The 113791-nt window shown below is 59.6% G+C and carries 102 protein-coding genes, 12 tRNA genes, 3 other RNA genes, 2 pseudogenes and 1 riboswitch (2 of these 120 running past the window's edge); of the genes and pseudogenes, 59 read left to right on the top strand and 60 right to left on the bottom strand.

Annotated features, from left to right (window positions below; all coding sequences use genetic code 11):
* On the bottom strand, nt 1-428 hold the 5' portion of the coding sequence (locus ITX55_RS09310) for a M20 peptidase aminoacylase family protein (RefSeq protein WP_108680272.1). It extends 736 nt beyond the left edge of the window; 428 of the gene's 1164 nt are visible here — the first part of the coding sequence; the start codon lies at nt 426-428; the stop codon falls past the left edge of the window.
* Nucleotides 429-773: 345 nt separating this feature from the next.
* Between ITX55_RS09310 and cspE the strand changes: the two genes are divergently transcribed.
* The gene (gene cspE, locus ITX55_RS09305) at nt 774-983 is read left to right on the top strand and encodes a transcription antiterminator/RNA stability regulator CspE (protein WP_004940030.1); all 210 of its coding nucleotides are present in this window, start codon (nt 774-776) and stop codon (nt 981-983) included.
* A 57-nt stretch (nt 984-1040) separates the two neighbouring features.
* Here cspE and ITX55_RS09300 read toward each other — a convergent pair whose 3' ends face one another.
* From ITX55_RS09300 to crcB, 3 genes are all read right to left on the bottom strand, one after another.
* A complete protein-coding gene (locus ITX55_RS09300; protein ID WP_089194379.1) occupies nt 1041-2231 on the bottom strand; it encodes a multidrug effflux MFS transporter in 1191 nt (396 codons plus the stop codon).
* A 6-nt stretch (nt 2232-2237) separates the two neighbouring features.
* Nucleotides 2238-2834, bottom strand: a complete 597-nt coding sequence (locus ITX55_RS09295; protein WP_108680273.1) for a TetR/AcrR family transcriptional regulator — start codon at nt 2832-2834, stop codon at nt 2238-2240.
* Between the two features lie 288 nt (nt 2835-3122).
* Nucleotides 3123-3506: a fluoride efflux transporter CrcB gene (gene crcB / locus ITX55_RS09290; protein WP_004940022.1), complete on the bottom strand. Its 384-nt coding sequence runs from the start codon at nt 3504-3506 to the stop codon at nt 3123-3125.
* Between the two features lie 79 nt (nt 3507-3585).
* A riboswitch (Fluoride riboswitch) is annotated at nt 3586-3648 on the bottom strand.
* 83 nt (nt 3649-3731) lie between these two features.
* On the opposite strand from crcB, the gene ITX55_RS09285 reads away from it, so the two are divergent.
* Nucleotides 3732-4160 carry a GNAT family N-acetyltransferase gene (locus tag ITX55_RS09285; RefSeq protein WP_079449585.1) on the top strand — a complete coding sequence of 143 codons (429 nt, stop codon included), beginning with the start codon at nt 3732-3734 and terminating at the stop codon, nt 4158-4160.
* A gap of 1 nt (nt 4161) precedes the next feature.
* Here the strand turns inward: ITX55_RS09285 and ITX55_RS09280 are convergent, their stop codons facing one another.
* Nucleotides 4162-5229, bottom strand: a complete 1068-nt coding sequence (locus ITX55_RS09280; RefSeq protein WP_108680274.1) for a diguanylate cyclase — start codon at nt 5227-5229, stop codon at nt 4162-4164.
* 218 nt (nt 5230-5447) lie between these two features.
* On the opposite strand from ITX55_RS09280, the gene tatA reads away from it, so the two are divergent.
* Entirely contained in the window at nt 5448-5663 is a 216-nt protein-coding gene (tatA, locus tag ITX55_RS09275) for a Sec-independent protein translocase subunit TatA (protein ID WP_004940019.1), read from the top strand.
* A 93-nt stretch (nt 5664-5756) separates the two neighbouring features.
* Here tatA and lipA read toward each other — a convergent pair whose 3' ends face one another.
* From lipA to leuS, 13 genes and pseudogenes are all read right to left on the bottom strand, one after another.
* Nucleotides 5757-6722 carry a lipoyl synthase gene (gene lipA / locus ITX55_RS09270; protein WP_004940018.1) on the bottom strand — a complete coding sequence of 322 codons (966 nt, stop codon included), beginning with the start codon at nt 6720-6722 and terminating at the stop codon, nt 5757-5759.
* Complete coding sequence (lipB, locus tag ITX55_RS09265; protein WP_197752526.1) at nt 6715-7383, bottom strand: lipoyl(octanoyl) transferase LipB; 669 nt, start codon at nt 7381-7383, stop codon at nt 6715-6717. The genes lipA and lipB overlap by 8 nt, the downstream gene beginning before the upstream one ends.
* Nucleotides 7384-7517: 134 nt before the next feature.
* Nucleotides 7518-7784 (bottom strand): DUF493 family protein YbeD, encoded by a 267-nt coding sequence (gene ybeD, locus ITX55_RS09260; protein WP_004940012.1) that lies wholly within the window; start codon nt 7782-7784, stop codon nt 7518-7520.
* A gap of 104 nt (nt 7785-7888) precedes the next feature.
* Complete coding sequence (dacA, locus tag ITX55_RS09255) at nt 7889-9100, bottom strand: D-alanyl-D-alanine carboxypeptidase DacA (RefSeq protein WP_004940010.1); 1212 nt, start codon at nt 9098-9100, stop codon at nt 7889-7891.
* Between the two features lie 180 nt (nt 9101-9280).
* Nucleotides 9281-10366: an endolytic peptidoglycan transglycosylase RlpA gene (rlpA, locus tag ITX55_RS09250; RefSeq protein ID WP_108680276.1), complete on the bottom strand. Its 1086-nt coding sequence runs from the start codon at nt 10364-10366 to the stop codon at nt 9281-9283.
* Between the two features lie 10 nt (nt 10367-10376).
* Nucleotides 10377-11489, bottom strand: coding sequence for a peptidoglycan glycosyltransferase MrdB (gene mrdB / locus ITX55_RS09245; protein ID WP_004940006.1), 1113 nt, complete (start codon nt 11487-11489; stop codon nt 10377-10379).
* An 8-nt stretch (nt 11490-11497) separates the two neighbouring features.
* Nucleotides 11498-13392 (bottom strand): annotated as a pseudogene (gene mrdA / locus ITX55_RS09240) (peptidoglycan DD-transpeptidase MrdA).
* Nucleotides 13393-13430: 38 nt separating this feature from the next.
* Complete coding sequence (gene rlmH / locus ITX55_RS09235) at nt 13431-13901, bottom strand: 23S rRNA (pseudouridine(1915)-N(3))-methyltransferase RlmH (RefSeq protein WP_004940002.1); 471 nt, start codon at nt 13899-13901, stop codon at nt 13431-13433.
* Between the two features lie 3 nt (nt 13902-13904).
* Nucleotides 13905-14222, bottom strand: a complete 318-nt coding sequence (gene rsfS / locus ITX55_RS09230) for a ribosome silencing factor (RefSeq protein WP_004940001.1) — start codon at nt 14220-14222, stop codon at nt 13905-13907.
* Nucleotides 14223-14416: 194 nt separating this feature from the next.
* The gene (nadD, locus tag ITX55_RS09225) at nt 14417-15079 is read right to left on the bottom strand and encodes a nicotinate-nucleotide adenylyltransferase (protein ID WP_015376938.1); all 663 of its coding nucleotides are present in this window, start codon (nt 15077-15079) and stop codon (nt 14417-14419) included.
* Nucleotides 15069-16103, bottom strand: a complete 1035-nt coding sequence (gene holA / locus ITX55_RS09220; RefSeq protein WP_033651150.1) for a DNA polymerase III subunit delta — start codon at nt 16101-16103, stop codon at nt 15069-15071. Before holA ends, nadD begins: the two co-directional genes overlap by 11 nt.
* The gene (gene lptE, locus ITX55_RS09215; protein ID WP_033633932.1) at nt 16100-16660 is read right to left on the bottom strand and encodes an LPS assembly lipoprotein LptE; all 561 of its coding nucleotides are present in this window, start codon (nt 16658-16660) and stop codon (nt 16100-16102) included. The genes holA and lptE overlap by 4 nt, the downstream gene beginning before the upstream one ends.
* Before the next feature lie 14 nt (nt 16661-16674).
* Nucleotides 16675-19257: a leucine--tRNA ligase gene (gene leuS / locus ITX55_RS09210; RefSeq protein WP_108680277.1), complete on the bottom strand. Its 2583-nt coding sequence runs from the start codon at nt 19255-19257 to the stop codon at nt 16675-16677.
* Between the two features lie 285 nt (nt 19258-19542).
* Between leuS and ITX55_RS09205 the strand changes: the two genes are divergently transcribed.
* Entirely contained in the window at nt 19543-20025 is a 483-nt protein-coding gene (locus tag ITX55_RS09205; RefSeq protein WP_025301844.1) for a zinc ribbon-containing protein, read from the top strand.
* Between the two features lie 40 nt (nt 20026-20065).
* Here the strand turns inward: ITX55_RS09205 and ITX55_RS09200 are convergent, their stop codons facing one another.
* From ITX55_RS09200 to miaB, 12 genes are all read right to left on the bottom strand, one after another.
* Nucleotides 20066-20770 (bottom strand): FMN-dependent NADH-azoreductase, encoded by a 705-nt coding sequence (locus ITX55_RS09200; RefSeq protein ID WP_187048694.1) that lies wholly within the window; start codon nt 20768-20770, stop codon nt 20066-20068.
* A 147-nt stretch (nt 20771-20917) separates the two neighbouring features.
* The gene (gene rihA, locus ITX55_RS09195) at nt 20918-21850 is read right to left on the bottom strand and encodes a pyrimidine-specific ribonucleoside hydrolase RihA (RefSeq protein WP_046896770.1); all 933 of its coding nucleotides are present in this window, start codon (nt 21848-21850) and stop codon (nt 20918-20920) included.
* 113 nt (nt 21851-21963) lie between these two features.
* The gene (locus ITX55_RS09190; protein ID WP_004939983.1) at nt 21964-22689 is read right to left on the bottom strand and encodes an amino acid ABC transporter ATP-binding protein; all 726 of its coding nucleotides are present in this window, start codon (nt 22687-22689) and stop codon (nt 21964-21966) included.
* Nucleotides 22689-23363 carry a glutamate/aspartate ABC transporter permease GltK gene (gene gltK / locus ITX55_RS09185; protein WP_015376945.1) on the bottom strand — a complete coding sequence of 225 codons (675 nt, stop codon included), beginning with the start codon at nt 23361-23363 and terminating at the stop codon, nt 22689-22691. Before gltK ends, ITX55_RS09190 begins: the two co-directional genes overlap by 1 nt.
* Nucleotides 23363-24103 carry an amino acid ABC transporter permease gene (locus tag ITX55_RS09180; protein WP_004939979.1) on the bottom strand — a complete coding sequence of 247 codons (741 nt, stop codon included), beginning with the start codon at nt 24101-24103 and terminating at the stop codon, nt 23363-23365. The genes gltK and ITX55_RS09180 overlap by 1 nt, the downstream gene beginning before the upstream one ends.
* A gap of 216 nt (nt 24104-24319) precedes the next feature.
* Nucleotides 24320-25216, bottom strand: a complete 897-nt coding sequence (locus ITX55_RS09175; RefSeq protein WP_033642166.1) for an amino acid ABC transporter substrate-binding protein — start codon at nt 25214-25216, stop codon at nt 24320-24322.
* 395 nt (nt 25217-25611) lie between these two features.
* Nucleotides 25612-27141: an apolipoprotein N-acyltransferase gene (lnt, locus tag ITX55_RS09170; RefSeq protein WP_089191293.1), complete on the bottom strand. Its 1530-nt coding sequence runs from the start codon at nt 27139-27141 to the stop codon at nt 25612-25614.
* 7 nt (nt 27142-27148) lie between these two features.
* Complete coding sequence (gene corC, locus ITX55_RS09165) at nt 27149-28027, bottom strand: CNNM family magnesium/cobalt transport protein CorC (RefSeq protein ID WP_004939973.1); 879 nt, start codon at nt 28025-28027, stop codon at nt 27149-27151.
* Between the two features lie 84 nt (nt 28028-28111).
* Nucleotides 28112-28585 carry an rRNA maturation RNase YbeY gene (gene ybeY, locus ITX55_RS09160; RefSeq protein ID WP_004939970.1) on the bottom strand — a complete coding sequence of 158 codons (474 nt, stop codon included), beginning with the start codon at nt 28583-28585 and terminating at the stop codon, nt 28112-28114.
* Entirely contained in the window at nt 28582-29613 is a 1032-nt protein-coding gene (locus ITX55_RS09155) for a PhoH family protein (RefSeq protein ID WP_019454071.1), read from the bottom strand. Before ITX55_RS09155 ends, ybeY begins: the two co-directional genes overlap by 4 nt.
* Nucleotides 29614-29871: 258 nt before the next feature.
* Entirely contained in the window at nt 29872-30207 is a 336-nt protein-coding gene (locus ITX55_RS09150) for a zinc ribbon domain-containing protein YjdM (protein ID WP_004939967.1), read from the bottom strand.
* A 121-nt stretch (nt 30208-30328) separates the two neighbouring features.
* A complete protein-coding gene (gene miaB, locus ITX55_RS09145) occupies nt 30329-31753 on the bottom strand; it encodes a tRNA (N6-isopentenyl adenosine(37)-C2)-methylthiotransferase MiaB (RefSeq protein ID WP_033642169.1) in 1425 nt (474 codons plus the stop codon).
* Between the two features lie 197 nt (nt 31754-31950).
* Between miaB and ubiF the strand changes: the two genes are divergently transcribed.
* Entirely contained in the window at nt 31951-33132 is a 1182-nt protein-coding gene (gene ubiF / locus ITX55_RS09140) for a 3-demethoxyubiquinol 3-hydroxylase (RefSeq protein ID WP_089191295.1), read from the top strand.
* Nucleotides 33133-33220: 88 nt separating this feature from the next.
* Here the strand turns inward: ubiF and ITX55_RS09135 are convergent.
* From ITX55_RS09135 to nagB, 12 genes are all read right to left on the bottom strand, one after another.
* Nucleotides 33221-33295: transfer RNA gene (locus tag ITX55_RS09135), tRNA-Gln, on the bottom strand.
* Nucleotides 33296-33299: 4 nt separating this feature from the next.
* Nucleotides 33300-33376 (bottom strand) — tRNA-Met (locus ITX55_RS09130).
* A gap of 41 nt (nt 33377-33417) precedes the next feature.
* Nucleotides 33418-33492, bottom strand: a tRNA-Gln gene (locus ITX55_RS09125).
* A gap of 44 nt (nt 33493-33536) precedes the next feature.
* Nucleotides 33537-33611, bottom strand: a tRNA-Gln gene (locus ITX55_RS09120).
* Between the two features lie 30 nt (nt 33612-33641).
* Nucleotides 33642-33726, bottom strand: a tRNA-Leu gene (locus ITX55_RS09115).
* A gap of 16 nt (nt 33727-33742) precedes the next feature.
* Nucleotides 33743-33819: transfer RNA gene (locus tag ITX55_RS09110), tRNA-Met, on the bottom strand.
* 218 nt (nt 33820-34037) lie between these two features.
* A complete protein-coding gene (gene asnB, locus ITX55_RS09105) occupies nt 34038-35702 on the bottom strand; it encodes an asparagine synthase B (protein WP_033642171.1) in 1665 nt (554 codons plus the stop codon).
* Nucleotides 35703-35984: 282 nt separating this feature from the next.
* The gene (locus ITX55_RS09100) at nt 35985-37427 is read right to left on the bottom strand and encodes a glycosyl hydrolase family 18 protein (protein ID WP_197756044.1); all 1443 of its coding nucleotides are present in this window, start codon (nt 37425-37427) and stop codon (nt 35985-35987) included.
* 190 nt (nt 37428-37617) lie between these two features.
* Nucleotides 37618-38370, bottom strand: a complete 753-nt coding sequence (locus ITX55_RS09095) for an HAD-IIA family hydrolase (RefSeq protein ID WP_004939957.1) — start codon at nt 38368-38370, stop codon at nt 37618-37620.
* A 67-nt stretch (nt 38371-38437) separates the two neighbouring features.
* Nucleotides 38438-39658 carry an N-acetylglucosamine repressor gene (locus ITX55_RS09090; RefSeq protein WP_019454064.1) on the bottom strand — a complete coding sequence of 407 codons (1221 nt, stop codon included), beginning with the start codon at nt 39656-39658 and terminating at the stop codon, nt 38438-38440.
* A 27-nt stretch (nt 39659-39685) separates the two neighbouring features.
* Entirely contained in the window at nt 39686-40825 is a 1140-nt protein-coding gene (gene nagA, locus ITX55_RS09085; RefSeq protein ID WP_033642173.1) for an N-acetylglucosamine-6-phosphate deacetylase, read from the bottom strand.
* An 18-nt stretch (nt 40826-40843) separates the two neighbouring features.
* Complete coding sequence (gene nagB, locus ITX55_RS09080; protein WP_004939952.1) at nt 40844-41644, bottom strand: glucosamine-6-phosphate deaminase; 801 nt, start codon at nt 41642-41644, stop codon at nt 40844-40846.
* A gap of 334 nt (nt 41645-41978) precedes the next feature.
* Between nagB and nagE the strand changes: the two genes are divergently transcribed.
* The 5 genes from nagE to ITX55_RS09055 all read left to right on the top strand — a co-directional run bounded on the left by nagE (nt 41979) and on the right by ITX55_RS09055 (nt 50944).
* Nucleotides 41979-44015 carry an N-acetylglucosamine-specific PTS transporter subunit IIBC gene (gene nagE, locus ITX55_RS09075; RefSeq protein WP_042783851.1) on the top strand — a complete coding sequence of 679 codons (2037 nt, stop codon included), beginning with the start codon at nt 41979-41981 and terminating at the stop codon, nt 44013-44015.
* Nucleotides 44016-44255: 240 nt separating this feature from the next.
* Entirely contained in the window at nt 44256-45920 is a 1665-nt protein-coding gene (gene glnS, locus ITX55_RS09070) for a glutamine--tRNA ligase (protein ID WP_033642175.1), read from the top strand.
* A 577-nt stretch (nt 45921-46497) separates the two neighbouring features.
* Nucleotides 46498-47901, top strand: coding sequence for an OprD family outer membrane porin (locus ITX55_RS09065; protein ID WP_042783852.1), 1404 nt, complete (start codon nt 46498-46500; stop codon nt 47899-47901).
* Nucleotides 47902-47946: 45 nt separating this feature from the next.
* Nucleotides 47947-48273, top strand: coding sequence for a ChiQ/YbfN family lipoprotein (chiQ, locus tag ITX55_RS09060; protein ID WP_197756043.1), 327 nt, complete (start codon nt 47947-47949; stop codon nt 48271-48273).
* A gap of 13 nt (nt 48274-48286) precedes the next feature.
* Entirely contained in the window at nt 48287-50944 is a 2658-nt protein-coding gene (locus ITX55_RS09055; RefSeq protein ID WP_197756042.1) for a beta-N-acetylhexosaminidase, read from the top strand.
* Between the two features lie 249 nt (nt 50945-51193).
* Here ITX55_RS09055 and fur read toward each other — a convergent pair whose 3' ends face one another.
* From fur to ybfF, 4 genes are all read right to left on the bottom strand, one after another.
* Nucleotides 51194-51640, bottom strand: coding sequence for a ferric iron uptake transcriptional regulator (fur, locus tag ITX55_RS09050; protein ID WP_019454058.1), 447 nt, complete (start codon nt 51638-51640; stop codon nt 51194-51196).
* Between the two features lie 329 nt (nt 51641-51969).
* A complete protein-coding gene (gene fldA, locus ITX55_RS09045) occupies nt 51970-52509 on the bottom strand; it encodes a flavodoxin FldA (RefSeq protein ID WP_004939938.1) in 540 nt (179 codons plus the stop codon).
* Between the two features lie 264 nt (nt 52510-52773).
* Nucleotides 52774-53061, bottom strand: a complete 288-nt coding sequence (ybfE, locus tag ITX55_RS09040) for a LexA regulated protein (RefSeq protein WP_004939936.1) — start codon at nt 53059-53061, stop codon at nt 52774-52776.
* A gap of 256 nt (nt 53062-53317) precedes the next feature.
* On the bottom strand, nt 53318-54091 hold the full coding sequence (gene ybfF / locus ITX55_RS09035) for an esterase (protein ID WP_080273370.1): 774 nt from the start codon (nt 54089-54091) through the stop codon (nt 53318-53320).
* A 224-nt stretch (nt 54092-54315) separates the two neighbouring features.
* Here ybfF and seqA point away from each other — a divergent pair, with 224 nt between their 5' ends.
* The 4 genes from seqA to ITX55_RS09015 all read left to right on the top strand — a co-directional run bounded on the left by seqA (nt 54316) and on the right by ITX55_RS09015 (nt 57708).
* A complete protein-coding gene (seqA, locus tag ITX55_RS09030; RefSeq protein ID WP_033651164.1) occupies nt 54316-54858 on the top strand; it encodes a replication initiation negative regulator SeqA in 543 nt (180 codons plus the stop codon).
* A gap of 77 nt (nt 54859-54935) precedes the next feature.
* A complete protein-coding gene (pgm, locus tag ITX55_RS09025) occupies nt 54936-56579 on the top strand; it encodes a phosphoglucomutase (alpha-D-glucose-1,6-bisphosphate-dependent) (protein ID WP_033651191.1) in 1644 nt (547 codons plus the stop codon).
* Nucleotides 56580-56770: 191 nt separating this feature from the next.
* Nucleotides 56771-57409, top strand: coding sequence for a PadR family transcriptional regulator (locus tag ITX55_RS09020; RefSeq protein WP_033651165.1), 639 nt, complete (start codon nt 56771-56773; stop codon nt 57407-57409).
* Nucleotides 57409-57708, top strand: a complete 300-nt coding sequence (locus ITX55_RS09015) for a DUF3861 domain-containing protein (RefSeq protein ID WP_033642181.1) — start codon at nt 57409-57411, stop codon at nt 57706-57708. Before ITX55_RS09020 ends, ITX55_RS09015 begins: the two co-directional genes overlap by 1 nt.
* A 27-nt stretch (nt 57709-57735) precedes the next feature.
* Here the strand turns inward: ITX55_RS09015 and kdpE are convergent, their stop codons facing one another.
* The 6 genes from kdpE to ITX55_RS24200 all read right to left on the bottom strand — a co-directional run bounded on the left by kdpE (nt 57736) and on the right by ITX55_RS24200 (nt 65673).
* Nucleotides 57736-58425 carry a two-component system response regulator KdpE gene (kdpE, locus tag ITX55_RS09010; protein ID WP_033637458.1) on the bottom strand — a complete coding sequence of 230 codons (690 nt, stop codon included), beginning with the start codon at nt 58423-58425 and terminating at the stop codon, nt 57736-57738.
* Between the two features lie 16 nt (nt 58426-58441).
* Complete coding sequence (gene kdpD, locus ITX55_RS09005) at nt 58442-61138, bottom strand: two-component system sensor histidine kinase KdpD (RefSeq protein ID WP_164107203.1); 2697 nt, start codon at nt 61136-61138, stop codon at nt 58442-58444.
* 73 nt (nt 61139-61211) lie between these two features.
* The gene (gene kdpC, locus ITX55_RS09000; RefSeq protein ID WP_197756041.1) at nt 61212-61781 is read right to left on the bottom strand and encodes a potassium-transporting ATPase subunit KdpC; all 570 of its coding nucleotides are present in this window, start codon (nt 61779-61781) and stop codon (nt 61212-61214) included.
* An 18-nt stretch (nt 61782-61799) separates the two neighbouring features.
* Nucleotides 61800-63869 carry a potassium-transporting ATPase subunit KdpB gene (gene kdpB / locus ITX55_RS08995; RefSeq protein WP_164057449.1) on the bottom strand — a complete coding sequence of 690 codons (2070 nt, stop codon included), beginning with the start codon at nt 63867-63869 and terminating at the stop codon, nt 61800-61802.
* Nucleotides 63870-63895: 26 nt separating this feature from the next.
* On the bottom strand, nt 63896-65584 hold the full coding sequence (gene kdpA, locus ITX55_RS08990; RefSeq protein WP_072628177.1) for a potassium-transporting ATPase subunit KdpA: 1689 nt from the start codon (nt 65582-65584) through the stop codon (nt 63896-63898).
* Nucleotides 65584-65673 (bottom strand): K(+)-transporting ATPase subunit F, encoded by a 90-nt coding sequence (locus ITX55_RS24200; protein WP_016928742.1) that lies wholly within the window; start codon nt 65671-65673, stop codon nt 65584-65586. Before ITX55_RS24200 ends, kdpA begins: the two co-directional genes overlap by 1 nt.
* Nucleotides 65674-66114: 441 nt before the next feature.
* Between ITX55_RS24200 and ITX55_RS08980 the strand changes: the two genes are divergently transcribed.
* The 12 genes and pseudogenes from ITX55_RS08980 (at nt 66115) to nei (ending at nt 76407) form a co-directional block, all read left to right on the top strand.
* Complete coding sequence (locus tag ITX55_RS08980; RefSeq protein ID WP_004939916.1) at nt 66115-66324, top strand: YbfA family protein; 210 nt, start codon at nt 66115-66117, stop codon at nt 66322-66324.
* A 142-nt stretch (nt 66325-66466) separates the two neighbouring features.
* The gene (locus ITX55_RS08975) at nt 66467-67423 is read left to right on the top strand and encodes a DUF523 and DUF1722 domain-containing protein (protein WP_108680283.1); all 957 of its coding nucleotides are present in this window, start codon (nt 66467-66469) and stop codon (nt 67421-67423) included.
* Nucleotides 67424-67439: 16 nt separating this feature from the next.
* Entirely contained in the window at nt 67440-68870 is a 1431-nt protein-coding gene (phrB, locus tag ITX55_RS08970) for a deoxyribodipyrimidine photo-lyase (RefSeq protein WP_072628175.1), read from the top strand.
* A 22-nt stretch (nt 68871-68892) separates the two neighbouring features.
* Entirely contained in the window at nt 68893-69873 is a 981-nt protein-coding gene (locus ITX55_RS08965) for an MBL fold metallo-hydrolase (RefSeq protein WP_042783859.1), read from the top strand.
* An 18-nt stretch (nt 69874-69891) separates the two neighbouring features.
* Nucleotides 69892-70635, top strand: coding sequence for a type 2 GTP cyclohydrolase I (locus ITX55_RS08960; RefSeq protein WP_197782183.1), 744 nt, complete (start codon nt 69892-69894; stop codon nt 70633-70635).
* A 159-nt stretch (nt 70636-70794) separates the two neighbouring features.
* A complete protein-coding gene (gene pxpB, locus ITX55_RS08955) occupies nt 70795-71451 on the top strand; it encodes a 5-oxoprolinase subunit PxpB (protein WP_197782184.1) in 657 nt (218 codons plus the stop codon).
* Nucleotides 71445-72377 carry a 5-oxoprolinase subunit PxpC gene (pxpC, locus tag ITX55_RS08950; RefSeq protein WP_015376969.1) on the top strand — a complete coding sequence of 311 codons (933 nt, stop codon included), beginning with the start codon at nt 71445-71447 and terminating at the stop codon, nt 72375-72377. Before pxpB ends, pxpC begins: the two co-directional genes overlap by 7 nt.
* A pseudogene (pxpA, locus tag ITX55_RS08945) lies at nt 72367-73106 on the top strand (5-oxoprolinase subunit PxpA). Before pxpC ends, pxpA begins: the two are co-directional and overlap by 11 nt.
* 54 nt (nt 73107-73160) lie before the next feature.
* The gene (locus tag ITX55_RS08940) at nt 73161-73892 is read left to right on the top strand and encodes a DUF969 domain-containing protein (protein WP_147880883.1); all 732 of its coding nucleotides are present in this window, start codon (nt 73161-73163) and stop codon (nt 73890-73892) included.
* Nucleotides 73889-74908 carry a DUF979 domain-containing protein gene (locus tag ITX55_RS08935; protein ID WP_223085007.1) on the top strand — a complete coding sequence of 340 codons (1020 nt, stop codon included), beginning with the start codon at nt 73889-73891 and terminating at the stop codon, nt 74906-74908. Before ITX55_RS08940 ends, ITX55_RS08935 begins: the two co-directional genes overlap by 4 nt.
* A gap of 8 nt (nt 74909-74916) precedes the next feature.
* Entirely contained in the window at nt 74917-75561 is a 645-nt protein-coding gene (gene pcp, locus ITX55_RS08930) for a pyroglutamyl-peptidase I (RefSeq protein ID WP_016928732.1), read from the top strand.
* Between the two features lie 54 nt (nt 75562-75615).
* Nucleotides 75616-76407: an endonuclease VIII gene (nei, locus tag ITX55_RS08925; RefSeq protein WP_047025691.1), complete on the top strand. Its 792-nt coding sequence runs from the start codon at nt 75616-75618 to the stop codon at nt 76405-76407.
* A gap of 55 nt (nt 76408-76462) precedes the next feature.
* Here the strand turns inward: nei and ITX55_RS08920 are convergent, their stop codons facing one another.
* Nucleotides 76463-77755, bottom strand: coding sequence for a citrate synthase (locus tag ITX55_RS08920; protein WP_033642196.1), 1293 nt, complete (start codon nt 77753-77755; stop codon nt 76463-76465).
* A 729-nt stretch (nt 77756-78484) separates the two neighbouring features.
* Here ITX55_RS08920 and sdhC point away from each other — a divergent pair.
* The 8 genes from sdhC (at nt 78485) to sucD (ending at nt 88238) form a co-directional block, all read left to right on the top strand.
* A complete protein-coding gene (gene sdhC, locus ITX55_RS08915) occupies nt 78485-78874 on the top strand; it encodes a succinate dehydrogenase cytochrome b556 subunit (RefSeq protein ID WP_004939893.1) in 390 nt (129 codons plus the stop codon).
* Nucleotides 78868-79215, top strand: coding sequence for a succinate dehydrogenase membrane anchor subunit (gene sdhD / locus ITX55_RS08910; RefSeq protein ID WP_004939891.1), 348 nt, complete (start codon nt 78868-78870; stop codon nt 79213-79215). Before sdhC ends, sdhD begins: the two co-directional genes overlap by 7 nt.
* Nucleotides 79216-80982 (top strand): succinate dehydrogenase flavoprotein subunit, encoded by a 1767-nt coding sequence (sdhA, locus tag ITX55_RS08905; protein ID WP_015376974.1) that lies wholly within the window; start codon nt 79216-79218, stop codon nt 80980-80982.
* Between the two features lie 16 nt (nt 80983-80998).
* Nucleotides 80999-81715 (top strand): succinate dehydrogenase iron-sulfur subunit, encoded by a 717-nt coding sequence (locus ITX55_RS08900; RefSeq protein ID WP_015376975.1) that lies wholly within the window; start codon nt 80999-81001, stop codon nt 81713-81715.
* A gap of 275 nt (nt 81716-81990) precedes the next feature.
* Nucleotides 81991-84798 (top strand): 2-oxoglutarate dehydrogenase E1 component, encoded by a 2808-nt coding sequence (sucA, locus tag ITX55_RS08895; protein WP_033644215.1) that lies wholly within the window; start codon nt 81991-81993, stop codon nt 84796-84798.
* 64 nt (nt 84799-84862) lie between these two features.
* Nucleotides 84863-86077 carry a 2-oxoglutarate dehydrogenase complex dihydrolipoyllysine-residue succinyltransferase gene (gene odhB / locus ITX55_RS08890; protein ID WP_033642197.1) on the top strand — a complete coding sequence of 405 codons (1215 nt, stop codon included), beginning with the start codon at nt 84863-84865 and terminating at the stop codon, nt 86075-86077.
* A gap of 122 nt (nt 86078-86199) precedes the next feature.
* The gene (gene sucC, locus ITX55_RS08885) at nt 86200-87366 is read left to right on the top strand and encodes an ADP-forming succinate--CoA ligase subunit beta (RefSeq protein ID WP_015376978.1); all 1167 of its coding nucleotides are present in this window, start codon (nt 86200-86202) and stop codon (nt 87364-87366) included.
* Nucleotides 87366-88238 (top strand): succinate--CoA ligase subunit alpha, encoded by an 873-nt coding sequence (gene sucD / locus ITX55_RS08880; protein ID WP_004939878.1) that lies wholly within the window; start codon nt 87366-87368, stop codon nt 88236-88238. Before sucC ends, sucD begins: the two co-directional genes overlap by 1 nt.
* Before the next feature lie 72 nt (nt 88239-88310).
* Here the strand turns inward: sucD and ITX55_RS08875 are convergent, their stop codons facing one another.
* Complete coding sequence (locus tag ITX55_RS08875) at nt 88311-90209, bottom strand: bifunctional UDP-sugar hydrolase/5'-nucleotidase (RefSeq protein ID WP_223085005.1); 1899 nt, start codon at nt 90207-90209, stop codon at nt 88311-88313.
* A gap of 684 nt (nt 90210-90893) precedes the next feature.
* On the opposite strand from ITX55_RS08875, the gene cydA reads away from it, so the two are divergent.
* From cydA to pnuC, 22 genes are all read left to right on the top strand, one after another.
* Nucleotides 90894-92462, top strand: a complete 1569-nt coding sequence (gene cydA, locus ITX55_RS08870; protein ID WP_004939873.1) for a cytochrome ubiquinol oxidase subunit I — start codon at nt 90894-90896, stop codon at nt 92460-92462.
* Nucleotides 92463-92476: 14 nt separating this feature from the next.
* A complete protein-coding gene (gene cydB, locus ITX55_RS08865; RefSeq protein ID WP_015376980.1) occupies nt 92477-93616 on the top strand; it encodes a cytochrome d ubiquinol oxidase subunit II in 1140 nt (379 codons plus the stop codon).
* Between the two features lie 17 nt (nt 93617-93633).
* Nucleotides 93634-93747: a cytochrome bd-I oxidase subunit CydX gene (cydX, locus tag ITX55_RS08860; RefSeq protein ID WP_004939868.1), complete on the top strand. Its 114-nt coding sequence runs from the start codon at nt 93634-93636 to the stop codon at nt 93745-93747.
* Nucleotides 93747-94043, top strand: coding sequence for a cyd operon protein YbgE (gene ybgE / locus ITX55_RS08855; RefSeq protein ID WP_033641067.1), 297 nt, complete (start codon nt 93747-93749; stop codon nt 94041-94043). The genes cydX and ybgE overlap by 1 nt, the downstream gene beginning before the upstream one ends.
* Before the next feature lie 130 nt (nt 94044-94173).
* A complete protein-coding gene (ybgC, locus tag ITX55_RS08850; RefSeq protein WP_004939863.1) occupies nt 94174-94578 on the top strand; it encodes a tol-pal system-associated acyl-CoA thioesterase in 405 nt (134 codons plus the stop codon).
* Nucleotides 94575-95258 (top strand): Tol-Pal system protein TolQ, encoded by a 684-nt coding sequence (tolQ, locus tag ITX55_RS08845; protein ID WP_004939862.1) that lies wholly within the window; start codon nt 94575-94577, stop codon nt 95256-95258. The genes ybgC and tolQ overlap by 4 nt, the downstream gene beginning before the upstream one ends.
* 12 nt (nt 95259-95270) lie before the next feature.
* Nucleotides 95271-95699, top strand: a complete 429-nt coding sequence (tolR, locus tag ITX55_RS08840; RefSeq protein ID WP_004939859.1) for a colicin uptake protein TolR — start codon at nt 95271-95273, stop codon at nt 95697-95699.
* An 81-nt stretch (nt 95700-95780) separates the two neighbouring features.
* Nucleotides 95781-97004, top strand: coding sequence for a cell envelope integrity protein TolA (gene tolA, locus ITX55_RS08835; protein WP_223085003.1), 1224 nt, complete (start codon nt 95781-95783; stop codon nt 97002-97004).
* A 133-nt stretch (nt 97005-97137) separates the two neighbouring features.
* On the top strand, nt 97138-98430 hold the full coding sequence (gene tolB, locus ITX55_RS08830) for a Tol-Pal system beta propeller repeat protein TolB (RefSeq protein WP_004939856.1): 1293 nt from the start codon (nt 97138-97140) through the stop codon (nt 98428-98430).
* A 44-nt stretch (nt 98431-98474) separates the two neighbouring features.
* A complete protein-coding gene (pal, locus tag ITX55_RS08825) occupies nt 98475-98990 on the top strand; it encodes a peptidoglycan-associated lipoprotein Pal (protein ID WP_004939853.1) in 516 nt (171 codons plus the stop codon).
* Nucleotides 98991-98999: 9 nt separating this feature from the next.
* Nucleotides 99000-99794, top strand: a complete 795-nt coding sequence (gene cpoB / locus ITX55_RS08820; protein ID WP_004939852.1) for a cell division protein CpoB — start codon at nt 99000-99002, stop codon at nt 99792-99794.
* A 178-nt stretch (nt 99795-99972) separates the two neighbouring features.
* A tRNA-Lys gene (locus tag ITX55_RS08815) sits at nt 99973-100048 on the top strand.
* 29 nt (nt 100049-100077) lie between these two features.
* A tRNA-Val gene (locus tag ITX55_RS08810) sits at nt 100078-100153 on the top strand.
* 7 nt (nt 100154-100160) lie between these two features.
* A tRNA-Lys gene (locus ITX55_RS08805) sits at nt 100161-100236 on the top strand.
* A gap of 15 nt (nt 100237-100251) precedes the next feature.
* Nucleotides 100252-100376: non-coding RNA, RtT sRNA (locus ITX55_RS08800), on the top strand.
* Between the two features lie 152 nt (nt 100377-100528).
* Nucleotides 100529-100604 (top strand) — tRNA-Lys (locus ITX55_RS08795).
* 13 nt (nt 100605-100617) lie between these two features.
* Nucleotides 100618-100741, top strand: a non-coding RNA gene (locus ITX55_RS08790) — RtT sRNA.
* A gap of 45 nt (nt 100742-100786) precedes the next feature.
* Nucleotides 100787-100862, top strand: a tRNA-Val gene (locus tag ITX55_RS08785).
* 6 nt (nt 100863-100868) lie between these two features.
* Nucleotides 100869-100944, top strand: a tRNA-Lys gene (locus ITX55_RS08780).
* Between the two features lie 74 nt (nt 100945-101018).
* Nucleotides 101019-101141, top strand: a non-coding RNA gene (locus tag ITX55_RS08775) — RtT sRNA.
* Nucleotides 101142-101462: 321 nt separating this feature from the next.
* Nucleotides 101463-102524 carry a quinolinate synthase NadA gene (nadA, locus tag ITX55_RS08770; RefSeq protein ID WP_015376982.1) on the top strand — a complete coding sequence of 354 codons (1062 nt, stop codon included), beginning with the start codon at nt 101463-101465 and terminating at the stop codon, nt 102522-102524.
* 20 nt (nt 102525-102544) lie between these two features.
* Entirely contained in the window at nt 102545-103270 is a 726-nt protein-coding gene (gene pnuC, locus ITX55_RS08765) for a nicotinamide riboside transporter PnuC (RefSeq protein WP_033652339.1), read from the top strand.
* Nucleotides 103271-103305: 35 nt separating this feature from the next.
* Here the strand turns inward: pnuC and zitB are convergent, their stop codons facing one another.
* The 3 genes from zitB to ITX55_RS08750 are packed head-to-tail and all read right to left on the bottom strand — an operon-like array spanning nt 103306 to nt 108076.
* Entirely contained in the window at nt 103306-104274 is a 969-nt protein-coding gene (gene zitB / locus ITX55_RS08760) for a CDF family zinc transporter ZitB (RefSeq protein WP_047025689.1), read from the bottom strand.
* A complete protein-coding gene (locus ITX55_RS08755) occupies nt 104274-107474 on the bottom strand; it encodes a transporter substrate-binding domain-containing protein (RefSeq protein ID WP_108680288.1) in 3201 nt (1066 codons plus the stop codon). The genes zitB and ITX55_RS08755 overlap by 1 nt, the downstream gene beginning before the upstream one ends.
* On the bottom strand, nt 107471-108076 hold the full coding sequence (locus tag ITX55_RS08750; RefSeq protein ID WP_033642206.1) for a response regulator transcription factor: 606 nt from the start codon (nt 108074-108076) through the stop codon (nt 107471-107473). Before ITX55_RS08750 ends, ITX55_RS08755 begins: the two co-directional genes overlap by 4 nt.
* A 212-nt stretch (nt 108077-108288) precedes the next feature.
* Here ITX55_RS08750 and aroG point away from each other — a divergent pair, with 212 nt between their 5' ends.
* From aroG to ITX55_RS08735, 3 genes are all read left to right on the top strand, one after another.
* Entirely contained in the window at nt 108289-109341 is a 1053-nt protein-coding gene (gene aroG, locus ITX55_RS08745) for a 3-deoxy-7-phosphoheptulonate synthase AroG (RefSeq protein WP_025301893.1), read from the top strand.
* 259 nt (nt 109342-109600) lie between these two features.
* Complete coding sequence (locus tag ITX55_RS08740) at nt 109601-110791, top strand: YjgN family protein (RefSeq protein WP_108680289.1); 1191 nt, start codon at nt 109601-109603, stop codon at nt 110789-110791.
* Between the two features lie 7 nt (nt 110792-110798).
* A complete protein-coding gene (locus ITX55_RS08735; protein ID WP_033652342.1) occupies nt 110799-111836 on the top strand; it encodes a M48 family metallopeptidase in 1038 nt (345 codons plus the stop codon).
* Nucleotides 111837-111882: 46 nt separating this feature from the next.
* Here ITX55_RS08735 and gpmA read toward each other — a convergent pair whose 3' ends face one another.
* The 3 genes from gpmA to galM all read right to left on the bottom strand — a co-directional run.
* Nucleotides 111883-112635 carry a 2,3-diphosphoglycerate-dependent phosphoglycerate mutase gene (gene gpmA / locus ITX55_RS08730; protein ID WP_016928714.1) on the bottom strand — a complete coding sequence of 251 codons (753 nt, stop codon included), beginning with the start codon at nt 112633-112635 and terminating at the stop codon, nt 111883-111885.
* A gap of 216 nt (nt 112636-112851) precedes the next feature.
* Nucleotides 112852-113199: a PsiF family protein gene (locus tag ITX55_RS08725; protein WP_046896799.1), complete on the bottom strand. Its 348-nt coding sequence runs from the start codon at nt 113197-113199 to the stop codon at nt 112852-112854.
* 196 nt (nt 113200-113395) lie between these two features.
* Nucleotides 113396-113791, bottom strand: partial view of a galactose-1-epimerase gene (galM, locus tag ITX55_RS08720; RefSeq protein ID WP_108680290.1) — the final stretch only. It continues 648 nt past the right edge of the window; 396 of the gene's 1044 nt are visible here — the last part of the coding sequence; its start codon lies beyond the right edge, outside the window — the gene reads right to left on this strand; the stop codon is at nt 113396-113398.

Here is a 113791-nt window from a genome sequence, read left to right as displayed (position 1 = left end):
CCGGCGTCGATCAGGTGCCGGGCGCCGTTGAAGGTCTCTTCCGCCGGCTGGAAGAAGATGCGCACCGTACCCGCCAGTTCGGCTTCACGCGCTTTGAGCAGGTGTGCGGCGCCGAGCATCACCGAGGTGTGAAAGTCGTGCCCGCAGGCGTGCATCACGCCGCTGTTTTGCGAACTGAAGGGCACGTCGGCGATTTCGTCGATCGGCAGGGCGTCGATGTCGCCGCGCAGCGCGATGATCGGCCCCTGGCCGCTGCCGATCTCCGCCACGACGCCGGTTTTCAGCGCCAACGGCAGAAGGCGAATGCCCGCCTCTTGCAGCCAGCGGGTCAGGCGGGCGGTGGTGGCGAATTCGTGATTGGAAAGCTCCGGGTTTTGGTGCAGTTCACGCCGATAGGCGATGATCTTGTCTGCCAACTGGCTGGTCATAGGCTTGGCTCACAGTGGGAAATAAACCCTAACCCTAGTGCAGGGGCCGCCGAAGCAAAAAGACCATCTGGTTATATTTCATAGCGATTGTGTCTGCACGGCGCGTCAACGATGGGGGGAAGGGGCAGGTTTAGGCGTTCGCGCGTTGTTCGCCGGCGCAGGGAGAGGATTGACCTGGAACGGTAACTTACTGCAACCGGTGTCATTCATTTACACCGGACAACACGGATTTTTTCACTCTTTATCGGATTTCTGTGATCGCGGTGGTGGACAAAATCCTGCCTGCTTGCTGTACTGTAATCGACACAGGTTTTGTGTCTTTCATTCACGTTAAAGGTAAGTTTGATGTCTAAGATTAAAGGTAGCGTTAAGTGGTTTAATGAATCCAAGGGCTTCGGTTTCATTACTCCGGAAGATGGTAGCAAGGACGTTTTCGTTCACTTCTCTGCCATCGTTAGCAACGGTTTCAAAACGCTTGCTGAAGGCCAGCGTGTAGAATTTGAAATCACGAACGGTGCCAAAGGCCCATCTGCCGCTAACGTTACTGCTATCTAAGCTGCGTAGCTGAATTTCTTAAAACCCGCTCATTGAGCGGGTTTTTTATTGGGCGCGTTATGCGTCGCTGCGGCGGGCCAACAGGCTGAACAGCAGGATGGCGATGGCGTAACAGCCGACGATGGTCAGCGCCATCGACAGGGCCGAGGTGCCGCCCAGCCCGGTGAGCGGCACGGCGCAGGCGCCGAGCGCGAACATGCACACGCCGATCAAGGCCGACGCGCTGCCGGCTTTGTCCCCCTGGCTTTGCATCGCCAGCGACGAGGCGGTCGGGCCGACGATGCCGATCACCGCCACCGAGAAGAACAGCGGCACCAGCAACACGACCAGCGGCGCATGCAGCGCGGCGGCCAACAGCAGCAACAGCGATGCGACGGCCGCCAGCGTTAACCCGCCCCTCAATACCCGGCGTTCCCCCCAACGTGAACTGAGACGGCTGGCCAGCTGCGCCGCAATGATCAGCCCGACGCCGTTAATGGCGAAGCACAGGCTGAACATCTGCGGGCTGAGGCCGTAGATCTGTTGCAAGACGAAAGGCGAAGCGCCGATATAGGCGAACATGCCGGCCATGACGAAGCCCTGCGTCAGGCACAGGCCCATGAAATAGCGCTGGGTCAGCAACCCGCCGAGCGACATCAGCATCGCCAGAATGCCGCCCTGGCTGCGGCGCTCGACCGGCAGGGATTCGCGCAGCTTCAGCGCCGACAGGCTGAACAGCAGCACGGCGATGGCCGCCAGCACGCCGAAGATGCCGCGCCAGTTCATCACCTGCAGCATGACGCCGCCCAGCACCGGCGCGACGATCGGCGCCAGGCCGTTAACCAGCATCAGCAGGGCGAAGAAGCGGGTCAGCTCATGGCCGGCGTACAGATCGCGGGCAATGGCGCGGGAAATCACCGCGCCGCCGGCGCCGGCGATGCCCTGGAGCAGGCGGGCGATCAGCAATTGGTCGATGGTGGGCGCCAGCGCGCACCACAGCGAAGCGCCCAGCAGCAGGATCAGCGACAGCAGCAGCGGGCGCATACGGCCCAGTTTGTCGCTGTAAGGGCCAAAAATCAGCTGGCCGACGCCCAGGCCGAGCAGCCCGGCGGTCAGGCTGAGCTGCGCGGCGGCGGTGGAGGTATTCAGCTCGCCCGCCATTTCCGGCAGGGCGGGCAGATAGAGATCGGTGCACAGCGGCCCCAGCGCGGCCAACAGGCCAAGCACGACGGCGTACACCAGACGTTGTCTGGCTAAGTGTTTGGTCATGGGAGATTAAGATTTCCTGAACAGGTGAGAAATGGCCTGCTGATACAGATCGCGCAGCAGGGACGCATCGGCTTTTTGCGTGGTAAGGATACGGTAACCGGTGCCTTCGCTCATGACGGCGATAAACTCCACCCGGGCGGCGATCTCTTCCGCGCTGAAATCGGGATACAGCCGCTGCAGGTTGTGGCACACGTGGCGAAACAGCCGCGCTTCCGCATCGCTGAGCAGTTTGGCCACCACCGGGTTGCGCGTGGCCTCGGCGGTCACTTCCAGCATCAGCATGTGATCGGTTTCGCTCTCGCCCGGTTGCTGAAACAGCGTGCGTGCCGCCAGCGTGCCGGCGATCAGGTTGATGTGATCGCCAAGGTTTTCCAGGCGCTGCATCTTGTTGGTGATGATGCGGTTGACGATCTCTTCGATGATCGCGTCTTTATTGGCGAAATAGCGATAGATTTGCCCGACGCTAAGCTGCGAGCCTTGGGCGATCTCCGCCATGCTGGCGGCGTGGAAGCCGTGGCGGCGAAAGCTGGTTTTCGCCGCTTCGACGATCTGATCGCGGCGCGCCTGCACTTTGGCCTGTTTACTGTCGTTGGGGGGGAGCATCTGCCCGATCCTTTGCTACGCGTGAGCCGGGTTCACATTTTTGGGTGTGAACGTTCATTCTCAATTGTAGTGTAACCGACCGGAAAGACGCAAGATGAACGCGTGCTGCGATAAAAGGCGTTTAAGCGAACAGGTAGGATTTGATAAAGGCGGCGACGATCAGCACGCACAGCGCAACGGCGATCGCTTCGGCGGCGGTTTTCGGCAGGCTAAACATAGCGATTTCTCATCCAGTCAGGGGTACTGGATGAGATTATGCGCATGCAAGATTAAGGAAACATTAAGGGCTTAGCGCCCGTTGACCCACATCACCAGCATAAAGGCCAGCAGCGTCATCGCCAGCGAGCCGGCCAGGTTGAGCAGCATGTTGGCCAGCGCCCAGCCGAAGCGGCCATCCTGCATCAGGTATACCACCTCCAGCGAAAAGGTGGAGAAGGTGGTCAGGCCGCCGCAGAATCCGGTGGTGATCAGCAGTTTCCAGGTGGGATCCAGATGCGTCATGCGGGTGAAAATCGCCATCGCCAGGCCGATGATAAAACCGCCGATCAGATTGACCATCAGCGTACCGAGCGGAATGTGGGCGTTCAGCGGATTCATTTTCATACTTACCGCCCAGCGCAAAACGCTGCCGACGCCGCCGCCGATAAAGACGGCCAGTAAAGAACTCAACATGGGGCAACTCCCTTTCAATCAGAGAAATTCACGAGGCTCGGAAAGGGACAGGCGTAACGCTACGCGCCTCTCTCCGAGAGGTTACGTAGACATCATCAGCCTGTGAAGGCGGTTAGGGAGGAATGTCATCTCCAGCGTGCCGCACGGCCTTTTTCGCCGCACCCGGTGGATGTTACACCTAATGCCGCCTATTTTGTAGTATCGACCCCCTGCGAGGTAAAACGGATGGAAATCAGAACGGCGCGTCTGAGCGACCGGCACGCTATCGCTGAATTAATGACGGCGCTGGATTATCCCGGCACCGAGGCGTTTCTGACGCAGCGAATGCAGCAATTGTTGGCGCATCCGGATGAGGCGCTGCTGGTGGCGGCGGACGGGGAGCAGGTGTTGGGCGTGTTGTCGCTGCATTTCCTGCCGCAGCTGGCGTTGGCCGGCGACATTGGCCGCATCAGCTATTTTTGCGTCGACGATCGGGCGCGCGGCGCGGGCGTAGGGCGGCGGCTGCTGGCGGCAGGCGAGGCGCTGGCGCACCGTCGCGGCTGCGATCGGCTGGAAGTCCATTGCCACAGCCGCCGCGAGCGGGCGCATGCTTTTTACCGGCGCGAAGGCTTTGTCGAAGCGCCGAAGTATTTTGCCAAGTTATTAAGTCAGTAAGTTACTCCCCTGGCGGCGCCGCCGTTTCCAGCCGGTTGCGGCCATTCTGCTTCGCCCGATAGAGCGCGCCGTCGGCCGCTTTCAGCCAGTCAAGATAGCCGCCCAGCGCGGGGTGGTAGTTGGCGATGCCGGCGCTGATCTGCAGCCGCAGCTGCGGCGCCTCCTTGAAGCTGACCGCATCCAGCCGCTGCTGGATGCGTCGCAGGACGATTTCCGCCTGCTCGGCGTTGGTGTTCGGCAGCACCGCGCCAAACTCGTCGCCGCCGTAGCGCCCGACGATATCCACGTTACGCAAGCCGATCAGCAGCTCTTCCGCCAGCGCCGCCAGGGCCTCATCCCCCAAAGCATGGCCGAAGGTGTCGTTGATGGTTTTGAAGCGGTCGATATCCATCAGGATCAGCGTGGCGTTATCCTGGTAGCGACGGCAGCTGTCGAACTGGCGATGCAGCAGATGCTCCCAGTGGCGACGGTTGTATAAGCCGGTCAGCCCATCGCGGGTGCTGATGCGCTGCAGCTCCTGTTTCTTTTCCGCCAGCCGCTTGGCGGTGCGGTAAGTCACCAGCCCGAGCAGCGTCGGGTAAAGGTAGATCATCGGCAGGCACAGATAGACCTGCAACGGCGTGCTGTACGGGTGAAACGGGAAGCCGAGCAGCGCGGCGGTGAACGCCGCCGTGGCCAGTTGCATGGCCAATCCTTTTACAAACAGCGCTTTGCCGGCTGAAGCGATGTTATTCATGCTCATCATCGACAGGATGACGATGGCGGGCAGCGCGTTGAACGCCATCATCGCCGCCCAGAAGCCGCCGAAAGCGGAGTCGATCAGCAGGTTGCGAATTTCGGCTTTGAACGGATCTTGGGCGCGGCAGGCCAGGCGGTACGCGAGATGCGGCCAGAGAAAGCCGTGAAAGGCCAGCAATAGCCAGACCGCCACGGGCGGAGCCAGGGGATAGAGCGCGGCGCAGACGCAGATAAAGCCGAGCCCCAGACCGACGGCGCGGGGCAGGTAGGTGCGTTTGGCGAAGCTGAGGCCGGATTTTCGGGCATCGAAAATGGGTGGGGCAATATACATCCGGCATCTCCCTGATGAGTATCATGGCAGCGTATCATGCGGGTGATAAACTAAGAATAGTCTGGGATTCACGTCCAGAGGCCCTGTGGCATTACTGCGACCGATCTCACTCTGTTACATGTTGCGGTTGTGCGAGCCGAAGGAAAGTCGCTAAATATTCGCAGGCAAGGTCAGTTTTTCTCGCTGTTCACGCAGCGCTCTATGATAAGAAGGTGAGTATGGAAGGTATCAGCATTACCAAACTTCTGGTGATTGCGGTGTTGGTGATTTTACTGTTCGGCACCAGCAAACTGCGTACGCTCGGCGCCGATCTTGGCGCGGCGCTGAAAGGCTTTAAAAAAGCCGTGGGCGATGACAGCACGCCGCCGGCCGCCGGCAACAACGCCGCCGAAAGCCAGTCCGCTCAGCAGAGCGTCGAAAAGAAAGACGTTTAACCCCGTCTGACTGCGCGCAATAAAAAACGGATGCCTTGCGGACATCCGTTTTTTGGCGTTTCCGCCGTCTATAGCGTAACAAACTATTACGCGTTATTTCACTTCCATCCCTTTGGCCTGCAGATCGGCGTGGTAAGACGAACGCACGAACGGGCCGCAGGCGGCGTGGGTGAAGCCCATCGCCATCGCTTCTTCTTTCATCTCGTCAAACTCGGCAGGGCTGACGTAGCGCTGCACCGGCAGGTGGTGACGGCTCGGCTGCAGGTACTGACCCAGCGTCAGCATGGTCACGCCGTGGCGACGCAGATCGCGCATTACTTCAATGATTTCCGCGTTGGTTTCGCCCAGGCCGACCATCAGGCCGGATTTGGTCGGGATATCCGGGTGCGCTTCTTTAAAGCGCTCCAGCAGCTTCAGCGACCATTCGTAGTTGGCGCCCGGACGCACCTGGCGGTAGACGCGCGGCACGTTTTCCAGGTTGTGGTTGAATACGTCCGGCGGCGTGGCGGTGAGGATCTCCAGCGCGCGGTCCATACGGCCGCGGAAGTCCGGCACCAGCGTTTCAATTTTGATGTTCGGGCTTTTGGCGCGGATGGCGGAGATGCAGTCGGCAAAGTGCTGAGCGCCGCCGTCGCGCAGATCGTCACGGTCAACCGAGGTGATCACCACGTAACGCAGCGCCATGTCGGCGATGGTTTGCGCCAGCTTTTCCGGCTCGTTGGCGTCCGGCGCGATCGGGCGGCCGTGGGCCACGTCGCAGAACGGGCAGCGGCGGGTGCAGATGGCGCCGAGGATCATAAAGGTGGCGGTACCGTGGTTGAAACACTCGGACAGGTTAGGGCACGAGGCTTCCTCACAGACGGAGTGCAGGCCGTTCTTGCGCATCGCGGCTTTGATGCCCTGAATGCGCGTTGAGTCGGCAGGCAGTTTGATCTTCATCCACTCGGGTTTACGCAACAGCTCCTGCCGTTCGGTGACCACCGTTTTGACCGGGATCAGCGCCATTTTGTCAGCATCGCGGTATTTGACGCCGCGTTCCATCTGAATTGGTTTACTCATAATCGTGCAGGTTCCAGTTACGAAGCTCGACCGTCTGGTAGCCGAGTAAATGAACAAATTCCTGTACCAGGATTGGGTGTATGTCTTCAAGGCCAACGCCGGGCGCCAGCGCGCTGACCTGCGTCATCTGCATACCGGCGTAACCGCAAGGGTTGATGCGTTGGAAGGGGCTGAGATCCATCGCCACATTCAGGGCCAGGCCGTGGAATGAGCTGCCTTTGCGGATCCGCAAACCCAACGAACAGATTTTCTGCTCCCCCACGTACACGCCGGGCGCATCCGGACGGGCGCGCGATGTGAGGCGGAAGTGGGCGAGGGTGTTGATAACCGTATCTTCTATCGCCGTGACCAATTGACGTACGCCGACCTTGTTGCGTTTCAGATCGACCATCACGTACATCACCTGCTGACCCGGCCCGTGGTAGGTCACCTGGCCGCCGCGATCGCTCTGGACAACCGGGATGTCGCCGGGCATCAGCACGTGTTCGGCTTTGCCGGCCTGACCCTGGGTGAACACCGGGTGATGCTGCACCAGCCACAGCTCGTCCGGCGTGGTCTCGGTACGACTGTCGGTGAAGTTATGCATGGCTTGGGATACAGGCGCGTAGGGCTGCAACCCCAGCTGACGCAAAATGATCTTGTCTGGTTGCAAAAGAGTCATCGTCAGGTTACAGAAGTGGTAAAGCCATTATACCGGGCGCTCCGGCCTGCGACCAGCCTTTCGCTGACCAAAAATGCGCAACCCGGGAAGACGCTGCGCCATCCCGGGTTGATAAGCAGGGGTTTATGCTGGAATTACAGCACCATGCGAACAATTTCAATGTTGCCCAACTCTTCGTACAGGGTTTCGACCTGCTCGATGTGAGTGGCATTGATGGTGATGGAGACGGAGTGGTAGTTGCCTTTGCTGCTTGGCTTGACCTGCGGGTTGTAATCGCCCGGCGCATGGCGCTGCACCACTTCAACCACCTGGTCAACCAGCTCAGGCTGCGCCAGGCCCATTACCTTGTAGGTAAACGAGCAAGGGAATTCGAGCAGTTCGTTCAGTTTAGTTTTTTGCATGTGCGTGCGCTCCAGAGTGCTAGCTAATCTATAAAGTATAACTCCCGCCGGGGCGGGAGTTAGTGTTATTCACTATATGGGGACGATTTCGCCCGTTTCAACCGTTAACCGAACCAGTGGTGGAACATCAGTTTGATGTAGTCCACGATGCGGCTGAAGAAGCCGCCTTCTTTCACTTCGTTCATCACCACCAGCGGACGCTGGTCGATGGTTTTGCCGTCCAGCTGGAAGTTGATGCTGCCCACCACCTGATTTTTCGCCAGCGGCGCGTGAATTTCCGGCGTGTTCAGCACGTAGCTGGCCTTCAGGTCTTTCATGCGGCCGCGCGGAATGGTCAGGTAGACGTCTTTGTCCACGCCCAGCTCAACGCGGTCGGCATCGCCGAACCAGACCGGCTCGGAGGCGAACTCTTTACCGACTTTCAGCGGCGCCACGGTTTCGAAGAAGCGGAAGCCCCAGGTCAGCAGTTTCTTGCTTTCGGCTTCACGGCCTTTGTAGGTGCGGCCGCCCATCACGGCGGAGATCAGGCGCATTTGGCCTTCGGTCGCCGAAGCCACCAGGTTGTAGCCCGCCGCGTCGGTATGGCCGGTTTTGATGCCGTCGACGTTCAGGCTGTTATCCCACAGCAGACCGTTGCGGTTCATCTGGCGGATATTGTTGAAGGTGAACTCTTTTTCTTTGTAGATCGCGTATTCTTCCGGCACGTCGCGGATCAGCGCCTGGCCGATCAGCGCCATGTCGCGCGCCGAGCTGTATTGGCCCTGCGCATCCAGGCCGTGCACCGTCTGGAAGTGGGTATTCTGCAGGCCCAGCTTGCTGACGTAGGTGTTCATCAGGTTGACGAACGCATCCTGGCTGCCGGCGACGTAGTCGGCCATCGCCACGCAGGCGTCGTTACCGGACTGCAGGTTGATGCCGCGGGTCAGTTTAGAGACCGGCACGCGATCGCCCGGCTTCAGGAACATCAGCGAGGAGCCTTTGAACACCGGGTTGCCGGTCGCCCAGGCGTCCTGGCCGACGGTCACCAGATCGTCCTGGCCGATTTTTCCCGCTTTCAGCGCCTGGCCGATGACGTAGCTGGTCATCATTTTGGTCAGGCTGGCCGGATCGCGACGCGCATCGGCGTTCATCTCGGCCAGCACCTTGCCGGAGTTGTAATCAATCAGGATGTACGCTTCCGCATCGATCTGCGGGACACCTGGGATCATGGTTTTGATGTTAACGTCATCGGCGTGCGCAACGGAGGCTGCGCTCATTGCGATAACGGTGCCGAGGGCGATGCTTTTGATTAAGCGAAAAGAAGTTACTTGTTTCATGATCGGGACTACAACATCCGTGAAAGTAAAGTTAAAAAACGAGCCACACTATAGCAGATGCGATCCCGGCAGGCATTACCCATTCATCTGACTAATTGCGGTTAGTGCCCTTTTAGCTGCAAGAAAATGTTTCAGCTAAATAACCGCTTATCGGCCGTGAATGCCCGCCGGGCTTAACGCTCAGGGTGCAGCAGTAACGAAAGACTGTTGTTGCGCTTCGCTCGCCAGGCGTTGCTGCAGCTGGGCCGCCTGTTGACGGCTGCTGAACGGGCCAAGCTGGACGCGGTAAACGTTGCCGTTGGCCGCCACTTTGCCCGGCACGCCAAACTGTTGGCTCAGGCTCTGTTGCCAGCTCTGGGCGCGTTCGGCGCTGCTCAGCGCGCCGACCTGCACCACGTAGCCGCCGGAAGAGGCGGCAGCAGCCGTGCCGACAGCCGCCGCGCCGGCCGCAACCGGTGCGGCCACCGCGGCGGCTTCAGGTTCGGAACCTTCCAGCACCCCGGCCGGCACCGCGCTCGGCGCGCCGAGGAAACCGCTGCGGCCGTTGGCGGCATTGCCGCCGGCTGCAGGGGCGCTGTTGTCGTCGGTGCGCAGAGTGCTGTTATCGATCGGGCGCACCGCCGCGCCGCTGGCGATCGGCGCCTCCTGTTGAATAGGGGTGCCCATGCTGCTGGAGCCGAGATCCGGGCGCGCCGGCAGGGCGTAGCTCTGTTTCGCCACGATGGTGCCGATGGTGCCGGGGCCGCTCAGCGTGCCGTCCGGCGCCACGTTGATGAAATCTACCTTGACCTTGGTGTTGTTGGACAGGTTGAGGCGGTCGGCGGCGGCTTTCGACAGATCGATGATGCGGCCCTTGGTGTATGGCCCGCGATCGTTGACGCGCACCACCAGCTGACGGCCGTTGGCCAGGTTAGTGACGCGCACATAGCTTGGGATTGGCAGGGTCGGATGCGCCGCCGTCAGGCCGTTGGGGTCAAACTGCTCGCCCAGCGCCGTGGTGTTGCCGTTGGCCTCTTCGCCATACCAGGCCGCCAGGCCGGTCTGCGAGAAGTTCTGCGGATCTTTTACGATGCGGTAAGTATCGCCATTAACCTTATAATCCTGCATGTTATTAGGGTTATAGGGTTCATATTGAGGCTCGACGCCGCCGATTTCCACCACCGGGCCGTTGTACGGCTGCGGAGGGGCTTGCTGTTCCGTGGTCGGGGCGGTACAGGCGGAGAGCAACACCGCCGCGACGCCGATCCAAAGCCATTCCTTACGCATTACTCACCTCTTATAAACTTTTAGACAGCATTTTCCGATGCGTGTGGATCGACATGATGATGCCGAAACCGGCCATCAACACTATCAGCGCCGAACCCCCGTAACTGACCAGAGGCAAAGGTACGCCAACTACCGGCAAAATGCCACTGACCATACCGATGTTAACAAAGACATAAACGAACAAAATCAGCATCAAGCCGCCGACCATGACGCGGCCAAAGGTGGTTTGCGCCTTGGCGGCGATCATCAGCCCGCGGATGATCACCAGCAGGTAAAGCGCCAGAAGCACCAGCACCCCGATCAGCCCCAGCTCTTCGGCCAGGACGGCGAAGATAAAGTCGGTATGGCGCTCCGGCAGAAACTCCAGCTGTGACTGGGTGCCGTGCAGCCAGCCCTTGCCGGACAGGCCGCCGGAGCCGATGGCGATCTTGGATTGAATGATGTGATAACCGGCGCCGAGCGGGTCGCTCTCCGGATCGAGCAGCATCATGACGCGGTCGCGCTGATAGCCGTGCATCAGGAAGAACCACAGCACCGGGATGAAGGCCGCCAGCGCGACGGCGGCGACGGCGATCAGCTTCCAGCTCATGCCGGACAGGAACAGTACGAACAGGCCGGAAGCGGCGATCAGGATAGAGGTGCCCAGATCCGGCTGCGCGGCCACCAGCAGCGTCGGCAGGAAGATCAGCACCAGCGCGATGGCGGTGTTTTTCAGCGAAGGCGGGCAGACGTCGCGGTTCATAAAGCGCGCCACCATCAGCGGCACGGCGATCTTGGCGATTTCCGACGGCTGGAAGCGCACTACGCCGAGATCCAACCAGCGCTGTGCGCCTTTACTGATCTGGCCGAAGGCGTCCACCAGGATCAGTAAAATCACGCAGAAGATATACAGATAGGGCGCCCAGCTTTCGTACACGCGCGGCGGGATCTGCGCCATGACGGCCATCACGATCAGCCCCATGACGATCTGCCCGATCTTGCGCTCCATCATGCCGATATCCTGGCCGCTGGCGCTCCACATCACGAAGGCGCTGTAGACCAACAGGGCCAGGATCAGCAGCAGGAACGTCGGGTCGATGTGGATTTTGGTCCAGATCGAGCCTTTTTGTTGGCTTTCAGTCATGTTCTACCTTAGTCACCTTCTACGCCAGGCGGCAGCGGGGCTTCGCTTGGCAATTGCGTATTGTTGTCGCCCAGCAGAATGTGGTCGAGGATCTGGCGGGTGATGGTCCCCACCGCCGGACCGGAGCCGCCGTTTTCCAGAATGATGGCGACCGACACCGTCGGGTTGTTGAACGGTGCGAAGGCGGTCATCAGTTTGTGATCGCGCAGGTGCTCCGCCAGTTTGTGGGCGTTGTAGGTTTCATAGCCGAATACCTGTGCGGTACCCGATTTCGCCGCGGCTTTATAAGGTGCGTCCGCAAAGTATTTGCGCGCCGTCCCGTTCGGACGGTTGGCCACACCGTACATGCCGTCTTTGGCAATTTCCCAGAAGCCGGAGTGAATATCGCCGATCTGCGTGTTTTCTTCCTGTTTGAACGGCACCAGCGCGCCGTTGATGCGGGTGCTCTGCAGCAGGTGCGGCGTTTTGACGGTGCCGTCGTTGATCAGGGTGTTCAGCGCCTTGGCCATCTGGATCGGCGTCGCGGTCCAGTAACCCTGGCCGATGCCTACCGGAATGGTGTCGCCCTGATACCACGGTTTTTTATAGCGTTTCTGCTTCCATTCGCGCGTCGGCATCAGGCCGGAGCGCTCTTCGGACAGATCGATGCCGGTGTACTGGCCGTAACCGAATTTGGTCAGCCAGGTCGACAGCCGATCGATCCCCATGTCATAAGCGACCTGGTAGAAATAGGTATCTGCGGACTCTTCCAGCGCCTTGGTGACGTTCAGGCGGCCGTGGCCCCATTTCTTCCAGTCGCGAAAGCGTTTTTCCGAGCCGGGCAATTGCCACCAGCCGGGATCGAACACCACGGTGTTTTGGTGATCACCCCGGCGCTCAGCGCCGACACCGCGATATAAGGCTTCACCGTCGAGGCGGGCGGGTAGACCCCCTGGGTGGCGCGGTTGATCAGCGGGCGATTCGGATCGTTCAGCAACCCCTGATAGTCCTTGCTGGAAATGCCGTCGACGAACAGGTTCGGATCGTAGCTCGGGTTGGAGACCATCGCCAGGATGGCGCCGGTGCGCGGATCGCTCACCACCACCGCGGCGCGGCTGCCGACCAACAGCTGTTCGATATAGCGCTGCAGGTTAAGATCGAGCGTCAGGTAGACGTCCTGACCGGCGGAAGGCGGCTGTTCGTGCAATTGGCGGATCACCCGGCCGCGGTTGTTGACCTCGACCTCTTCATAGCCGGTTTTGCCGTGCAGCGTGTCTTCGTAATAGCGTTCGATGCCCAGCTTGCCGATATCGTGGGTGGCGGCGTAGTTGGCCAGTTTGCCGTCTTTGTCCAGCCGCTCGACGTCGCGATCGTTGATCTTGGACACGTAGCCGGTGACGTGGGTGAGGGCGGAGCCGTAGGGGTAGTAGCGGCGCTGGTAGCCTTTCACTTCCACACCCGGGAAGCGGAACTGATTGACCGCAAAACGGGCGACTTGCACCTCGGTCAGCGCGGTTTTCACCGGAATGGAGACGAAACGGCGCGAGCGCTTGCGCTCTTTTTCGAAATTGGTGATGTCGTCATCGGTCAAGTCGACCACCGGGCGCAGCGCCTGCAGCGTGGCTTTGAGATCGTCGACCTTTTCCGGCATCAGTTCCAGCTGATAAATGGTGCGGTTGAGCGCCAGCGGAGTGCCGTTGCGATCGTAGATAATGCCGCGGCTGGGCGCGATGGGCACCAGCTTGATGCGGTTTTCGTTGGAGCGGGTGCGGTAATCCTCGACGCGGACCACTTGCAGATTATACAGGTTGGCGATCAGGATGCCGGACAGCACCAGGATGACCAAGAACGCCACCAGGGCGCGGCGTACAAACAGGGCGGATTCAGCCGTATAGTCGCGAAAAGGGTTACGTTCTATTTTCATCCCGCTGCTTTATTTCACTCTGTCACGGTCACCACCGGCTATTCCCGGTGGTAAGGATGATTTGTAGTAATACTCCAGGCGCGGTAGAGGCTTTCGGCCACCAGGACGCGCACCAAAGGATGCGGCAGTGTCAACGGAGAAAGCGACCAACTCTGCTCGGCAGCGGCTTTGCAGGCGGGCGCCAGCCCTTCCGGGCCGCCGATCAGCAAGCTGACGTTGCGGCCATCCTGCTTCCAGCGCTCAAGCTGCTGCGCCAGCTGCGGCGTTTCCCACGGCGTGCCTGGGATATCCAGCGTAACGATGCGGTTGCCTTTGCCCACCGCCGCCAGCATTTGTTCGCCTTCCTTGTCCAGAATGCGTTTGATGTCGGCGTTTTTGCCGCGTTTGCCGGCCGGGATCTCGGTCAGCTCAAACGGCATATCTTTGGGAAAGCGGTGCAGGTAATCCATAAAGCCGGTTTGCACCCAGTCTGGCATTTTGGTGCCGACCGCCACCAATTGCAGTTTCACCGCTTAGCTCCAGAGTTTTTCCAGCTCGTACAGGCGACGGCTTTCTTCCTGCATCACGTGCACGATCACTTCGCCCAGATCGACCACGATCCAGTCGGAGGCTTCCTGGCCTTTCATGCCAAACAGCTCCATGCCCGCGGCGCGGGATTCCTGCACCACGTGGCTGGCGATCGACATCACGTGGCGAGTCGACGTGCCGGTGCAGATGATCATGCAATCGGTGATGCTGGATTTGCCCTGTACGTCCAGAGCGACAATGTCTTGGCCTTTAAGGTCATCGATTTTATCGATGACGAAATCTTGGAGCGCTTTACCTTGCAAAGGTTCCCCCTCGGGTGTGTTCTGTTCAGTCGGCTGCGGCGGGCAAAATGCGCGCGCCGCGGCGTAACCGGATAAAGGTTTCGGCAGGCTGCCGCTGAAAGCCAGCTAACTGGTGACTGCCCGGCCAGCTAAGGTTTCCGGGGTTTTCAGCGGATACCTGAAAAATAGCGGCGCAGTATATCACGCACCTTTCGCTAGCGATATAAACCCTGCAACTCGATATAGCGCTGCACCGGGCGCGGCAGCAGATCGTCGCAGTTGAGGCCCTGATGGCGGCGCTGGCGGATCTCGGTGGCGGAAATTTCCAGCTCCGGCGTATCGGCCAGATAGATATGGCCGTGCGGGCGGCGGCTGAGCAGCGCCGGGTCGGCGGTGCGATGACGTTCCAGCCACTGCTGCAGTTCCGGCGTGTCCATGCGATCGTTATAGCCCGGGCGCGCCAACACCAGCAGATGGCAGACGTCCAACAGCGCCTGCCAGCGATGCCATTTATGCAGCGTCAGCAGCGAGTCCTGGCCAATAATAAACGCCAGCGGCTGGGCGGCGCCACGCTCTTTACGAATCGTTTCCAACGTCTCGATGGTGTAGGAGGGGGTGGTGCGATGCAGTTCGCGATCGTCGACCGCGAACAGCGGATTGCCGGCGATCGCCAGCTCGACCATCTTCAAGCGCTGCTGTGCGTTGGCCTCGGGCTGCGGGCGGTGCGGCGGCACGTGGTTAGGCAGCAGCGTAACGCGATTCAGGCCCACTTCGGCGGCCAGCGCCTCTACCGGCCGCAGATGGCCGTAGTGGATCGGATCAAAGGTGCCGCCAAACAGTGCGTGCAATACGGTGGGGTGTTCCGGATTAGTGGGCATCGGTAAAACTCGTGGCCAGGGGTTTGCCGCACAGCAGCATCGACAGGGTTTCCAGTTCCGGCCAGACCGACTGGCCATAGTCCTGCTTGAGGGTCAGCTCGATTTGCGTCAGCAGCTGTACCGCTTGCTGCAGCTGGGCGCCGGACAGGCGTTGCAGCGCCTGAGTGACCAGCGGGCGGCGGTTCTGCCAGACCTTGTGCTGATCGAACAGCGTGCGCAGCGGCGCGGACGCCATGCGGCGCTGCAGCGTCAGCAACAGCAGCAGTTCGCGCTGCAGGGTGCGCAACAGGATCACCGGCTCGACGTCCTCTTGCTGCAGCTGCTGTAAAATATGCCAGGCGCGCTTGCTCTTGCCGGCCAGCAAGGCGTCCAGCCAGTGGAACGGCGTGAAGTGGGCGGCGTCGTTCACCGCCTGCTCGACGCGCGGCAGGGTGAGCTTGCCGTCCGGGTGCAGCAGCGACAGCCGCTCCAGCGCCTGCGACAGCGCCAGCAGGTTGCCTTCGTAGCAGTAGCACAACAGCTGATTGGCCGCGTCGTCCAACTCCAGCTTCATCGCCTTGGCGCGCGTGGCGACCCAGCGCGGCAGCTGTGCCTGCTCCGGCGTCTGGCAACTGACGAGGGCGCCGTGCGGGCTGAGCGCCTTGAACCAGGCGCTGTTTTCCTGCGCTTTGGTGAGGCGCGGGCCGCGCAGGATCAGCAGAATATCCTCGTGCAACAGGGTGGCGAGCTTGGTCAGCTGTTCGCCGATCGGCGCCGTTGGGCCGTTTTCCGGGAAAATCAGCAGCAGCGTCTGGCGGCTGGCGAACAGGCTCATCGCCTGGCAGATGCCGAAGATGGCGTCCCAGTCGGTATGGGCGTCGAGGGAAATGCTGTAGTGCTCGCTGAACTGCTGCTGTTGCGCGGCCTGCCGGAGCAGATCCTGGCTTTCCTGCAGCAGCAGCGGTTCATTGCCGCTCAATAAATAACAAGCGCGCAGCCCCTCTCGGAGCTGCGCGGCAAGTTGTTCCGGATAAATGCGGATCATTGTGCGGTTTGGCTTGCCGCTCGTTCGCCGACGGCAGCGGCTTTTTGCCGGTTTTCTTCTTCCGCCGCGTGCACGGTCAGCAGTTTGCGCACCAGCTGTTGCGCCGCCTGCTCACGCATTTCCTGGCGAATGATCTCCTGCTCGGAGTCTTTGGCCAGCGCGGTCAGCGGGTTGTCGAAGAACGAACGGAACACTTTCACCGACAGCGGATACAGGTCGTGCCCCGGGATCAGCACCTGGGCCTGCACGGTCAGCACCAGCTGATACTCGGCGGTTTTACCGTCCTGGAAGATCGAGGCGGTATCCTGGCTTTCCGTCGCGCCGACGATGCGCAGAGAAGGCACGTCTTTACGCTTCGGATCGCTGACGATGGTCACGGCGTTCAAACGCAGTTGCTCACGCACCGCGCGCGTCAATGGCCCGTAAGGATCCGAACTGTCCAGGATCAGCGTTTTCATTTCATTAGGCACCTGCGTGGTGCCACGCAGGTGAAAACCGCAGCCGGCGGTGACCAGCACCGCCAACCCCAGCAACAGCGTCAGAATACGTTGTCGCACAACTCCTCCTTGTGTTAACCCACAACCAGGTTAAGCAGTTTGCCCGGAACATAGATCACTTTGCGAATCGTGACGCCGTCCAGATATTTAGCCACCAGATGCTCTTCGGCAGCGCGCGCGCGCACTTGCTCTTCGGTCGCATCGGCAGATACGGTGATTTTAGCGCGAACCTTGCCGTTCACCTGCACCACCACCAGCTTGGAGTCTTCGACCATCGCCTGCTCGTCGGTAACCGGCCATGGCGCGGTGTCCACGTCGCCTTCGCCGCCCAGCGCCTGCCACAGGGCGAAGCACACGTGCGGGGTGAACGGATACAGCATGCGAACGACGGCCAGCAGCGCTTCCTGCAGCAGCGCGCGATCCTGCTCGCTCTCCTGTGGCGCGCGGGCCAGTTTGTTCATCAGCTCCATCACGGCGGCGATCGCGGTGTTGAAGGTCTGGCGGCGGCCGATATCGTCGGTCACTTTGGCGATGGTTTTGTGCAGATCGCGGCGCAGCGCTTTCTGCTCTTCGTTCAGCGACGCCACGTCCAGCGGCTGCACCGCGCCTTTTTCCACGTGATCGTAGGCCAGTTTCCATACGCGCTTCAGGAAGCGGTTAGCCCCTTCCACGCCGGATTCCTGCCACTCCAGCGTCATTTCTGCCGGTGAAGCGAACATCATGAACAGACGCACGGTGTCCGCGCCGTATTTTTCCACCATCTCCTGCGGGTCGATGCCGTTGTTCTTCGACTTCGACATTTTGCTCATGCCAGCATAGACCAGTTCACGGCCTTGCGGATCGGTGGCCTTGATGATGCGGCCTTTGTCGTCGCGCTCGACGGTGGCGTCAACCGGGGATACCCAGACGCGCTCGCCGCTGTTGCCGGTGTAGTAGAAGGCGTCGGCCAGCACCATGCCCTGACACAGCAGGCGCTTGGCCGGCTCATCGGAATCCACCAGGCCCGCATCGCGCATCAGCTTGTGGAAGAAGCGGAAGTACATCAGGTGCATGATGGCGTGCTCGATGCCGCCGATATATTGATCGACCGGCAGCCAGTAGTTGGCGGCGGCCGGATCCAGCATGCCCTGGTCATACTGCGGGCAGGTGTAGCGCGCGTAGTACCAGGAGGACTCCATAAAGGTGTCGAAGGTGTCGGTTTCGCGCAGCGCCGGCTGGCCGTTGACGGTGGTCTTCGCCCACTCAGGGTCGGCCTTGATCGGGCTGGTGATGCCGTCCATGACCACGTCTTCCGGCAGGATCACCGGCAGTTGGTCTTCCGGCGTCGGCATCACGGTGCCGTCTTCCAGGGTCACCATCGGGATTGGCGCGCCCCAGTAACGCTGACGTGAAACGCCCCAGTCGCGCAGACGGTAATTGACCTTGCGCTGGCCGACGCCTTTGGCGACCAGTTTGTCGGCGATGGCGTTGAAGCCCGCTTCATTGTCCAGGCCGTCGAACTCGCCGGAGTTGAACAGCGCGCCTTTGTCAGTCATCGCTTCGGCGCTCACGTCAGGCTGGCTGCCGTCGAGGTTCAGGATCACCGGTTTGATCGGCAAATCATATTTGGTGGCGAATTCCCAGTCGCGCTGGTCGTGCGCCGGTACTGCCATCACGGCGCCGGTGCCGTATTCCATCAGCACGAAGTTGGCGACCCACACCGGCAGCTTCTCGCCGCTCAGCGGATGGACAACGAACAGGCCGGTCGGCATGCCTTTCTTCTCCATCGTCGCCATTTCGGCTTCGGCCACTTTGGTGTTGCGGCATTCGTCGATGAAGTCGGTCAGCGCCGAGTTGTTGTGCGCGCCCTGTTGCGCCAGCGGGTGGCCCGCGGCGACCGCCACGTAGGTGGCGCCCATGAAGGTGTCGGGGCGGGTGGTATAAACCGTCAGCTTCTCTTCGCTGCCAGCCACGTCGAAGGTGATTTCCACGCCTTCGGAACGGCCAATCCAGTTGCGCTGCATGGTTTTCACCTGCTCCGGCCAGCTTTCCAGCGTGTCCAGATCGTTCAGCAGCTGATCGGCGTAGGCGGTGATTTTGATGAACCACTGCGGGATCTCTTTACGCTCGACCTTGGTGTCGCAGCGCCAGCAGCAGCCGTCAATAACCTGTTCGTTGGCCAGCACGGTCAGATCGTGCGGGCACCAGTTCACCGCCGAGGTCTTCTTGTAGACCAGACCTTTTTCATACAGCTTGGTGAAGAACCACTGTTCCCAGCGATAGTATTCCGGCTGGCAGGTGGCGATTTCGCGATCCCAGTCGTAGCCGAAGCCCAGCAGTTTCAGCTGGTTCTTCATGTATTCGATGTTGTCGTAGGTCCACGGGGCCGGCGCGGTGTTGTTTTTCACCGCCGCGCCTTCCGCCGGCAGGCCGAACGCATCCCAGCCGATCGGCTGCAGTACGTTTTTGCCCAGCATGCGCTGATAGCGCGAGATCACGTCGCCGATAGTGTAGTTACGAACGTGGCCCATGTGCAGTCGGCCGGACGGGTAAGGCAGCATGGATAGGCAGTAGTACTTTTCTTTGCTGTCGTCTTCGGTAACTTTGAAAGTCTGCTTCTCTTGCCAGTGAAGCTGTACGTTCGATTCTATGTCTTCTGGACGGTATTGCTCTTGCATGGCGGCCGGTGGTCCTGTAGGTGTAAACCGTTGCCCCGGTCAGAGGCAACGCAATGAACATTTAGTATTCGTAGATCCGCATAGCATAGCTGATAAGACCTCCCGGCAACAACTCCAAGCGCCTGACTCGGCGCATTTAAAAAAAACGCCGCCATGACGCGGCTCACAACCTGCGGATCCCGCGTCTTGCCAAGTGACATCAGTCATTTACGGCTAAAATAAGAACAAGTAGCTTAAGGGTATCCCCATGGCCAAGTCCGGCGCAGCGTTTATCGAGGAGAGTCTATGAACAAGGTTGCTCAGTATTACCGCGAATTGGTGGCATCGCTGACCGAACGTCTGAAAAACGGCGAACGCGATATCGACGAACTGGTGGCGAGCGCGGAGCGGCGGTTGAACGAGGCCGAAGATCTGACGCGCGACGAGGTGCGGCAGGTGACGCAGGCGGTGCGGCGCGATCTGGAAGAGTTCGCCCGCAGCTATCAGGAAAGCCGGGACGAGTTTACCGACAGCGTGTTTATGCGGGTGATTAAGGAGAGCCTGTGGCAGGAACTGGCGGATATCACCGATAAAACCCAGTTGGAGTGGCGCGAGGTGTTCAAGGATGTCAGCCACCACGGTGTGTATCACAGCGGTGAAGTGGTGGGGCTGGGCAATCTGGTCTGCGAGCAGTGTCACTACCACCTGGCGTTTTACACGCCGGAAGTGCTGCCGCTCTGCCCGAAATGCGGTCACGACCAGTTCCAGCGTCGGCCATTTGAACCCTGATGACGTCCCCCGCCGCGGCGGGGAACGCTGACGTTTACCGTTAACGGAACAGTTTCTTCAGCAGGTTGCTCAGGAAACCGCCGCTGACGGCTTCTTGGGCGACGTTTGCCGGCGCCGGTACGCTGGCCGGGACGGCGACGCCGGCCGGGATTTTCTGCGCGACCGCGATGCGGCTGTCCTGGGCGGCTTTCTCCGCCGCTTCCGGGCCGTAGGCGAAGCCTTCCGCCAGCACGAATTCAACGTCGGTGATGCCGATAAAGCCCAGGAACAGCTTCACGTACGGGGTGATCAGATCCGTCGGCGTGTCGGCGTGGATGCCGCCGCGGCTGGAGATGACGATCGCTTTCTTGCCCGTCACCAGCCCTTCGGCGCCGGCGGAGGTGTAGCGGAACGTCTGACCGGCGCGGGCGATCAGATCGAAGTAGATCTTCAGCTGCGTCGGGATGTTGAAGTTGTACATCGGGGCGCTGATGATCAGCGTGTCGTGCGACTTCAGCTCGGCAATCAGCTCATCGGACAGCGCCAGGGTGCTTTGCTGATGCGGCGTCAACGGCTTGTCGCCGGCGGTAAAGCCGGCCATCACTTCGCCATCCAGCTCCGGCAGCGTTGGGTTGGCCAAGTCGCGCACGGTGAAGGTGTCTTCTGGGTGAGCTTCACGCCATTGTTCAACAAAAAAATCGACTAATTTTCCAGACTGGGAATATTCACCCAGAATACTTGATTTCAGGACCAGTACGCGGCTCATTGGCTTATCTCCAGGCGAAGTGTAATCGGTAACGATGTCAATCGGTGTAAACGCATGGTAGAGGCAAGCCATCAACAGTGATAGCGCAAAAATTCGCTGAGTTAAATCAAAAAAGTTGAATGAGGGCGCGAGCGTGCCCCGAGAGGATCAATAACGCGCGACGCGCTCGGCCAGCAGATCGATAAAGCCTGCGCGATCGATGCCGGTCAGCACTTCCACGTTGGCCGCGTTGCCGGTTTGCTGGAAATAGTCCACCACCGTCATGCCGACGGTGTACTCCCCTTTGGTTTCCACACCGACCCAGCGTTCAACGCCGGTAAACAGCTGCGGCGCCAGCAGCCAGGCGATGGTGCAGGGATCGTGCATCGCCGCGCCAGGCAGGCCGCGCGGGTGGCTGAGATACAGCGGCAGGTAAAAATCGAGCATCTCCGCCACCGCCTGCGCGACCGGATTGGCTATCTGACGAATGCGCTCGATATCCTGCGGCAGCACCAGCGCCTGGTGGGTGACGTTCAGCCCGGCCATGGTCAGCGGCACGCCGGATTTCAACACCATCTCGGCGGCTTCGGGATCGACGAAGATATTGAATTCCGCCACCGGCGTGGTATTGCCGGCATTCATGCCGCCGCCCATAAATACGATGCGCTCGATACGGCTTTTCAGCTCGGCGTGCTGGGCCAACAGCAGGGCGATGTTGGTCATCGGGCCGGTCACCACCAGGGTGATTGGCTGCGGGCTGGCGCGCAGCAGGTCGGCGATCAGCTCGACGGCGCCGCGGGGATCGGGTTTGAGGGTCGGCGTCGGCAGGTGGGTGTTGCCCATGCCGGTTTTGCCGTGGACATAGTCGGCGATCACCAGCTCGCGCATCAGCGGGCGAGCGGCGCCGGCGGCGACAGGGATGTCCTCGCGCTGCATCAGGGTCAGCAGACCCAGCGCGTTATGCAGGGTTTTCTCCGGCGTCTGGTTGCCGGCGGAGGTGGTGATGGCTTTGACGTCCAGCTCCGGCGAGCGCAGCGCCATAGCCAGCGCGATGGCGTCGTCGAGGCCGGGATCGCAATCGATGATAATAGGGCGGGGCATGTTCTTTCTCCTCTGTTTGTTATCCGGCGAGCATCGGATCAAAAACGAGGAGATACAAGCGCTTTTCGTGCCGGGAGAAAAGATGCGCCCCTGGCGGGGCGCATAGCGAGAACTTAATGCAGGATCTTGGCGAGGAAGTCCTTGGCGCGATCGGACTCGGGGTTGTTGAAGAAATCGTCTTTGTTGCGGTCTTCGACGATTTTGCCTTCGTCCATAAAGATCACGCGGTTCGCCACCTTGCGGGCGAAGCCCATTTCGTGGGTCACCACCATCATGGTCATGCCTTCGTTCGCCAGCTCGACCATCACGTCCAGCACTTCGTTGATCATTTCCGGATCGAGCGCCGAGGTCGGTTCGTCGAACAGCATGGCGATCGGATCCATGCACAGCGCGCGGGCGATGGCGACGCGCTGTTGCTGGCCGCCGGAGAGCTGACCGGGGAACTTGTTGGCATGGGCGGACAGGCCGACGCGTTCCAGCAGCTTCAGGCCCTTCTCGCGTGAGGCGGTCTTGTCGCGCTTGAGCACTTTTACCTGCGCCAGCGTCAGGTTGTCGATAATGGACAGGTGCGGGAACAGTTCAAAGTGTTGGAACACCATGCCGACCTTGGCGCGCAGCTGCGCCAGGTTGGTTTTCTTGTCGTTGACGGGCGTGCCGTTCACCAGGATGCTTCCCTGCTGGATCGGCTCCAGGCCGTTGACGGTTTTGATCAGGGTGGACTTGCCGGAACCTGAAGGACCGCAGACGACGACCACTTCGCCTTTTTTCACTTCGGTGGTGCAATCGGTCAACACTTGAAAGTGACCGTACCACTTGGAAACATTTTTCAGGGATATCATCAAACAGTCCTTTTCTTCAAATAGCTTACCAGCGCCGAGGCGGCGAGGCTGATAACAAAATAGACAAAGCCGGCGAACAGGATCATTTCAACCTGGGTGCCGTCGCGTTCGCCGATGGTCGATGCGGTGCGGAAGAAGTCGGCCAGGCTCAGTACGTAAACCAGCGAGGTATCCTGGAACAGGACGATGCCCTGGGTCAGCAGCAGTGGCACCATGGCGCGGAACGCCTGCGGCAGGATCACCAGCCGCATGGATTGCCAATGCGTCATGCCCAGCGCCAACGCGGCGGAGGATTGGCCGCGCGAGATGCTGATGATACCGGCGCGGATGATTTCCGAGTAATAGGCCGCTTCAAACAGGGAAAAGGCTACCATAGCCGAGATCAGGCGAATATCGGTTTTCGGCGACAGGCCTAGAACCTGTTGTAATAAGCTTGGAACCACCAGATAGAACCACAGCAGCACCATCACCAGCGGCACCGAGCGGAACAGGTTGACATACAGGGTGGCGAACCAGCTGATGGGCTTGAACGGCGACAGACGCATCACCGCCAGCACGGTGCCCCACAGAATGCCGACCACGATGGCGGTCACGGTGATCTTCAGCGTGATCGCCATGCCCTGCAGCAGATAAGGGAAGCTTGGGACGATCGACGCCCAGTCAAATTCGTACATTATTTACTCCCCAGGTTGCCAGGCAACTGCACTTTCTTTTCGACCAGACGCATAAACAGCATGATCACGGCGTTGATGCCGATATAAGCCAGCGTAATGGCGGTAAAGGATTCATAGGCGTGTGCGGAGTAATCCAACAGCTTGCCGGCCTGTGCGGCCATGTCCACCAAGCCGATGGTGGAGGCGATGGCGGAGTTTTTGACCAGGTTGAGCATCTCCGAGGTCATCGGCGGCACGATAACCCGGTAGGCGTTTGGCAACAGCACGTAGCGGTAGGTTTGCGGCAGCGTCAGGCCCATCGCCAACCCGGCGGCTTTCTGGCCGCGGGGCAGGGATTGAATGGCGGCGCGCACTTGCTCGCAAACGCGGGCGGCGGTAAACAGCCCCAGACAGAGCATGGAAGAGACGAAGAACTGCACGTTGGGATCCAGCTCGGTCTTGAACCAGGTGCCGATATTGGCCGGCAGCAGCTCGGGGATCACCAGATACCAGGTAAAGAATTGCACGATCAGCGGCACGTTGCGGAACAGTTCGACGTAACAGGTGCCGAGAGTGGAAAGAAAGCGGTTGGGCACGGTACGCAAGATACCGAACAGCGAACCGACGAAGAAAGCGATAATCCATGCACAGACGGAGAGGGCCACCGTGACCTGAAAGCCGGACCAGATCCAGCCGAGGTAAGTGGTGTTCCCAAACGGGGCCTGCTGCAGGAAGATACCCCAGTTCCAATCTATTGACATAACAAACTCCGATAAACGGGCGCAGGGCGCCGAAAAGTGATGACTTGATAGGCGCCGATCGCCGCGCGGCCAGTCGGGCTGGCTTGTTGTGTGCGGAGATCGGTGACGCGCCTTGGGGAAAATGAGGGAGGGGAACGGCCCCCCTCATTCCTGTCTGTCCCAGTCATCAACTGGGCCGGTTTGGCTTGGCGGCCGCCCCGGCTTTATTCTATTGAGTCAGTTCAACGCTTTGTCGTTAGGCGCTTTGAACAGTTGCTTCATGTCGTCCGACAGCTCGAAGTTCATGTTGAGGTTTTTCGGTGGGATAGGCTGCTTGAACCATTTATCAAACCACTTGGCCGCTTCACCGGAGGTTTGCGCCTGGGCGATAGTGTCATCGACCAGTTTCTTGAACTCAGGATCGTCTTTACGCAGCATGCAACCGTAGGCTTCTTTCGACTGCGGCGTGCCGATGATTTCCCATTGATCCGGCTTCTTGGCTTTGGCGCGCTCGCCCGCCAGCAGGGCGTCATCCATCATGAAGGCCACCGCGCGGCCGCTTTCCAGGGTGCGGAAGGAGTCGCCGTGGTCTTTGGCGCTGATGATGCGCATGTTCATTTTGTCGCTGTCGTTCAGTTTGTTCAGCAACACTTCGGACGTGGTGCCGGAGGTGACCACCACCGGTTTGCCGGCCAGGTCTTTAAAGTCTTTGATGTCGGAGCCTTTCTTCACCAGCAGGCGGGTGCCGACCACAAAGATGGTGTCGGAGAAGGCGGCCTGTTTCTGGCGCTCTACGTTATTGGTGGTAGAGCCGCATTCGAAGTCATAGGTGCCGTTTTGCAGCAGCGGGATGCGGTTCTGCGAGGTAATCGGCAGCATTTTCACCTGCAGATTCGGTGCATTCAGCTTTTTCTTAACGGCTTCAACGATTTGGTTGGAGTAGTCCTGAGAGTAGCCCACAACTTTTTGCTGGTTGTCGTAGTAGGAAAAGGGCACAGACGATTCGCGGTGGCCGACAACGATAACGCCGTTGTCTTTGATTTTCTTCAGCGTACCGGTCAGGTCTTCCGCGTGCGCCACGCTACCTGCCATACCGAGCAGCAGTAACGATAACGCCAATTTACGCATTTGCATGGTCCAACTCCTTTGCTGTTGTGGTGGCTCTGACTAAAGAGCGTCAGGTTTAAATCGACTATTTATTGCTCAGGTTATAAAGATAGTCTTAGAACGGATAGCCGTTAAAAAATAACCGATTGTGAATATCTTGAAACTAAAATGTTTCATTTTTTGAGACGCCGCGCGCACCAAATCAATGCAACCAAACCCCGATGCACCTGCATGGTGCGTTCGGCGCCTCCAAAATGTGCACGGGTGCGACAAAACGTCAGCAAAAGTTAACCGACGTGCGATGTCACCTTAGATAAAGCAAGGAGTGTGCCAGTCGCGTTGATTTAACGACGTTTTCTGACCGAGGTGGGGGAACGTTTACGGAAACGCGGGGCGCGGCGGGCGCGCCCCGGCGAAGAGGACTATTTGCGGCGCAGGCCCAACATCAGCGCCCAACCGCCCAGCAACAGTGTGATCACCCACAGCGGCGCGGCGCCGAAACGCGCGTAAGGCGTGACGCCGGTGGTCGGTGTGACCTTCACTTCAAGCACCTGACGAGTGAACTGCGGGATCTCGGCGATCACGTCGCCGTTCGCGTCCACTGCTGCGGTGACGCCGTTGTTGGTGCTGCGCAGCAGCGGCCGGCCCAGTTCCAGCGCCCGCATGCGCGCCATCTGGAAGTGCTGCCATGGGCCGATGGAGTGGCCGAACCAGGCGTCGTTGGAGATGGTCAGCAGGAAGTTGGTATCCGGGCGGAAGTTATCGCGCACCTGCTGGCCCAACACGATTTCGTAGCAAATGGCTGCCGTCAGGTTGTAGCCGCGTACGCTGAGCTGCGGTTGTACGTAGTCGCCGCGGCTGAAGGAGGACATCGGCAGGTCGAAGAACGGCGCCAGCGGCCGCAGCAGCGTCTCCAGCGGCACGAACTCGCCGAACGGCACCAGGTGGTGCTTGTTGTAGCGATCGTTGGCCGGGTACCTGTACGGCGTCGGTTCACCGAGCACGATGGCGCTGTTGTAGATTTGCTGGCCCTGCGGCGTGGCGCGCACGTCGACGATGCCGGTGATGAGGCTGCTGTTCTTCGCCCGCATCAGGTCGTCCATCATCGTCAGGAAGCCGTTCTGATTGGCTTCATAATCCGGGATGGCGGATTCCGGCCAGATAACGATCGGCGCCTTGCCCATGTAGGGACGGGTTTCGTCCAGATAGGTTTGCAGCGTGCTGACCAGCGCTTTCGGATCCCATTTCATCGATTGAGCGATGTTGCCTTGCACCATGGCGACATTCACCGCTTTATCCGTCTGCGGAGTAAACCACTGCAGCTGGCGCAGCGGCCATGGCAACAACAGCAGCGCGGCGGCGATCACCGCCGCCGAGAGGCGGCGCTGATTGACGGCGTACACCAGCAGGCCGGCGATGGCCATCAGCACAAAGGTGATGGCGTCGACGCCCAGCAGCGGCGCGATGCCTTTCAGCGGGCCGTTGATCTGGCTATAGCCGAACTGCAGCCATGGGAAGCCGGTCAGCACCCAGCCGCGCAGGAATTCCGTGACCTGCCACAGCGCCGGCGCGGCGATGGCCAGCCGCCACCAGCGGGTGGCCGGCCACAAGCGCGTCAGCAGCCCGGCGAACAGCCCGGTATACAGCGACAGGTAAGCAGCGAGCAGCGCCACCAGGAAGACGTTGACGGCGAAGGGCATGCCGCCGAAATCGGCGATGCTGACATACACCCAGTTGATCCCGCTGCCGAACAACCCGAAGCCCCAGACAAAGCCGAGCAGGGCGGACTGTTTGGTGGTGCGATTGAGGGTAACGGCCAGCAGGCCGAACAGGGAGACGATGGCCGCGGGCCAGAAATCGTAGGGCGAGAACGCCAGCGTCCCGCCGGCACCTGACAACAGCGCCAGCAGGGCGCGAACCCACTGGCGTTCAAGTAATGAGGCTTTAGCCATGTTGGATTTAATCTTCCAGTTTCGGTGGTGGAGAGTCGTCCGGAATTTTTACATGAACCTGGATGATACGTCGACTGTCTGCCATGGCAACTTTAAATAGGTAACCTTCGATTTCAATGGTTTCCCCGCGCGCAGGCAGATGGCCGAAGGCCTGCATCACCAAACCGCCGATGGTATCGACCTCGTCGTCGCTGAAATGGGTGCCGAAGGCTTCGTTGAAGTCTTCGATCGGTGCCAGCGCGCGTACGGTGTACATGTGGCGGCTGAGCTGGCGGATATCCAGATCGTCTTCGTCGTCGTATTCGTCTTCGATCTCGCCGACGATCAGTTCCAGAATGTCTTCGATGGTGACCAGGCCGGACACGCCGCCGAATTCGTCAATGACAATCGCCATGTGGTAGCGCTGGGAGCGGAACTCTTTCAACATCCGGTCGACGCGCTTGCTTTCCGGCACCACCACCGCGGTGCGCAGCACTTTGTCGATGCTGAACGGCTCAGAGTCTGCGCGCATGAACGGCAGCAGATCCTTGGCCATCAGGATGCCTTCGATGTGATCTTTGTCTTCGCTGATCACCGGGAAGCGCGAGTGGGCGGAGTCGATAATCACGTCCAGGCACTCTTCCAGCGTCTGGTTGCGCTTGAGCGTCACCATCTGGGAGCGGGGGATCATGATGTCGCGCACGCGCTGTTCGGCGATATCCATCACGCCTTCCAGCATGTCGCGGGTATCGGGATCGATCAGGTCGTTTTGTTCGGAATCACGGATCAGCTCGACCAGATCGCCACGGTTTTTGGGCTCGCCGTGGAACAGCTGGTTAAGGATAAGAGTAAAGAACCCCTTCTTGGGACTGGGGCTGTCATTGCTTTGTGAATGGTCGTCGCTCATGGCGTTTTCGTTACTGTCACTCATGTCAGAGTTAAGGGGCGTCAGCGACAGCCCCGTTAGGGGCTGTAAGGTAAACGGCTGACGTCAGACGGGGTCTTTTTCCGCCAGGTACGGATCAGGGTAGCCCAGTCCGTGCATGATTTCGGTTTCCAAAGACTCCATTTCTTCGGCTTCATCGTCTTCGATGTGGTCATACCCTAGCAGATGAAGGCTGCCGTGGACAACCATATGCGCCCAGTGGGCCTCCAGCGCCTTGCCTTGCTCAATCGCTTCCTGTTCAACCACCTGGCGGCAGATGATCAGATCGCCGAGCAGCGGCAGCTCGATGCCCGGCGGGGCTTCGAACGGGAAAGAGAGCACGTTGGTCGGCTTGTCTTTGCCGCGATAGGTCAGGTTCAGCTCGTGGCTTTCCGCTTCGTCCACCAGACGTACGGTGACCTCGGCCTCTTCCTGAAATTGCGGCAGCACGCCTTCCAGCCAGCGCTGGAACGTGGCTTCATCCGGCAGGCCGTCGCTGCTTTCACAGGCAATCTGCAGATCCAAAATCACCTGACTCATGGTGTCTCCTGCTCGGAGGCGGCGAGCGCCTCGCGCTTACGTTGTTCGGCAATTGCGTCTTTGCGTTTCTGTTCGGCCGCTTCCCAGGCCTCATAAGCGATGACCACGCGGGCCACCACCGGGTGGCGCACCACGTCTTCGCTGTGGAAGAAGTTGAAGCTCAGTTCTTCCACGTCCGACAGCACTTCCACCGCGTGGCGCAGGCCGGATTTCTGGTTGCGCGGCAGGTCGATCTGGGTGACGTCGCCGGTGATGACCGCCTTCGAGTTGAAACCGATGCGCGTCAGGAACATCTTCATCTGCTCGATGGTGGTGTTCTGGCTCTCATCCAGAATGATAAAGGCGTCGTTCAGCGTACGGCCGCGCATATAGGCCAGCGGCGCGACTTCGATCACGTTGCGCTCAATGAGCTTCTCCACGCGCTCGAAGCCCAGCATTTCGAACAGGGCGTCGTACAGCGGGCGCAGATAAGGATCGACCTTCTGGCTCAGATCGCCCGGCAGGAAGCCCAGCTTTTCGCCGGCTTCGACCGCGGGACGGGTCAGCAGAATGCGGCGAATTTCCTGGCGTTCCAGCGCATCCACCGCGGCGGCGACCGCCAGGTAGGTTTTGCCGGTACCGGCCGGGCCGATGCCGAAGGTGATGTCGTGATCGAGAATGTTGGCGATGTACTGCGCCTGGTTAGGCGTGCGCGGTTTCACCATGCCGCGCTTGGTTTTGATGGTGACCGCCTTGCCGTAATCCGGCACGCTGTCCGCCACCTGTTCCAGCACCCGGCTCTCTTTGATAGCCAGATGGATTTGCTCCGGATCGATATCCGGGATCACGCCGCGAATCGGCGCGGTATCCACGTACAGATGGCGCAGGATATCGGCGGCGGCGACCACGCACAGGTTTTTGCCGACCAGCTTGAAGCGGTTGTCGCGACGATTGATTTCGATGCCCAATCGGCGCTCGAGTTGCTTGATGTTGTCATCAAACGGGCCGCACAGGCTGAGCAAACGCTGGTTGTCTGCGGGCTCCAACATAATTTCTTGTGTTGCGACGTTCAAACTATTCCTCTAGGTCACATCGGGCCTGGTTGATGTCACATAGCACGTCCGGGACGCGCGCGTTCAGGGCGAGCCTGAATACTCTCTTTCTTGAATTATTCATGGTGCGCCGCAACGGCGCAAGTTTACCGCTGATCTATCTGTGCGCCGTCGGCGGAATTCAAGGGAAGATAAGGAAAAAACGCGGCGGGGCGCAAAGCCCGCCGCGTCATCACAGGACAAGGCCGCCGAGAATCAGTTCTTTTTCACGAACTCGGATTTCAGTTTCATCGGGCCGAAGCCGTCGATTTTGCAGTCGATGTTGTGATCGCCTTCCACCAGACGAATGTTTTTCACCTTGGTGCCGATCTTCAGCATCGAGGAGCTGCCTTTAACCTTCAGGTCCTTGATCACGGTGACCGCGTCGCCGTCCGCCAGCAGGTTGCCGTTGGCGTCTTTGACGATCAGCGCGTCCTGATCTTCCGCCGGGGCGCTGTCGCTCCACTCGTGGGCGCACTCAGGGCAGATGAACAGGGCATTGTCCTGGTAGGTGTATTCGGAGTTGCACTTCGGGCAGTGTGGGAGTTGCATGTTATGTCGCCTCTTCAACAATAAAAAAATAAAAAAAAGAACATCACCGGGCGCGGACGCCCGGCGGAGAAACGGTAAGGAGTAGCGCGAACGGGCGGCGATAAGGCGGGCCGCCGCGGCGTCAGGGCTGGTAAATGCCGACGCCCAGCGCGTTTTCTTTGCGGGTACGGGCGATCACCGACTGCGGGGATTCATGTACGCGCAGATCCATCTGCTGTTCGGTGCGCACCACTGCGCCACGCAGGGTGTTGGTCAGCACCTCGGTAATTTCCACGTCGACAAACTGGCCGATCATGTCGGGCGTGCCTTCGAAGTTTACCACACGGTTGCACTCCGTGCGCCCGGCCAGCTCCATCACGCTTCTGCGCGAGGTGCCTTCCACCAGAATGCGCTGGACGGTGCCGAGCATGCGGCGGCTGAACTGCAGCGCCTGCTGGTTGATGCGATCCTGCAGAATATACAGCCGCTGTTTTTTCTCTTCTTCACTGACGTCGTCAACCATGTCCGCCGCCGGCGTACCGGGGCGCGACGAATAGATGAAGCTGAAGCTGACGTCGAAGTTGACGTCGGCGATCAGGTTCATGGTTTGTTCGAAGTCGGCCTGGCTCTCGCCCGGGAAACCGACGATGAAGTCGGAGCTGAGCTGGATGTTCGGGCGCGCCTTGCGCAGCTTGCGGATAATCGCCTTATACTCCAGCGCGGTATGGGCGCGTTTCATCATGGTCAGGATGCGATCCGAACCGCTCTGCACCGGCAGGTGCAGGAAGCTGACCAGCTCCGGCGTGTCTTCGTACACCGCGATGATGTCATCGGTGAACTCGATAGGGTGGCTGGTGGTGAAGCGAATGCGATCGATGCCGTCGATGGCGGCCACCAGGCGCAGAAGTTCGGCGAACGAGCAGATATCGCCGTCATGCGTGGCGCCGCGGTACGCGTTGACGTTTTGGCCGAGCAGGTTGACTTCGCGCACGCCCTGCGCCGCCAGTTGGGCGATTTCGAACAGCACGTCGTCGCTCGGGCGGCTCACTTCCTCGCCGCGGGTGTATGGCACCACGCAGAAAGTGCAGTATTTGTTGCAGCCTTCCATGATCGACACGAACGCGGTCGGGCCTTCGGCGCGCGGCTCCGGCAGGCGGTCGAACTTTTCGATCTCCGGGAAACTGATATCGACCACCGGGCTGCGGGTGCCCTGAACGTGGTTGATCATTTCCGGCAGGCGGTGCAGGGTCTGCGGGCCGAATACCACGTCGACGCAAGGCGCGCGGCTGCGGATCAGTTCGCCTTCTTGCGAGGCCACGCAACCGCCGACGCCGATGATGACAGACGGGTTCTTCTCTTTCAGCAAGCGCCAGCGCCCCAGCATGGCGAAAACTTTTTCCTGCGCTTTTTCACGGATCGAGCAGGTGTTCAGCAACAGCACGTCCGCTTCCTCGGCGTTGTCGGTCCACTCGAAGCCGTGCGTGCTGTTCAACAGGTCGGCCATTTTCGATGAATCGTACTCATTCATCTGGCAGCCCCAGGTTTTGATATGTAGTTTTTTCGTCATTGACTTGCCATTACTCAGTGCGGAGCGAAAGTTGCGTTACGCGACATGCAGGGCGCGTATTGTAATCATTTGCCGCCGTTGTGACCAGCGCGGGGGAAAATGGCATGCAACCTGAAGCCGAAGCGAAAATCCGGTACACTGCGCAAAACGCCATGTCGGGTGGGATGGCGAGCATTCACATAGAAAACATAGCCAATATGAAGACATCTCAAAATCGGTATGACGCGGTGGTGGTGGGCGGCGGCATGGTCGGCGCGGCGGCGGCTCTGGGCCTGGCGCAGGCGGGCTGGTCGGTGGCGTTGCTGGAACATCAGGCGCCGCAGGCGTTCGAGGCGCAAAGCCCGCCGGACCTGCGCATTTCCGCTATCGGCTGCACCTCGGTGGGGCTGCTGAAACAGCTCGGCGCCTGGCCCGCCGTGACGGCGATGCGCACGGCGCCATATCGCCGGCTGGAGACCTGGGAATGGGCGTCGTCGCGCGTGGCGTTCGATGCGCTATCTCTGGGGCTGCCGGAGTTGGGCTTTATGGTGGAAAACCGCATTTTGCAGCTGGCGCTGTGGCAGCAGTTCGCACAGTGCGCCAATTTGACGCTGCTGTGCCCCGCCAGGCTGCAATCGCTGCAGCGGGCGGACAAGGCCTGGCAACTGACGCTGGACAGCGGTGAAACGCTGCAGGCGCGGCTGGTTGTCGGCGCCGACGGCGCCAACTCGCAGGTGCGCAAGCTGGCGGCGATCGGCACCAACGGCTGGCAGTATCGTCAGGCGTGCATGTTGATCACCGTCGATACCGGCGCGCCGCAGCAGGATGTGACCTGGCAGCGCTTCTTCCCGTCAGGGCCGCGCGCTTTCCTGCCGCTGTACGACAGCTGGGCGTCGCTGGTGTGGTATGACAGCCCGCAGCGCATTCGCCAACTGCAGGCGATGCCGCCGGCGCAGCTGGAGCGCGAGATCGCCGCTGCTTTTCCGGCGCGACTGGGCCCGGTCAAGGTGCATGCCGCCGGATCGTTCCCGTTGACGCGCCGTCATGCGCAGCGCTACGTGCTGCCGGGCCTGGCGCTGCTGGGCGATGCGGCGCATACCATCAACCCGCTGGCCGGGCAGGGCGTCAATCTGGGGTATCGCGATGTGGATGCCTTGCTGAACGTGCTGAGCGAGGCGCGGGAGCAGGGAGAAGACTGGAGCGGCGAGGCGGTGCTGCTGCGCTATCAACGCCGCCGCCGTACCGACAATCTGTTGATGCAGAGCGGCATGGATCTGTTCTATACCGCCTTCAGCAATAACCTGGCGCCGCTGACCGTGGCGCGCAATCTGGCGCTGATGGCCGCGCAGCGGGCGGGCAAGCTGAAAGAGCATGCGTTGAAGTACGCCTTGGGATTGTAACCGACAGGGCTCAGCGGTGGCTGGGCCTATTTAAGGTTGGCTGAACGGCAGACAGCAAAAAGCCCGCCGAAGCGGGCTTTTCTAAATATGGCTGGGGTGCCAGGATTCGAACCTGGGTATGCTGGTATCAGAAACCAGAGCCTTACCGCTTGGCGACACCCCAATTATGGTGGCTACGACGGGATTTGAACCTGTGACCCCATCATTATGAGTGATGTGCTCTAACCAGCTGAGCTACGTAGCCGATGTTACTTTTTACTTCTTTGATTTGCAAGCAGTTTGTTATGGCTGGGGTACCTGGATTCGAACCAGGGAATGCCGGTATCAAAAACCGGTGCCTTACCGCTTGGCGATACCCCACCTGCAAACAAATCTTATGTTGAAACCCCATTCCCGAAAGAATATGGCTGGGGTACCTGGATTCGAACCAGGGAATGCCGGTATCAAAAACCGGTGCCTTACCGCTTGGCGATACCCCATCAACATACTGCGCCGACGATGAAGAGAAATGGTGCGGGAGGCGAGACTTGAACTCGCACACCTTGCGGCGCCAGAACCTAAATCTGGTGCGTCTACCAATTTCGCCACTCCCGCAAATACAAAAAAGAGATGGTGGCTACGACGGGATTCGAACCTGTGACCCCATCATTATGAGTGATGTGCTCTAACCAGCTGAGCTACGTAGCCCTCTTTTTTTGCTTTGCCTTCATCGGCGTTGCGGGGCGCATTATGCGTATATGACCGATTTGCGTCAACAAGTTTTTTCCCGAAAAAGCGCCCGGAAGCGCCGTTTGTCTGGGTTGTGAACATTATGGCGATAAAATCGGCAATTCAGGCAGTTGGCGGGCGGAAAAGGCAACAAAAAGGCGGGCCAAAAGGCCCGCCTCGGGGAAAATGCCGCACGATTATTTATAGGCGGCCTGGTGCACGCCGACGGCGCGGCCGGAAGGATCGTCCATCTTCTTGAACGATTCATCCCACTCGATGGCCTTGGCGGACGAGCAGGCGACGGATGGGCCGCCCGGCACGCATTCGGCGGCGCTCGGCAGCGGGAACAGCTCCTCGAAGATTTCGCGGTACAGGTAGCCTTCTTTCGACGTCGGCGTGTTGTACGGGAAGCGGAAACGCGCGGTTTCGAGCTGTTGATCGCTAATTTGCTGCGCAGCCACCTCTTTTAGCGTGTCGATCCAGCTGTAGCCGACGCCGTCGGAGAACTGCTCTTTCTGGCGCCAGGCCACGCTGGCGGGCAAATAGGACTCGAAACATTCGCGAACGATGTGTTTTTCCATTTTGCCGTTGCCGCACATTTTATCTTTCGGGTTGATGCGCATTGCCACGTCGAGGAATTTCTTGTCCAGGAACGGCACGCGGGCTTCGACGCCCCAGGCGGACATCGCCTTGTTGGCGCGCGCGCAGTCGAACATGTGCAGCGCCAGCAGTTTGCGTACGGTCTCTTCGTGGAATTCGCGGGCGTCCGGCGCCTTATGGAAGTACAGGTAGCCGCCGAACACTTCGTCCGCGCCTTCGCCGGAAAGCACCATCTTGATGCCCATCGCCTTGATTTTGCGTGACATCAGGTACATCGGCGTCGACGCGCGGATGGTGGTGACGTCATAGGTTTCGATGTGGTAAATCACGTCGCGGATGGCGTCCAGCCCTTCCTGCACGGTGAAGTGGATCTCATGGTGCACGGTGCCCAGATGGTTGGCCACCTCCTGCGCGGCGCGCAGATCCGGCGAGCCTTCCAGCCCGACGGCGAAGGAGTGCAGCTGCGGCCACCAGGCTTCGCTGCGTTCCTGATCTTCCACGCGGCGCGCGGCGTACTTCTTGGTGATCGCCGAAATGACCGAAGAATCCAGCCCGCCCGACAGCAGCACGCCGTAAGGCACGTCGGACATCAGGTGGCTTTTCACCGACTCTTCCAGCGCGGTGCGCAGGGCGGCGGCGTCGGTCACGTTGTCCTTGACGCTGTCGTAATCGAACCAGTCGCGGCGATAGTATTCGCGGATCTGGCCGTCCTGGCTCCACAGGTAGCTGCCGGCCGGGAATTCCTTGATGGTGCGGCACACCGGCACCAGCGCTTTCATTTCCGAGGCAACGTACAGGTTGCCGTGTTCGTCATGGCCCATGTACAGCGGGATGATGCCCAGGTGATCGCGGCCGATCAGGTAGGCGTCTTTTTCGGTGTCATACAGGGCAAAGGCGAACATGCCTTGCAGATCGTCGAGGAACTCCGGGCCTTTCTCCTGATACAGCGCCAGGATCACTTCACAGTCGGAGCCGGTCTGGAAGGCATAGCGGTCGCTCAGCTGTTGGCGCAGCGCCTGGTGGTTGTAAATTTCGCCGTTGACCGCCAGAACGTGGGTGTGCGCAGCGTTGTACAGCGGTTGAGCGCCGTTGTTGACGTCGACGATCGACAGGCGTTCGTGAGCCAGAATGGCTTTGTCGCTGGCGTAAACGCCGGACCAATCCGGGCCGCGGTGGCGCATCAGACGTGACAGCTCCAGCGCTTTCTTACGCAGTTCAACGGGATCGGACTTCAGATCGAGCACACCGAAAATAGAACACATACAACTCTCCTAACGGGCTTTATAACTGTGATGTTGTTTTTACTGTTATGGGCAGCATTGCCGATTTATCAGCGATAACGCGATTTTGCTGCGCTGTGGTTATGAAAATGCGCCAAAAGCTGCAGAGGATGCAAGCGTTTTAGCCCTGCGCTGAGAAATAGTTGTTTGTGTGGCTGCGATTTTTAACGGATTTTCAGTTATCGGCGTGAAAAATTATCGATTATGCAGTTTTTAGCGTGATGGCGGGATTGCCGGCCAGTTTGACCGGCAATCGATTAGCGATTAGGCGATGAGCTGCCAGAGGGTGAACGCGGCATCCGGCGTCCAGCCGGCATTGGAGGTGTGCGCCTGAATACAGGTGTATTTCTTGCCTTTATAACTCACGACGTCGCCGGCTTTGTAGCTGTGGTTGTTCTGCCACTCGGGCGCGCCCGGATCGGGCGGCGTACCGTCATTGGCGGTTTTGACCGCCAGCGCGCTGCTCGGCAGCGAGGTATTGCCCAGGGTGTCGGTCGCGGTAACGAAGTAGCTGTACTGGGTTGCCGGCGTCAGACCGCTGTCGGCCAGCGACAGACCGGCGGTTTGGCCGATCGGGTTGCCGTTGCGGTAGACGGTGTAGCTGGCGATCGGTGAGGCGCCGGTGGCGGCGGCCCAGCTCAGTTTCAGCGAGGTGGCGCCCAGCTCGGCGACCGTCAGCGCCGTCGGCGCATTAGGCTTTCCCGGCGGCGGGGTGACGCCGCCCTGAATCAGCGGCGCATAGCGGGTTTTGAACTCCCAATTGTAGGCGACGCCGGCTTTGCTCTTGCCGTTATCCCAGTTGATTGACCAGGTCATCAGGCCCTTGATCGACAGGTTTTTGGCGTCGAGACGCGAGAAAGCGTTATACACCGCCTGTTTGTTGACCACGTAGCCGGTGGCGGCGGCATCGTTGTTGCTCGGCAGGCCGATGACGAATTTCGCCGCCGGGATCTTCGCATAGCCGCGGGTGCCGGTAACCAGGCTTTCCGTCAGGTAGTAGAGGAAGTCCTCTTTCATGGCGTCGTTATTCTGCGTGATCCAGGCATTGAGTTCATCCACCCAAATACCGTCGCCGCCCTGGTTATAATATTGCGGCGCGATAAAGTCGTAATAGCCTTCGAGGGCGTTAATATAATCCAGGTAGGTGCCGTTGGTGCGTAAATACGGGAATTCCGGCGCCATGCTGATAATAAATTTTTTCCCCTGGGCAGCGTAATGGTCTTTTACTTTTTTCAGCGCCGCAGGCAAGACGGTTTTATTATTGGCGGCGCCGATCGCCGCCTGTTCCAGATCGATATCCAGGCCGTCGAAGCCATAGACTTCCACCAGGCGAATAATCTCGTCTTTCAGCTTGTCTTCGTCGCCGGTTTTCAGCTCGATATGCGCGTCTGCGCCGCCGAGGGAGATCAGCACCGCGCGGCCCTGGCTGTTCAGCACGCCCACCTGGCGGCGGAACTCGGCATCGGACAGGTTGTAAGGCTTGAAGGTCGGGATGCCCTGGCCTTTCATAAAGGCGACGGCCACCACGTTGTACTCGGCGGGAATGTCGGTCAGGTTCATATTGGTGAACTGGCCCTGCTGATAGCCGTCACTGGCGCCGGCGGCCCAGTTGTGCCAGAAACCCATCAGGATCTTTTTATTGGCGATAGACGGCATAATGGCCGCGTCATCGGCGGCGCCGGCATTAATCGTGTTATTTGTGCTCATGGTAGCCTCATTAATTAGGGGTAAGGGTTTTCCGCTCGCCGGCAATATCAGCTATTGGCGGGGCGTAACGTTATAATGAGGATTTTTAACGCAGGCAGGCTGAAACCTTTTACGGCCATGAACGAATTAAATTCAAACTGACACTGAGGGAGAAGGAAATAATGGCGGCCGGGCGGCCGCCATGGCCGCATCAGAAGATGGTGATATCGGCGACGGAAGGGTAGACGTAGCTCGGGCGGAACGGCATGGTTTCGATGTCGCTCAGCGTGGAGACGCCGGACAGCACCAGCACGGTTTCCAGGCCGGCCTGGAAGCCCGCCAGAATGTCGGTGCGCAGGTTATCACCGACGATCACCGTCTCTTCCGAGTGCGCCTGCATTTTGTTCAGTGCGGCGCGAATGATCCACGGGCTGGGCTTGCCGACGTAAAACGGCTTGCGGCCGGTGATCTTCTCAATGGGGGCGCACAGCGCGCCACAGGCCGGCGAGAAGCCGTGGCCGTGACTATCCGGGTTGGTGGCGATAAAGCGCGCGCCGTTGCTCACGAAGTAGGCGGCTTTATGCATCATGTCCCAGTTGTAAGAGCGGGTTTCACCGACGATCACGAAGTCCGGGTTGATGTCGGTGATGGTGAAACCGGCTTTGTACAGCTCATGGATCAGGGCGCCTTCGCCGACCACATAGGCTTTTTTGCCTTCCTGACGGCGCAGGAAATCGGCGGTGGCCATCGCCGAGGTGTAGAACGCGCTCTCCGGCACTTCCAGCCCGGCGGCGGCGAAGCGGTTCGCCAGATCCTGCGCGGTCTGTGACGGGTAGTTGGTCAGCACCACCAGCGGCATGCCCTGTTCCTGGATGCGCGCCAGGAACAGGTCGGCGCCGGGCACCGGCGTATTGTCATGCAGCAGCACGCCGTCGATATCGCATATAACGTTTTTGATTTTCATTTGTCGCTGTTTCTCATGATTACGGCAGGCGAAGGGTGACGATAACACGCCTGCCAGAAGCGGCGGATCAGCTTTCCAGCAATCGCTGCAAGAGCACGCCGTTGAGCATCGCGCGTTTGGCCAGGGCGAAAGCGCCGATCGCCGAGCGATGATTGAGTTCGGAGGTCACCACCGGCAGATTTTTGCGGAAGTCCTTCAGCACCTGGGTATTGATGCAGCTCTGGATCGCCGGCAGCAGCACCTTGTCCGCTTCGGTGATCTCACCGGCGATCACCACCTTCTGCGGATTGAACAGGTTGATGGCGATGGCCACCGCTTTGCCCAGATAGCGGCCTACGTGTTCGATCACTTCGCTGGCCAGCAGATCGCCGCGGTTGGCGGCCTTGCAGATGGCGTTGATGCCGCAGTCTTCCAGCGTCAGTTTGCTCGGGTAGCCCTGGCTCAGCAGCTGGCGCACGCGCTGTTCGATCGCGGCGTTGGCGGCCACGGTTTCCAGGCAGCCGAAGTTGCCGCAGTGGCAGCGTTCCCCCAACGGATCGATCTGGATATGGCCGATCTCGCCGACGTTGCCGTTGTTGCCGAGAAAAATCTGCCCGTTGACGATGATGCCGGCGCCGGTGCCGCGGTGCAGGCGCACCAGAATCGAGTCTTCGCAGTCGCGGGTGGCGCCGAAGTAGTGCTCCGCCAGCGCCAGGCTGCGGATGTCGTGGCCGACGAAGCTGGTGACGTTAAAGCGCTGCTGCAGGTTGTCCACCAGCGCCCAATTGCTGACGCTGATGTGCGGCATGTAGCGCACCACGCCCAGCGCCGGATCCACCAGGCCGGGCAGGATCACCGCGATGGCGATCAGCTCGCGCAGGCGGCGCTGGTTAGCGTCGATGAATTGGGCGATGGCGGCGAACAGCGCATTCTCCAGCGTTTCTTGAGTGCGTTCCGGCAGCGGATAGTGTTCTTCGCTGAGCGACTTGCCGCTCATGTCATACAGGGTTATGGTGGCGTCGTGGCGGCCGAGACGCACCGCGACGGTATGGAAATGACGGGTTTCCGACACGATGGAGATCGCGCGGCGGCCGCCGGTGGAGGCCTGCTGATCGACTTCTTTGATCAGCCCGCGCTCCAGCAGCTGGCGAGTAATTTTGGTGACGCTGGCGGGGGCGAGCTGGCTGAGTTCGGCAATCTGAATGCGCGAGATCGGGCCCTGCTGGTCGATCAGGCGGTAAACTGCCGCGCCGTTAAGTTGTTTGACTAAGTCAACGTTCCCTATTTGTGCTTGTCCGCCAGTGCTCATCAATAATTTTACTCGCTGTTCATTGAATTAAACCTCGTTACCGTTAACGAGCGTTTTGGTGATCTTGAAATCACGGGTGAAGGCGGTCAGGTTAGCCACCTTGCCGGCTTCGAGGGTGCCCAGACGGTGATCGACGCCGATGGCGCGCGCCGGATACAGCGTCGCCATGCGCAGCGCTTCGTCCAGCGCGATACCGATATGCTCGACGCTGTTTCGCACCGCTTCGATCATGGTCAGCGCGGAACCGCTCAGGGTGCCGTTCTCATCCACGCACAGCCCATCCCGATAGTATATTGTTTTACCGGCGAAAATAAATTGGTCAATATCTGCACCCGCCGGTGCGGTGGCATCGGTGACCAAGACCAATTTATCACCTTTCAGGCGTTTGGCGTTACGGATACTCGCCCAGGCCACGTGATGGCCGTCGGCGATGATGCCGGTATAGACCTCCGGCGTATCGAAGATTGCCCCCATCAGCCCCGGTTCGCGGCCGGTGATATAAGGCATGGCGTTGTACAGGTGGGTGGCGAAGCTGATGCCGGCGGCGAAACCGGTGCGAGCCTGATCGTAGGTGGCGTTCGAGTGGCCGGCGGAGACCACGATGCCGGCCTCGGTCAGCTGCTTGATAAAGTGCGGTTCAACCATTTCCGGCGCCAGCGTCACCTTGGTGATCACGTCGGCGTTGGCGCACAGGTAATCGATCATTTCCTGGGTCGGCTTGCGAATGAACGCCGGATTGTGGGTGCCTTTTTTCACCGGGCTGAGGTATGGCCCTTCCAGGTGCAGGCCCAACGCCTGGTTTTGGTGCTTTTTCAGATAAGCGCGCATCACGTCGACGCTGTGCTTCATGAATTCGTCGCTGCTGGTGATCAGCGTCGGCAGATAGCTGGTGCAGCCGGATTTCTCGTTGGCGCGCTGCATGATCTCCAGCGTTTCTTCCGAGATCGCTTCCAGCGAATCGTTGAACTGTACGCCGCCGCAGCCGTTCAGCTGCACGTCGATAAGCCCGGGGGCCAGGATGGCGCCACCCAGGTCGCGCGTTTCGATGCCGGCGGGCAATTCAGCCGCCGGGCAGACTTTCTCGATCAGCCCATCAGCGATAATGACTGCATGGTCATCAAGTACGTCGTGGCCGGTATAGATTCGGCCGTGGGTTAAAGCGAACATCGTAGCCCCCTGCAAAGATTAAAGACTTTTAACGCTTTCCGCTTCTAACTCGCGGAAATATTTGACGGTTTTGACTTTCAGCTCCATGGTGGCCGGTTCGTCGCACACCACTACCGCTTTGGCGTGCAGCTGCAGACAACTGATGGTCCACATGTGGTTGATATTGCCTTCCACTGCGGCTTCCAGCGCCTGCGCCTTGGCGTGGCCGGTGACCAGGATCATCACTTCTTCCGCGTCCAGCAGCGTGCCCACGCCGACGGTCAGCGCATATTTCGGCACCAGGCTGACGTCGCCGCCGAAGAAGCGCGAGTTGGCGATGCGGGTGTCTTCGGTCAGCGTTTTGATGCGGGTGCGCGAAGCCAGGGACGAAGCCGGCTCGTTGAACGCGATATGGCCGTCGATGCCCACGCCGCCCATGAACAGGTTAATTTTGCCGTAAGACTTGATCTTCTCTTCGTACTGGCGGCACTCGGCGTCGACATCCGCGGCGTTGCCGTTCAGCAGGTTGATATTTTCGCGAGGGATATCAACGTGATCAAAGAAGTTGCGGTACATGAAGGTGTGATAGCTTTCCGGGTGTTCCTGCGGCAGGCCAACGTACTCGTCCATGTTGAAAGTCACAACATGCTTAAAGCTTACTTCACCTGCTTTGTGCATCGCAATCAGATGTTTGTAGGCTTCCAGCGGCGTGCCGCCGGTGGGCAGGCCGAGAACAAACGGGCGCTCTGCGGTTGGCTTGAATGCGTTGATGCGTTGAACGATATGACGCGCGGCCCATTTGCCGACTTGTGCGGTATCTTTCAGTGGGATAAGTCTCATCTAACACCTCTTGGGATAAGTAAACTAAAGCTATACTGTACGGGCCTGCGGGAGTCGTAAGCGTAACCCAGCTTTATGATTCTCGCGTGAATCGTCCGTCCGGTTGATTTTTTGAATGATAAAATAAGTTTTGTGTGATGGCCAGCAATCTGGGAGGTAAAGACTACTTTTTGGTGATATTTATCACAAAAAGGGAGGTTTTAATTTGCGATACAAAATAAATTTTTTACACTCGGCATGAGTGATACGTGCCAAGCGCTGTTTCTAAAAAGGTAGTGAGAGCTCCAAATAAACTACTAATAGGGTCCGTCCGCGGACAACATAGGGGGAAAAGGTGAACATTCTTAGTTATTTGCAAAAGGTGGGACGGGCGCTGATGGTGCCGGTCGCCACGCTGCCCGCCGCCGCCATCTTGATGGGCGTCGGGTACTGGATTGACCCTGTTGGTTGGGGCGGCGACAATGCGCTCGCCGCTTTCTTCATTAAATCCGGCTCCGCTATCATCGACAACATGTCGGTGCTGTTCGCTATCGGCGTGGCCTACGGCATGTCCAAAGACAAGGACGGCGCCGCCGCGTTGACCGGCTTCGTCGGCTTCCTGGTGCTGACCACTCTCTGTTCGCCGGCCGCCGTGTCGATGATTCAGAAGATCCCGCTCGATCAGGTGCCCGCCGCGTTCGGCAAGATCCAGAACCAGTTCGTCGGTATTCTGGTGGGCATCATCTCCGCCGAAGTGTACAACCGCTTCAGCGGCGTCGAGCTGCCCAAGGCGCTGTCGTTCTTCAGCGGCCGCCGTTTGGTGCCGATCCTCATTTCCTTCCTGATGATCCTGGTGGCTTTCATCCTGATGTACATTTGGCCGGTGATCTTCAACGGTCTGGTGAACTTCGGTGAACACATTCAGAAAATGGGCTCGGTCGGCGCGGGCATTTACGCCTTCTTCAACCGCCTGCTGATCCCGGTCGGCCTGCACCACGCGCTGAACTCGGTGTTCTGGTTCGACGTGGCCGGCATCAACGATATTCCGAACTTCCTTGGCGGCCAGCAGTCGATCGAAGCCGGTAAAGCGGTTGTCGGCATCACCGGCCGTTATCAGGCGGGCTTCTTCCCGATCATGATGTTCGGTCTGCCGGGGGCGGCGCTGGCCATTTACCACTGCGCGCGTCCTGAGAACAAAGCCAAAGTGGCGGGCATCATGCTGGCGGCCGCTTTCGCCGCCTTCTTTACCGGTATTACCGAACCGCTGGAATTCTCCTTCATGTTCGTGGCGCCGGTGCTGTACGTGATCCACGCCGTGCTGACCGGTATCTCGGTGTTCATCGCCGCCAGCATGCATTGGATCGCCGGTTTCGGCTTCAGCGCCGGCCTGGTGGATATGGTGCTGTCGTCTCGCAACCCGCTGGCGACCCACTGGTACATGCTGATCCCGCAAGGCCTGGTGTTCTTCGTCATCTACTACGTGGTGTTCCGCTTCACCATCAAAAAATTCAACCTGATGACCCCGGGCCGCGAGCTGGCGGTTGCCGGTGACGAAACCGACGGCTACGACGTCAACGTCGACAGCAACGCCGGTAAAGACGAGAACGAAACCACCACCCTGGCTCGTCGTTACGTCGGCGCGATCGGCGGTTCCGACAACCTGACCGGCATCGACGCCTGCATCACCCGGCTGCGTTTGAATGTGAAAGACTCCGCGCTGGTGAACGACGCATTGGCGAAACGCCTCGGCGCGTCGGGCGTTATCCGCCTGAACAAGCAGAGCGTGCAAGTGATCGTCGGCACCCGTGCCGAACTTATCGCCAGCGCAATGCGCAACGTGATTGCGGCCGGCCCGGTAGCGGCAGCGGCGGCCCCGGCGGCGGCGCCTGCCGCGGAAGCCAAACCGCAGGCGGTGCCGAACGCGCCGAAAGCCGCGTTTGAAACGCTGGTGGCGCCGGTGACCGGCGAAGTGGTGGCGCTCGAACAGGTGCCGGACGAAGCTTTCGCCAGCAAGGCGGTAGGCGACGGCCTGGCGATTCGCCCGACCGACAAGATCGTGGTGGCGCCGGCTGACGGCACCGTGGTGAAAATCTTCAATACCAACCACGCATTCTGCCTGGAAACCGACAAGGGCGCCGAGATCGTGGTGCACATGGGGATCGACACCGTCGCGCTGGAAGGCCAGGGCTTCAAACGCCTGGTGGAAGAGGGCGCGGAAGTGAAAGCCGGTCAACCGATTCTGGAACTGGATCTGGATTACCTGAATGCCAATGCGCGTTCGATGATAAGCCCGGTGGTGGTCAGCAACTCTGACGAGTACGCCGGCCTGGCGGCGCTGGCCAGCGGCTCTGTGGTCGCCGGTCAAACCAAGCTGTATGAGATCCAGAAATAAGGCTGTTTTTACCTGAGTAGTGCCTGGGGCCGAACACGCATCATGGCGGCGTTTGCCCCGACTTGGCGGGAAGAGAGCGATCTCTTCCCGCTTTTTTTATCCCGTTTCGCCCCACGGCGGTGCGCTGCGCGCCGATGGTGCAACGCGCCGCATTTTTCATGAAACAAACGGTTGTTTCCAGACGTGGCTTGTTGGATCATAGGCGGTTATGTGTAGCGCTTTGCATTGAGGAACAGTGAAATGAGTGAGGCTGAAGCCCGCCCAACCAATTTTATCCGTCAGATCGTCGATGAAGATCTGGCGTCGGGGAAACACACGTCAGTACATACCCGTTTCCCGCCGGAGCCTAACGGCTATCTGCATATCGGCCACGCCAAGTCCATCTGCCTGAACTTCGGCATCGCCAAGGACTATCAGGGCCAGTGCAACCTGCGTTTCGACGACACCAACCCGGTGAAAGAAGACATCGAGTTCGTCGAGTCTATCAAGCACGACGTGGAGTGGCTGGGCTTTGAGTGGAGCGGCAACGTTCGTTACTCCTCAGACTATTTCGATCAGCTGCACCAGTACGCGGTGGAGCTTATCAGCAAAGGGCTGGCATACGTCGACGAACTGTCGCCGGAGCAGATCCGCGAATACCGCGGCACCCTGACTGCGCCGGGCAAAGACAGCCCGTACCGCGGTCGCAGCGTGGAAGAGAACCTGGCGCTGTTCGAGAAGATGCGCAACGGCGAATTCGCCGAAGGCGCTGCCTGCCTGCGCGCCAAGATCGATATGGCTTCGCCGTTTATCGTGATGCGCGATCCGGTGCTGTACCGCATCAAGTTCGCCGAACACCACCAGACCGGCAATAAATGGTGCATCTACCCGATGTACGATTTCACCCACTGCATTTCCGATGCGCTGGAAGGGATCACCCATTCGCTGTGCACCCTGGAATTCCAGGATAACCGCCGTCTGTATGATTGGGTGCTGGATAACATCACCATTCCTTGCCACCCGCGCCAGTACGAGTTTTCGCGTCTCAACCTCGAATACGCCATCATGTCGAAGCGCAAGCTGCATCAGCTGGTGGCCGAGAAGATCGTCGAAGGTTGGGATGATCCGCGCATGCCGACCGTCTCCGGTCTGCGCCGCCGCGGTTATACTGCCGCCTCGATCCGCGAGTTCTGCCTGCGCATCGGCGTGACCAAGCAAGACAACAACGTCGAAATGGTGGCGCTGGAATCCTGCATCCGCGACGATCTGAACGAGAACGCGCCGCGCGCCATGGCGGTGCTGGATCCGGTGAAAATCGTCATCGAGAACATGGGCGATGCGGTGGAAATGGTCAGCATGCCTAACCACCCGAACAAGCCGGAAATGGGCAACCGCGATGTGCCGTTCAGCCGTGAGATCTATATCGATCGCGCCGACTTCCGCGAAGAAGCCAACAAGCAGTACAAGCGTCTGGTGTTGGGTAAGGAAGTGCGTCTGCGCAACGCGTACGTGATCAAGGCCGAGCGCGTCGAGAAAGATGAAGCCGGCGAGATCACCACCATCTTCTGCAGCTACGATGCGGAAACGCTGAGCAAAGATCCTGCCGACGGCCGCAAGGTGAAGGGCGTGATCCACTGGGTGTCTGCGGCGCACGCGCTGCCGGCGGAAATTCGCCTGTACGATCGCCTGTTCAGCGTGCCTAACCCGGGCGCGGCGGAGGACTTCCTCTCCACCATTAACCCGGAATCGCTGGTGATCAAGCACGGTTTCGTTGAGCCGAGTCTGGCGGCCGCACAGCCGGAGAAAGCCTATCAGTTCGAGCGTGAAGGCTACTTCTGCGCCGACAGCCATTACTCTTCGGCTGAGCACCTGGTGTTTAACCGCACCGTCGGTCTGCGTGACACCTGGGCGAAAATCGAAGGCTAATCTTAATCGCCTCGAAAATTAATGTATCAGCGCGGCTCAGGCCGCGCTTTTTTATGCCTGCTATTGAGTAAATCATCTATTCCCGCCACGTTTTACCGGGCTGCGTTTAATTAACTGCGGTGCGTTAATCAATAAGTTTTCTTATATTGGGCTTAGTAGTCTTAATATTTTCTTATATATTCGTGATGCGAATTAATTTCATTTAGAGAGCGCTCTCAAATTTTATCTCCTGACTGACGGATTTAGTCAGGCTGAAACCATTAATCGTCTCTGGTTGACCTGGTATCCGTATTTATTCTGATTTAATTGAATTTTTTATTCGACACCTTCCATGAATGCCAGCGTAACAAATTATCACCGATATGTGCTCCTTGTCATACTTTGACAAATCTTCCGCATTTTTTATTTGATAATTCGCGTCGCGAAAAATAGTCTGTCTGTAGCAATTAGTGCTGTGGGAATAACATCTCGTCGGCAATATTTTTTACCCGTTCGGGTTTTTTATTGGCAGTCGTGCAGGGCAGTGGTGAACACAGGCGGCTGCAACTTTTAAGTTAAGTCAAAGAGGAATTTCAATATGGGTACGCACGGTGCTCAGCGTAAAACGCTGGCGCTCGCAGTCGCGGGCGCGCTGTTGGGAACAGGGTTTGCCATGGCGCCTGAGGCGAAAGCCGCAGGGTTTATCGAGGATTCCACGCTGACCGGCGGCATTTATTACTGGCAACGTGAGCGTGACCGTAAAGATCTCAATCCGGACAGCAAGGATTACAATCAATACACCACCAACCTGTCCCACTCTACCGCCAACCTGAGCCTGGATTTCGCGTCGGGCTACGCCTGGGACATGTTCGGTCTGGATGTCGGCGCCTTTACCGCCATCGAACTGGCTGAATCCAGCGCCAGCGGTCACCCGAACGAAATCGCGTTCTCCTCGAAGAACCGTACCTACGACGAAGACTACTCCGGTGATAAGGGCGGTATCAGCCTGTACAAAGCCGCCGCCAAATTCAAATACGGCCCGGTCTGGGCGCGCGCCGGCTATATTCAGCCGAGCGGCCAAACCCTGCTGGCGCCGCACTGGAGCTTTATGCCGGGCACTTATCAGGGGGCTGAAGCCGGCGCCAAGTTCGACTACGGCGATGCCGGCGCGTTGAGCTTCTCCTACATGTGGGCCGACAAATACAAAGCGCCGTGGCATATCGAGATGGACGACTTCCGCCAGAACGATAAGAAAACCCGTGTCTCCTACCTGCACTCGCTGGGCGCCAAGTACGATTTCAAAAACGATCTGGTGCTGGAAGCCGCTTACGGCCAGGCCCAGGGGTACGTGAATCAGTACTTCACCAAGGCGTCTTACAAATTCGATCTGCTGGGCAACCCGCTGACCACCAGTTACCAGTTCTATGGCGCGGAAGACCGCATCAGCAACAAGAACGATCCGAACAGCATTTATGACGGCCTGGCCTGGCTGCAGGCGTTGACCTTCGGTTACACCACCGGCCAGTTCAACTGGCGTCTGGAAGGCACCATGGTCAAGGCGGAAGGCAATCAGGGCTTCTTCCTGCAACGTATGACCCCGACCTACGCCTCGTCAAACGGTCGCCTGGACGTGTGGTGGGATAACCGCTCCGACTTTAACGCCAACGGCGAAAAAGCGGTGTATGCCGGCGTGATGTATGACCTCAGCAACTGGAACCTGCCGGGCATGGCGGTCGGCGGCTCTTACGTTTACGCCTGGGACGCCAAGCCGAGCACCAACCCGATCTACGATCAGAGCCAGCGCCTGAAAGAGAGCGCCTGGAGTCTGGACGCGATGTACACCATCCAGGAAGGGCGAGCCAAGGGCACGCTGCTCAAGCTGCATTACACCCAGTATGACAACCACACCAACATCCCGAGCTGGGGCGGCGGTTACGGCAACATCTTCCAGGACGAGAAAGACGTCAAGTTCATGGTCATCGCGCCATTCACCATCTTCTGATGCGTTCCCCGGCCTCGCCGCCGGGGCAGTTAAGGGAATTCAACGATGAAAAAAATCATGCTGATGTTGGCGGCCGCTGCGGCCCTGAGCGCCTGTGCGCAACCCGCTGCGCCGCTGGAAGACGCCAAGTTGAAACAGGCTTACAGCGCCTGCATCAATACCGCGGAAGGCTCGCCGGAGCGTCTGCAGCCGTGCAAGGCGGTGCTGAACGTGCTGAAACAAGAGAAACAGCACCAGCAGTTCGCTGCGCAGGAAACGGTACGGGTGATGGATTATCAGAACTGCATTATGGCGGTTCACAGCGGCAACGGTCAGGCTTACGACGCCAAGTGCGGCAAGCTGTGGCAAGAAATTCGCGATAACAATAATTAAGAAGGACGAGAAGATGAACGCATTCAAACTGAGCGCACTGGCCGCCTTGACGGCAACGATGGGATTCCTGGGCGGCATGGGGAGCGCCATGGCCGATCAACAGCTGGTGGATCAGCTGAGCCAACTGAAGCTGAACGTGAAAATGCTGGATAACCGCGCCGGGGAAAACGGCGTGGATTGCGCGGCGCTGGGCGCAGACTGGGCCTCATGCAACCGGGTGTTGTTCACTCTGAGCAACGACGGGCAGGCGATCGACGGCAAAGACTGGATCATTTATTTCCACAGCCCGCGCCAGACTCTGCGGGTAGACAACGATCAGTTCAAGATCGCTCACCTCACCGGCGATCTGTACAAGCTGGAGCCGACCGCCAAATTCAGCGGTTTCCCGGCCGGTAAGGCGGTGGAAATCCCGGTGGTCGCCGAATACTGGCAGCTGTTCAGAAACGACTTCCTGCCCCGCTGGTATGCCACGTCCGGCGACGCCAAGCCGAAAATGCTGGCGAATACCGACACCGAAAATCTGGATCAGTTTGTGGCGCCGTTTACCGGCGATCAGTGGAAGCGCACCAAGGACGACAAAAATATTCTGATGACGCCGGCTTCGCGTTTTGTCAGCAACGCCGATCTGCAGACGCTGCCCGCCGGCGCGCTGCGCGGCCAGATCGTGCCGACGCCGATGCAGGTGAAAGTGCACGCGCAGGACGCCGATCTGCGCAAAGGGGTATCGCCGGATCTGAGCACGTTGGTCAAGCCGGCGGCGGATGTCGTCAACCAGCGCTTCGCGCTGCTGGGTGTGCCGGTTCAGGCCAACGGTTACCCGATCAAGACCGACATCCAGCCGGGCAAGTTTAAAGGCGCGATGGCGGTGTCGGGCGCTTATGAGCTGAAGATCGGCAAGAAAGAGGCGCGGGTGATCGGCTTCGATCAGGCCGGGGTGTTCTACGGGTTGCAGTCTATCCTGTCGTTAGTGCCGACCGACGGCAGCGGCAAGATCGCCACGCTCGACGCCAGCGATGCGCCGCGCTTCCAGTATCGCGGCATTTTCCTCGACGTGGCGCGCAACTTCCATAAGAAGGATGCGGTGCTGCGCCTGCTGGATCAGATGGCGGCTTACAAGCTCAACAAATTCCACTTCCACCTGAGCGATGACGAAGGTTGGCGAATCGAAATTCCCGGCTTGCCTGAGTTGACGGAAGTCGGCGGCCAGCGCTGCCACGATCTGAGCGAAACCACCTGCCTCCTGCCGCAGTACGGCCAGGGGCCGGATGTCTACGGCGGTTTCTTCACTCGTCAGGATTACATCGACATCATCAAATACGCCCAGGCGCGCCAGATTGAGGTGATCCCGGAGATCGACATGCCGGCGCACGCCCGCGCGGCGGTGGTCTCGATGGAAGCGCGCTACAAGAAACTGCATGCCGCCGGCAAAGAGCAGGAGGCCAACGAGTTCCGCCTGGTGGATCCGACCGATACCTCCAATACCACCTCCGTGCAGTTCTTTAACCGTCAGAGTTACCTGAACCCGTGCCTGGATTCCTCCCAGCGCTTTGTCGACAAGGTGATTGGCGAGATTGCCCAGATGCATAAAGAAGCCGGCCAGCCGATTAAGACCTGGCACTTTGGCGGCGACGAAGCGAAAAACATCCGCCTGGGCGCCGGCTACACCGACAAGGCGAAACCGGAACCGGGTAAAGGCATCATTGACCAGAGCAATGAAGACAAGCCGTGGGCCAAGTCTCAGGTGTGCCAGGTGATGATCAAAGAGGGCAAAGTGGCCGACATGGAGCACCTGCCGAGCTACTTCGGCCAAGAGGTCAGCAAGCTGGTGAAGGCGCACGGCATCGACAGAATGCAGGCCTGGCAAGACGGCCTGAAAGACGCCGAGAGTTCGAAGGCGTTCGCCACCTCGCGCGTGGGGGTCAACTTCTGGGACACCCTGTACTGGGGCGGTTTCGACAGCGTCAACGACTGGGCCAATAAAGGGTATGAAGTGGTGGTCTCCAACCCGGACTACGTCTATATGGACTTCCCTTACGAGGTGAACCCGGACGAGCGCGGTTACTACTGGGGAACCCGCTTCAGCGACGAGCGCAAGGTGTTCAGCTTCGCGCCGGACAACATGCCGCAGAACGCGGAAACCTCGGTTGACCGAGACGGCAACCACTTCAACGCCAAGAGTGACAAGCCGTGGCCGGGGGCATATGGACTTTCCGCTCAGCTGTGGAGCGAAACCCAGCGCACCGACCCGCAGATGGAATACATGATCTTCCCACGCGCGCTGTCGGTGGCGGAGCGCGCCTGGCATCGCGCCGGTTGGGAGCAGGACTATCGCGCTGGCCGCGAATACAAAGGCGGGGAAACCCACTTTGTCGATACCAAGACGCTGGAGAAAGATTGGCTGCGCTTCGCCAATATTCTGGGCCAGCGTGAACTGGCCAAGCTGGACAAAGGCGGCGTGGCTTATCGTCTGCCGGTGCCGGGCGCTCGCGTGGCGGGCGGCAAGCTGGAGGCGAATATCGCGCTGCCGGGGTTGGGCATCGAGTACTCCACCGACGGCGGTAAGCAGTGGCAGCGCTATGATGCCAAGGCTAAACCTGCGGTTTCCGGCGAAGTACAGGTGCGCTCGGTCAGCCCGGACGGCAAACGCTACAGCCGCGCCGAGAAGGTCTAAGAAGGGCGGTGCGGCCCGCAGTTTTGGCGGCGGGCCGCATCATAACGAAGGGGGAATGCGTTCGCCCGCGCGTGTCGGCGCAGGGCGGACGTTGTAGTGAGAGTAGTACGTGGAGTCGCTGTGCCGCTGCAATTGTGGTATTTCATGACATGATTTTCCCCGGCTGGTCCGGGGATTTTTTTGTCTGCTGCATGGCGGGCATAAAAAAACCGCCTCAAGGTGAGGCGGTTTTTCATAGCCGGTCAGGGCTTATTTCTTGTCGTGCAGCGTTTCGTCTTCGCGACAGTCACCGGTTTCACAGTGGCCGTACAGGTACAGACTGTGGTTGGTGAGCTTGATGCCGTGCTGCTTGGCGATGTCACGCTGGCGCACTTCGATGGATTCGTCGCTGAATTCGATCACTTTGCCGCAATCCAGGCAAATCAGGTGATCGTGGTGATGCTGTTGGGTCAGCTCGAACACGGACTTGCCGCCTTCGAAATTGTGACGTGTCACAATGCCTGCATCGTCAAACTGGTTCAGTACGCGATAAACCGTCGCCAGCCCGATCTCTTCGCCCATATCAATCAGTTTTTTGTACAAATCTTCCGCACTGACGTGATGGCATTCCGGATTTTGCAGTACTTCCAGGATTTTGAGTCGCGGAAGCGTGACTTTTAAGCCGGCCTTCTTCAATGCGATGTTGTTGTCGGTCATGCGAATTCAGTCCTGTTACTATGCTAATCAAGTTGAGGCGTACTCGCCTGTGGCATCGGTCGGCACAAAGAGTTAATGCGTCTCATTATAGAACCGGTTGTACTAAATGGAAACCGCCGGTTGTTAACAAAGATATAATTGCACTATTGCATGTTTTGCATGCAACGCCTTGATGGATGGGATAAACCGATATCTCAGTCTACCGTGACGGGGTGGGAAGTTACAAATCTGTAGCTTCTATCGCAGCAATCCCTGTTGCCGATGACGGCCCTGTCGGCACACTATGCACTTTACAGGGCCTTTGTTCAACCTTTCGCCAGTCCCGGCGTTTAGCCGACGATATCGGCCAGGCTCAGCTCTTCGACGATCTGTTTGACCCAGGCGTCGACACGCTCGTTGGTCAGCTCCGGCTGACGGTCTTCGTCGATCGCCAGACCGATGAAGTGGTTGTCGTCCGCCAGGCCTTTGGAGGCTTCGAAGTGGTAGCCTTTGGTCGGCCAGTGGCCCACGATGGCCGCGCCGCGCGGTTCGATGATGTCGCGGATGGTACCCATCGCGTCACAGAAATATTCCGCGTAGTCTTCCTGGTCGCCGCAGCCGAACAGCGCCACCAGTTTGCCGTTGAAATCGACTTCTTCCAGCGTCGGGAAGAAATCGTCCCAGTCACACTGCGCTTCACCGTAGTACCAGGTCGGGATGCCCAGCAGCAGGATATCGAACCCTTCCAGGTCTTCTTTGCTGCTTTTAGCGATGTCATGCACTTCAGAGACGTCGTCGCCAAACTGTTTCTGGAGAATTTTCTGGATCATTTTGGCAATGTTTTCGGTATTGCCAGTGTCGCTGCCAAAGAAAATGCCTACAGTAGCCATATCGCGTATAACCTTTAAATTCAAGTAATTGCATTACTCGATGCCAGCACTGCCGCCGCTGACGCCGATTAAAATGATGCCATGGCAAGAGCCGTTCGCCGCGGGGGACGGGGCGCCGACAGGCGCAGTCTCTTACCGGTAAATGCGTATCATGCCAGAAAGTGGCGCCGGGGTTTTATCGCATTTATGCGATGCCGGAGATGAAGAAAAGCGTGCCGATCCGGCGTTGTCCTTAACGCCGCGCCGCGCGTGCGGCCGAAGAGATCAATGTTCCGGCTGTTCTTCCGCCAGTTGCGCCAACAGCATCTGCTCGATGAGTTCGCTGCGGCTGATGTTGCGCTGTTCCGCCAGTTTGTTCAGGGCGTCCACCGCATCCGCGTTGATTTTCAGCTCTACGCGCCGCAATCCACGCACTTTATCGCGCCGTAACTGATTGCGCTTATTGATTCTAAGCTGTTCATCGCGGGAAAGCGGGTTGGTTTTCGGGCGCCCCGGACGGCGTTCATCTGCGAACAGATCCAGCGTCGTGCGATCCGTTTGTTCTTTTGCCATAGGTAGCGGTACTGCAAGGGAGTTTGCATCAAAAAGCGCTCTCACGCTTCCGGAGGCATCGGTTAACACACTTCGGGCCAATAAACCCTAACCCAAATTCACCCCCGACCCGGCGTTCGCGAACGCACTGGCGCGGCGGCAAAATTATAGCGCGCCATATTACCCCAGCAGATGGAGCGGCGACAATGCCTAACTGCGGGCTAAACGCGCTAAGCCGTTATCTTTAGCGCGTTTTTTCGCCAGGTGAGCGTATTTTTCAGGCTTCGTCGAGGAAACGGTGGATGGCGCGCAGCACCGCCTCCGGTTTTTCGGCGTGCACCCAATGGCCGGTGCCGGCAACGACGTGCGCGCGGGCCTGCGGGAACTGGCGGGCGATGTCCGCACGGTAGCTGTCCTGCACGTACGGCGACAGACCGCCGCGAATGAACAGGGTCGGGTGCGGCCAGGCCGGCACGTCCTGCCAGCCGGTGATGTCATCATAGCGCTCAATCAGCACCGGCAGGTTGAAGCGCCATTCGCCGTTATGGAAGGACTTCAGCAGGAACTGGATCACGCCTTCTTCCTGCAGGTAATCGCGCATCAGCTGGGCGGCGGCCTGGCGCTGGGTGATGCCGGCGGCGCTGACGGCCTTCAGGGCGGCGAAAATCTCGTCGTGACGTCGGGTCTGGTAATTCACCGGCGCGACGTCGATGACGATCAGCTTGGCGACGCGCTCGGGCGCGATGGCGGTCAGCGCCATCGCCGCTTTGCCGCCCATCGAATGGCCGATGACGATCGCTTTCTCAAGCCGCAGTTCGTCGAGCAGCTCCAGCAGATCCTGCGCCATCGCGGGGTAGTTCATCTCGTCGGCGCGCGGGGAGAGGCCGTGGTTGCGCAGATCGACCTTAATTACGCTGTGACGCTGATGCAGATCGCGCGCCAGCACGCCCAGGTTGTCCAGATTGCCGAACAGCCCGTGGATCAGCAGCACCGGCAGCGCGTCTGACTCGGCGGCCAGCAGTTGATAATGTAATTTCATGGCGAAGTTCATACTGAGAGAGATTCAGATTAGGGTATCATGATTGAATCGCACGATGAATCATGCGGAATTTTCGCGGCGCGGGCTTGGCAGTGCCGGCTATAGGTATTAGTCTGCATTTGCCGTCCGGAGGCACATTGTTGTGTTCGCCCCAGCGCTTTTAACCTTATAATCCCATGGCTTGAATGCAGGATCTGGCTTCAGGTTCTAAGTAGAAAAAACAGTATTGGATAAAGATGAAAACTATTGAAGTCGACGAAGAGCTTTACCGTTATATTGCCAGCCACACGCAACACATCGGTGAAAGCGCGTCCGATATTTTACGCCGCATGTTGAAATTCACCGCCGGTCAGCCGGTGCGCGCGTTGCCTGCCGCCAGTGCGTCGCCCTCCGTCGAAGCGGAAAAAGCGGCGCCGGTTCAGCGCCCGCGCGATCGCGTACGCGCCGTGCGTGAACTGCTGCTGTCGGATGAATACGCCGAGCAGAACAAAGCGGTCAACCGTTTCATGCTGGTGCTGTCCACGCTGTACACCCTCGATGCCGCCGGTTTTGCCGCCGCCACCGAGGCGTTGACCGGCCGTACCCGCACCTATTTCGCCGGCGATCAGCAGACCCTGCTGGCCAACGGCACGCATACCAAGCCGAAGCATGTGCCGGGCACCCCTTACTGGGTGATCACCAATACCAATACCGGCCGCAAACGCAGCATGATCGAACACATCATGCAGGCGATGCAGTTCCCGGCGGAACTGATCGAGAAAGTTTGCGGTACCGTCTAATTTAGCGAACAGCCCGTCATGATGGCCGTGCGCGACGTATTTGCCCGGTCACCGACAGGGATGAGGGAGATATGTCGATGGCGAATAATCCACGTGCCGGGCAGCCCGCCCGTCAAAGCGATCTGATTAACGTAGCCCAGCTGACGTCGCAGTACTATGTGCTGCAACCGGAAGCCGGCAATGCCGCACATGCGGTGAAGTTTGGCACCTCCGGCCACCGCGGCAGCGCGCAGCGCCACAGCTTCAACGAAGCGCACATCCTCGCCATCGCTCAGGCGATCGCCGAAGTTCGTCATCAGCAGGGCACCAGCGGCCCGTGCTACGTGGGCAAAGACACCCATGCGCTGTCCGAGCCGGCCTTTATTTCCGTGCTGGAAGTGCTGACCGCCAACGGCGTTGATGTGATCGTGCAGGAAAACAACGGCTTCACGCCAACGCCGGCGGTATCGCACGCCATTTTGTGCCACAACCGCCGCGGCGGCGCGCAGGCCGACGGCATCGTCATTACGCCGTCCCACAACCCGCCGGAAGACGGCGGCATCAAATACAATCCGCCGAACGGCGGCCCGGCTGACACCAACCTGACGTCGGTGATCGAAAAGCGTGCCAACGAACTGCTGGCGCAGCAGTTGAAAGGCGTGCAGCGTCAGTCGCTGGACAAGGCCTGGAACAGCGGCCACCTGCACGCCAAAGATCTGGTGCAGCCTTACGTCGAAGGGCTGGTGGAGGTGGTCGACATGCCGGCCATCCAACGCGCCGGCCTGAAGCTGGGCGTGGATCCGCTCGGCGGTTCCGGCATCGCCTATTGGCAGCGGGTGGCGGAACACTACAAGCTGGATCTGACGCTGGTGAACGATTCCATCGATCAGACGTTCCGCTTTATGCACCTGGATCACGACGGCATCATCCGCATGGACTGCTCGTCGGAGTCGGCGATGGCCGGCCTGCTGGCGCTGCGCGACAAATTCGATTTGGCGTTCGCCAACGATCCGGATTACGACCGCCACGGCATCGTCACGCCGAAGGGGCTGATGAACCCGAACCACTATCTGGCGGTAGCCATCAACTACCTGTTCCAGCATCGCCCGCAATGGGGCGCCGATGTTGCGGTGGGTAAAACGCTGGTGTCCAGCGCGATGATCGATCGCGTGGTGGCCGATCTGGGCCGCAAGCTGGTGGAAGTGCCGGTCGGCTTCAAGTGGTTCGTGGACGGTCTGTTCGACGGCAGCCTGGGCTTTGGCGGCGAAGAGAGCGCCGGGGCCTCGTTCCTGCGCTTCAACGGCCAGCCGTGGTCGACCGACAAAGACGGCATCATCATGTGCCTGCTGGCGGCTGAAATCACCGCGGTAACCGGTGAGAACCCGCAGCATCACTATGACGATCTGGCCAAGCGCTTCGGCGCGCCAAGCTACAACCGCATCCAGGCGCCGGCAACCCATGCACAGAAAGCGGCGCTGTCCAAGCTGTCGCCGGAGATGGTCAAGGCCAGTACGCTGGGCGGGGACCCGATCACCGCACGTCTGACCGCAGCGCCGGGCAACGGCGCGTCGATCGGCGGCCTGAAAGTGATGACCGACAACGGTTGGTTCGCGGCTCGTCCTTCCGGCACCGAAGAGGCTTACAAGATCTACTGCGAGAGCTTCCTCGGGGCGGAGCACCGCGAGAAGATTGAGCACGAAGCGGTCGAGATCGTCAGCGAAGTGCTGGCTTCCGCCAAGTAATCACTTTTCTTGATTGATAAAAAGCGCTGTTTTTACAGCGCTTTTTTTATGGGCGCTATTTAGATATATCTTTTTCACGGCACGCACTTGCGCATTTAGATATATCGATCTAGATTAGCGCTATCGATGCTGTTTAGATATATCTAAACAACCTCGTATTGATGTTCCCTACTAAAGCGAGGTCTCACCTTATGTTTCATCGATTAGGTTTACACCGGCATCATCATCACCATGAATGCGAAGAGGGCCGTCGTCATCGCGGCGGGCGCCATCACTTCGGTGGCGAAGGCGAAGAGCACGGCCGGGGTGGGCGCGGCGGCCGGGGCGGGCGTCATCGTCTGTTCGAACACGGCGATCTGCGCCTGGTGCTGCTGGCGCTGGTGGCGCGCAAGCCCAGTCACGGGTACGAATTGATCAAGGCGATCGAGGAAGCGTCATCCGGCCTGTACGTGCCGAGCCCGGGGGTGATTTACCCCACGCTGACGCTGCTGGAAGAGCAGGATTTCCTCGAACCGCTCACCACCGGCAACGGCCGCAAAAGCTACCGCATCACCGCGGCGGGTGAGAGCGAGCTGCAAAAGCATCAACAGGTGGTTGAGGTCATTCTGGCGCGTCTGGCGGGCGCCGGCCGCGAGCGTCATCGGCACGGCAACCTGGCGGAAGGCATCTACGACGCCATGAACCGTCTGCGCAGCCTGCTGCGCGGCAACGTGATGCGCGCCGATCTTACGCCGCAGCAGGTGGAGCGCATCAACGCCGCGTTGCTGACCGCCGTGGCGGCGATCGAAAGCGAAATGCAGATTCAACCTTCGCAACAGGAGAAGAACTGATGCCCGGCCACCGTTTTAACATTACCGTTGAAGCCCTGAGCGATCGCCAGGGCAATCCCGTCGAGAAAGCGCCGCTGAGTTTTGAGGTGAGCAACCACGACGATATTCTCGAGATCGTCGAACGCATTCGGGCGCGTGACGATCTGAACTTCGGCCCCGAGCAGAGCGCGGCCTTTGCCGTGGGGTTGAAGCTGTTCTCCGAAGTGATGATCGAAAACCGCAAACACCCGGTGTTCGCTCCGCTGCGCGAGGCGTTTAAGGAATTTATGGTCGGGTTGAAGAAGGGCCCGGCGGCATAAAGGCGCGGCAAACCGCGCCCTCCGGGGTTAAGGCATGAAGCGATAGCCGACGCCGGTTTCGGTCAGCAGGTGTTTGGGCCGGGCCGGATCGGCTTCGAGCTTCTGCCGCAAATGGCCCATGTAGATGCGCAGATAGTGGCTGTGCTCCACGTAGTTCGGCCCCCAGACGTGGCTCAACAGCTGGCGTTGGGTGATCACCTTGCCGGCGTTGGCCAGCAGCTCCGCCAACAGACGAAACTCGATCGGCGTCAGATGCAGATCTTCGTCGTTGCGCAGCACCCGGCGATTCACCAGATCGACGGTAATCGCCGAAAAGCTCACCAGCGGGCTTTCCTGTTGGCTAGCCGAGTGGCGACGCAGCGCGACCCGCACCCGCGCCAGCAACTCACCGATGCCGAACGGTTTGCTGAGATAGTCGTCGGCGCCGGCGTCCAGCGCGGCGATCTTGTCCTCTTCGGCGTTGCGCGCCGAGAGCACGATCACCGGAATGGCGCTCCACTGCCGCAGATCGCGGATGTAGCTCAGCCCGTCGCCGTCCGGCAAGCCCAAATCAAGAATGATCAGATCCGGTTTGCGCGTGCCGGCTTCAATCAACCCGCGCTGCAGCGTTTCACTTTCAAACACCCGCAGGCCTTCGCTCTCCAGCGCGGTGCGCACGAAGCGGCGGATCTCTTTTTCATCTTCAACAATCAGAATGTTGGTTGGCGTTATGCTCACGTTTCCCCTGCGTTGATTACAGATCGAAGGCGTCGCCGTCGATCTCGGGCGGTTTTTCCAGCGGCAGCACGAAGCGGAAGCTGGCGCCGCCGTTGGCGCCGTTTTCCGCCCAGATGCGGCCGTCATGCACTTCAATAATGGCACGACAAATCGCTAACCCCAAGCCGACGCCGGGGATCGCCGACTCTTTATTGCCGCGTGAAAACTTGTCGAAAATCAGCTGCAGCTGATCGGCGGGGATGCCGGGGCCGTTATCCCAGACCTCGACTTCCAGCCACTCGGGCAGCGTGCGGGCGCGAATGCCGATGGTGGCCTCGGCGCCGGCGTATTTATTGGCGTTTTCCAACAGGTTGGTGAACACCCGTTCCAGCAGGCTGCCGTCGCAGTTGACCAGGATCTGTTCCGGCGGCAGATCGACCTCGATCGGATGCTGGCTGAGCAGCGGCTCCAGCATGTGCAGCGAAGCGCCGACGATCTCTTCCAGCGACTGCCACTCTTTACGCAGGCTGAAACCGCCAGACTGGATGCGCGCCATATCCAGCAGGTTGTTCACCAGCCGGGTGGTGCTCAGCACCTGCTGGCGGATCTGGCTGGCCTGGGTGGCGTGATTGGAGCCTTCGGCCGCCAGGTCCAGCGTGAGAATTTCCGCCTGGCCGAACAACACGGTCAGCGGGGTGCGCAGATCGTGCGACAGCGCCGCCAGCAGCGAGTTGCGCAGCTGTTCACGTTCGGCGTCCAGCTTGGCTTCTTCGGCGCTGCGCGCCAGGTGCAGCCGTTCCAGCGCGCTGGCGATCAGCACTGCGAAGGTTTGCAGCAGCCGCTGTTGTTCCGGCACCATCAGCTGGCGCAGGTTGTTGGGTTCGATCGCCAACAGGCCGAAGGTCTGTTTGGGGGTATTGAGCGGCAGCAGTTGGTAAGGCACGCCGGGCAGGGTGTCGGTGCCGGCGCCGGCCGGCAAGCCTTTATCGAAACTCCAGCGCGCGATGGCTTCGTCTACCGACAGCAGCCCGCCTTCCTCGCCGATCATTTGCTGCAGCCGGCCGTCTTCCTGCGGCAGCAGCAGCACGGTTTTCGCCTGGAAGCTGCTGGAGAGGAAATGACGGCTGGTGTTGGCGATGTCGGCCACGGTCAGCGCGCGGCTCAGCCCGCGTGACATTTCGTACAGATGGCGCGCCCGCTGCTCGCGATAGCGCGCCACCCGGGCCTGATAACGCACCCCGGCGGTCAGGTTGCCGATGATGATGCCGACGGCGAGCATCACGCCGAAGGTCAGCAGATACTGCATATCGCTGACGGCGAACGACCATTCGGGCTGAACGAAGAACAGATCGAAACTGGCGACGTTGATCACCGCCGCCAGCACCGATGGCCAGCGGCCGAAGAACAGCGCGACGATCGCCACGCCGAGCAGGTAGACCATCACCAGGTTGGCCTGATCGAAGCCCGGCAGCAGCCACTGCGAGAGCAGGGTGATCAGCGCGCACAGCGCCACCGCCACCGCGCAGCCGCGCAGCTGCATGCGCCATTTCTCATTGAAGCTGCGGCCGTCGTGCTCCTTGCCCGGCGGCGGCTGTACGGCGTCGCTGTCCAGCGCGACGATCACCAGATCGAGATCCGGGCCCAGGCGGCCGAGGCGATCGGCGAAACTGCCGCGCAGCTTCCAGCGCTGCTCGCTGCGGCGGCCGATGATGATTTTGCCGAGGTTATGCTCGCGGGCGTAGCGCAGCACTGCGCGCTCTTCGGACGGATCGGCCAGGGTGGCGGTTTCGGCGCCCAGCTCCTGCGCCAGCCGCAGCGCGCGCAGAATGGCGCGGCGCTGGTTTTCCGGCAGCCGGTGCAGCTTGGGGGTTTCCACGTAGACCGCATGCCAGTGGCAGCCGAGCCGCGCCGCCAGCCGGGCGGCGATGCGCACCAGCTTTTCGTTGCCGCTGTTGTGGCCGACGCACAGCAGAATGCTGTCGCGGGTGTGCCACACTTTCTCGCGTCCCTGGGTGTCGCGAAACTCGCGCATCTGGTCATCGACCCGATCGGCGGTGCGGCGCAGCGCCAACTCGCGCAGGGCGATCAGGTTGCCTTTACGGAAAAAATGCTCGATGGCGCGCTCGGCCTGACCGGGAATATACACTTTGCCTTCGTGCAGCCGTCGGCGCAGATCGTCCGGCGGCAGATCGACCAGCACCACTTCGCTGGCCTCGTCAAACACGTGGTCGGGCACCGTTTCGCGCACCCGCACGCCGGTCACGCCGCCCACCACGTCGTTCAGACTTTCCAAATGTTGTACGTTGACGGTAGTCAGCACGTCGATACCGGCGTCCAGCAGCTCTTCCACATCCTGCCAGCGTTTGGGGTGGCGCGAACCGTGGGCGTTGCTGTGCGCCAGTTCGTCCATCAGGATCAGCGCCGGATGGCGCGCCAACGCGGCGTCGAGGTCGAATTCATGCACCAGTCGCCCGCGATGCTGGATGCGCTTTTGCGGCAACAGCGCCAGGCCGTCGAGCAGGGCGGCGGTCTCGCTGCGGCCGTGGGTTTCCACCACGCCGACCAGCACATCCAGCCCCTGTGCGCGCAAACGCTGGGCCTCCTGCAGCATGGCGTAGGTTTTGCCTACGCCGGCGCAGGCGCCGAAGAATACCTTCAACCGGCCGCGCGGTTTTTCATTGGCCAGCGCCAGCAGGCTATCGGGATCGGGACGCTGCTGTTCTTCTTCGACCATGACAATTCCTTGTGTTACCAAGCAAAAAGGGGTTCGGCATGCCGAACCCTATCACTATGCTGAATACGGCGCGTTACTTCAACGCATCCAGCGCCAGGTTCAGCTTCAACACGTTGACCACCGATTCGCCCATGAAGTTGGGCGTGGCCCGATCGGTGTTGTCTTCGATCAGTTTGGCGACCTGTTCCGGCGGCAGATGACGTGCCGCCGCGACCCGCGCCAGCTGATACCGCGCCGCAGCGGTCGAGATCTGCGGATCCAGCCCGCTGCCGGAGGCGGTCAGCAGATCCACCGGGATCGGGCCGTTCATGGCTGGATTGGCCTGGCGCAGCTGCGCCGCGCGTTCGGCGATAGCCTTATCCAGCGCCGGGTTGGTGGCCGCCAGGTTGCTGCCGGCGGAGGCCAGTGGATTATAGGCTGAATCGCCGGTCGCCGACGGGCGGCCCCAGAAATAGTCGGCGCGCGTGAAGTTCTGGCCGATCAGCGCGGAGCCGACCGCTTTGTCGCCCTGGTACAGCAGCGAACCGTTGGCCGCGCCCGAAAACAGCAGCTGCGCCAGCCCGGTGGTCAGCAGCGGATAGGCGATGCCGGTGAGCAGCGTCAGCAGGATCAACATCACCAGCGCAGGTCGTAAATACGTCATGTTCATTTCCCTCAATGGTTAACCGGCGACGTGCAGCGCGACCAGGATCAGGTCGATCAGTTTGATGCCGACGAACGGCACCAGCAGACCGCCGACCCCGTACAGCCACAGGTTGCGGCGCAGCAGAGCCGCGGCGCTCATCGGTTTGTAGCTCACCCCTTTCAGCGCCAGCGGGATCAGAAACACGATCACCAGGGCGTTGAAGATCACCGCCGACATGATGGCGGAGGCGGGGGAGTGCAGGTGCATCACGTTCAGCGCGTTCAGCTGCGGATAGGTGGCCGCGAACGCCGCCGGAATGATGGCGAAGTACTTGGCCACGTCGTTGGCGATGCTGAAGGTGGTCAGCGAACCGCGCGTCATCAGCATCTGTTTGCCGATATGCACCACTTCGATCAGCTTGGTCGGGTTGGAATCCAGATCGACCATGTTGCCCGCCTCTTTGGCGGCCTGGGTGCCGGAGTTCATCGCCACCGCCACATCGGCCTGCGCCAGCGCCGGGGCGTCGTTGGTGCCGTCGCCGGTCATCGCCACCAGACGGCCTTCCGCCTGATACTGGCGGATCAGCGCCAGTTTGGCTTCCGGCGTGGCTTCCGACAGGAAGTCGTCCACCCCGGCTTCGGCGGCGATCGCCGCCGCGGTCAGCGGGTTATCGCCGGTGATCATCACCGTTTTGATGCCCATCTTGCGCAGCTCATTGAAGCGCTCTTTGATGCCGCCCTTGACGATATCCTTCAACGCCACCACGCCCAGCACCCGGGCGCCTTCCGCCACCACCAGCGGCGTGCCGCCGGTGCGCGCCACGCTTTCCACCAGATCGTCCACCGCCCGCGGGAAGTGCCCCTGATTGGTTTCGACGTGACGGCGAATGGCGTCCACCGCGCCTTTGCGGATCATGCGCTCCTGCACGTTGACGCCGCTCATGCGAGTCTGGGCGGAGAAGGGCACGAAGGTGGCGTTCAGCGCCTGCAGATCGCGCTCGCGCAGGTTAAAGCGCTGTTTGGCCAGCACCACGATGCTGCGGCCTTCCGGCGTTTCGTCCGCCAGCGAAGCCAGCTGCGCGGCGTTCGCCAGCTCTTGTTCTTTCACGCCCGGCGCTGGCAGGAACTCCGAAGCCTGACGGTTGCCCAGCGTAATGGTGCCGGTTTTATCCAGCAGCAGCACGTCCACGTCGCCGGCGGCTTCCACCGCGCGGCCGCTGGTGGCGATCACGTTGGCGCCGAGCATGCGGCTCATCCCGGCCACGCCGATGGCGGACAGCAGGCCGCCGATGGTGGTGGGGATCAGGCAAACCAGCAGCGCGACCAGTACGGTGATGGTGACCACGCTGCCGCTGCCGGCCGCCTCGACGCTGTATTGCGAGAACGGGAACAGGGTGGCGGTGGCCAACACGAACACGATGGTCAGCGCCACCAGCAGGATGGTCAGCGCGATTTCGTTCGGCGTTTTGCGGCGTTTGGCGCCTTCCACCATGGCGATCATGCGATCGAGGAAGGTTTCCCCTGGGTTGACGCTGCACTGCACCACCAGCCAGTCGGACAGCACGCGGGTGCCGCCGGTGACCGAGGAGAAGTCCCCGCCGGATTCGCGGATCACCGGGGCGGATTCCCCGGTGATGGCGCTTTCATCCACCGAGGCACCGCCCTCCAGCACTTCGCCGTCGCACGGAATGGTGTCGCCGGCTTCCACCAGCACGATATCGCCTTTGCGCAGGTTCTCGGCGGCCACTTTCTCCGTGGCGCCGTCGCGGCGCGGGCCGGCCAGTTTTTTCGCCCAGCTGGTTTTCTTGGTGCCTTTCAGGCTTTCCGCCTGGGCCTTGCTGCGGCCTTCGGCCAGCGCCTCGGCGAAGTTGGCGAACAGCACGGTGAACCACAACCACAGGGAGACGCTGCCGGTAAAGGCGGCGGCACCGTCGGTTTGGCCGGCGAGGATCGCCAGCCAGATGGCGGTGGTCAGCAGGCTGCCGATATACACCACGAACATCACCGGGTTGCGCCATTGAACGCGAGGGTCCAGTTTTTTCACCGCATCGATCAGCGCGGTGCGCACCAGAGCCGGTTCAAACAGCGCGCGTTGTTTGCGAGTCATCTCTTATTCTCTCTCTGTGACGTCTGTTAGTTTGCCAACCAAAGTTGCAAATGCTCGGCCACCGGGCCCAGCGCCAGCGCCGGCACGAAGGTCAGCGCGCCCACCAGCAGCACGGTGCCGATCAGCAGGCCGATAAACAGCGGCCCATAGGTCGGCAGGGTGCCGTTGCCCGCCGGCTGGCGTGGCTTGGCGCTCAGCGAACCGGCGATCGCCAGCACCGGCAGGATCACCCCGAAGCGGCCGACGAACATGGCGAAGGCCAGCAGCAGGTTGTAGAACGGCGTATTGACGCTCAACCCGGCGAAGGCGCTGCCGTTGTTGTTGGCGGCGGAGGACAGGGCATACAGCACTTCGCTGAAGCCGTGGGCGCCCGGATTGAGGATGCCGGCGCGGCCCGCGTCGGTGCCGATAGCCAGCGCGCTGCCCAGCAACACCAGCGCCGGCGTGACCAGGATCGCCAGCGCGGTCATCTTCATGTCGTAAACGTCGATCTTTTTGCCCAGATATTCCGGGGTGCGGCCGATCATCAGACCGGCGATAAACACCGTCAGCAGCACGAACAGCAGCATGCCGTACAGGCCGGAGCCGACGCCGCCGAACACCACTTCACCGATCTGCATCAGCCACATCGGCACCATGCCGCCCAGCGCGGTGAAGGAGTCGTGCATGGCGTTGACCGCCCCGCAGGACGCGGCGGTGGTCACCACCGAGAACAGGCTGGTGGCGAGAATGCCGAAGCGCGACTCTTTGCCTTCCATATTGATGTTGCTGTCGGCGCCCAGCGCGCTCAGGTGCGGGTTGCCCGCCAGCTCGGCGTACATCACCACCACCACCGCCACCACGAAGATCAGCGCCATCGCCCAGATCAGCGCGTGGCCCTGACGGTTTTCACCGGCCAGTTGTCCGAAAGAGAAGCACAGCGCGCAAGGGATCAGGAAGATGGCCAGCATCTGCACGAAGTTGGTCAACACGGTCGGGTTTTCGAACGGGTGCGCCGAGTTGGCGCCGAAGAACCCCCCGCCGTTGGTGCCGAGCATTTTGATCGCTTCCTGCGAGGCCACCGGCCCCATCGGCAGCGTCTGCTGCGCGCCTTCGAGCGTGGTGACGTGCAGGTAAGGCAGGAAGTTTTGCAGCGTGCCCTGGCTGACGAAGAACAGGGCGATCAGCAGCGCGATCGGCAGCAGCACATACAGCGTGATGCGAAACAGATCGGCCCAGGCGTTGCCGACGGTCTTGCCGGCGCGGCGGGTAAAGGCGCGGATCAGCGCAAAGGCCACGGCGATGCCGGTGGAGGCGGAAACGAAGTTCTGCACCGCCAGCCCGGCCATCTGGCTGAAATAGCTGAGGGCGCTTTCACCGCTGTAGGCTTGCCAGTTGGTGTTGGTGACGAAGCTGACGGCGGTGTTGAGCGCCAGATCCCAGGAGAGGCCAGGGAAGCCTTGCGGGTTGAGCGGCAGTGAGCCCTGCGCCATCAGCAGGGCGAACAGCAGCGCCAGGCCGAGCAGGTTAAACGCCAAGATCGCCAGCGCGTACTGCCACCAATTCATCTCGGTGGGGCGGATGCCGCAGGCGCGCCAGACGCCGGCTTCCACTGCGCGCAGCGCAGGCAGCGGCTCACCTTCGATCAGGCGCGCCATAAAACCGCCCAGCGGCCGGGCCAGCAGCAGAAGCACCAGCAGGAAACTGGCGATCAGTAAAAAGGCTGAAGCCGCCATCAGAAATCCTCCGCGTTAAACAGGGCGTAGACCAGATAGGCCAACAGCAGCAGAACCAACAGCGCACCACCAATAACGCTGAAACTCACGGGACACCTCCAGAGGTGTTGTTTTTGATAGAGGCAGTGTAGGGAGCGGGGTAGAAAGAAGATGAAAAAATCGCGCGAGCGGGTGTAAAAAAAGTATAAAAATGGCTGAAATTTCAGCGAAAATTGAGCATTTCAACCAGCAGGTTGGCGGCGAGATTGCGCCTGATGAGTGAATAAGCAAGGGCAGCGGCGTGGAAGCAGGAACCGGATAATAACCACAGCGTAACCAATGTTAAGTTAAAAATTAACTTGATTGTAACAAAATTACGAATCGCCGCGGTGATTGGCGATTTTTTGTGTGATTTAGTGGTCGGATGAGTAGTAAACTTTCATCAAGTGCGCTAAAATTTTGTCCAGTTACCAAATTACCGATTGTTCATTTGATACGCCCACGCCGTTTTCCCTGACAAATCAACGGCAGGCGTTTTTAAGGAGGTTCGCATGTCTACGACCTATCACGCTTATTCACTGCATCGGATTCTCCTGCGCCGCAGCGCAGTGGTGATCGCGGGCATTTTGGCCCTGCCGGTGATGCTGTTCCGCAGCGATCGCGGGCGTTTTTACAGCTACCTGCACCGCGTCTGGTCAAAAACCAGCGATAAACCGGTCTGGCTGCAGCAGGCGGAACTGGCGTCCTGCGACTTCTACTGAGTCACTGCCGACTCACGAACAACCCTCGCCCTGCGGCGGGGGTTTTTTTATGCCCCAAGCCCGCTGCCGTCAAGCGCAAGGTCGTATTTGGCAAGCCATTCTTCTACACTTTCCCCATCGACCAACACCACGAGAGAACGGTATGAGTGACAAGATCCCTATCGGCATCAGCGCCTGTTTACTGGGCGACGCGGTGCGTTTCGACGGTGGCCACAAGCGGCTGGCCTTCGCGGTGGAACAGTTGGCGCCCTATGTGCGCTTTGAGCCCGTATGCCCGGAAATGGCGATCGGCCTGCCCACGCCGCGCCCGGCGCTGCGCCTGGTGAAACAGGCGCAGCCGTGGCCGGCGATGCGCTACAGCAACGATGCCGGCGTGGATCTGACCGAGGAGATGCGCAGTTTCTCCGCGCAGCGCGTGGCCGCGTTGCAGCACCTGTGCGGTTACATCGTCTGCGCCAAGTCGCCGAGCTGCGGCCTGGAGCGGGTGCGGGTCTACAGCGAGGACGGCAAGGACTCGCGTAAAAACGGCGTCGGGCTGTTTACCGCCGAGCTGCTGCGCCAGATGCCGTGGCTGCCGGTGGAAGAGGATGGGCGTTTGCAGGATGCGGCGCTGCGGGAAAACTTTATCGAGCGAGTGTACGCGCTGTATGAGTTGAACATGCTATGGCGTCAGGGGCTGACCCGCGGCGGGCTGATCGCGTTTCACAGCCGCTACAAGCTGTCGCTGCTGGCGCATTCGCAGCCGGCGTACCGCGAACTGGGGCGTTTCGTCGCCGACATTCATCGCTGGGACTCGCTGGAAGACTTCGCCGTGGAGTACCGCAGCCGCCTGATGGCGCTGTTGGCGCACAAGGCGACGCGCCGCAACCATACCAACGTGCTGATGCACGTGCAGGGTTACTTCCGCCGCCAGCTCAGCGCGGCGCAGCGCCAGGAGCTGGCGCACCTGATCGACCGCTACCGGCAGGGCATGCAGCCGCTGCTGGCGCCGATCGCCTTGCTTAAGCATTACATGGCGGAATACCCCGACAGTTATTTGGCGGAACAACGCTATTTCGAACCTTATCCGGAGGCGCTGCGTTTGCGTTACGGCCATTGATTGACAAGGGAATTTTATGACCACGCATCTGGTCTGGTTGCGTAACGATCTGCGTATCACCGACAACAAAGCGCTGCACGCTGCCTGCAGCGATCCCAAAGCCCGGGTACTGGCGGTGTTTATCGCCACCCCGCAGCAGTGGCGGGAACATGAGATGGCGCCGCGGCAGGCGGCGCTGATCCACGCCAGCCTGCGGGCGGTACAGCAGGCGCTGGCGCAAAAGGGCATTGCGCTGCATTGCCATGCCGGCACGGACTTTGCCGCGTCGATCGACTGGCTGGCGGAGTATTGCCGGCGAGAGCAGGTGGACGCGCTATTTTACAACCGCCAGTACGAACTGAATGAACGGCGACGCGATGCGCGGCTGGAGCAGCAGTTGAATGGACGGGTAACGTGCCACGGTTTTGATGACAGCCTGCTGTTGCCGCCGGGCAGCGTGCTAACCGGCGGCGGCGAGATGTACAAGGTTTATACGCCGTTTCGCAACGCCTTCATTCAGCGCCTGACTGAGTCCGACGTGAGCTGCCTGCCGGCGCCGAAGATCCGTGCCGATGGCGCGTTGCCTGCGCCTGAGGCGCCTGCGGCGTTCGATTATCCCGCGGCGGACATCGGGGATGATTATCCCGCCGGCGAGGAGGCCGCGCTGCAGCGGCTGCGCGCCTTTTGTCGTGAGCAGGTGCAAGATTACCTTCGGCAGCGCGATCTGCCCGCCATCGCCGGCACCAGCAGCCTGTCGCCCTATCTGGCGATCGGCGCGCTGTCGCCGCGCCAGTGTTTTAACCGCCTGCGCGCCGAATGCCCGCAGCTGCTGGAAGATCGCGAGAGCGGCGCTTTCGCCTGGCTGAACGAGTTGATTTGGCGCGAGTTCTATCGCCACCTGCTGGTGGCCTACCCCGAGCTGTGCCGCCATCGTCCCTTTATCGCCTGGACGGACAAGGTGCGCTGGAGCGCTGACGCGGCGAAGCTGCAGGCCTGGCAGCGGGGCGAAACCGGCTATCCGATCGTCGATGCCGCCATGCGCCAACTGAACGCTACCGGCTGGATGCACAACCGGCTGCGCATGATCAGCGCCAGTTTTCTGGTGAAGGATCTGCTGATCGACTGGCGCGCCGGGGAGCGCTATTTCATGTCGCAACTGCTGGACGGGGATCTGGCGGCCAATAACGGCGGCTGGCAGTGGGCGGCCTCCACCGGCACCGACGCCGCGCCGTATTTCCGCATCTTTAACCCGACCACCCAGGGTGAACGTTTTGATCCACAAGGCACTTTCATCCGTAAATGGTTGCCGGAACTGGCGGATGTGCCCGACAATGACATCCATTACCCCCACCGCTGGGCGGAAAAGCAGCGCCGTACGCTGAACTACCCGCTGCCGATCGTCGATCACAAACAAGCCCGCGTGGAGACGTTGGCGGCGTTCGAGGCGGCGAAACGGGGAGAGTCTTGAGGCAACTGCAAGGAGCGACGTAATGATGAAAAAGGTGCTGGCCCTGTGCCTGAGCGGCTATTCCGCGCTGGCGATCGCCGGCTTTGACGTGGTGGCGCTGGGCGTCGACGGCGGCGTCAGCGACGGCAACCTGACCTCTTATCTGATCCGCAGCGATAATCAGCCGCAGTATGTGGCGCTGGACGCCGGCTCGCTGCTGCCGGGCATCGCCAAAGGGCTGGAGAAGGGCAGTTTCCCGCAGGTGACCCCCGAGCTGGCCGCGCCTTACACGCCGCAGGGCTATGTGTTCCGGCAGTTGATCGGCGGCTATTTCATCAGCCACGGCCATCTGGACCACGTGGCGGGGCTGATCGTCGGCTCGCCCGAAGATAATAAAAAAACCGTTTACGCCCAGGCGGACACCGTGCTGACCCTGCGCAACCATTACTTCAACTGGAAGGCCTGGCCGAACTTTACCGACGCCGGCAACGGCTCGCGGCTGGGCACCTACCGGCTGCAAACGGTGCGGCCGCAGCAGCGTTTTACCCTCGGCCTGACCGGGTTGACCGGCGTGATGTACCCGCTCAGCCACGATCGCTACCCGTCGTCAATGCTGCTGATTTCCAACGGCAACGAGTTCTTCGCCTACTTCGGCGATACCGGGCCGGACAAGGTGGAGCAGTCGCGCGATCTCGATGCCGTGTGGCGCGTGCTGGGGCCGCTTGTCGAGCAGAAAAAGCTCAAGGGCATGATTATCGAAACCTCTTACCCTAACGGGGTGGAGGACAAACATCTGTACGGCCATCTGACGCCGGCCTGGCTGCTGAAGGAGCTGAAGAACCTGACGCAGTACAGCGGCGGCGAAGGCTCGCTGAACGGTCTGCCGGTGGTGATCAGCCACATCAAACCGAGCCTGAAGCAGGGCGAAGACGCGCGCGCCGCCATTGCGCAGCAGCTGGCGCAGGGCAACGATCTGGGGGTGAAATTCATCCTGATGGCGCAGGGCGATCGGCAGACATTTTGACTATGAAGAGAGAAGAGAATGCGTAACCTCGATCTGGAACAACTGATCAACACGGAACTGAACGCCGCGGCGTTTCAGGACTATGCCCCCAATGGATTGCAGGTGGAAGGGCGCCCGCACGTGCAGCGCATCGTGACCGGCGTCACCGCCTGTCAGGCGCTGTTGGACGCCGCGGTGGCGCATCAGGCCGACGCGATCATCGTGCATCACGGCTATTTCTGGAAAAACGAGGCGCCGGCGGTGTGCGGCATGAAGCGCAACCGTCTGAAAACGCTGTTGACCCACGACATCAATCTGTACGGCTACCACTTGCCGCTGGACGCGCATCCGGTGCTGGGCAACAACGCGCAGCTGGCGCAGGCGCTGGGCATTCGGGTGATTGGCGACGTCGAGCCGCTGGTGCCGCACGGGGAATTCGAACAGCCGCTGACCGGCGAAGCGCTGCAACAGCGCATCGAAAGCCGGCTGGGGCGCGCGGTGCTGCACTGCGGCGATAACGCGCCTGAGCATATTCGCCGAGTGGCCTGGTGCACCGGCGGCGGCCAGGGCTTTATCGACAGCGCGGCGCGCTTCGGCGTCGATGCTTTCATCAGCGGAGAAGTGTCTGAGCAGACCATTCACAGCGCGCGCGAAATGGGCGTGCATTTCTTTGCCGCCGGCCACCACGCAACCGAGCGCGGCGGCGTGAAAGCGCTGGGGGAATGGCTGGCTCAGCACCACGGTTTTGATGTGACCTTTATCGATATCCCGAATCCCGCCTGATTTTTTTCTGCGTCGGATCCAGCCCGGCCTGCGCGCCGGCTGAATCCTTTTACCGCGCTATTTCCTTATTTTCCTTATGGTTGCGTTCTATTGACAGCCGGGGCTGCGTCACGCATAACTGGTGTGTTTTTCAGCGCGATAATAATAAGGAGAATAAGGGTGCAACAAGCGCGTTATTACCTTTTAGGTGAAAGAGCGGTAGTGCTTGAACTGTCACCGCCGGTGACGTTGCCGAGCCAGCAGCGCATCTGGGCGCTGGCGGAAAAGCTGAATCATCATCCTGACGTGCGGGAAGTGGTGCCGGGAATGAACAACCTGACGCTGCTGTTGCATACGCCGCAGGCCGACGCCGAAGCGATGCTCGCGTTACTGCAGCAGGGGTGGGAAAGCAAAGAGCGCCTGACGCCGGAGTCGCGTCAGGTGGAGATCCCGGTTGTCTACGGCGGGGAACAGGGCCCTGATCTGGATGAAGTGGCGCGCCATACCGGCATGACGCCGCGACAGGTGGTGGAATGCCACGCGACGGCGGCTTACGTGGTCTATTTTCTCGGCTTTCAGCCGGGCTTCTCCTATTTGGGCGGCATGCCGGAAAAACTGGCGACGCCGCGCCGCGCCGAACCGCGTCTGGCGGTGGCGGCCGGCTCCGTCGGTATCGGCGGCGGCCAGACCGGCATCTATCCGCTGGCGACGCCCGGCGGCTGGCAGCTGATCGGCCGCACGCCGCTGGCGTTGTTCAATCCCCATGAAATGCCGCCGACGCTGCTGCGCCCGGGCGATAGCGTACGCTTTGTGCCGCAGAAGGAGGGCGTATGCTGATTATTCTGCGCGCCGGCATCTATACCACGGTGCAGGATTTGGGCCGTGAAGGATTTCGCCGTCTGGGCATCAGTACCGGCGGCGCGTTGGATCAACCGGCGCTGAAGATCGCCAACCTGCTGGTGGGCAACGCGCCGGAGGCCGCCGGGCTGGAGATCACGCTCGGCCAGTTCAGCGCCGAGTTTACCCGTCCCGGCTGGATCGCCCTGACCGGCGCCGGCTGCGACGCGCAGCTGGACGGTAAGCCGCTGTGGACCGGCTGGCGCTACCCGGTGAAAAAGGGGCAGCGGCTGGTGCTGGGCACGCCGAAGCGCGGCATGCGCAGTTATCTCGCGATCGCCGGCGGTATCGCCGTGCCGGAAATGCTGGGCTCGCGCAGCACCGACATGAAAGCCGCTTTTGGCGGGTGCGAGGGGCGTAATCTGAAGGACGGCGATCGGTTGCCGCTGGGCAAATCCGCCGCTGAACCGCAAACCCGCTGTGGCGTGAAGCAGTTGCTGTTCACCAATCGCATCCGTGCGTTGCCGGGGCCGGAGTACGCCGAATTCAGCGAAGAGGCGCAAGATACGTTTTGGCGCGCCGCCTGGCAGCTCAGCCCGCAGAGCAATCGCATGGGCTACCGTTTGCACGGCGGCACGCCGCTGGCACGCACCACCGACAGAGAGATGCTGTCGCACGGCCTGATGCCCGGCGTGGTGCAGGTGCCGCACAACGGCCAGCCGATCGTGTTGATGGCCGATGCGCAAACCACCGGCGGTTACCCGCGCATCGCCTGCGTGATCGAAGCCGATCTTTACCATTTGGCGCAGATCCGTCTCGGCGAACCGATCCATTTCGTTCTCTGTTCACTGGCCGAGGCGCAGCGCGCCAAGGCCGAGCAGGATCTTTTCCTTCGACAGATTGCCTGGGGGTTACATGATCGTTGATTTGAACGCCGATCTCGGCGAAGGCTGCGCCAACGACCAGGCGCTGTTGCAATTGGTGAGCTCGGCCAACATCGCCTGCGGCTTCCACGCCGGCGATGCGCAGACCATGCGTCAGTCGGTGCGCTGGGCATTGCAGTACGGCGTGGCGATCGGCGCCCACCCGAGTTTTCCCGATCGGAGAATTTCGGCCGCACTCGCATGCAGCTGCCGCCGGAAACGGTGTACGCGCAGGTGGTGTATCAGCTCGGGGCGCTGGCGGCCATCGCCCGCGCCGAGGGCGGGGTGATGGTGCACGTTAAGCCGCACGGCATGCTGTACAACCAGGCGGCGGTTGAGCCGGCACTGGCAGAAGCCATCGCCCGGGCGGTGCAGGCGGTCGATCCGGCGCTGCGGCTGGTGGGGCTGGCCGGCAGCGAGCTGATCCGCGCCGGGCAACGGCTCGGTCTGACCACCCGGCAGGAGGTGTTCGCCGATCGCGGTTATCAGGCCGACGGCACGCTGGTGCCGCGTGGTTTGCCGGGGGCATTGATCGAGGATGACGAACAAGCGCTGGCGCAAACCCTGGAGATGGTGCGCCATCACCGGGTGCGCAGCGTCGATGGCGTTTGGACCGCCGTACAGGCGGAGACCGTCTGCCTGCACGGGGACGGCGAGCATGCGCTGGCGTATGCGCGCAAGCTGCGGGACAGTTTTGTTCAACAGGGCATCCGCGTCAGCGCAGAGCAGTAAAGCAAGACACAACATCACAAACAAAAAATTATTAGAAAATATCGAGGGAAGACTATGGAACAGGCCGTGAATCTCTGGCCACTGATCGGCATTGCCGCGATCGTGGTCGGGTTTATATTGCGTTTCAATCCGGTGCTGGTGGTGATCGCCGCCGGCATCATCACCGGTCTGGCGGCGCTGATGCCGCTGGACGTCATTCTGGAAAAGCTCGGCGAGGGCTTTCTCAATACCCGAAACCTGCCGCTGATCCTGCTGCTGCCGCTGGCGGTGATCGGCCTGCTGGAACGTCACGGGCTGAAAGAGCGGGCGCAGGCGTGGATCGCCAAGATCAAAAGCGCCACCGCCGGCCGTTTGCTGATCGTGTACCTGTTCGTGCGCGAGATCACCGCGGCGATGGGGCTGACCAGCCTGGGCGGGCATCCGCAGATGGTGCGGCCGCTGCTGGCGCCGATGGCGGAAGGGGCGACGGAAAACCGCTACGGCGAGCTGCCGGAGCGTACCCGCCACCGCCTGCGCGCCATGTCGGCCGCTACCGACAACGTCGGGCTGTTCTTCGGCGAGGATATCTTCGTGGCCTTCGGTGCGATCATCTTCATGCATAACTTTATGCTGGAGTCCGGCGGCATTCAGACCGAGCCGCTGCATATCGCGCTGTGGGGCATTCCGACCGCCATTTTCGCTTTCCTGATCCACGCGTTCCGGCTGTATCGGATGGATAAACAGCTGAGCGCCGAGCTGGCGCAGCTGAATCAGGCGGCGCTGCAGGCGAAGGGGGAAGCGCGATGAACTTCCAGCAACAATACCTTTACTGGCTGGCCGGCGCGGTGCTGCTGATTGTGGCGGTGATGTCCTGGCGCGATCGCGCCAACCCGCGCCGCATCACCACCGGGCTGTTTTGGGGGCTGTACGGCCTGGTATTCCTGGTCGGCGACTGGACTTATCGCCTGCTGAGCGATGTACTGGGCGAGGGCAGTAACGAAAAACGCATGCTGCATATCATCGTTGGCGCGGTGGTGGTGGTGATGGCCCTGATTGCCGGCTTCGGCGGCGTGCGCCTCGGCAGCTATCACCAGCGGACGCCGCAGGAGCGCGAGGCGAGCGCCAAGCGCCTGGGCAACAAGCTGTTCATTCCCGCGCTGGCGATCCCGGTGGTGACGGTGGTCGGCGTGCTGCTGTTCAACAACGTGCCGGCGTTGCAAAACGCGGTATTCGGCAGCGGTAACCACGCGACGCTGATCACCCTGTTCTCGATGACCGTCGGCTGCCTGATCGGGTTGGCGATCGCGGTGACAATGACCCATGAGAAGGCGCTGCAGCCGATACAGGAAGCGCGGCGCCTGCTGGATTCGATCGGCTGGGCGTTCATTCTGCCGCAGATCCTCGCCACGCTGGGGCTGCTGTTTACCGTCGCCGGCGTTGGTACCGCGATCTCGCATTTGACCCAGGAATATCTGGCGGTCGATAACCGCTTTATCGCCGTGGCGGTCTACGCTATCGGTATGGCGGTGCTGACCATGGTGATGGGCAACGCCTTCGCCGCTTTCCCGATCGTTACCGCCGGCATCGGCATTCCGATCCTGGTGTTGCAGCACGGCGGCAACCCGGCGGTGATGGCGGCGATCGGCATGTTCTCCGGCTATTGCGGCACCCTGATGACGCCGATGGCGGCGAACTTCAACATTGTGCCGGCGGCGCTGCTGGAGTTGCCGGACAAGAATGCGGTGATCAAAGCGCAGGTGCCGACCGGCGTGCTGCTGCTGTTGGTTAACGTGTTCCTGCTGTATTTCCTGATGTTCCTGTAGGAGTAAGGATGCAAAAAGTATTGATTACCGGCTTCGAGCCGTTTGGCGGCGAGCGCCTCAATCCCTCCTGGGAAGTGGTGAAGCAGCTCAACGATATGGAACTGGTGGGCACGCGTATCGTGGCGCGCCAGTTGCCGTGCGTGTTCGGCGCCGCGCTGGAGGCGCTCAATGCGGCGATCGACGAGGTGCAGCCGGTGATGGTGCTGGCTATCGGCCAGGCCGGCGGCCGCACCGATATCACGATTGAACGGGTGGCGATCAACGTCGACGATGCGCGTATTCCCGACAATCAGGGGCAGCAGCCGGTGGATGAGCCGATCGTCGCCGGCGGTCCGGCGGCCTATTTCAGCACTTTGCCGATCAAAGCGATGGTGAGTTCGATGCGCGAGGCCGGCATTCCGGCCGCCGTTTCGCAGACTGCCGGCACCTACGTGTGCAACCATGTGATGTATGGGCTGCTGCACCGTTTGAGCGGCCAGCGCGAGGTGAAGGGCGGTTTTATCCATATCCCGTATCTGCCTGAGCAGGCGGCGGCGCACCCCGGCGCGCCGAGCATGGCGGCTTCGACGGTGCTGTTTGCGCTGGAGCTGGCCGTTTCCATCGCTTTGCAGGTGGAACACGATCTGAAAGTGGTGGGCGGCGCGACGCATTAATCAAGAGAATCCCCGGCGCATCGGGCTGCGCCGGTTCTACGCAAGGAGTGGTCTATGCCGGAAGGACCGGAGATCCGCCGGGCGGCGGACAAACTGGCGGCGGCGGTGATCGATCAGCCGCTGACCGCCGTCGATTTCGCTTTTCCCCAGTTGAAGCACTACCGCCAGCATTTGCTCGGCGAGCGCATCGTCGCCATCGAGCCGCGCGGCAAGGCGCTGTTGACCCACTTTTCCAATGGGCTGACGATGTACAGCCATAACCAGCTGTACGGCGTATGGAAAGTGGCGGCGGCGGGAGAGACGCCGGAGACCAAGCGCGATCTGCGGGTGCGCCTGGAAACCGCTCGCAGCGCAATATTGCTCTACAGCGCGTCCGACATCACCGTCGGGCCGCGCGAGGAGATAGAACAGCACCCGTTCCTGCAACGCATCGGCCCCGACGTGCTGGACATGACGTTGACGGTGGATGAGGTGCAGGAGCGTTTGCTGACGCCGCGTTTTCGCCGCAGGCAGCTGGGCGGCATGCTGCTCGACCAGGCGTTTCTCGCCGGATTGGGCAATTATCTGCGCGCCGAAATTCTGTGGCAGGCCGAACTGGCGCCGCAGCACAAACCGCAGGATCTGGCGCCGGAAGCGCTTTGGCGTCTGGCGGAGGCGCTGCTGGCGGTGCCGCGTCTTTCCTATCAGACGCGTGGGCAGGCGGATGAGAACCGCCATCACGGCGCGCTGTTTCGCTTCAAGGTGTTTCATCGCAGCGGCGAGCCCTGTGAGCGCTGCGGCGCGATGATTGTGCGCACCGACCTGTCGTCGCGGCCGTTTTATTGGTGCCCGGGCTGCCAGAAATAAGCAAAAAAACGCGCCCGAAGGGGCGGCGCTGTGCGGTTTCAGCCGGGGAAGCGGCTTACTTGGTTTTCAGCTGGGATTTGAAATCACGCTCGGCATAGCCGGTGTACAGCTGACGCGGACGGGCAATTTTGATGCCTTCGTCGTGCATTTCGTTCCAGTGCGCGATCCAGCCGATGGTGCGCGCGATGGCGAAGATCACGGTGAACATGGAAGAAGGAATGCCCATCGCCTTCAGGATGATGCCGGAGTAGAAGTCGACGTTCGGGTACAGTTTCTTCTCGATGAAGTACGGGTCGTTCAGCGCGATGTGCTCCAGCTCCATCGCCACCTGCAGCAGGTTGTCGTCCTTCTTGTTCAGCTCTTTCAGCACTTCGTGACAGGTCTCGCGCATCACGGTGGCGCGCGGATCGTAGTTCTTGTACACGCGGTGGCCGAAGCCCATCAGGCGGAAGGAGTCGTTCTTGTCCTTGGCGCGCTTGATGAATTCCGGAATGTGATCGACGGTCTTGATCTCTTCCAGCATTTTCAGCGCCGCTTCGTTGGCGCCGCCGTGCGCCGGCCCCCACAGGGAGGCGATGCCGGCCGCGATGCAGGCGAACGGGTTGGCACCGGAAGAGCCGGCGGTGCGCACGGTCGAGGTAGAGGCGTTCTGCTCATGGTCGGCGTGCAGGATCAGGATGCGATCCATGGCGCGTTCCAATACCGGGTTCACCACGTACTCTTCGCACGGGGTGGCGAACATCATGTGCAGGAAGTTGCCGGCATAGGACAGATCGTTGCGCGGATAAACGAACGGCTGGCCCAGGGAGTATTTGTAGCACATCGCGGCTACGGTCGGCATTTTGGACAGCAGACGGAACGCGGTGATTTCACGGTGACGCTCGTTGTTGACGTCCAGCGCATCGTGGTAGAACGCCGCCAGCGCGCCGGTCACGCCGCACAGCACCGCCATCGGGTGCGAGTCGCGACGGAAGCCACGGAACAGATGGGTGATCTGGTCGTGGATCATGGTGTGACGGGTAACGGTCGTTTTGAAGGTCTCGAACTCTTCCGGCGTCGGGGTCTCGCCGTACAGCAGGATGTAGCACACTTCCAGGTAGGAAGATTCTTTCGCCAGCTGTTCGATAGGGAAGCCGCGGTGCAGCAGCACGCCTTTGTCGCCGTCGATGAAGGTAATCTTGGATTCGCAAGAAGCGGTGGAGGTAAAGCCGGGATCAAATGTGAAATAACCTTTGGAACCCAGAGCGCGGACATCGAGGACATCAGGGCCCAGTGTCGGTGTCAATACGCCCAGTTCGATCGGAGCTTCGCTGTCGTTAATGGTTAGCGTCGCTTTCTTATCAGTCATTTACTGTCTCCTTAGCGCCTTATTTTAAAAACCACTAACAACTGAAATACCTTAAATCTCTGCAGGTTGCCCGCAAAAAATGGTGCGGACGCTAACTCTGTGAGCGACTGCGCAACTGTGCGCGGGTAGGGTACAGAGTGCTGACCAGGCGAACGAGACGGGTGACCAGTTGTTAACGATTCAGAGTAATTCGTTATAGTCTGTTAATCTTACCTATGAGCTGTTCGAAGAGATGTGAACCTATCCCAATAAACTGTTTTTATTTGCTTTATTTGCTTTTTGACGCCGGCAAAATCGAGCGGGAAACAACGGCTATTGGGATAGGTTCGCCAAATACACTGTTGCATAACTCGAACCCGGGGGGAAGTGTATCTGCTGACCCGTAGCGCATCATAGGACCGTTTGTGCCCCTATATGTAATGGAAATGTTGATCTCTTGTCAAATCAGATAATTAATTTTGCACTAATTGTGAAATCCGTGATCTGAATCACTGTTCGGGGGAAATGTTATCAAAGCGGTTGTATGAGAATTGTAATCAGAATGTGATCCTCCTATACTGCCGCCAGGTCTCCGGATTACCCTGAAGTAGGAGCACCCAGCGTTATAAATGCGCGCCGTTTGAGCACAGAGGATGTTGATGTTTGAGCGCGTGACGTGTAAGGGTTTTAGGCTCTTAACGCTGTCTGATCCCCGCCCAGGCCCGGAGGAAGGAAAATAATAAGAGCTGTGTGGGCAAATACGTGAAAAAACAACGACCTGTCAACTTGGATCTGCAAACGATCCGGTTCCCCGTAACTGCGATAGCGTCTATCTTACACCGAGTCTCTGGCGTAATTACCTTCGTTGCCGTGGGTATCCTCCTCTGGCTGCTGGGCCTGTCACTCTCTTCCCAAGAGGGGTTCCTGCAGGCGGCCGCCATCATGAATAGCTTCATCGTCAAATTCATATTCTGGGGCATCCTCACGGCGCTGGCCTATCACATTTGCGGTGGCATCCGTCACTTGTTAATGGATTTTGGCTACATCGAAGAGAGTTTGGCCGCCGGCACCCGTTCCGCCCAGGTGGCGATCGGTCTGACCGTCGTGCTGTCAGTTCTGGCTGGAGTCCTCGTATGGTAAACAACGTTTCTGCATTAGGGCGCAACGGCGTGCACGATTGGCTGCTGCTGCGTGCTTCCGCTATCATCATCACCCTGTACGTCCTGTATATCCTGGGCTTTTTCGTCACGGCTCCGGAACTCACTTATGACATCTGGCGCGGTTTCTTCGCCACTTCCATTACGAAAGTGTTCACTCTGCTGACCTTGCTGTCGATTCTGGTTCACGCCTGGATCGGGCTGTGGCAGGTGCTGACGGACTATGTCAAGCCGCTGGCGGTTCGCCTGGTGTTGCAGCTGGCTGTCGTGGTCGCGTTGCTGGTCTATTTACTGTACGGAACAATCGTAGTGTGGGGTGCTTAAATGAAACTGCCAGTCAGAGAGTTTGATGCCGTCGTAATCGGCGCCGGCGGTGCGGGCATGCGTGCCGCGCTGCAAATTTCCCAAGCGGGCTCGACCTGTGCCCTGCTGTCCAAAGTTTTCCCGACCCGTTCCCATACCGTGTCCGCCCAGGGCGGCATCACCGTCGCGCTCGGCAACAGCCACGAGGACAATTGGGAATGGCATATGTACGACACGGTGAAAGGTTCCGACTATATCGGTGACCAGGACGCCATCGAATATATGTGTAAAACCGGCCCGGAAGCGATTCTGGAACTGGAACACATGGGTCTGCCGTTCTCTCGCCTGGACGACGGCCGCATCTATCAGCGCCCGTTCGGCGGCCAGTCGCTGAACTTCGGCGGCGAGCAGGCGGCGCGTACCGCCGCCGCCGCCGACCGTACCGGCCACGCGCTCCTGCACACCCTGTACCAACAGAACCTGAAAAACCACACCACCATTTTCTCTGAGTGGTATGCGCTCGATCTGGTGAAAAACCAGGACGGCGCGGTGGTCGGCACCACGGCTATCTGCATCGAAACCGGTGAAGTGGTTTACTTCAAAGCCAAGGCCACCGTGCTGGCGACCGGCGGCGCAGGCCGTATTTACCAGTCCACCACCAACGCCCACATCAACACCGGCGACGGTGTCGGCATGGCGCTGCGCGCCGGCGTGCCGGTGCAGGACATGGAAATGTGGCAGTTCCACCCGACCGGCATCGCCGGCGCGGGCGTGCTGGTGACCGAAGGCTGCCGCGGCGAAGGCGGTTACCTGTTGAACAAACACGGCGAGCGCTTCATGGAGCGTTATGCGCCGAACGCCAAAGATCTGGCGGGGCGCGACGTGGTTGCCCGTTCGATCATGATCGAAATCCGCGAAGGCCGCGGCTGCGACGGTCCTTGGGGCCCGCACGCCAAGCTGAAGCTGGATCACCTGGGCAAAGAGGTGCTGGAATCCCGTCTGCCGGGCATTCTGGAGCTGTCCCGCACCTTCGCGCACGTCGATCCGGTGAAAGAGCCGATCCCGGTTATCCCAACCTGTCACTATATGATGGGCGGCATTCCGACCAAGGTGACCGGTCAGGCGCTGACCGTAAATGAGAAAGGCGAAGACGTGGTGATCCCTGGGCTGTTCGCCGTGGGCGAAATCGCCTGCGTATCGGTGCACGGCGCCAACCGTCTGGGTGGCAACTCGCTGCTGGACCTGGTGGTGTTCGGCCGTTCCGCCGGCATGCACCTGCAGGAATCGTTGGAAGAGCAGGGCGTGAGCCGTGACGCCAGCGACTCCGACGTGGAAGCTTCGCTTGATCGTCTGAACCGTTGGAACAATACCCGTTCCGGCGAAGACCCGGTCGAGATTCGCAAAGCGCTGCAGTCTTGCATGCAGCACAACTTCTCGGTATTCCGCGAAGGCGATGCGATGGCCAAGGGCCTGGAAGAACTGAAAGTGATCCGTGAACGTCTGAAGAACGCACGCCTGGACGATACCTCCAGCGAGTTCAACACCCAGCGCATCGAGTGCCTGGAGTTGGATAACCTGATGGAGACCGCGTATTCCACCGCCGTGTCGGCCAACTTCCGTACCGAGAGCCGTGGCGCGCACAGCCGCTTCGACTACCCGGAACGCGATGACGCCAACTGGCTGTGCCATTCGCTGTATCTGCCGCAATCGGAAAGCATGACGCGTCGTGAAGTGAACATGCAACCGAAGCTGCGCCCGGCATTCCCGCCGAAAGTGCGTTCTTACTAATTGCGGAGATCGACAGATGAAACTCGAATTTTCCATTTATCGCTACAATCCGGATGTCGACGACGCGCCGCACATGCAGGACTACACCCTGGAAGCGGAAGAAGGCCGTGACATGATGCTGCTGGATGCGTTGATCCAGCTGAAAGAAAAAGATCCGACCCTGTCGTTCCGTCGCTCATGCCGCGAAGGCGTGTGCGGTTCCGACGGCCTGAACATGAACGGTAAAAACGGCCTGGCGTGCATCACTCCGGTTTCGTCGCTGCGCAAAGGCAACGGCAAGATCGTGATCCGTCCGTTGCCGGGGCTGCCGGTGGTGCGCGATCTGGTGGTGGATATGGGGCAGTTCTACACCCAGTATGAAAAGATCAAGCCATACCTGCTGAACGACGGCAAGAATCCGCCGGCGCGTGAGCACCTGCAGTCGCCGGAACAGCGCGCCAAGCTGGACGGTCTGTACGAGTGCATCCTGTGCGCCTGCTGCTCGACTTCGTGCCCATCGTTCTGGTGGAACCCGGACAAGTTCATCGGGCCTGCCGGTCTGTTGGCGGCGTATCGCTTCCTGATCGACAGCCGTGACACGGAAACGCAAGAACGTTTAGATGATCTGGACGATGCTTTTAGTGTTTTCCGCTGCCATAGCATTATGAATTGTGTCAGTGTATGTCCTAAAGGCTTGAACCCGACGCGTGCAATCGGGCATATCAAGTCCATGCTGCTGCAACGCGGCGCATAAACGGAATGAGATGCTGCGCCGGGCTCTTTTCCGGCGCACATCCCATAGGGGAGGGAACCTCTAAAAACTGACCCGCGGCTGCGGCGCTATGCAGCCTGGTTCTTCCGCCGGTTTTTAGAGGTTCCTTGTAAGGGACCGCAAGGTCCATAACAGAACGTATCGGGCCGTCATGGCCGCAAGTACGTCGAGTGAACCGTTTTACGGCAAACCGTATTCATCACGGTAATTATGTTAACCACGGCGAAAACTAAAGCTTCAAAGCTTAAGGGATCATGATGCAGAACGGCGCAATGAAGGCCTGGCTGGATTCCTCCTATCTGGCGGGCGCGAACCAGTCTTACATAGAGCAGCTCTATGAAGATTTCTTAACCGATCCGGGTTCCGTTGAAGATAGCTGGCGTTCCATTTTTCAACAGCTACCAACCGCGGGTGTCAAACCCGATCAGCTCCACTCTCAAACGCGCGACTACTTCCGCCGCCTGGCGAAAGACTCCGCGCGCTACAACACCACCATCACCGATCCGGCAACCGACGCCAAACAGGTCAAGGTACTGCAGCTGATCAACGCCTTCCGCTTCCGCGGACATCAGCATGCCAACCTCGATCCGCTCGGCCTGTGGCAGCGTGAGCAAGTTCCTGACCTTGAGCCCGCTTACCACAACCTGACCGAAGCCGATTTCCAGGAAACCTTCAACGTGGGCTCTTTCGCCATCGGCAAAGAAACCATGAAGCTGGGCGATCTGTACGCCGCGCTGAAGCAGACCTACTGCGGTTCGATCGGCGCTGAATACATGCACATCACCAACACCGAAGAGAAACGCTGGATCCAGCAGCGCATCGAGTCGGTAGTGGGGCGCGCCAGCTTTACCGCCGACGAAAAACGCCGTTTCCTGAACGAGCTGACCGCTGCGGAAGGCCTGGAACGCTACCTGGGCGCCAAATTCCCGGGCGCCAAACGCTTCTCGCTGGAAGGCGGCGACGCGCTGGTGCCGATGCTGAAAGAGATGGTGCGCCACGCCGGCAAGAACGGCACGCGTGAAGTGGTGTTGGGCATGGCCCACCGCGGCCGTCTGAACGTGCTGATCAACGTGCTGGGCAAAAAGCCGGCCGACCTGTTCGACGAATTCGCCGGCAAGCATAAAGAACACCTCGGCACCGGTGACGTGAAATATCACCAGGGCTTCTCCTCCGACGTGGAAACCGAAGGCGGCATGGTTCACCTGGCGCTGGCGTTCAACCCGTCGCACCTGGAGATCGTCAGCCCGGTGGTCATGGGGTCGGTTCGCGCCCGTCGCGATCGTCTGGACGAAGCGCGCAGCAACATGGTGCTGCCGATCACCATCCACGGCGACGCCGCCATTACCGGCCAGGGCGTGGTTCAGGAAACCCTGAACATGTCTCAGGCTCGCGGCTACGAAGTGGGCGGCACCGTGCGCATCGTCATCAACAACCAGGTTGGCTTCACCACCTCCAACCCGCTGGATGCGCGCTCTACCGAATATTGCACCGACATCGCCAAAATGGTTCAGGCGCCGATCTTCCACGTTAACGCGGACGATCCGGAAGCCGTGGCCTTCGTCACTCGCCTGGCGTTGGATTTCCGTAACACCTTTAAGCGTGACGTGATGATCGATCTGGTCTGCTACCGTCGCCATGGGCACAACGAGGCCGATGAGCCGAGCGCCACCCAGCCGGTGATGTATCAGAAGATCAAGAAACATCCTACGCCGCGCAAAATCTACGCTGACATTCTGACCGAACAGAAAGTGGCCAGCCTGGAAGATGCCACGGAAATGGTCAACCTGTATCGTGATGCGCTCGACCGCGGCGATTGTGTGGTTGAAGAATGGCGTCCGATGAATCTGCACTCCTTCACCTGGTCGCCGTACCTGAACCACGAGTGGGACGAAGAGTACCCGAGCAAGGTTGAGATGAAGCGTCTGCAGGAACTGGGCCGCCGCATCAGCACCGTGCCGGAAGCGATCGAAATGCAGTCACGCGTGGCGAAAATCTACGCTGACCGCGCCGAGATGGCGGCGGGCAACAAGCCGTTCGACTGGGGCGCCGCCGAAACGCTGGCCTACGCCACCATGGCGGATGAAGGCATTCCAATCCGCATCTCCGGCGAAGACGCCGGCCGCGGCACCTTCTTCCACCGTCACGCGGTGGTGCACAACCAGAAAAACGGTTCGGTCTATGTTCCGCTGGCGAATATCCACAGCGGCCAGGGCGAATTCAAGGTCTGGGACTCCGTGCTGTCTGAAGAGGCGGTGCTGGCGTTCGAATACGGCTACGCCACGGCGGAACCGCGCACGCTGACCATCTGGGAAGCGCAGTTCGGCGACTTCGCCAACGGCGCGCAGGTTGTTATCGACCAGTTCATCAGCTCCGGCGAGCAAAAATGGGGCCGTATGTGCGGCCTGGTGATGCTGCTGCCGCACGGCTATGAAGGCCAGGGCCCAGAGCACTCCTCCGCGCGTCTGGAACGTTATCTGCAGCTATGCGCTGAGCAGAACATGCAGGTGTGCGTCCCGTCCACGCCGGCGCAGGTTTACCACATGCTGCGTCGTCAGGCGCTGCGCGGTATGCGTCGTCCGCTGGTGGTGATGTCGCCGAAGTCGCTGCTGCGTCATCCGCTGGCGGTCTCTTCGCTGGACGAGCTGGCCAACGGCACCTTCCTGCCGGCGATCGGCGAGATCGACGATTTGGATCCGAAAGCGGTCAAGCGCGTCGTGCTGTGCTCCGGTAAGGTTTACTACGACCTGCTGGAACAGCGTCGCAAGAACGAGCAGAAAGACGTGGCCATCGTGCGCATCGAGCAGCTGTATCCGTTCCCGCATCAGGCCGTGCAAGCCGTGCTGGAGCAATACTCGCACGTGCATGACTTCGTCTGGTGTCAGGAAGAGCCGCTGAACCAGGGCGCCTGGTACTGCAGCCAACACAACTTCCGTGAAGTGGTGCCGTTCGGGGCTTCTTTACGTTACGCAGGACGTCCGGCCTCCGCCTCTCCGGCGGTGGGTTATATGTCCGTACACCAGAAGCAGCAGCAGGCTCTGGTGAATGATGCGCTGAATATTGACTAATGTTCGCTCGCTTGCCGGCCGAGGGGCCGGCAAGCAGATGATAAAAAACTTAAGGGAAAGCTAAATGAGTAGCGTAGATATTCTGGTTCCTGACCTTCCTGAATCGGTTGCCGATGCGACCGTAGCCACCTGGCACAAGAAACCGGGCGACAGCGTTCAGCGTGACGAAGTCCTGGTTGAAATCGAAACCGACAAAGTGGTGTTGGAAGTGCCGGCCAGTGAAGCGGGTATTCTCGATGCTATCGTGGAAGAAGAGGGCGCGACCGTACTGTCTCGCCAGCTGCTCGGCCGCATCCGTCCGGGCGACAGCTCCGGCAAGCCGACCGCTGAGAAGAGCCAGGAGAAAGAAGCCACGCCTGCACAGCGCGCGACCGCGAGCCTGGAAGAAGAAAGCAATGACGCGCTCAGCCCGGCGATTCGCCGCCTGATTGCTGAACACGATCTCGATGCCGGCGCCATCAAAGGCACCGGCGTGGGTGGCCGCATTACGCGTGAAGACGTGGAAGCGCACCTGGCCAAAGGCGGCGCCGCTGCCAAACCAGCCGCCGCTGAAGCCGCGCCGCAGCCTGCTCTGGCCGGCCGCAGCGAAAAACGCGTGCCGATGACCCGCCTGCGCAAACGCGTCGCCGAGCGTCTGCTGGAAGCGAAAAACAGCACCGCGATGTTGACCACCTTCAACGAAATCAACATGCAGCCGATCATGGATCTGCGCAAGCAGTACGGCGAAGCCTTCGAGAAACGCCACGGCGTGCGTCTGGGCTTCATGTCCTTCTACATCAAGGCGGTGGTTGAAGCGCTGAAGCGTTTCCCGGAAGTGAACGCGTCGATCGACGGTTCCGACGTGGTTTACCACAACTACTTCGACATCAGCATCGCGGTTTCTACTCCGCGCGGCCTGGTGACGCCGGTACTGCGCGATGTGGACGCCATGAGCATGGCTGACATCGAGAAGAAAATCAAAGAGCTGGCCGTTAAGGGCCGCGACGGCAAACTGACCGTGGAAGAGCTGACCGGCGGTAACTTCACCATTACCAACGGCGGCGTATTCGGCTCCCTGATGTCCACCCCGATCATCAACCCGCCGCAGAGCGCCATCCTGGGCATGCACGCCATCAAAGATCGCCCAATGGCGGTCAATGGTCAGGTGGTGATCCAGCCGATGATGTATCTGGCGCTGTCTTATGACCACCGCCTGATCGACGGTAAAGAATCCGTCGGTTATCTGGTGACGGTCAAAGAGATGCTGGAAGATCCGGCTCGTCTGCTGCTGGACGTCTAGTAACCCTTGCCGGGCGCGGCATGCCGCGCCCGCACTCTGTGCTATGTGGCCGGAAAACCATGCGGTTTACCGCGTAATAATGGTCCGGCTAAAAACCTTCAGAACTGAATGGATAGAACATCATGAATTTACACGAATATCAGGCAAAACAGCTGTTTGCTCGGTATGGCATGCCGGCACCAACCGGTTACGCCTGTACCACTCCGCGTGAAGCAGAAGAAGCCGCATCCAAAATCGGCTCCGGCCCGTGGGTGGTGAAATGTCAGGTTCATGCTGGCGGCCGCGGTAAAGCGGGCGGCGTTAAAGTCGTCAACAGCAAAGAAGATATCCGTGCCTTCGCGGAAGCCTGGTTGGGCAAACGTCTGGTGACTTACCAGACTGACGCGCTGGGCCAGCCGGTTAACCAGATCCTGGTAGAAGCGGCGACCGACATCGATAAAGAGCTGTACCTGGGCGCCGTTGTAGACCGCGCGACCCGTCGCATCGTATTCATGGCGTCTACCGAAGGCGGCGTGGAAATCGAGAAAGTGGCGGAAGAAACCCCGGAACTGATCCACAAAATGACCATCGATCCGCTGGCGGGTCCACAGCCTTATCAGGGCCGTGAGCTGGCCTTCAAACTGGGCCTGACCGGCAAGCAAGTCAGCCAGTTCGCCAAGATCTTCATGGGTCTGGCGACGCTGTTCCTGGAGCGCGACCTGGCGATGGTTGAGATCAACCCGCTGGTGATCACCAAGCAGGGCGATCTGGTGTGCCTGGACGGCAAACTGGGCGCCGACGGCAACGCCCTGTTCCGTCAGCCTGAACTGCGTGAAATGCGTGACCCTTCGCAGGAAGACGAGCGTGAATCCCGTGCGGCTCAGTGGGAGCTGAACTACGTTGCCCTCGACGGCAACATCGGCTGCATGGTGAACGGCGCCGGTCTGGCGATGGGCACCATGGACATCGTTAAACTGCACGGCGGCGAACCGGCCAACTTCCTGGACGTTGGCGGCGGCGCGACCAAAGAGCGCGTGACCGAAGCGTTCAAAATCATCCTGTCCGACGACAAGGTGAAAGCGGTTCTGGTTAACATCTTCGGTGGTATCGTACGTTGCGATCTGATCGCTGACGGCATCATCGGCGCAGTGGCTGAAGTGGGCGTTAACGTCCCGGTCGTTGTGCGCCTGGAAGGGAACAATGCCGAACTGGGCGCCAAGAAACTGGCGGACAGCGGCCTGAATATCATTGCTGCGACCAGCCTGACTGATGCGGCTCAGCAAGTTGTTGCAGCAGTGGAGGGTAAATAATGTCCATCTTAATCGATAAAAACACCAAAGTAATTTGCCAGGGCTTCACCGGTAGCCAGGGGACTTTCCACTCCGAACAAGCTATCGCTTACGGCACCAAAATGGTTGGCGGCGTCACCCCGGGCAAAGGCGGCACTCAGCACCTGGGTCTGCCGGTGTTCAACACCGTGCGCGAAGCGGTTGAAGCGACCGGCGCGACGGCCTCCGTCATCTACGTTCCAGCGCCGTTCTGCAAAGACTCCATTCTGGAAGCGATCGATGCCGGCATCAAACTGATCATCACCATCACCGAAGGCATCCCGACCCTGGACATGCTGACTGTGAAAGTGAAGCTGGACGAAGCCGGCGTGCGCATGATTGGGCCGAACTGCCCAGGCGTGATCACCCCGGGCGAGTGCAAAATCGGCATCATGCCTGGCCACATCCACCTGCCGGGCAAAGTGGGCATCGTTTCCCGCTCCGGCACCCTGACCTATGAAGCGGTGAAACAAACCACCGATGCCGGTCTGGGCCAGTCCACCTGCGTGGGCATCGGCGGCGACCCGATCCCGGGCTCCAACTTCATCGATATCCTGAAGATGTTCCAGCAGGATCCGCAGACCGAAGCGATCGTGATGATCGGTGAGATCGGCGGCAGCGCTGAAGAAGAAGCGGCAGCTTACATCAAAGAACACGTCACCAAACCGGTTGTCGGCTACATCGCCGGCGTAACCGCGCCGAAAGGCAAGCGTATGGGCCACGCGGGCGCCATCATCGCAGGCGGCAAGGGCACGGCGGACGAGAAGTTTGCTGCGCTGGAAGCGGCGGGCGTGAAAACCGTTCGCAGCCTGGCGGACATCGGCGACGCGGTAAAAGCGGTGCTGAAGCGCTAAGCATTGAGTACGAAATAACACTATCTCGACATGTTTGGCCACCCATTGGGTGGCCTTTTTTATGGGGGAAGATCAGAAATCGTTGAGCGCCTTGATCAGCGCGATCCGATCCTGCAGGCGGCGCTGCCGCACCGGATCCGCGGCGGTTTGCCGCTGTTGCTCCAGCGAGGTGAGGGCGGTGCGGTAATCGTCGGCATTGTTGAACAGCGCGTCTTTGACGTTGATCGAGGCGACGTTGGTGTAGCGCCCGTCGTCGGTGGTCGGCACCTGGATAACGCCTTCATTGAGCAGCCGTTTGACGATCGCCCGCTGCGGTTCGTATCCTTCCATGCCAACCAGTTTCCAGCGCTGCGGCGGCACGCTCTGATACTGGCCGTGTTTCACTTCCGTCAGGTAGCGCAGAGTCAGGTTGCGAATGGTGCCTTCTTCTTCACCGTATTGCGCTTTGCTGTCGAACAGCACCGGGAAGGATTGCCCCTCCAGCGCGCCGCCCTTCTGCGTCAGATGGCCCATACGGTAACTGTTCATGCCCAGGCGGATCGGCATGTCATCGGTGACCGGCGTGCCGTCTGCCAGGCGCAGACTGATGATGCGTGAACCGGCCGGTTGACGCAGATCGATAGTGTAAGTGACGCCGTCGAAGAAATCGTTGGTGGAATATTTGGACGAGCGCCGCGCCGGGTTAAAGCTGTAGGTGACGTCGCCCGGCTGCAGCTGATTGAAATAATCGGCAGACCACTCCATGTAGCGTTTAAGCGCTTTGCCGTTGAGCTGATAAACGGTGATCTCGCCGCCGGCGTATTGGTAGTTAAAGGCGATATCCTTGGCCTTGATGTCGCCGACATCCAGTTTGGCGCGATCGTTGTCGATCTGCAGGGCGATCACCTGCGCCAGCGGTGCATAGTGACGGGCGGCCTGCTGAAATAACTCACTGATGCCGGTATCCTGAACGTGTACCTGAGGAATGCCGCGGAACTCGTCGGCAGGCACCAGATCGCTGCCGCTCAGCTTCGCCACGACTCGGTTGGCGTTGGCGCGCAAAATGTCATGATACGGCTGGTAGAGAGCCTGCATGGCGCTGTCCGGCGCCAGCCCCTTGATGGAATAGGTGTAGCTGTTTTTGTCGATCAGCGTGAATTTGCCATCGCGGCGTTCAAATTGCAGGTCAATGCGTGACAGCGCGCGACCGTACTTATCCGGCTCCGTGATGATGACGCCGTTCACCACCGCTTTGTCGATTTTCACATGCATGTGGCCGGCGACGATCGCCGCCAGCTCCGGGTTGGCGTTGGCGATGTCCGCCACGCCGGTGCCGGGGCGCTGGTTCTCGTTGTCGATGCCCATATGCGCGACCAGCACGATCGCGTCGACCTGGCCGTCGATCTGCCTGATGACCTGTTTCACCGCCTGTACCGGATCGGTGAAGTTCAGCCCTTTGATGCGATCGGTGCCCTTGGCGAATTCTGCAGTCATCGGCGTGTCCATGCCGATGATGCCGATCTTCACGCCCTGGCGTTCGAGGATGGTATAGGCCGGCAGATAAGGTTTGCCGCTGTCCCAGACGATGTTGCCCGCCAGCGCCGCGCCTTTAAACTGTTTGAGCGACGTGGCCAGCGCCGGCAGACCGAAGTCGAATTCGTGGTTGCCCATCACCCAAACGTCGTAGTCAAGCGCGTTGAGGCCCAGCATCATCGGGCTGATGGCCTCCTGTTTGAAGGTTTCGACGAAGTTGCCCTGGATGGTGTCGCCGGCGTCCACCAGAATCAGGTTGGGCTGTTCGGCACGCACCTTTTTGACCTGGGTGGCTATCTGGCTCAGGCTGCCCGCCAGGTTTTCCGTGTCACTGGCGTAGTCCCAGGGCACGAAAGTGCCGTGCAGATCGGAGGTGCCCAACAGGGTGATATTTACCGTTTCGGCGGCCATGGCGTTTCCCGAGAGTCCCAAGACAGAGGCAAAGATGATTTTTTTCATAAGTTATTGTCACTCAATGCAATTTTAACATAAGTGGTCATTTTGCTACAAAATCGCAACCTTTACGATCCCATTGCGAGAAATAGACTAATATTGGAGAGAGATTTGTTGTTTTGTGACTGCTATCACTGTCACGGCTTATTGGAAATAAAAGGTTAATTATGTCGCATAATAAGTGCGTAATAATACAATGGCGGCTCTTTTGAATTACATTTATTTAACACAAAAATATCATTAAAAAACAATTAAACCATTGCGCAACATGACCCTAAGAAAATTATGCGAAATGTGCTGATGAATATGGAAATAATATGCGGATAGGCTTAAATTGTCTCAGATCAAATTAGGCCGAAGTACCTCTTTCGGCTAAGATTTGACCTGTAACCAAAAGTCCAACCCACGTCACGTAAAAACCTATTTATTGTGTGGGATTGGGCGAGTATCATCCATGTTGTGATTATGGATGGTTGATCTTGTTGCATTTGTTACCCGTTGTCGGTTTTCAGTGGCGTGCTTGTCGACGGCCCGTGCGGGCTATTGGCCGAGTGTGCGGTTGAAAGCGGAGAAGCTGGATCAAATTTGTTGTGTTTAAGGGCATTCACTGCGGGGCGTTACTGGCGGCTTTGAAAGAAGCGTGCCGATAACCGCGTGTCGGAGTCTTCCTGCGAGGAGCAAGGAGTCAAGATGTTTGATATTGTCGAACTGTCGCGCTTACAGTTTGCTTTAACGGCGATGTACCATTTCTTATTTGTCCCATTAACGCTCGGTATGGCGTTCTTGCTGGCAATTATGGAAACGGTATATGTCCTGTCTGGCAAACAAATCTATAAAGACATGACCAAATTCTGGGGAAAGTTATTTGCGATTAACTTTGCTCTGGGTGTGGCCACCGGTTTGACCATGGAGTTCCAGTTCGGGACTAACTGGTCATATTTCTCTCATTACGTCGGCGATATCTTCGGGGCCCCACTGGCTATCGAAGGTCTGATGGCGTTCTTCCTTGAATCGACGCTGGTCGGCCTGTTCTTCTTCGGCTGGGATCGTCTGAGCAAGGTGCAGCACATGGCGGTAACCTGGTTCGTGGCCCTCGGCTCCAACCTGTCCGCGCTGTGGATCCTGGTCGCCAACGGCTGGATGCAGAACCCGATCGCGTCGGATTTCAACTTCGAAACCATGCGCATGGAGATGGTCAGCTTCTCCGAGTTGGTGCTTAACCCGGTTGCGCAGGTGAAATTCGTTCACACCGTGGCCGCAGGCTACACCACCGGCGCCATGTTCGTGCTGGGCATCAGCGCTTACTACCTGCTGAAGGGCCGCGACATCGCTTTCGCCAAACGCTCCTTCGCCATCGCCGCCAGCTTCGGCATGGCTGCGGTGCTGTCGGTGATCGTGCTGGGTGACGAATCCGGTTACGAAATGGGCGACGTACAGAAAACCAAACTGGCCGCCATCGAAGCGGAGTGGGATACCCAGCCGGCGCCGGCGTCCTTCACCCTGTTCGGCATCCCCGATCAGGACAAGATGGAAAACTCCTTCTCTATTCAGATCCCGTATGCGCTTGGCCTGATCGCCACGCGTTCCACCGACACTCAGGTCACCGGCCTGAAAGATCTGCTGGCGCAACATGAAGTGCGCATCCGCAACGGCATGAAAGCCTACCAGCTGCTGGAAGAGCTGCGCGGCGGCAATACCGATCCTGCGGTGCGTGCGGAATTCAACAAAACCAAGCAAGACCTGGGCTACGGCATGCTGCTGAAGCGTTATACCCCGAACGTCAGCGACGCGACGGAAGCGCAGATCCAGCAGGCGACCAAGGACTCCATTCCACGCGTGGCGCCGCTGTACTTCGCCTTCCGCATCATGGTGGCCTGTGGCGTGCTGATGCTGCTGATTATCGGTCTGTCCTTCCTGAGCGTGGTGCGCGGCCGCATCGGCCAGAAAAAATGGCTGTTGCGTGCGGCGCTGTATGGCTTGCCGCTGCCGTGGATCGCGGTGGAAGCCGGCTGGTTCGTGGCGGAATACGGCCGTCAACCGTGGGCGATTGGTGAGGTGCTGCCGACCGCAGTCGCCAACTCTTCGCTGACCGCGGGCGACATTCTGTTCTCGATGGGGCTGATTTGCGGCTTGTACACCCTGTTCCTGGTGGCTGAAATGTACCTGATGTTCAAGTTTGCGCGTCTGGGTCCAAGCAGCCTGAAAACCGGCCGCTACCACTTTGAACAACCGACTGCCGCCGTGCAGGAAGCGCGCTAAACAGGAGTCCACGTATGTTTGACTATGAAGTACTGCGATTTATCTGGTGGGTGCTGGTTGGCGTACTGCTGATCGGCTTCGCCGTCACCGACGGTTTCGACATGGGCGTCGGCATCCTCGTGCGCATCATCGGTAAAACCGATACCGAGCGCCGGGTGATGATCAACTCCATCGCCCCTCACTGGGACGGTAACCAGGTGTGGCTGATCACCGCCGGCGGCGCGCTGTTCGCCGCCTGGCCGATGGTCTACGCAGCGGCCTTCTCGGGCTTCTACGTCGCCATGATCCTGGTGCTGGCGGCGTTGTTCTTCCGCCCGGTCGGTTTTGACTACCGTTCCAAACTGGAGAGCAGCCGCTGGCGCAACATGTGGGACTGGGGCATCTTCATCGGTTCCTTCGTGCCTGCGTTGGTGTTCGGCGTGGCGTTCGGCAACCTGCTGCAGGGCGTGCCGTTCCATGTGGACGAGTACCTGCGTCTGTTCTACACCGGCAACTTCTTCCAGCTGCTGAATCCGTTCGGTCTGTTGGCGGGCGTGGTCAGTCTGACCATGCTGGTCACTCAGGGCGCGACCTATCTGCAGATGCGCACCACCGGCGAGATCCACCTGCGGTCACGCGCCGCAGCGCAGATCGCGACGCTGATCATGGCGGTATGCTTCCTGCTGGCGGGCGTGTGGCTGGTGAAAGGCATTGACGGCTACGTGATCACTTCGGCGCTGGACACCATGGCGGAATCCAACCCGCTGCGTAAAGAAGTGGCGCATCAGGCCGGCGCATGGCTGATCAACTTCAACAAGTATCCGCTGCTGTGGGCTTTGCCTGCACTGGGCGTAGTGCTGCCGTTGTTCACCATCCTGTTCTCGCGCCTGGAGAAAGGCGCGCTGGCGTTCGTCACCTCGTCGCTGACCATCGCCTGCGTCATCCTCACCGCCGGGGTCACCATGTTCCCGTTCGTGATGCCGTCCAGCACCGTGCCTAACGTCAGCCTGACCATGTGGGACGCGACGTCGAGCCTGTTGACGCTGAAAGTGATGACCGTCGTGGCGGCGATTTTCGTGCCTATCGTTTTGGCGTACACCAGCTGGTCGTACTACAAAATGTTCGGTCGTCTCGACAAGAACTACATCGAAAACAACAAGCATTCGCTGTACTAAGGATAAGGAGCTAAACCATGTGGTATTTTGCCTGGATTCTCGGAACGCTTCTTGCCTGCGCCTTCGGCATCATCACGGCGCTGGCGCTTGAGCAGAGCGAAGCGACCAAAGCTCAGCAAGACGGTAAGTAATGAGCTCGTCCGTGATTGACAAGCTGTACGCTGTCACCGACAAGGGCCCGGTTCGGGCCCTTTCCCTGGCGCTGGCGTTGATTTTGGCGGGGTGCGTGTTCTGGGATCCGACGCGTTTCGCCGCCAAAACCAGCTCGCTGGAGATTTGGGAAGGGCTGTTGCTGATTTGGGCCGTCTGCGCCGGAGTGATCCACGGCTTCGGATTCCGCCCGCAGCGCAGCGTCTGGCGCGCTTTTTTCGCGCCGCTTCCTGCAATTGTGATCTTGTGCGCAGGATTACTTTACGTTTCTTTATAATCTCCCCGATGTCCCCACGTTATGGGCCCTCACGGCCCATAATTATTTTCATTCCCATCTTGTAACCCATTCCCAACCCGATCTGTCTTGCGTATAGTAGCAGCGTTAAATTGCATTGCTGGGAAGTAGAGTGAGTAATACGTTGTTTCGATGGCCGGTTCGCGTTTACTACGAGGATACCGATGCCAGTGGTGTGGTCTATCACGCCCGCTACGTCGCCTTTTTTGAAAGAGCGCGCACAGAGATGCTGCGTCAGCACAACTTTCATCAACAGCAGCTGCTCAGTGAACAAGTCGCTTTTGTCGTCCGGCGCATGACGGTGGATTATCTGGCTCCGGCTCGTCTCGACGAGCAACTGGAGGTCCAGAGTGAAATCACCTCTCTGCGCGGGGCTTCTCTCACGTTTGCTCAACGCATTGTCAATTCTGACGGGGCCCTACTGAGCCAGGCAGATGTCCTGATTGCCTGTATTGATCCACACCAAATGAAGCCAAGAGCGCTTCCTAAGTCTATTGTCGCGGAGTTTAAGCAGTGACTGACATGAACATCCTAGATTTATTCTTGAAGGCGAGCCTGCTGGTTAAGCTTATCATGTTGATTTTGATATGCTTCTCGGTAGCCTCTTGGGCGATCATCATTCAGCGCACCCGCATCCTCAATGCGGCGACGCGTGACGCCGAAGCCTTTGAAGACAAATTCTGGTCCGGTATCGAGCTTTCCCGTCTGTACCAGGAAAGTCAGGCGCGTCGCGATAGCCTGACCGGTTCCGAGCAGATCTTCCATTCCGGCTTCAAAGAGTTCGCCCGCCTGCACCGCGCCAACAACCATGCGCCGGAGTCGGTGATCGAAGGGGCGTCGCGTGCGATGCGCATTTCGATGAACCGCGAGCTGGAAACGCTGGAAACCCATATTCCGTTCCTCGGCACCGTCGGTTCGATCAGTCCGTACATCGGCCTGTTCGGCACCGTGTGGGGGATCATGCACGCCTTTATCGCGCTGGGCGCGGTGAAGCAAGCCACGCTGCAGATGGTGGCGCCGGGTATCGCCGAAGCGCTGATCGCCACCGCGATCGGTCTGTTCGCCGCCATCCCGGCGGTAATGGCCTATAACCGTCTCAACCAGCGCGTCAACAAGCTTGAGCAGAATTACGACAACTTTATGGAAGAGTTCACCGCTATTCTGCATCGTCAGGCCTTCTCCAGCGACAGCAAATAAGTAGGAGGTAGCATGGCGAGAGTACGTGGACGTAGTCGGCGCGAGCTGAAGTCCGAAATTAACATCGTTCCGCTGCTCGACGTGTTGCTGGTGCTGCTGCTGATCTTTATGGCAACTGCGCCAATCATCACGCAGAGCGTGGAGGTTGACCTGCCGGACGCCACCGATTCCAAAACGGTGTCCAGCGATGACAATCCGCCGGTGATCCTCGAGGTTTCCGGCGTAGGTCAATACACCCTGGTGGTGGATCACAACCGTATGGAGCTGCTGCCGCCTGAACAAGTCGCGGCCGAAGCCAAGTCGCGTTTGGCGGCTAACCCGAAAACGGTCTTTTTGATCGGCGGTGCGAAGGAAGTCCCTTACGATGAGATTATCAAGGCATTGAATATTCTCCATCAGGCGGGCGTGGCTTCCGTGGGGCTGATGACCCAGCCGATCTGACCGTAAGGCGAACGGCAACCCGGTTCCTGCGCTGCGGCCCAGGAACCCCGTATAAGCAACACCAGTTTTTGGGAATCTATTTTGGTAAAGGCAACTGAGCAAAACGATAAGCTGAACCGCGCCGTTATTGTTTCGGTCGTTCTGCACTTCATACTGATTGCCCTGCTGATTTGGGGATCGCTGCAGGAAAAGGTCGACATGAGCGCCGGCGGCGGCGGCGATGGTTCTGTAGTGGGCGCGGTGATGGTCGATCCCGGCGCGGTGGTGGAGCAGTACAACCGCCAGCAGCAGCAGAGCAACGATGCGCAGCGTGCCGAGAAGCAGCGCCAGAAAAAAGCGGAGCAACAGGCCGAAGAGCTTCAGCAGAAGCAGGCGGAGCAGCAGCAGCGCCTGAAAGAGCTGGAGAAAGAGCGTTTGGCGGCGCAGGAGAAAGCCGCGCAGAACGCCAAGGCGCAGGCTGAGCAACAGCAGAAGGCGGCGGAGCAGCAGAAGCAGGCCGCCGAGCAGCAAAAAGCGGCGGAAGCCGCCGCAGCGAAAGCCAAAGAGCAACAGAAGGTCGCCGAAGCCGCCGCCGCCAAGGCGAAGGCCGAAGCGGACAAGGTCGCCAAGGCGCAGGCGGACGCGCAGAAGAAAGCCGAAGCGGAAGCCAAGAAAGAAGCGGCCGCCGCTGCCGCCGCCAAGAAACAGGCGGAAGAGGCGAAGAAAGCCGCCGCCGCTGCCGCAGAGCAAAAAGCTGCAGAGGCCGCGGAGAAGAAAGCGGCTGCTGAAGCCGAGAAAAAAGCCGCAGCGGAAGCCGAGAAGAAGGCTGCCGCCGAGGCAGAGAAGAAAGCGGCCGCCGCTGAGAAAGCTGCGGCAGCCAAGAAAGCGGCTGCAGAGAAGAAAAAAGCCGCCGCCGAGGCTGCGAAGCAATCGGCGGAAGTTGATGACCTGTTTGGTGGCCTGGCGGACGGCAAGAACGCGCCGAAAGGTGGTGGCAAGCAGAAGGGTGACGGTAAACCGGCTGGCCAGGGCAATGCCAAAGCGGCTGGGGCCAGCGGGGCGGAAATCAATGGCTATCTTGGCCAGATTACCGCTGCGATTCAAAGCAAGTTCTACGATGCGGATCTGTACAAGGGCCGTAAATGTGACCTGCGAATCAAGCTGGCGCCGGACGGTTTTCTGGTAGACGTAAAATCTGAAGGGGGCGATCCGGCCCTGTGTCAGGCGGCGATAGCCGCGGCGAAACAGGCGAAGATCCCTAAACCGCCAAGCCAGGCGGTGTATGAGGTGTTTAAGAATGCTCCCCTTACGTTCAAGCCGCAATAATGGTTGTTTGAGCTGAGTAATATCACAGGGATGTACTAAGGTAACCAACAGGGATTATGTAGTTTTACGTGAGTTGGTTTGTTAAAATTCTGCTAATTTATCGCAGGCATCCCGCCTGGATAAGGGAGATGAGATGAAGCAGGCATTTCGAGTAGCGCTAGGTTTTTTAATTCTGTGGGCGTCCGTGTTGCACGCGGAAGTTCGCATTGAAATCACCCAAGGGGTCGACTCCGCTCGTCCGATTGGCGTGGTGCCGTTTAAATGGGCGGGCCCAGGCACGCCGCCGGAAGATATCGGCAAGATTGTCGGCGCGGATCTGCGCAACAGCGGCAAATTCAACCCTATCGACGTGGCGCGCATGCCGCAGCAACCGACCTCCGCGTCTGAAGTGACGCCGGCGGCCTGGACTGCATTGGGCATCGACGCCGTAGTGGTCGGTCAGGTTCAACCTGGCGCCGACGGCAGCTACCTGATCTCCTACCAGTTGGTGGATACTTCGGGTTCGCCGGGCACCGTATTGGCGCAGAACCAGTATAAAGTGACCAAACAGTGGTTGCGTTATTCCGCCCATACCGCCAGCGACGAAGTGTTCGAGAAGCTGACCGGCATCAAGGGCGCGTTCCGCACCCGTATCGCCTACGTGGTGCAGACCAACGGCGGGAAATTCCCGTACGAGCTGCGCGTAGCGGATTACGACGGTTACAACCAGTTCACGGTGCACCGTTCGCCTGAGCCGCTGATGTCGCCGGCCTGGTCGCCGGACGGCAGCAAACTGGCTTACGTGACCTTCGAGAGCGGCCGTTCCGCGCTGGTGGTGCAAACCCTGGCTAACGGCGCCATCCGCCAGATCGCTTCGTTCCCGCGCCACAACGGTGCGCCGGCGTTCTCGCCGGACGGCAGCAAGCTGGCCTTCGCGCTGTCCAAGAGCGGCAGCCTGAACCTGTACGTGATGAACCTCGGCTCCGGCCAGATCACGCAACTGACCGATGGCCGCAACAACAACACCGAACCGACCTGGTTCCCGGATGGCCAGTCTCTGGCGTTTACCTCCGACCAGGGCGGGCGTCCGCAGATTTATAAAATCAGCGCCAGCGGCGGTGCCGCACAGCGTCTGACGTGGGAAGGCTCTCAGAACCAGGATTCTGAAGTCAGCTCCGATGGTAAATTCCTGGTGATGGTCAGCACCAACAGTGGTGCACAACACATCGCCAAACAAGATCTTGGATCAGGCGCCGTTCAGGTTTTGACCGGCACCTTCCTGGATGAAACGCCTAGTATTGCGCCAAACGGCACCATGGTGATCTATAGCTCCACGCAAGGTATGGGCTCCGTGCTGCAGTTGGTGTCAACTGATGGGCGTTTCAAAGCGCGTCTTCCGGCAACTGATGGACAGGTCAAATTCCCTGCCTGGTCGCCGTATCTGTGATGCATGTGTAAATATGTATGGCAAACTATAAAAGGATCAAAGAAATGCAACTGAACAAAGTGCTGAAAGGGCTTCTGCTGGCACTGCCAGTTCTGGCTGTAGCAGCTTGTAGTTCTAACAAAAGCGCGAACAACGACCAATCTGGTATGGGCGCTGGCGCCGGCACTGGTATGGAAAACGGCAGCAGCAACCTGTCTTCCGAAGAACAAGCTCGTCTGCAGATGCAAGAACTGCAGAAGAACAACATCGTTTACTTCGGCCTGGACAAGTATGACGTAAGCTCCGAATTCGCTCAGATGCTGGACGCGCACGCTGCATTCCTGCGTAACAACCCGTCTTACAAAGTGACCGTTGAAGGCCACGCTGACGAACGCGGCACGCCGGAATACAACATCGCTCTGGGTGAGCGTCGTGCTAACGCCGTTAAAATGTACCTGCAGGGTAAAGGCGTTTCCGCTGACCAGATCTCTATCGTTTCTTACGGTAAAGAAAAACCAGCAGTACTGGGCCACGACGAAGCGGCTTATGCTAAAAACCGTCGTGCCGTTCTGGTTTACTAAGAGAATCGCATGAACAGTAACTTCAGACGTCACCTGTTGAGTCTGTCGTTACTGGTTGGCGTAGCGGCCCCTTGGGCCGCTACTGCCCAAGCGCCAATCAGTAATGTCGGCTCCGGCTCGGTCGAAGACCGCGTCACCTCGCTTGAGCGCATCAGCAATGCTCAAGGCCAGCTTTTAAACCAACTCCAGCAACAACTCTCTGACAATCAACGCGACATTGATTCTCTCCGTGGGCAAATCCAGGAAAGCCAGTATCAGTTGAATCAGGTCGTTGAACGCCAGAAGCAAATCTATCAACAGATGGATAGCCTCAGCCAGGGCGGCGCTCAGAGCGCCTCTGCGGCAGCGGGCGCTGCCGGCGGGGCAGCCGCAGGCGCATCTTCCGATGCGGGCAGCAGCGCGCCTGCAGCCGCTTCTGCAACGCCGAGCGGCGGTGATGAGAACAGCGACTACAACGCCGCTGTTTCTCTGGCGCTGGAAAAAAAACAGTATGACCAGGCGATTTCCGCCTTTCAGTCCTTCGTAAAACAGTACCCGAAGTCTACTTACCAGCCCAACGCCAACTATTGGCTGGGCCAGTTGTTCTACAACAAGGGTAAAAAAGACGATGCGGCCTATTATTTTGCGGTGGTGGTGAAGAATTACGCTAAATCACCGAAGGCGCCGGACGCCATGTACAAGGTGGGTATCATCATGCAGGAAAAAGGGCAGGCCGATAAAGCCAAGGCCGTGTTCCAGCAGGTGATTAAACAATACCCAACCAGTGCGGCGGCCAAGCAGGCGAAAAGTCGCGTAGGCGGTTAACGGTTAGAAAAATGAGCCCAGAAGTTAGTCGATTTGACCGATTTCTGGGCTCATTCGCGTGAAGAACAAGCAGTTGAACGCATCGGTAAAAAATTTAGGTTGCGCTGCCAAGATAAATTAGTAATATATGCCGCCGTTGCCAAGACATCTTGCAAGATGTTAAAGCGGCAGGGAAATTGGGTCGTTAGCTCAGTTGGTAGAGCAGTTGACTTTTAATCAATTGGTCGCAGGTTCGAATCCTGCACGACCCACCAATTTCTGAAGTAGCAGTAACCACAACAGTGGGTGATTAGCTCAGTTGGTAGAGCATCTCCTTTACACGGAGGGGGTCGGCGGTTCGAGCCCGTCATCACCCACCACTGTTATGGGTCGTTAGCTCAGTTGGTAGAGCAGTTGACTTTTAATCAATTGGTCGCAGGTTCGAATCCTGCACGACCCACCATTCTTCGAGAATGGCTGCGATAGAGAATCGTAAAGGATGAGAACCGTAAAGGTTCGAGTCTCGCGAAGCGAGACAACATCACTCCGGTGATGGCCCGCAAGGGCGAGGCCAAAGGCCGAGTTATCCTGCACGACCCACCATTCTTCGAGAATGGCAGCTTCAGAATCGGTTTGATGTGGCAAAGTAAAGGTCCGAGTCGAGTACCCGTCGAGTTGTCCTGAACATCCCCATCCTTGTTTTCCGCGAGTCGGTTTTTGTAGCCTATTCGCCATCAGCAGTAAACCACATCAGTGGGTCGTTAGCTCAGTTGGTAGAGCAGTTGACTTTTAATCAATTGGTCGCAGGTTCGAATCCTGCACGACCCACCACTCTTTGATAGAGCAAGGTGTTAAATCGTCAGGATGAGAACCGTAGAGGTTCGAGTCTCGCGAAGCGAGACAACATCACCCCGGTGATGGCCCGCAAGGGCGAGGCCAAAGGCCGAGTTATCCTGCACGACCCACCACTCTTTGATAGAGCAGGATGTGAAAAATAGCAGTACCACAGCAGTGGGTGATTAGCTCAGTTGGTAGAGCATCTCCTTTACACGGAGGGGGTCGGCGGTTCGAGCCCGTCATCACCCACCACACTGCGGGTCGTTAGCTCAGTTGGTAGAGCAGTTGACTTTTAATCAATTGGTCGCAGGTTCGAATCCTGCACGACCCACCAATTCAGAAAAAAGCGCCTTTTGGCGCTTTTTTCGTTTCTGTAACACCCAAACCTGACTTATCCTCTTGCCAACAGAGTTTACCGAGTTGTGCAGGATGAGAACCGTAGAGGTTCGAGCATCGCGCAGCGATACGACAACGCGCAGCGTTGCCCACAGGGTGAGGCCACAGGCCGAATCAATCCTGCACGACCCACCAATTCAGAAAAAAGCGCCTTTTGGCGCTTTTTTCGCCTCTGCAGCACCCCAACCTGAATCCCTGCTTTCTCGTTTCAACTCTGCGCTAATCGGCATCCGGGTCTTCCCTGGGCGTTATGCGTCTTCGCCAGGCCATTATCCGCAGTGTTCTGCGCGGCTCATTCCAGTATTTTTAATCCATTAAACACTAAGTGCGCAAATTTGAAAATATCAGCGGACTTTTCGCGCAATTTTAGGTATTTTGTTTAGTATATAAAACCAAGGGCGTTGCGGCAGGCGATATTCAAATGGCAGGCGCCCAGCCTAGCATGAGATTGCAGCGATGAGTGAAATGTTTGATGTCAACGCGGCGGTGTATCCTTTCCCGCCCAAACCGGTACCGCTGGACGTAGCGGAAAAAGCCTTTTATCGCGAAAAGATCAAAACCTTGCTCAAGCAGCGCAATGCGGTGATGGTCGCCCACTACTATACCGATCCGGAAATCCAGGCGCTGGCGGAAGAAACCGGTGGCTGCGTGGCGGATTCGCTGGAAATGGCGCGCTTCGGCAGCGCCCATCCGGCTTCCACGTTGTTGGTGGCCGGCGTGCGCTTCATGGGGGAGACCGCCAAGATCCTCAGCCCGGAAAAACAGGTGCTGATGCCGACCCTGTTTGCCGAATGTTCGCTTGACCTGGGTTGCCCGGAAGAGGAGTTCCATGCGTTTTGCGATAGCCATCCCGATCGCACCGTGGTGGTCTATGCGAACACCTCGGCGGCGGTCAAAGCGCGCGCCGACTGGGTGGTGACCTCCAGCATCGCCGTCGAACTGATCGAGCATCTGGATAGTCTGGGCGAGAAAATTATCTGGGCGCCGGATCGCCATCTCGGCAGCTACGTGCAGAAGCAGACCGGCGCTGACGTGCTGTGCTGGCAAGGCGCCTGCATTGTCCATGACGAGTTCAAGACCCAGGCGCTGCGGCGCATGAAGGCGCTCTATCCGCAGGCGGCTATCCTGGTGCATCCCGAATCGCCTCAGGCGGTGGTCGAGCTGGCGGATGCGGTGGGGTCTACCAGCCAGTTGATTCAGGCGGCGAAAACATTGCCGCATCAACAGCTGATCGTCGCTACCGATCGCGGTATCTTTTACAAGATGCAGCAGGCCTGTCCGGACAAGGAGCTGTTCGAAGCGCCGACCGCCGGAGAAGGCGCGACCTGCCGCAGCTGCGCGCATTGCCCGTGGATGGCGATGAATGGCCTGAAGGCGATTGCCGAAGGTCTGGAGCAGGGGGGCGCACAGCATGAGATCCACGTGGACGCCGCGCTGCGTGAAAAGGCGCTGGTGCCGCTGAACCGCATGCTGGATTTCGCCGCTCAGCTTAAGATGCAGGTTAAAGGCAACGCTTAACCGTTTAAAAGGATGACCTCATGAGCTTCTTCAGTACCAGCAATATTCTGGTGCACATTCCGCTTGGCGCGGGCGGTTACGATCTGTCGTGGATCGAAGCCATCGGCACGCTGTTCGGATTGCTGTGCATCTGGTACGCCAGCAAGGAAAAAATCGTCAACTACCTGTTCGGCCTGATCAACGTCACGCTGTTCGCGGTGATTTTCTTCCAGATCCAGCTGTACGCCAGCCTGCTGCTGCAGCTGTTTTTCTTCGGCGCCAATATTTACGGTTGGTATGCCTGGAGCCGCCAGACGCAGGATAATCAGGCTGAGCTGCAGATCCGCTGGCTGCCGCTGCCGAAAGCGCTGGCTTGGGCGGCGGTGTGCGTCATCGGCATTGGCCTGATGACCTTTAACATCGACCGCGTGTTCGCCTGGCTGACGCAGATTGCGGTGGCGGTGATGCAAGGGCTGGGGCTGAACGTACAGATGCCGACGCTGCAGCCGGACGCCTTCCCGTTCTGGGATTCGGCGATGATGGTGCTGTCCATCGTGGCGATGATCCTGATGACGCGCAAGTACGTGGAAAACTGGCTGCTGTGGGTGGTGATCGATGTCATCAGCGTGGCGATCTTCGCTTACCAGGGCGTTTACGCGATGGCGCTGGAGTACGTCATTCTGACGTTGATCGCGCTGAACGGCTCCTGGCTGTGGATCAAGAGCGCCGGGCGCAACCATTCCAATCCGTTATCTTCCGCTCCGTAACAACGCAGAGGGCGCCGTGATGGCGCCCTCTTGGCTTAGTGGCGATGCCCCAGGTGCGAATGCGCCTCGGCATGTGAGTGTTCACTCGGCTCCGGCGCCCGATTGATACCGCAGTCCGGCGTCTCGCAGTGCCGGTACTCCATCTGAATGGTCACGTGGCCGATCTTGTAGTGTTGCAACAGATAAGCCTGGATGCGTTGCAACAGCCCATCGTGGTCATGTGGCGGGATCACCTGCGCATGCAGCGTCATCAGCTTCTGTTCGCCGATCTGCCAGACGTGTACGTGGTGGATATTGCGCACTTCCGGGATGTTCAGGCACAGGTCTTTTTGCAGCTTGGCGATATCGACCTCCTGCGGCGTGCCTTCCAGCAGCTCGTGGAAGCTCTCCTTCAGCAGCCGCCAGGCGCTGCGCAGCACCAGACAGGAGACCAACACCGACAGGATCGGGTCAATCGGCGTCCAGCCGGTGGCGAGAATAACGATGGCCGCGACGATAGCGCCCACCGAGCCGAGCAGGTCGCCCAGCACATGCAGCGCGGCGGCGCGCACGTTGATATTTTTCTCTTCGCTGCCGCGATGCAGCAGCCAGAAGGCGAACAGGTTCGCCAGCAGCCCCGCTATGGCGATGATCAGCATCGGGGTACCCATCACCGGCTGCGGTTCGAAGAAACGCCGTATCGCCTCCCACAGGATGAATACCACGATCACCAGCAGCGCCGCGGCGTTGAGGAAGGCCGCCAGCGTGGTCAGGCGCAGGTAGCCGAAGGTGTGGCGCGCGTTGGGTTTGCGCTGGGAGAAGTGCACCGCCATCAGCGCCACCAGCAGCGCGGCGGCGTCGGTCAACATATGGCCGGCGTCGGCCAACAGCGCCAGCGAGCCGGACAACAGGCCGCCGACCACCTCGGCCACCATAAAGACGGCGGTGACTAAAAAAGCGGTCAGTAGGCGTTTACTATTACTGTTACTGTCTTTCGGCAGGTGTACGTGTGGAGTGTCCGACATTATTCATCCTTATGCATAGCGAAAGAGGGGGCGGCGGCGAGCAGAGCGTCCAGCTCCGGTTCTATCTGCGCCACTAACGCCTTTAATTTAGTATAAGCGGCGGCGGCAAGCTCGCCCCGACGTGCGGTATCCACCAGCTGTTGGCACAGCTGCGCGGCTTCCGGCAGCTGCAGCATCAGCAGGCTGCCCTTGATGCGGTGTGCCGCCTGCTCCAGGCGAGGCCAGTCGTTCGCGGCGACGGCGTCCGCCAGCCGCTGCCGGTCTTGCCGCAGCGTATCGCCGAGCGTCTGCGCCAGCCGCTGCAGCATGGCGCGATCGCCGCCCGCCATTTCGGCCAGCGTTTGCCGTAGGTCAGTAAGGACTGACTTTTCTTCCTGAGCCTGCGGTTGCTGAGCCAATACCTGGCCGATCGCCGTCAGCGAAATCGGCTTGGTCAGGAAGTGATCGATCGCCACCAGCCCCGGCGGGATGCGGGTAAACTCCTGCACGTCCGCCGAACAGAGCACGATGCGGCAAGGCGGGCGCTGCAGCCGCTGTTCGTCGCGCCGGATCAGCCTGGCCAGCGTCAGGCCGTCCGGGCGCGGCATGTTATAGTCGATAAACAGCAGGTCAAACGGCTGCCGGCGCTGGGCCTTCAGCAGCGCATAGCCTTGTTCGAAGCGGGCGGGTTGCTGCCCGAAGTGGCGCAGTTGGCGTTCCAGCAGCAACAAATTGGTGGGATGATCGTCGATCAGCGCGGTACGCAAGGCGGAAGACGGCAGAGCAAAGGTGTGCTCCTCCTGAACGCCAGCCGGCGCGTCGCCGCTCAGCTCGACCGGTATCACTACCTCGACGCGGGTGCCGACGCCCGGCTGCGAGTGCAGCTCTATGCGGCCGCCCATCTGTTCGACGATTTCTTTGCAGATAGACAGGCCCAAACCGGTGCCTTGCACCGAGATGCGTTGCGCGCCGCGCGCGCGGTAAAACGGTTGAAACAGCTTGCCTACCTCATCGGCGGCGATGCCGCAGCCGCTGTCGTTCACCGTTAACTGCAACTCTCCCCGTCGTTCATCCTGCGCGCGCCAGCCGACCTCGACCTGAATGGTTCCGCGCGTCGTGAACTTTATCGCATTGTTTATCAGGTTGTTAGCCACCTGAAGTAAACGCTCACCATCAATGACCACCGCCTCCGGCAGCGCCGGATCTGCCGTCACCTTCAACGTCAACGGCCGTTCGCCGATAAGCGGCCGGTAAAGGGCGTCAATGCGAGCGACCCAGGGGCGCAGCGCCACCGGTTTTGGCGCCAACGTCAACGACCCGGTTTCCAGTCGGGCGTGATCCTGCAGGTCGTTGAGCAGGTTGAGCAGCGATGAGGCCGAACTGTAAATCACCGGCAGGCCTTCCGGCGCAGGTTGGCGTTTGAGTTCCAGTTCCAGCAGGCCAAGGATGGCGTGCATCGGCGTGCGCAGTTCATGGCTGACGGTGGCGAGGAATTTGCTCTTCATGCGGTTTTCCGCTTCGGCGCGGCGGCGCGCCTGCTCGAGCTCTTCGCGTTCGCGTTTTTCACGGCGCTGCAGCATGAAACGGCGCAGCGTCAGCGCCAACAGCAGCACGGTGGCGGCGGCCAACAGCGCCAGCAGCCAGGTGGTCTGCGGCGGCATGCGGTTGTCGTTCACCGCGTCGATAAGGTTGCTGCGGTCGACGATCCACTCGTCGCGCAGCGATTGCAGGGTATCCGCCGGGATCTGCATCAGGTTCTTATCGAGGATCGCCAGCAGCAGCGGCTGATCGCGGCGTACGCCGAAGGCTACCGGATAGGGGATGTTGTTGGCGGCGAAGGCCAGTTTTATCGCGCCGGAATAGCGCGACAGCGCCAAAAAGTTGGCGGAAATGACGTTATCCACCAGCGCATCCAACTGGCCGTTGGCCAGCGCGTCGTACATCGACTTGCTGTCGGCGAAGCTGACGGTCTGTTCCTGCTCCGGCACCAGCCCCTGAGCCAAATCGCCCTGCAGCACGCCGATGCGCTTGCCGGCCAGATCGCTCCAGGTCGAGACGCCGTTGGCATACTGGCCGACGTAAACGCCCCACAGCGAACGGTGGATCGGCATGCTGGCGCCATAGCGCGCCTTGACGCCGCGCGCCAGCGGCAGGGCGGCGCGGAAGCTGGCCTGGCCGGATTGCACCAGCTGATCGGCCTGCTCGGCGTTGCGCGCCCACAGCGGCGCGAAACGCAGCCCGGTGTTTTGCGCGATGATGTTGAGAATATCGATGGCGTAGCCGCGCGGCTGGCCGTCGGAACCGCGGTAGGCGAACGGGAAGTTGTTCTCGATGGCGGCATAGTAAACCACGCGGTGGCTCGCCACCCAATTCTTCTCCATCGTCGTCAGATCGGCATTGCCGGTATCGAGGTAGCTGGGGATCTTTTTGCTCCAGCGGCTCTGCAGGGCATTCATCAGTTCCATCGGCGCGTCGGCGATGGCGGTGTCCAGCGTGTCTATCAGGCGCGGGTCGGCGGCGGCGAACACGAAGGAGAGGTTGCCCAGGTTCTCGTTGCTTTCAATTTGATAGAGCTGGCCGAGCTGCAGTTGGTCGATGATAAAGCTGGCGCTGGCCTCGTCGGCGATAAAGTAGTCGCTGCTGCCGTTGAGCAGCGAATAGACCGCCTGCAGGTTGTTGTCGTAGCGCTGGATCTGCGACGCCACCGCCTGCAGGGCGCCGCCGGACTGCATGTCGGTCAGCGCGCCGATCGCGACGCGGGCGTTGGCGGAATTGAGCATCACCGGCCTATCGTTGCTGCGATCGCGCAATACGCGCAGGTTGCTGATGTAGTAAGGCTGGGAGATCTCCAGCCCGTGCAGCGCTTCGCTCTGCGGGATGCCGTACAGCAGATCGACCTTGCCGTCGTGCAGCGCCTGTTCCAGCTGGGTCAGATCGGCGAAGCCGTAAATGGCGAAGCGGATGCCGGTCACCTGCTGGATATAGCCGAGGTAGTCGGCGTTCAGCCCATACAGATCGTCGTCCACGATGATGTTGTACGGGCTGGTGTTCTCACTGATGATGCCGACGCGCAGCGTGCGATCGCGCCAGGGATTTTTCTCGCCGACGATCAGCATATTCTCGGGGGTATTCAGGTTGCTGACCAGCTGATAGCGCACCGGCTCCGCCGCCTGCGCCAGGCCGCACCACAGGATCAGCAGCAGCAGGGCGCGGCGCATCATGGCGCCAGCTCTTTAAACACCGCCACCAGCTCCAGCAGGTTGCCGGCGCCGGTTTTGCGCTGGATGTTTTTTTTGTGCGTGCTGACAGTCTTGTTGCTGATGTGCAGCCGGTCGGCGATCTGCAGGTTGGACAGCCCCTGGCTCAGCAAGCCCAGCACCTCGAGCTCCTTAGGGGTGAGCAGCCCGCCGTCCGCCGTCGGCGCCTCTTCGGCCAGCGCAGCGGCGGGGAAGCTGATTTCACCGTCCAGCACCTGTTCGATCGCCTGCACCAACTCCGCCAGCGAGCTGCCTTTATTGACGAAACCGTCGGCGCCGGCGGCATGCGCCATGCGCGCATAGACATCGGCTTCCTGCGCGGTGTAGATCAGGATCTTTTGTTGCGGATAGCGTCGGCGGATTTTTTTCAACAGCTGCAGCCCGTCGACCTGCGGCAGGCCGATATCCAGGATCACCAGGCCGAAAGCGGCCTCGGCCAGCAGGGCCAGCGCCTGTACGTCATCCTGCGCCGCCTGCAGGCGGTAGGGGCGGGATGATTTCATTAGCGCCGCTTCCAGTGCGACATGAACCACCGGGTGGTCATCAACTAATAGCAGAGAGGGCATGTTCAACTCGGGTCACTTTATATTCTGATCGCTAGCATAGCGAAAAAGGAGGCTCTGCGCTCGCCAGATGAAACAGCACAATCTGCTGTTAATTTGGCGGTTCCAGCGGCGGGGGGCAAAGGTGATTTACAGCGCCATTCTCACAGGCTAGATTGTTGGGATCTACACCGTTACGCACTGCGAAATACCCCACGATACCGAATGGAAAAGCTATGAATTACCAAAACGACGATTTACGCATTAATGATATTAAGGAACTCCTGCCGCCGGTGGCTTTGCTGGAGAAATTTCCGGCCACTGAACGCGCGGCAAAGACGGTGTCCCAGGCCCGCAGCGCAATTCACAATATCCTCCGCGGCAGCGACGATCGCCTGCTGGTGGTAATTGGCCCTTGCTCCATCCATGATACCCAAGCCGCCAAAGAGTACGCGGGGCGCCTGCTGGCGCTGCGTGAAGAACTGAGCGGCGAGCTGGAAGTGGTGATGCGCGTGTACTTCGAAAAACCGCGCACCACCGTGGGCTGGAAAGGCCTGATCAACGATCCGCAAATGGACAACAGCTTCAACATCAACGACGGCCTGCGCCTGGCGCGCAAGCTGCTGGTGGAGATCAACGACAGCGGGTTGCCGGCCGCCGGCGAATTCCTCGACATGATCACGCCGCAGTACCTGGCGGATTTGATGAGCTGGGGCGCCATCGGCGCGCGCACCACGGAATCGCAGGTGCACCGTGAACTGGCCTCCGGTCTCTCTTGCCCGGTCGGCTTCAAGAACGGCACCGATGGCACCATCAAGGTGGCGATCGACGCCATCAACGCCGCCGGCGCGCCGCACTGCTTCCTGTCGGTGACCAAATGGGGACACTCGGCGATCGTTAACACCAGCGGCAACGGTGACTGCCACATTATCCTGCGCGGCGGCAAAGAGCCAAACTACAGCGCGGCGCATGTGAAGGACGTCAAAGCCGGTCTGAGCAAAGCGGGGCTGCCGGCGCAGGTGATGATCGACTTCAGCCATGCCAACAGCAGCAAACAGTTCAAAAAACAGATGGACGTGAGCGCCGATGTTTGCGGGCAAATTGGCGGCGGTGAAAAAGCGATTATCGGTGTAATGATCGAAAGCCACCTGGTGGAAGGCAACCAGAGCCTCGAAAGCGGCGAGCCGCTGGTTTACGGCAAGAGCGTCACCGACGGCTGCATCGGTTGGCAGGATACCGAAACCGTGCTGCGCGATCTGGCGGCGGCGGTGAAAGCGCGCCGCGGTTAATCGCGTAAAGAGGGGCTCGCCAGCGGGCCCTTTTTCTATTTACCTTAAAATTGTATATCTCCTGTCAATTTAAGGCCTACAGTCAATAGGCTTATTAAATCTTTAAGCGGCCGTATTCGCATTATTCCGATTTAATAAAAGAATAATTGTCACCGCTCTCGGCATTGTGCTTATATAAGACGCTTTTTTATTCCATAAACCCCGCAGGCCTAATAAGTGGGGCGTGGTATGACCTTATTCCTTTCAGGATGAAAGAATTATGACAAACAATACCTCGCAGCCGCTGGGGCTGCACCGGATTAAATTCCATGGGAAAGGTGGTGAGTACTTCGCTATTTGGTTAGTCAACGCGTTATTGACGGCTCTGACCCTTGGCATCTATTCCGCCTGGGCGACGGTGCGTCGTCGCCGCTATTTTTACGGCAACACGGAATTGGACGGCGATCGTTTCGATTATCATGCGCAGCCGCTGCAAATTCTGAAAGGACGGCTGTTGGTGATCGGCGGCATCATCGTATTTTATTTCCTGCTGGCGGTGACGCCATTGCTGGGGCTGTTGGCGCTGCTGGTATTGCTTGCCCTGTTGCCGTGGATTGTTATCCGCAGCTGGCGCTACAATGCGATTATGTCGAGCTATCGCGGCGTGCGCTTTAATTATGTCTGCCGCACCGGGCGCGCCTATTGGGCTTTGCTGTTCTGCCCATTATTGCTGATTATCGGACTGTATGTCGGTCTGATCGTCTTGCTCGGCATTGGCAGCGGTCTTGGCAGCGTCAACGCCATCGCATTTATGCTGGTGCTGACGCTGATTTTGGCCGTACCGGCATTTGCGGCGGTAAACGGCATTATTAGCGCACTGCAGCATGATTTGTACGTTAATAACCTGTTTTTCGGGAACACGCCGTTTATTGCCGAACTGAAGAAATCGGCCTTTATCAAATTTGCCTTGATCGGCCTGCTCATATTCCTGCCGTTCATGTTGGTCGCGCTGGTGTGCATCGGTTCGTTCTTCTTTACCCTCTATCAGATGGTGTTGATGGGCCTGTTGACCAACGAAGCCATCGATGTGCTGGTGCTGGACAATATCAGCAGCCTTCTGCTGATGATGGTGGTGCTGCTGATCGGCGCCCTGGTGGCCAGCAGCTACCAGGTTGTCGCCCAACGCAACTATCTGTTTAATCAGGCAAGGCTGAACGGCGACATCAAGCTGCATTCCTCAATGAAAACGCTGCCGTACATGGGATTGTTGATCACCAATACCCTGATTACCCTGTTCTCGCTCGGTTTGGCGGCGCCGGTGGCGGAAGTGCGTCATGCCCGTTATCTGGCGGCGTGCACGGCGGTTGAAGGCGATCTGGCGCTGCTGGATATTACGGCGCATCAGGAAACCGCCAACAGCGCGGTGGCCGAAGAAGCGGTGCAGGCGCTGGATCTGGGCGGCAGCTTCTGAGGCGCCGATGATCCTTGAAGGCGCTTATCAGTTGCCGGGGCGGGCCGCACGTGAGGCGGCTCGTCTGCTGGTGAACGAAAGCGGCGAAGGCGTGACGTTGCAGCGGCAGGATGAACAGCGTTACATCCCGCTGACGGACATCACCGTTTCTGCCGCGCTGGGCAATATTCCGCTGACGCTCACCTTCAAGGGGGGCGGGCGCTTTGTGCCCGACGACGACGCGGCCTTTCGCCGCTGGTTCTATCAGCGCCGTTCGCCGGGGTGGGTGCATCGCCTGGAACGCCATAAACGCGGCGTCGCCCTGGCGCTGCTGATGACGCTGTTGGCGGTAGTGGCTTACGTTTACGTGGTGCTGCCGTGGGCGAGCAGCGAGATCGCCATGCGCATCCCCACCTCGGTGGAACAGAAGCTGGGCGAACATACGCAGACGTTCTTGGAGCAGAGTGGCTTCGCGCCCTCGGCACTGCCGGCCGAGCGGCAACGGGCGCTGCAGCAGCTGTTCCGGCAGGTGATGCCGGCCGACATGCGCCAAGAGCGCACGCCGCTCTCGCTGAAGTTGATGGCGGCGCCCGGTGCGCCGAACGCCTTTATGTTGCCGGACGGCACGCTGGTGCTCAGCGATAGCCTGGTCACCTTGTCGAAAAACGACGATGGCTTGGCGGCGGTGATGCTGCACGAAATGGGGCATCACGCTTATCGCCATCCGATGCGCATGTTGGTGCGTTCGTCACTGGTGGCGTTGACGCTGATGTGGATGACGGGTGACGTCAGCGGCATCGGCGACACGTTGCTGCAGTCCGCATCCTTCGTAAATGAGATGCAGTTTTCTCGCGGGATGGAGCGTGAGGCGGATGCGTTTGCGATAGCGGAAATGCAGCGCCAGGGGCGTTCGCTGGCGGAAATGGCGGCGATCTACCGCGCGTTGGCACAGGCGCCTGAACGAGAAAAGACCGATGACTGGGCGCTGCCTGCCTGGCTCAGCACTCATCCGGCGATGCAGGAACGGCTGGATGCGGTGAATGAGGCGATGGCGCAGCAGAAATAAAAAAGCCCCCGGTGAAAACCGGGGGCTTTTTCGTGAACCGGCGAAATTACTTCGCTTTACCCTGATTCGCCACGGCCGCCGCTTTTGCAGCGATCTCATCGGCGTTACCCAGGTAGTAACGTTTGGTTGGTTTGAAGTTCTCGTCGAACTCATACACCAACGGCACGCCGGTTGGGATGTTCAGCTCGAGGATTTCGTCTTCGCTCAGGTTATCCAGGTATTTCACCAGCGCGCGCAGCGAGTTGCCGTGCGCCGCAACGATCACGCGTTCGCCGCTCTTGATGCGTGGCAGGATCTCTTCGTCCCAGTAAGGGATAACGCGATCGATGGTCAGCGCCAGGCTTTCGGTCAGCGGCAGCTCTTGCTCGCTCAGCGAGGCGTAACGCGGATCGTGGCCAGGGTAACGTTCGTCTTCTTTGGTCAGCTCCGGCGGGGTCACCGCGAAGCCGCGACGCCATTGTTTCACCTGCTCGTCGCCGTATTTTTCAGCGGTTTCGGCTTTGTTCAGACCCTGCAGCGCGCCGTAGTGACGTTCGTTCAGCTTCCAGGATTTTTCGGTTGGCAACCAGGCCTGATCCAGCTCGTCGAGGATGTTCCACAGGGTGTGGATCGCGCGCTTCAGTACGGAGGTGTAAGCGAAGTCGAAAGTGAAACCTTCTTCTTTCAACAGCTTGCCTGCTGCTTTCGCTTCGGTGCGGCCCTTGTCGGACAGATCAACATCATACCAACCGGTGAAGCGGTTTTCTTGGTTCCACTGGCTTTCGCCGTGACGCACCAGAACCAGCTTAGTTACAGCCATAGCTTAACTCCTTAATAATCTGACATTTCAATGATAACGAAAATCATTATATTGCCGCGGGCCGGGGCTCGGCAATCGATAGTGTCTAACCATAGCCAATTTCTTGCCGCAAAGTAAGGGCTGGAGAAAGGAAAAAGCTGAATCGTTCAGCCTGAGGCGGAAGGGTGAGAAACGGCGCGTCGGAATCGCTTCGGACGCGCCGTGGCAGAGGGAAAATCAGGCCGATTTTTTCAGGCAGTTGCTCATGAAGGTTTTACGCGCGTCGCCCTTCAGATTCTTGGTCTTGGCGTCGGCGTTGCAGGTTTTCATCTTCTGCTGCTGCGGCGTCAGGGTTTTGCCCGTCGCAGCGGCGCCTTCGGATTTCAGACAGGTGCTCATAAAGGTGGAGCGATCCGCGCCTTTCAGCGACTTGGTGGATGCCTGCTGGTTGCAATCGGTCATGCGTTTCTGTTGGGCCGCCTGCGCCGGCGAAGGCGTTTTTGTCGCCGTCGTCGCGTCGGCCGCCATCAGATTGGTGCTCAGCATTAAGCCCGCCAGCAATGGAAGTGCAGTAATCAGACGCATAGGTGTTCCTTCAGCTATTGATTGGCCGCCATCGGCCGAAAATTGTGACGTTGCACAAGGCGTTGTGCTTATCACGGTAGCCTGAGTGTAGTGCGCGCTTTGGAATAAGGGAAGGTGGGCCCGGCGGGGGGATAGGGCTAAAAGGTAAGCATTTATAACAAATCGCCCCCGGCCGCACGGCGAGGGGCATGGCGGGTTAGATAGGATAAAACTGATAATGCGTGGCGCTGCGGTAGCGGCTCCCCGGCTGCAGCCAGCAATCCGGCTGCGGCCACTCGGGATGGTGCGGGCTGTCCGGCAAAAACTCGCTTTCCAGCGCCACGCCGGCATGGTTGGCATAGCTGCCGCCGTCGCGCGCCGGCGTGCCGGCCAGAAAATTGCCGCTGTAGAGTTGCAGCGCAGGTGCGTCGGTGAACACGCTCATTTGCACCTGCCCGTCGGCGGACCATAAATGGGCCGCCGGGCTTTCCAGCGCGCCGCAGATGCGGTGCAACAGAAAGGCGTGATCGTAGCCGTTGACCCGCTGTTGGTCGCGATCGCGCAGGAAATCCTGCAGCAGCGTTTTCGGTTGACGAAAATCCATGCCGCTGCC

The sequence above is a fragment of the Serratia sp. EWG9 genome (assembly GCF_019913725.1).
Taxonomy (GTDB): Bacteria; Pseudomonadota; Gammaproteobacteria; order Enterobacterales; family Enterobacteriaceae; genus Serratia; species Serratia ureilytica.
The sequence above is the reverse complement of the archived record's forward strand: the minus strand, read 5'-3'. Positions and strand labels throughout refer to the sequence as shown.

What these genes read in the sequence shown, in the direction of transcription:
- cspE (WP_004940030.1), top strand. Translation starts at nt 774, where the DNA reads ATGTCTAAGATTAAAGGTAGCGTTAAGTGGTTTAATGAATCCAAGGGC.
- ITX55_RS09300 (WP_089194379.1), bottom strand. Translation starts at nt 2,231, where the DNA reads ATGACCAAACACTTAGCCAGACAACGTCTGGTGTACGCCGTCGTGCTT.
- ITX55_RS09295 (WP_108680273.1), bottom strand. Translation starts at nt 2,834, where the DNA reads ATGCTCCCCCCCAACGACAGTAAACAGGCCAAAGTGCAGGCGCGCCGC.
- crcB (WP_004940022.1), bottom strand. Translation starts at nt 3,506, where the DNA reads ATGTTGAGTTCTTTACTGGCCGTCTTTATCGGCGGCGGCGTCGGCAGC.
- ITX55_RS09285 (WP_079449585.1), top strand. Translation starts at nt 3,732, where the DNA reads ATGGAAATCAGAACGGCGCGTCTGAGCGACCGGCACGCTATCGCTGAA.
- ITX55_RS09280 (WP_108680274.1), bottom strand. Translation starts at nt 5,229, where the DNA reads ATGTATATTGCCCCACCCATTTTCGATGCCCGAAAATCCGGCCTCAGC.
- tatA (WP_004940019.1), top strand. Translation starts at nt 5,448, where the DNA reads ATGGAAGGTATCAGCATTACCAAACTTCTGGTGATTGCGGTGTTGGTG.
- lipA (WP_004940018.1), bottom strand. Translation starts at nt 6,722, where the DNA reads ATGAGTAAACCAATTCAGATGGAACGCGGCGTCAAATACCGCGATGCT.
- lipB (WP_197752526.1), bottom strand. Translation starts at nt 7,383, where the DNA reads ATGACTCTTTTGCAACCAGACAAGATCATTTTGCGTCAGCTGGGGTTG.
- ybeD (WP_004940012.1), bottom strand. Translation starts at nt 7,784, where the DNA reads ATGCAAAAAACTAAACTGAACGAACTGCTCGAATTCCCTTGCTCGTTT.
- dacA (WP_004940010.1), bottom strand. Translation starts at nt 9,100, where the DNA reads ATGAAACAAGTAACTTCTTTTCGCTTAATCAAAAGCATCGCCCTCGGC.
- rlpA (WP_108680276.1), bottom strand. Translation starts at nt 10,366, where the DNA reads ATGCGTAAGGAATGGCTTTGGATCGGCGTCGCGGCGGTGTTGCTCTCC.
- mrdB (WP_004940006.1), bottom strand. Translation starts at nt 11,489, where the DNA reads ATGACTGAAAGCCAACAAAAAGGCTCGATCTGGACCAAAATCCACATC.
- nadD (WP_015376938.1), bottom strand. Translation starts at nt 15,079, where the DNA reads ATGCCCACTAATCCGGAACACCCCACCGTATTGCACGCACTGTTTGGC.
- holA (WP_033651150.1), bottom strand. Translation starts at nt 16,103, where the DNA reads ATGATCCGCATTTATCCGGAACAACTTGCCGCGCAGCTCCGAGAGGGG.
- leuS (WP_108680277.1), bottom strand. Translation starts at nt 19,257, where the DNA reads ATGCAAGAGCAATACCGTCCAGAAGACATAGAATCGAACGTACAGCTT.
- ITX55_RS09205 (WP_025301844.1), top strand. Translation starts at nt 19,543, where the DNA reads ATGAACAAGGTTGCTCAGTATTACCGCGAATTGGTGGCATCGCTGACC.
- ITX55_RS09200 (WP_187048694.1), bottom strand. Translation starts at nt 20,770, where the DNA reads ATGAGCCGCGTACTGGTCCTGAAATCAAGTATTCTGGGTGAATATTCC.
- rihA (WP_046896770.1), bottom strand. Translation starts at nt 21,850, where the DNA reads ATGCCCCGCCCTATTATCATCGATTGCGATCCCGGCCTCGACGACGCC.
- ITX55_RS09190 (WP_004939983.1), bottom strand. Translation starts at nt 22,689, where the DNA reads ATGATATCCCTGAAAAATGTTTCCAAGTGGTACGGTCACTTTCAAGTG.
- gltK (WP_015376945.1), bottom strand. Translation starts at nt 23,363, where the DNA reads ATGTACGAATTTGACTGGGCGTCGATCGTCCCAAGCTTCCCTTATCTG.
- ITX55_RS09180 (WP_004939979.1), bottom strand. Translation starts at nt 24,103, where the DNA reads ATGTCAATAGATTGGAACTGGGGTATCTTCCTGCAGCAGGCCCCGTTT.
- ITX55_RS09175 (WP_033642166.1), bottom strand. Translation starts at nt 25,216, where the DNA reads ATGCAAATGCGTAAATTGGCGTTATCGTTACTGCTGCTCGGTATGGCA.
- lnt (WP_089191293.1), bottom strand. Translation starts at nt 27,141, where the DNA reads ATGGCTAAAGCCTCATTACTTGAACGCCAGTGGGTTCGCGCCCTGCTG.
- corC (WP_004939973.1), bottom strand. Translation starts at nt 28,027, where the DNA reads ATGAGCGACGACCATTCACAAAGCAATGACAGCCCCAGTCCCAAGAAG.
- ybeY (WP_004939970.1), bottom strand. Translation starts at nt 28,585, where the DNA reads ATGAGTCAGGTGATTTTGGATCTGCAGATTGCCTGTGAAAGCAGCGAC.
- ITX55_RS09155 (WP_019454071.1), bottom strand. Translation starts at nt 29,613, where the DNA reads ATGTTGGAGCCCGCAGACAACCAGCGTTTGCTCAGCCTGTGCGGCCCG.
- ITX55_RS09150 (WP_004939967.1), bottom strand. Translation starts at nt 30,207, where the DNA reads ATGCAACTCCCACACTGCCCGAAGTGCAACTCCGAATACACCTACCAG.
- miaB (WP_033642169.1), bottom strand. Translation starts at nt 31,753, where the DNA reads ATGACGAAAAAACTACATATCAAAACCTGGGGCTGCCAGATGAATGAG.
- ubiF (WP_089191295.1), top strand. Translation starts at nt 31,951, where the DNA reads ATGAAGACATCTCAAAATCGGTATGACGCGGTGGTGGTGGGCGGCGGC.
- asnB (WP_033642171.1), bottom strand. Translation starts at nt 35,702, where the DNA reads ATGTGTTCTATTTTCGGTGTGCTCGATCTGAAGTCCGATCCCGTTGAA.
- ITX55_RS09100 (WP_197756044.1), bottom strand. Translation starts at nt 37,427, where the DNA reads ATGAGCACAAATAACACGATTAATGCCGGCGCCGCCGATGACGCGGCC.
- ITX55_RS09095 (WP_004939957.1), bottom strand. Translation starts at nt 38,370, where the DNA reads ATGAAAATCAAAAACGTTATATGCGATATCGACGGCGTGCTGCTGCAT.
- ITX55_RS09090 (WP_019454064.1), bottom strand. Translation starts at nt 39,658, where the DNA reads ATGAGCACTGGCGGACAAGCACAAATAGGGAACGTTGACTTAGTCAAA.
- nagA (WP_033642173.1), bottom strand. Translation starts at nt 40,825, where the DNA reads ATGTTCGCTTTAACCCACGGCCGAATCTATACCGGCCACGACGTACTT.
- nagB (WP_004939952.1), bottom strand. Translation starts at nt 41,644, where the DNA reads ATGAGACTTATCCCACTGAAAGATACCGCACAAGTCGGCAAATGGGCC.
- glnS (WP_033642175.1), top strand. Translation starts at nt 44,256, where the DNA reads ATGAGTGAGGCTGAAGCCCGCCCAACCAATTTTATCCGTCAGATCGTC.
- ITX55_RS09065 (WP_042783852.1), top strand. Translation starts at nt 46,498, where the DNA reads ATGGGTACGCACGGTGCTCAGCGTAAAACGCTGGCGCTCGCAGTCGCG.
- chiQ (WP_197756043.1), top strand. Translation starts at nt 47,947, where the DNA reads ATGAAAAAAATCATGCTGATGTTGGCGGCCGCTGCGGCCCTGAGCGCC.
- ITX55_RS09055 (WP_197756042.1), top strand. Translation starts at nt 48,287, where the DNA reads ATGAACGCATTCAAACTGAGCGCACTGGCCGCCTTGACGGCAACGATG.
- fur (WP_019454058.1), bottom strand. Translation starts at nt 51,640, where the DNA reads ATGACCGACAACAACATCGCATTGAAGAAGGCCGGCTTAAAAGTCACG.
- fldA (WP_004939938.1), bottom strand. Translation starts at nt 52,509, where the DNA reads ATGGCTACTGTAGGCATTTTCTTTGGCAGCGACACTGGCAATACCGAA.
- ybfE (WP_004939936.1), bottom strand. Translation starts at nt 53,061, where the DNA reads ATGGCAAAAGAACAAACGGATCGCACGACGCTGGATCTGTTCGCAGAT.
- ybfF (WP_080273370.1), bottom strand. Translation starts at nt 54,091, where the DNA reads ATGAACTTCGCCATGAAATTACATTATCAACTGCTGGCCGCCGAGTCA.
- seqA (WP_033651164.1), top strand. Translation starts at nt 54,316, where the DNA reads ATGAAAACTATTGAAGTCGACGAAGAGCTTTACCGTTATATTGCCAGC.
- pgm (WP_033651191.1), top strand. Translation starts at nt 54,936, where the DNA reads ATGGCGAATAATCCACGTGCCGGGCAGCCCGCCCGTCAAAGCGATCTG.
- ITX55_RS09020 (WP_033651165.1), top strand. Translation starts at nt 56,771, where the DNA reads ATGTTTCATCGATTAGGTTTACACCGGCATCATCATCACCATGAATGC.
- ITX55_RS09015 (WP_033642181.1), top strand. Translation starts at nt 57,409, where the DNA reads ATGCCCGGCCACCGTTTTAACATTACCGTTGAAGCCCTGAGCGATCGC.
- kdpD (WP_164107203.1), bottom strand. Translation starts at nt 61,138, where the DNA reads ATGGTCGAAGAAGAACAGCAGCGTCCCGATCCCGATAGCCTGCTGGCG.
- kdpC (WP_197756041.1), bottom strand. Translation starts at nt 61,781, where the DNA reads ATGACGTATTTACGACCTGCGCTGGTGATGTTGATCCTGCTGACGCTG.
- kdpB (WP_164057449.1), bottom strand. Translation starts at nt 63,869, where the DNA reads ATGACTCGCAAACAACGCGCGCTGTTTGAACCGGCTCTGGTGCGCACC.
- kdpA (WP_072628177.1), bottom strand. Translation starts at nt 65,584, where the DNA reads ATGGCGGCTTCAGCCTTTTTACTGATCGCCAGTTTCCTGCTGGTGCTT.
- ITX55_RS08980 (WP_004939916.1), top strand. Translation starts at nt 66,115, where the DNA reads ATGTCTACGACCTATCACGCTTATTCACTGCATCGGATTCTCCTGCGC.
- ITX55_RS08975 (WP_108680283.1), top strand. Translation starts at nt 66,467, where the DNA reads ATGAGTGACAAGATCCCTATCGGCATCAGCGCCTGTTTACTGGGCGAC.
- phrB (WP_072628175.1), top strand. Translation starts at nt 67,440, where the DNA reads ATGACCACGCATCTGGTCTGGTTGCGTAACGATCTGCGTATCACCGAC.
- ITX55_RS08965 (WP_042783859.1), top strand. Translation starts at nt 68,893, where the DNA reads ATGATGAAAAAGGTGCTGGCCCTGTGCCTGAGCGGCTATTCCGCGCTG.
- ITX55_RS08960 (WP_197782183.1), top strand. Translation starts at nt 69,892, where the DNA reads ATGCGTAACCTCGATCTGGAACAACTGATCAACACGGAACTGAACGCC.
- pxpC (WP_015376969.1), top strand. Translation starts at nt 71,445, where the DNA reads ATGCTGATTATTCTGCGCGCCGGCATCTATACCACGGTGCAGGATTTG.
- ITX55_RS08940 (WP_147880883.1), top strand. Translation starts at nt 73,161, where the DNA reads ATGGAACAGGCCGTGAATCTCTGGCCACTGATCGGCATTGCCGCGATC.
- ITX55_RS08935 (WP_223085007.1), top strand. Translation starts at nt 73,889, where the DNA reads ATGAACTTCCAGCAACAATACCTTTACTGGCTGGCCGGCGCGGTGCTG.
- pcp (WP_016928732.1), top strand. Translation starts at nt 74,917, where the DNA reads ATGCAAAAAGTATTGATTACCGGCTTCGAGCCGTTTGGCGGCGAGCGC.
- nei (WP_047025691.1), top strand. Translation starts at nt 75,616, where the DNA reads ATGCCGGAAGGACCGGAGATCCGCCGGGCGGCGGACAAACTGGCGGCG.
- ITX55_RS08920 (WP_033642196.1), bottom strand. Translation starts at nt 77,755, where the DNA reads ATGACTGATAAGAAAGCGACGCTAACCATTAACGACAGCGAAGCTCCG.
- sdhD (WP_004939891.1), top strand. Translation starts at nt 78,868, where the DNA reads ATGGTAAACAACGTTTCTGCATTAGGGCGCAACGGCGTGCACGATTGG.
- sdhA (WP_015376974.1), top strand. Translation starts at nt 79,216, where the DNA reads ATGAAACTGCCAGTCAGAGAGTTTGATGCCGTCGTAATCGGCGCCGGC.
- ITX55_RS08900 (WP_015376975.1), top strand. Translation starts at nt 80,999, where the DNA reads ATGAAACTCGAATTTTCCATTTATCGCTACAATCCGGATGTCGACGAC.
- sucA (WP_033644215.1), top strand. Translation starts at nt 81,991, where the DNA reads ATGCAGAACGGCGCAATGAAGGCCTGGCTGGATTCCTCCTATCTGGCG.
- odhB (WP_033642197.1), top strand. Translation starts at nt 84,863, where the DNA reads ATGAGTAGCGTAGATATTCTGGTTCCTGACCTTCCTGAATCGGTTGCC.
- sucC (WP_015376978.1), top strand. Translation starts at nt 86,200, where the DNA reads ATGAATTTACACGAATATCAGGCAAAACAGCTGTTTGCTCGGTATGGC.
- sucD (WP_004939878.1), top strand. Translation starts at nt 87,366, where the DNA reads ATGTCCATCTTAATCGATAAAAACACCAAAGTAATTTGCCAGGGCTTC.
- ITX55_RS08875 (WP_223085005.1), bottom strand. Translation starts at nt 90,209, where the DNA reads ATGAAAAAAATCATCTTTGCCTCTGTCTTGGGACTCTCGGGAAACGCC.
- cydA (WP_004939873.1), top strand. Translation starts at nt 90,894, where the DNA reads ATGTTTGATATTGTCGAACTGTCGCGCTTACAGTTTGCTTTAACGGCG.
- cydB (WP_015376980.1), top strand. Translation starts at nt 92,477, where the DNA reads ATGTTTGACTATGAAGTACTGCGATTTATCTGGTGGGTGCTGGTTGGC.
- cydX (WP_004939868.1), top strand. Translation starts at nt 93,634, where the DNA reads ATGTGGTATTTTGCCTGGATTCTCGGAACGCTTCTTGCCTGCGCCTTC.
- ybgE (WP_033641067.1), top strand. Translation starts at nt 93,747, where the DNA reads ATGAGCTCGTCCGTGATTGACAAGCTGTACGCTGTCACCGACAAGGGC.
- tolR (WP_004939859.1), top strand. Translation starts at nt 95,271, where the DNA reads ATGGCGAGAGTACGTGGACGTAGTCGGCGCGAGCTGAAGTCCGAAATT.
- tolB (WP_004939856.1), top strand. Translation starts at nt 97,138, where the DNA reads ATGAAGCAGGCATTTCGAGTAGCGCTAGGTTTTTTAATTCTGTGGGCG.
- pal (WP_004939853.1), top strand. Translation starts at nt 98,475, where the DNA reads ATGCAACTGAACAAAGTGCTGAAAGGGCTTCTGCTGGCACTGCCAGTT.
- cpoB (WP_004939852.1), top strand. Translation starts at nt 99,000, where the DNA reads ATGAACAGTAACTTCAGACGTCACCTGTTGAGTCTGTCGTTACTGGTT.
- nadA (WP_015376982.1), top strand. Translation starts at nt 101,463, where the DNA reads ATGAGTGAAATGTTTGATGTCAACGCGGCGGTGTATCCTTTCCCGCCC.
- pnuC (WP_033652339.1), top strand. Translation starts at nt 102,545, where the DNA reads ATGAGCTTCTTCAGTACCAGCAATATTCTGGTGCACATTCCGCTTGGC.
- zitB (WP_047025689.1), bottom strand. Translation starts at nt 104,274, where the DNA reads ATGTCGGACACTCCACACGTACACCTGCCGAAAGACAGTAACAGTAAT.
- ITX55_RS08755 (WP_108680288.1), bottom strand. Translation starts at nt 107,474, where the DNA reads ATGATGCGCCGCGCCCTGCTGCTGCTGATCCTGTGGTGCGGCCTGGCG.
- ITX55_RS08750 (WP_033642206.1), bottom strand. Translation starts at nt 108,076, where the DNA reads ATGCCCTCTCTGCTATTAGTTGATGACCACCCGGTGGTTCATGTCGCA.
- aroG (WP_025301893.1), top strand. Translation starts at nt 108,289, where the DNA reads ATGAATTACCAAAACGACGATTTACGCATTAATGATATTAAGGAACTC.
- ITX55_RS08740 (WP_108680289.1), top strand. Translation starts at nt 109,601, where the DNA reads ATGACAAACAATACCTCGCAGCCGCTGGGGCTGCACCGGATTAAATTC.
- ITX55_RS08735 (WP_033652342.1), top strand. Translation starts at nt 110,799, where the DNA reads ATGATCCTTGAAGGCGCTTATCAGTTGCCGGGGCGGGCCGCACGTGAG.
- gpmA (WP_016928714.1), bottom strand. Translation starts at nt 112,635, where the DNA reads ATGGCTGTAACTAAGCTGGTTCTGGTGCGTCACGGCGAAAGCCAGTGG.
- ITX55_RS08725 (WP_046896799.1), bottom strand. Translation starts at nt 113,199, where the DNA reads ATGCGTCTGATTACTGCACTTCCATTGCTGGCGGGCTTAATGCTGAGC.